The organism is Pseudomonadota bacterium (genome assembly GCA_039028935.1).
Lineage (GTDB): Bacteria > Pseudomonadota > Gammaproteobacteria > Steroidobacterales > SZUA-146 > SZUA-146.
The window spans coordinates 1-103,903 of the sequence record JBCCHD010000013.1; the positions used below are offsets into that span (position 1 = coordinate 1).

Sequence of the window (103,903 nt, forward strand, 5' to 3'; positions counted from 1 at the left end):
CACACTATCAAATGAATATTCCTGGCCACGTATGAATTCTTCGAATAGGGTTGGGCGGTCTGGATGCAACGGATGCTGCTGCAGCCAACGTTGCGCATCCGTCGCCGTCTCCAATCGATAGGTGGCCTTCCCACCCGCGCCATCGGGCGGCTTGACCACCACGGGCAAACCCACCGCGTCGAGAAAGGCGCGCGCCTGTTCCACAGAGCCTATAAGCGCATGTCGTGCGCAAGGAAGACCGGCCGCGCGCAAAACGTCTTTCATCGTCGACTTATCGCGAAAATTTCGTGACGCCTCGCTAGAGAGCCCAGGAATGCCCAACGCTTCGCGTGCCAGCGCCAAGGGCACCTGGAGCTGCTCGAGCGTAGCGAGATACGCGGTCGGTTGGCCGAACTGCCGCGTCAAATGTTGAGCGGCTTCGGCCAGCTGCACAGGATCAAGACCATCCTGGATACGCCAATGGCCGGCAATGCGTGCACGAATCTCGGCTGGGATTTTTTCGGCCGGATCCTGACTGACCACGGTGAGATGGGTATCGGGAAGATGCGTTGCACCGCTTAAAAAGCGCAATGTAGCGTCCATGAAAAACGGCGCCGCGTAGATAACGTGATAGGCCATACTAGTGCGCGGTAATCAGCACGCTCCGGTCGATATAAGAAACTCGATTATCCTGCTTGACCCAACCAAACACCAGTCATTTTCGGCGCTTGCTCGACTGATAATCAGGAAGACGTCACGATTGCTAAGCTGCCAGCCGGCACGCTAATGTCGCGACCACTGACACGACACGCCGCTTCCGACGTCTGGAAAACCAGATGCCAGGCACCCGCGCAAGGTGGATCCAGCACAAAACGGCGCCCCCGGTCGGTGGGATTAAAGACCACCGCGAGCTGTTGCGCCGCCAACTCGTTCGCCTCATGCACAACTAATGTGAACGCCTGATCTTCATGCCAGTCATCACCGAAGCGAATACGGCCGTTAGCGTTTAGCCAAATAATTTGTATCTGCGAATCGGCGTGCTCAATGCCCCCATGCACATATTGATCAAGCCGCATCAGTGGGAGTTCACGGCGCAGGGCGATTAGACGCTGAACTGTCTGCGTGAAGCCCGGGTCGCGTTCGAGTCCGGCCCACTCAATCCAACCGATCTCGTTGTCTTGCGCGTACGCATTATTGTTCCCCTGTTGTGAGTGGCCCAGCTCATCGCCACCCAGCAACATCGGCGTGCCCTGTGAGACGAATAACGTGGCCAATAAGTTCAGACGATGACATCGGCGAGCCTGCCGGATGCCAAAATTGTCGCTCGGCCCCTCAATGCCAAAGTTGACGCTGTAGTTGTGATTATGGCCGTCACGATTCGATTCACCGTTTGCCTCATTGTGTTTTTTCACGTAGCACGCCACGTCGTTGAGCGTAAAGCCGTCGTGGGAGGTGACAAAGTTCAGGCTCGCGGACGGGCTGCGTCCATTGTGCTCAAATCGCTCCGAGGAACCGCGCAATCGCTGCGCGAGCACGCCACTGCCACCATCCCCTCGCCAAAAGCGTCGCACATCATCACGGTACTGATCATTCCATTCGCCCCAACCCAATGGGAACTGTCCTAACTGGTAACCGCCTGGTCCGGTATCCCACGGCTCTGCGATCAGTTTGCTCCGGGCAAGCACCGGATGCCGGCTGATCTTTTCGAGCAGCGGGTGCGCAGACGAAAAACCCGAGGCGTGTCGACCCAAGACTGGAGCCAAATCGAAGCGAAAACCGTCGACGCCCATTTGCTGCGTCCAGTAGCACAGACTATCGATCACCAATTTCTGCACCATCGGTGCATCCGCATTGAGCGTGTTTCCACAGCCGGTGTCGTTGATGTAGTGTGTGGCATCGCCATGGACCAGTCGGTAGTAGGCCGCGTTATCAATACCGCGAAAGCTCAACGTGGGCCCGCGATGATCGCCCTCTGCGGTGTGGTTATAGACCACGTCGAGAATCACCTCAAAGCCTTGACCGTGAAGGGTATCCACCATCTGGCGAAATTCGAATACCGGGTCGACGGCAGCATAGCGTGGTGCCGGCGCGAAAAACCCGATGCTGTTATACCCCCAAAAATTCCGCAGCTTTTTCTGGTACAGATGATGCTCATCAACGAAGGCATGCACGGGCATCAATTCGATGGCGGTAATACCCATTGCTTTGAGGTGCGCCAAGATCTGAGTGTGGTGCATACCGCGAAAACGACCGCGTTCGTCCTCGGGAATATCGGGATGGCGCATAGTAAACCCGCGCACATTCGCTTCGTACAGCACGGAGTCGGCCATGGGAATCGGCACTCGACGTGCCAGGTCAGGCCCATTGGCTGTCACCACACACTTGGGCATATACGGGCCGCTATCGACGTGGTCGTTCGCGCTCAACGCCGGATGCCAGATGAGCTCACCACTCAGCCGGCGCGCGTACGGATCGATTAACAGCTTGGCGGGATTGCAACGATGGCCGAGATCCGGAGCGTACGGTCCGTGGATACGCAGGCCGTAACGTTGGCCCGGCTCACAACCGGGCAAGAAGCCATGCCATATGTCATCGTCACAGGCGGGTAAATCGATATTCCCCTGATGATGACCCTCAATGGAATACAAACAGAGCTCGACCCTTTCGGCGATACTGGAATACACCGCGAAGTTGACGCCGTCCGCATGAGCGGTCGCGCCAAGTTCGCGTGGATCACCTGGCATCATGACGAGCGTTTAACGGACTCGAGTCGCCAAATGTCGTTGTTGTAATCCGTCATCGTACGGTCGGTTGAAAACCCTCCTGACGACGCGGTGTTCAGGATACTTGTCCGCGTCCAGCCATGCGGATCCCGATACGCGTCGTTTGCGCGCTGTTGCGAATCGACAAAAGAACGAAAGTCTGCGACGGTCATCCATTGATCATACGGGTCGAGAATGGCGGCCACCACATCGCGCAGAATGCCTGGCTCAAAGCGATCAAAGTGCCCGCTTTGCAAAAGCGCGACCACCCGCTTGAGATCGTCATCCTGCTCGACAATCTGGCGCGGCTGATAGTTTTGCCGCATCGTCGTCACTTCTTCAACGGTGTGCCCAAACAAAAAGAAGTTGTCCGCCCCAACGGCGTCGCGAATTTCGACATTAGCGCCATCGAGCGTGCCAATCGTAATCGCCCCGTTCATCATAAACTTCATATTACCGGTACCCGACGCTTCCTTGCCTGCGGTCGAGATCTGTTCGGATAATTCCGCTGCCGGGCAAATGATCTCCATGGCCGTAACGTTATAGTCCGGCACAAAGACAAGCTTGAGCCGATCCTGCATATCGGGATCGCTATTGATGACATGGGCCACGTTGTTGATGCACTTGATTATCGCCTTAGCCATGACGTAACCCGGCGCAGCCTTACCGCCGATCAGAATGGCGCGGGGCACTAGAGCCTCTCCATCACCTCGACGGATACGGTCGTACAGGTGAATGGCATGCAAGACGTTCAAGAGCTGGCGCTTGTACTCATGGATGCGTTTGACCTGCACATCGAACAGCATGTCCACGCCCACCTGCACCCCGGTTTTTTGATACACAAACTCGGCGAGTCGCTCTTTATTGCTCGCTTTGACGCGTCGCCAGGCGGTTTGAAACACCTCGTCGTCAGCGTGCACCTTGAGTTTTTCGAGCTGCGGTAAGTCCGTAATCCAATCTCGTCCAATACGACTCGAAATAAGATCAGTGAGACCCGGGTTGCAGGCCGCGAGCCAGCGACGCTGCGTTACGCCGTTGGTTTTGTTATTAAACTTTTGCGGCCAAAGCTCGGCGAAATCTCGAAACAAGCCTTCCGTCAGCAAGCGTGAGTGCAGTTTAGCGACCCCGTTGACTGAATAGCTACCCACAATGGCAAGATAGGCCATGCGGATCATCGGCTCGTGCCCTTCCTGAATCAGCGACATACGGCGCAGGCGATCGTTATCACCCGGCCACTTTTGGCTGATTTCGACAACGAACCGCGCGTTGATTTCGTAAATGATATCGAGCAAGCGCGGTAACAAACGACTGAACATGGATACTGGCCACATCTCAAGCGCCTCCGGCAGGAGCGTGTGGTTGGTATAGGCCATCGTGCGCGTGGTGATCGACCAAGCGCGGTCCCAGTCCATGTGCTGCTCATCGAGCAGTAAGCGCATGAGCTCTGCAACCGCAATCGCCGGGTGTGTGTCGTTTAACTGAAACGAGTTCTTGTCCGCAAACTGGCTGAAGTCGTTTCCGTGACGACTGCGCCAATGAGAGAATATGTCCTGAAGACTGGCCGACGCTAAAAAGTACTGCTGCCGCAGCCGTAGCGCCTGACCGTTTTCCGTCTCCGCATTGGGATAAAGCACCATCGTGATGTTTTCTGCCGCGTTCTTCGCCGCGACGGCATCGGCATAACTGCCTGCGTTAAACTCCTCTAAATCGAATTCATCCGTGGCTTCTGCCGACCACAGACGTAACGTATTGACCACCTCGTTGCGATAACCCGGCACGGGCACATCATACGGTATCGCTTTGACGTTATGCGTATCGACCCAGCGGTAACGCAACACACCCGCATGATCTTTGTACGCTTCGCTGCGACCGCCAAATCGGATGACTTGCGAATACTCAACGCGTTTCACTTCCCATGGAAAACCCTCTGCAAGCCACGTATCCGGCTCCTCCATTTGGTAGCCATTCACGATTTTCTGGTGGAACATTCCGTAATGGTAGCGAATACCGTAACCGGTAACCGGCAATCCGAGCGTCGCACAGCTGTCTAAAAAACAGGCGGCTAGTCGTCCCAGACCGCCGTTACCTAAACCCGCATCGGCTTCACACTCATACAGTTGCTCAAGCGCTACCCCATAGGACTCAAGCGCCGCCGCGGTCGGTGCTTCGAGATCCAGGTTCAGCAACGTGTTGCGAAAAAGCCGGCCCATCAAAAATTCAAGCGACAAATACGCGGTGCGCCGATGATCGTTATCCGACACCGCCTGGCGTGTTTGTGAGAGTCGCTCGAGCAGACGGTCGCGCACCGCCATGACCATCGCCTGATACGGATACGGCGACTCAAGGTCGACATTATGCCGTCCAAAGGTGTAGGTCAGATAGTTGGCAAAGCCCGTCGCAAGCGCTTCTGTGGTCATGGTCAACTCCGCGGTTTCGACAAGCGGCGCCGCGTGTTTTTCCGTATTCTGTTCTTCTGATGCGTGCATCAGATCCTCCCTTTAGCGCCTATGCGCGCTCGATATAAAGTGTTGCCAATCCTGGTAACTCAAATTCGATAAAGTGCGGTCGTTTGTCGTGGCGCTGGTCGACGGCGGACATCACGGAAAACTGGCGACCGGAGCCTCCATACACGGCATCATCCGTATTCAAGATCACTCGGTAATCGCCCAGTTCCGGCACACCCAAGCGAAAATTCTGCCTCACAACGGGCGTAAAATTAGTGACGCAGATCAGATATTGTTGTCGTAAGTCATAGCGAATCCAGGACAACACGCTCTCATCGTGATTGTCGCAGTCGATCCAATCAAAACCCTTAGACGAATAATCGACTTCATAAAGCGGCGCGCTTGTCCGATACAGGGCGTTTAGATCGCGCACGAGATTATGTACACCTTCATGCACCCGATAATTAAGTAAACCCCAACTCAAGGCGGACGAGTAATTCCATTCTTCATAGGGCGCTATCTCAGCCCCCATGAACAACAGTTTCTTGCCTGGGTGCGCAAACATATTCGCCAAATAAGCACGAAGGTTGGCAAATCGCTGCCATTCGTCGCCCGGCATGCGGCCGAGCAATGAGCGCTTACCATGCACGACCTCATCGTGCGAGAGCGGTAAAATAAAATGCTCGCTAAACGCGTACATGGGTGAAAACGTCATTCTATTATGGTGATGCTTGCGATGCAGCGGATCCTCACTCATATAGGCCAGCGTGTCATTCATCCAGCCCATATTCCATTTGAACGTGAAACCCAATCCACCGGTCGACGTATCATGCGACACTCCAGGCCAAGCGGTCGATTCTTCAGCAAACGTCGCGGCACCCGCCTCGTGCACATCCGTATTAAGGCGACGCAAAAACGTGACGGCCTCAAGGTGTTCGTTGCCACCGTGTTCATTTGGCACCCACTCGCCTTCTTCACGCGAATAATCCAAATACAACATAGAAGCCACGGCATCAACGCGCAGTGCGTCAATATGAAACTCATTGATCCAGTACAGCGCGGACCCGATCAGATAATTGCTGACCTCGCGGCGCCCGTAATTGAAGATCAGCGTACCCCAGTCGGCATGGGCACCCTTGCGCGGATCTTCATGCTCGTACAGCGCCGTGCCATCGAAGCGCGCCAGACCATGTTCGTCACGCGGAAAATGGGCGGGCACCCAATCCACAATCACACCGAGCTCGGCTTGGTGACAGCGGTCGACAAAATAGCGAAAGTCGTCGGGTTCTCCGTAACGAAATGTCGGTGCAAACATGCCGATCGGCTGATAGCCCCATGAGCCATCAAACGGGTGCTCGGTAATGGGTAACAATTCTAAATGCGTGAAACCCATATCGACGGCATAAGGAATGAGTGTATCGGCGAGTTCTCGGTAACTGAGAAAGGCCCCATCCTCATGGCGACGCCACGAACCAAGGTGTACTTCATAAATGCTGACTGGACGGTCACGCCATGCGTCGCCCTGCTGACGCGTCCGCCATGCGGTGTCATCCCAGTGGTACTCACTGTGCGTGACGATCGACGCGTTCCCCTGCGGTGCTTCATGCTGATTTCCATACGGGTCGGCTTTGAGCGGCAGTCGCTCGCCGCGCGTATCCAGCAATTCAAACTTATAGCGCGACCCTGCGCCAAGCTGCGGCACGAACAACTCCCAGTAACCGGTGCCCACATAGCGACGCATCACATGGCATCGCCCGTCCCAACCGTTAAAGTCGCCAACCACGCTTACGCGCGATGCATTGGGTGCCCAGACGGCAAAACAGACCCCCGGCACTCTGTCTAACGTGCAGCAATGGGCGCCCAGTTTCTCGTAGATTCGTCGATCGTTGCCTTCGCCCAACAGATGTAAATCCAGAGCACCTAACCGTGGCGCAAATCGATAGGCATCTTCACGCGTTTCTTCTCGCCCATCGTGATGCACGATGTGCAGCACGTAGCGCCGTTTCCGGGGCGGCATGACACCGATAAACAGGCCCGTGTGGTGAACGCGTTCACATTCGGTCAACAGCTGTCCGCGTGCCCCCACAAGGCTAACGCGGCGCGCCGTTGGCACGAACACTCTGACCACACGCGCCTTGCCCGACGCATGAAGCCCCAAAAACCCAAACGGATTGTCATGCCAGCCGTTCGCCAACGCCTCAATCTGGTCTTTATGACGCTGCGTGTCCGCGGCAATGGTGGTCATGGTGTCCACGGCAACTCAGACCGTTCGCGACGTGGCCCGCGTGCAACGTGCCGTTGCCGTTCCAATTTGGTGTCGGCGCTCACGATCAGCGTGAGAAATAATGAAGCTGCTGGCCCAGCATGTCCGGTGTAACGAGCGTAATGCCATTGGCGGTGACGCGAAATCCGCGCGCCTCATCGTCGGCCTTGTTCACTCCGATTTCCGTCCCGTTGTCGATTTTGGCGCCGCGATCAACAATGACGCGATGGAGACGACAATTGCGTCCGACCGTCACGTCAGGAAGCAACACCGACTCTGTGATATTCGAAAACGAGTTAATCGAACAGCGCGAAAAGATCAGTGAGTTTCGCACGCGCGCGCCAGAGATTACGCAATCCCCTGACACCATCGACTGAATGGCCACACCCCGACGATCCTCATGATCAAAGACAAATTTAGCGGGGGCAGACTGCCATTGGTGAGTAATGATCGGCCAGTCGCGATCATACAGGTTGAGTTTGGGTGTCACCGACACTAGGTCCATGTTGGCCTCCCAATAGGCATCGAGCGTGCCCACGTCGCGCCAATAGGGCTCATCGACTGAGCTCGCATCTCGAAACGGGTGGGCATAAACGCGATGGTCTTCAATGACCGACGGAATAATATTGCGACCGAAATCATGTTGGGTCGTTTCGCGACTTGCATCGGCTTTGAGTTGCTCGAACAAAAAGGGCGTCTTAAATACGTAGTTCCCCATGGACGCCAGACACACATCGGGCTTTCCCGGCACCGGATTGGGCTTTTCGGGCTTTTCGTCAAACGCGATAACCCGACCTTGCTCATCCACTGTCATCACGCCCAATGCACCCGCCGCTTCTTTGATCGGCACCTCAATACAGCAGATCGTCATGTCCGCATCTTTTTGGGCATGAAAGGCCAGGAGCGGACCATAATCCATTTTGTAAATGTGATCGCCGGCCAATATCAGCACATAACCGGGTTTATGCGTACTCACAATGTCCAGGTTCTGATACACCGCATCGGCGGTACCACGATACCAATCGTCACCCAGTCGCTGCGATGCGGGGAGAATTTCGACGAATTCTTGGTGTGACGAGTGGAACCACGACCAGCCTTGCACCAAGTGGCGTATGAGTGAATGTGCTTTGTATTGAGTAAGGACACCGATACGTCGGATGCCGGAGTTGATGCAATTGGATAGCGGAAAATCGATAATACGAAATTTACCGCCGAAGTAGACAGCCGGTTTCGCCCGCCACGAGGTGAGTTCGTAAAGACGGGACCCCTGCCCGCCTGCCAGCACCAACGCGACACAGTCGCGCGTCAATCGGCTCACAAACCGTAAATCTTGGATCGGGTCCGGCTCACTCATGCTTAACTCACCTGTTCGCTTGATTCACCTGTGACTTTATAGTCGCACAAAATGCGGCATCGATTTGGTCTTTCTCAAGCCGCCAGCGCCAATTGGCTCCCGATTCACCGGGTGTATTGAAACGCGCGAACGAACCGAGTTCGAGAAAATCCTGCATCGGCACAATGCAAAGGCACGCATCCGAGGCCAGTGCCATATGCACAACATCACGTGCAATGGTGTCGGCACTACCGCCGGTCAGCGCCAGCGCCGCATGCTGCGTGCTGCGTATGTCCTCGGCGGAACGTGTATCGCCGGGTGCGCCATGGAACCAACCGTGCGTGGTGTCATTGTCGTGTGTGCCGGTGTAGCACACGCAATACGACGGCACGTGTGTCGGATCAAAACCGTCGTCATCGATCTTAAATTGCAGCACAACCATACCCGGCAGTGCGTGACGATCGCGTAATTGCTCAACCTCGGGTGTGATTAGGCCAAGATCTTCTGCGACCAACGCAAGATTGGGCAGCGCTTGTTTCACCGCGAAGAAAAACGCATCGCCCGGACCCGAGAGCCATTGCCCATCGCGCGCAGACGACGCACCTGACGGCACCGACCAGTACGACTCCAAACCCCGAAAATGGTCTAACCGCACGCACGCCGCGCGACTGGCCGCGGCACGCAAACGTGCAATCCACCACGAAAACCCGGTGTCGGCATGGTAAGCCCAGTTATAGAGCGGGTTGCCCCAAAGCTGGCCGTCCTCGCTAAAGTAATCCGGCGGAACGCCCGCAACATTCTGTGGCCGCCCATCGTCATCAACCTCCAATAGCTCGCGATTTGCCCACGCATCCGCACTGTCGAGTGCAAGATAGATTGGCACATCGCCCAGCAGCAAGACGCCCTGTTTATTGGCGTAAGCCACTAGGCGCTGCCATTGATCATGAAACAGAAACTGCAGCACCTCTTCGGCACGAATCGCGGCCTGGTGTTGACCGGCGAAGTCGGCTAAACACACCGCATCGCGCTGACGAAATGACGCCGGCCAGTCAAGCCAGCATTGCTCACCAAACTCGCGTTTCAACACCCGAAACAGGGCGTAGTCGCTCAACCAGTGCTGTTCTGGAGCCGAGACGAACGCCGCCAATCGTCGTTGTAGTTCGGGAGTTGCTCGCTGGTCAAACGCCTCGGCTACCGTCGCGAGCACCGCACGCTTGGCTGGAATCAGGGCGCTGTAGTCGGTCTCGGTCGACGGCAACGCCCGAAGCGCTGAGACTTCCGCGTCTTGCACCAGGCCATCGCCAAGCAAGTCGGCCACGTCAATGAGAAGCTCATTTCCCGCAAAGGTGGACAGCGGCTGGTACGGTGAGTCGCCGTAAGCGGTTGGGCCAAGCGGCAAGAACTGCCAGGCGGTCAAGCCCATCGCACACAGCGCATCGACAAAGCGGCGCGCATCCACACCAATGCTGCCCACACCATAGTCACCCGGTAGGGACGTGATGTGCAGTAGCGCACCGGCTCGCCGCTCAGACCAGAGCGACATAGGTTCGATCCGTTGATTCACGCAGGGCCGCCAAGGTCAGCGCCGCAGTCGGCGTCACGTGCTCGCGATCCGCCTAGCGTGTCTATTTGAGCACCTTCACACCACCCATGTAAGGGTGCAACGCCTCGGGCAGCCGAACGCTGCCATCCTCTTGCTGACCATTCTCTAAAATGGCCACAAGTGCGCGACCCACCGCCAGGCCAGAGCCGTTGAGGGTGTGTAGCGGCTCTGGCTTTCCGTTGTCCGGATTGCGCCAACGGGCCCCCATGCGCCGAGCCTGAAAGGCCTCACAGTTACTGCATGACGAAATTTCCCGATACGTGTTTTGAGCCGGCAGCCACACCTCCAAATCATAGGTTTTCGCGGCACCAAACCCGATGTCGCCACCGCACAGTGCCACCACGCGATAGGGCAATTCGAGTTTTTGCAGGATCGTCTCGGCATGCCCGGTAAGTTCCTCGAGCGCCGCGTTTGATTCGTCCGGCCTCACAATCTGAACAAGCTCAACCTTGTCAAACTGGTGCTGACGGATCATGCCCCGTATGTCGCGCCCATAGGACCCCGCCTCAGAGCGAAAACACGGCGTATGCGCCGTAAACTTCAGCGGTAACGCATCGGCCTCCACAATCTGATCCGCCACGAGGTTGGTCAGCGGGACTTCGGCCGTCGGAATCAAGTAGAAATCTTGATCATGGTGCAACTTGAACAAATCTTCCTCAAACTTAGGCAATTGGCCCGTGCCGAGAAGCGTTCGATCGTTCACCACGTATGGCACGTACGCTTCTGTGTAACCGTGTTCATGGGTTTGCACATCCAGCATAAACTGCGCCAGTGCTCGATGCAGCCGGGCCAAGGGCCCCTTGAGCACCATAAATCGGCTGCCCGTGAGTCTCGCCGCCGCCTCGAAATCGAGCGTGCCCAGCGCTTCGCCAATAGCAACGTGATCGCGTGGTGTAAACGAAAAGGTGGGCACGTCTCCAACCCGCCGCACCTCAACGTTGTCCTCTTCGCTTTCACCTTCCGGCACATCCTCTTGCAGCAGGTTGGGTAAGCTCAGGACAATCTCGCGGAGCGCGGCCTGATTGGCGTCATACGCTATTTCGGCGGCCTTGAGTTCGTCACCCAGGGATTCCACCTCAGCCAGCAATGGCGCGATGTCTTCGCCGCGCGCTTTGGCCTGACCAATGCCTTTGGAGCGCGTCTTGCGTTGATTGCGCAACTCTTCAACTTGAAGCTGCAGGGACTTTCGCTCGCCTTCGAGCTCATCAAGTTTCTCGCTATCAAGCTTAAACCCTCGTCTTGCAAGGTTTTTTGTAACTGCGTCAAGGTCAGTGCGCAACCGTTTTGCATCGAGCATGATCGAAGCCTTTCGTGTAATGGGTGTGGGTGGTTAGAAACTGCGGGCCAGAACAACGCCAGCCAGCGAGGCGATCACGCAAATTATCAGGCTCCCGGCAGCGTATAACAAGGCCGTTTTGAGCGCTCCGCGCTCGATGAGTTGCAGTGTCTCAAGCGAGAAGGCCGAAAACGTCGTAAAGCCGCCGAGTAATCCGGTGATCAACCCCGCACGCCATAGCTCGGAGGCCTCTTTATCACCGAGCCAAACAAACAACAGACCGATTGCAAAACTACCTACCACGTTTACCAGCAATGTGCCGAACGGCAGGCTGTCATTGAGTCGCAGTGCGATAAACCAGCGCGACACCGCCCCCACCGCGCCACCCGCGGCCACCGCCATCCACACGGTCACGCTAGGCATTTCGTGCCTTTTTATTACGCGCTCGAAGCTCGGTCAGGCGTGCCGCGATTTGCGTTTCCAGCCCTCGATCAACCGGCTCGTAATACACTCGCGGCAACATCCCGTCTGGAAAATACTGCTCTCCAGGCACAAAACCGTCGTCATAGTCATGGGCATAGCGATAGTCTTCACCGTGGCCCATTTCCTTGGCAAGCGCGGTGGGCGCGTTGCGAAGATGTGCGGGAACCGGTTGTGTCCCGCCCTCTTTCACATCGCGCATGGCGGCTTTAAACGCGGCGTACACCGCATTACTCTTTGGCGCACACGCAAGAAAAACCACCGCCTGGGCAAGCGCTAGATCCCCCTCTGGCGACCCCAAGCGCTCGAAGGCCGCGGCGCAGTCGCTCACAATCCACAGTGCACGCGGATCGGCATTGCCAATGTCCTCGCTGGCAAGTCGCACCAAGCGCCGGGCTACGTAACGCGGATCACAGCCTCCATCCAGCATGCGGCACAACCAGTAGAGCGCAGCATCCGGATCAGAACCGCGAATCGACTTATGCAGTGCCGAAATCTGGTCATAGAACTCGTCCCCACCTTGGTCGAAACGTCGAAATTGTCCAGCTTTGGCATCATCAATGAGGGCATCAATGGGCGCATGAGACGGTTCTCGACACGCCTTGAGCACGAGCTCCAACAAACCCAGACCGCGGCGTGCATCGCCATCTGCCGAAACCGCTAGTGACAGGAGCTGTTCTTCCGTTAACGCGGGTGCGTCCTCTTCGGTGCTGAGTGCGCGCGCCATGATGCGTGTGAGATCGTCGGTGGTGAGCGCCTCGAGCACATAGACGCGTGCACGTGACAGCAACGCGTTATTTAAGGCAAAGGAGGGATTCTCGGTGGTGGCGCCCACAAAAACGATCGTACCGTCTTCGATGTGCGGCAAAAAGGCATCCTGCTGACTTTTATTGAAGCGATGGACTTCGTCAAGAAAGAGCACGGTCTGTTGATCAAATGAGGTTTTTGATTGTTTCGCCGCCGCAACCACCTCACGTATGTCTTTCACCCCACATGTCACCGCCGACATCGACACAAAATCGGCTTGATGTCGCTCGGCCAACATCATTGCAAGCGTGGTTTTGCCCGTGCCGGGCGGCCCCCAGAAGATCATTGAGTGTAGTTCGCCACCCGCCAGGACACGTGTCAACGCACTCTGGGGTCCGAACAAATGTTGCTGCCCAAAAAACTCGTCAACCGACGTTGGGCGCAAACGATGAGCCAATGGCGTGGCGGCACTCACTAGAACACTCCTTGAAAGCAATAATGGTGCGGCTTGTGCAGGCGTTAGGCAAGCCCGCTCTTCGATGTGCACGCGCAGTCGCGACGCATCACCAGTCTGGCCAAGCAACGGCCGTCAAAGACGTGTCGTGTCGGACCGCAACTATTGCAGGATACGCGGTCAACCCCCTCCGGTCACCGCTTCAACTCGGCAGACGACGCTCCAGCCATCGGCACCAACCGTTAAGGCCTACACGACTTAGCCTTTTGCCCACCGCGAGGCCAAGGCCATTAAAGACCATATCCACCACGTCAAAGGTGCGCTCCCCACTCCACCCCTGAAGGCACTCAAGCAATACACTCAATCCAAACAAGCCCAACACGACCACCCAGTACGCGCGTCGTTTGACGAGCCCGCCAAAGTAAATCGCGAGTGTGGCATAGGCAAGAAGATGCTGAAGTTTGTCCGATAGCGTTACCGGGACAGGCGGTCCGCCCGGTGCGAGACTCAGATACACCACGACGGCAATGAGTAACGCACCACCTACCCACCACATAGGGGCCAGGCGCAGCGCATAGAAATCGGGCGAGGCCATCAGTAATGCGGCAGGAAAACGGGCAGATGACGTTTAGCGTGGAGAAGGCTGACCGATGAGGCTGGCTCCATCCGGCACCGTAAATTCGAACAGGGTGTCCGCGACATCCGCGTTCACATCAACCTCTGAAAACGCAATTCGCGAGGTTTGATCAACGCGATCGATCAGCTCCATCAGTGAGATGCGCTCGTCAGTGAATCGAATACGCACCGTTACAAAATCTGAATTTCGGTCACGGGTTTCGAGCACGATCCACTGATCGCCTTCCGTTTTATGCGAACCCACAACTTTGAATCCTTCCGCTAGTTTGCTCGAATCACCACCCAGCAAGAGACTCGGGTTCGCCCCACGGTAGTCGGCTAATGAACTGACATTTACCTGTTCTAGCACTTCATCGAAATGCCAAAGATCAACGCCATCAGCCAGTAATAGTGACGGATCCGGACTGTCGTATTGCCAACGAAAGCGACCGGGGACTTTAATCGCCACCGTACCGTTTGACGCAGCCGTTTGCCGGCCCGTGTCATCGAGCAAGACGGATGAAAAGCGCGCCGTTAGGCTTTTCGTGTCATCCATGTAGCGTTTTAAACGCTCCAGCGCAGCTTCCTCTTGAGGCGACAGCGTATCAATGGCCGTCGTCTCGACCGCCGGTTGCGCCGAAATCGGCCCCACGATTAACATCATTGAGAAGAGCGTTAACGCGGTAGCGATACGCCGTTGAAATGCCGGATAGCCCGTTAAGCGGGTCACTCGTTTTTCCACCAATTTCATACCTCTTTTTTAACAATACGGTCGACGTCGGACGATCACGGACCACCTTATCGCTTCACGCGTTGCCGCTTGATGGCCACCTGTCATCGACGGCGGCTTTCGACGATCGGCTAATCCTTGGGTGGCGGGGGCGCAATCACCTCACGCGAGCCATTTGATTGCACCGGCCCAACCACACCGGCTTCTTCCATGGCCTCAACCATGCGTGCAGCGCGGTTGTAGCCCACTTTGAGTCGTCGCTGAACGCCCGAAATAGAGGCTTTGCGCGTCTCAGTGACCACTTGAACCGCCTGATCGTACAGCGGATCCTGCTCGGAATCTTCGCCGCTCTCTTCGCCTGCCAGTCCTGGAATTGGACTGCTGGGCCCGGATAAAATTTCATCAATATAGTTGGGTTCACCCGCCTGTTTAAGATATTTAACAACATCGAGCACTTCGTGATCATCAACGAACGCCCCATGAATACGGGTGGGAATTGAGGTACCACCGGGCAGATACAGCATGTCGCCGTGCCCAAGCAAGTGCTCGGCACCCATTTGATCGAGAATGGTTCGACTGTCGATTCTCGACGAGACCTGGAAGGCAATTCGCGCCGGGATATTGGCCTTGATCAGACCGGTAATAACATCGACTGACGGACGCTGCGTGGCGACAATCAGGTGGATTCCGGACGCACGCGCTTTCTGCGCCAACCGCGCGATGAGCTCTTCGACTTTCTTGCCCACCATCATCATCATGTCCGCCAGCTCGTCGATGATCACGACGATCAGCGGCAGCGCGTTGAGCTCCGGCGCGTCCTCCATGGCATTGCCGTCCTCGTCCCGCTCCACTTTATAGAGCGGATCGGACAACGGCTCGCCAGCGGCACGCGCATCCTCCACCTTGCGGTTAAAACCCGCTAGATTGCGTACTTTGAGTGCCGACATCAGCTGATAGCGGCGCTCCATTTCGGCCACACACCAGCGCAATGCGTTAGCCGCCTCTTTCATGTCGGTTACCACCGGTGCGAGTAAATGCGGAATCCCCTCGTACACCGATAGCTCCAGCATCTTGGGATCGACCATGATGAGGCGCACTTGATCGGCCGTGGCTTTGTACAACAATGACAGCACCATCGCATTGATGGCCACAGACTTACCGGAACCGGTGGTACCGGCGATCATCAAGTGTGGCATCTTGGCCAAATCGACGGTGACGGCGTTGCCAGCAATGTCCTTACCCAGCCCGAGTGCGAGGGGCGCTTTCATTTCGTCGTATTCGGAGGACTGCAACACTTCGCCGAGCGAAACCAGATCGCGCGTTTCATTGGGTATTTCCAAACCAATCACCGATTTACCCGGTATCACTTCCACCACCCTGACGGCGGGTGCGGACAACGCCCGGGCCAAATCGCGCGACAAGGCAGTCACTTTACTGGCCTTGAGACCTGGCGCGGGCATGAGCTCGAACCGTGTCACCACCGGCCCAGGATGAACGGAAACCACCTGCGCTTCGATACCAAATTCGCGGAGCTTGAGCTCAACTTGCTTCGACCGTGCTTCGAGCGACTCGGCGGTATACGTCGCTTTGGAGGGCGGTGGATCGTCGAGCAGCGCCAGCGGCGGCAGCTCATTGGCTGTCGCGCCCTCGAACAGTGACGCCTGACGCTCACGCTCTTTGCGATCGCTCACAGGCTTTGGTGCGGCCGGCGGCTCGATTCGCGGAGCAACCCGGGTTTTGCTGGCGGCTGTTTGCTCTTTGATCGACTCGGCGCGCGCCTGTTTGACACGCCGACCCGCCATGCGATCTCGCACACCATCGCTCCATGCGCGCAGACGATCGACAAAGTTGAGTACGAACGCGCCCAGCGCGTCCATGATGGCGAGCCACGACACGCCCGCAAACAGCGACACCCCCGCCAGCCAGACGCCGAGCATGAGCAACGTCGCACCGAGAGGGCCCACACCGCCCGACATGCCCTCACCGACCAGCTTGCCGAGTACACCTCCGCTGGAGCTGGGCAAATCGGGATTGGAAAAATGCAGCGTCGCCAGTCCACAGCTTGTGGCCAGCGTGAGAAAAAACCCGATCGCGCGAAAGCTCAAGTCTTGTTTAGACACATAGTCACTGACCGTTCGCGATTTGAATAACATCCAACCGACAACGGCGAGCATTACCGGAAACAAAAAGGCGGGGCGCCCAAAACCGAAATAGAAGGCGCTGGACATCCACGCGCCCAGCGGGCCGATAAAATTGTGCACGCGATCGCCCGTGCCGGTATCACTAAAACCCGGGTCGGCCGGATGAAAGGTAATCAGCGCCAAGGCCAGGACCAACGCCAGCACGCCGAAAATCCACAGCGCGCTCTCGCGTAAGGCCCGGCTAACCGACAGCCCCATGACCGGTTCTCGCGTGTTCGATGCGGTACTCATACCCTCTCTCTCGTCGTTGCGTGAGTCGCCCGATTTCCAGCCCGCAACGATTGGCCGACAATCGACACACACAGACTGTGGACGGGCGGGGGGAGCGGTTTATAGTTCATGCAAATTCCGTGGTGATTTGTTACCGTTGCCAGCCCGTTCAGACGCCTGACTCGCGCTCGAGAACGGACGTTAATTTCAGTGACAAATTCAATGAGTAAGTATACATGAGCGACACACAACATTTCCGACTATTGATTCTCGGATCGGGTCCCGCTGGCTACACCGCTGGCATTTACGCCGCACGCGCGAATCTGGCGCCCGGACTGATCACCGGTATCGAACAAGGTGGCCAACTCATGACCACGACCGAAGTCGAAAACTGGCCTGGCGATGCACACGATCTGCAAGGGCCACAGCTCATGCAACGCATGGCCGAACACGTCGAACGATTCGATGTGTCACTGACTTTCGATCACATTCACACCGCGGACCTGAGTCAACGGCCCTTTCGATTGACCGGTGACCAAGGCGTCTACACGTGCGATGCGCTCATAATCTGTACGGGCGCAACCGCCAAGTATCTGGGACTGGAGTCTGAGGAAGCGTTTAAAGGTAAGGGTGTCTCGGCCTGCGCAACGTGCGATGGGTTTTTCTATCGCGACCAGGACGTCGCCGTCATAGGGGGCGGCAACACCGCGGTAGAGGAAGCGCTCTATCTGTCGAATATATGCAAGAAAGTGTATCTCGTGCACCGTCGTGACGAGCTGCGCGCTGAGAAAATTCTGCAAGACCGCGTGTTTGCTAAAGCCAACGGCCAAGGCAATATAGAACTGATCTGGGATCATGAACTCGACGAGGTACTTGGCGACGACACGGGCGTCAACGGCATGCGCGTTCGCTCAACTAAAGACGCCAGCACGCGGGACATCGATCTGTCGGGTGTGTTTATCGCCATCGGTCACAAGCCGAACACCGATCTGTTTGTTGATCAGCTAGACATGGAGGGCGGCTATATCATCGTCGAGGCCGGGCGTGATGGCAACGCCACCGCCACGAGCATTCCGGGGGTGTTCGCCGCGGGTGACGTGGGTGATCACATTTATCGCCAAGCGGTCACATCGGCAGGTTCGGGCTGCATGGCGGCACTGGACGCGGAGCGCTACTTGGACGCGCTCGACGATCAATAAATATCAGGCCCACGGATGACGGCCGTCGTATCGTATGTTGACCGCCTGTCAGAGGTTGCACGTGACGATTGGCAAGCGCTGGTCAACGATGACAATCCCTTTGTCAGCTATGATTATCTGAATGCGTTGGAGCAAACCGGCGCCACCGGAGAGGCCACCGGCTGGTCGCCTCACCACGCGCTCGTGCATCGCGGCGATGCACTCATCGGCGCCCTGCCGCTGTATATTAAAGACGATTCATGGGGCGAGTTTGTGTTCGATTTTGCGTGGGCAGAAGCGCATCATCGTCACGGTATTCCCTACTATCCCAAATTGGTCACTGCGGTACCGTTTACACCCGTCTCCGGGCCAAGATTGCTCGGTAATATGGATGACCGCCCTCTGATTGATTCGTTGCTGTCCGCCCTGCGCGCAAACGCCGGGGCACTCAATGCGTCCTCGTGGCATTTATTGTTTGCCACACCGGCCGATCTGGATCGGCTTCGCACGTTCGACGACATCATCATTCGGGAAGACTGTCAGTATCATTGGCACAATCAAGACTATCAGTCGTTCGACGATTTCCTCGCGTATTTTCGTTCATCTCGGCGAAAAAAAACGCGCCGCGAACGGCGCAAAGTACGTGATGCTGGAATTATCGTAGAGACACAGCGCGGCGCCGATATGACCGACGAGCAGTGGACTCTTTTTTATGATCTCTATGCGTCCACATTTTATCTGCGCGGTCGAGCACCCTATTTCCAACCCGATTTTTTTCGACAAATCGCTGCGTCTGATCAACTGGACATGCACATTTGTTTTGCCCGTCGTGATCAGACGGTAGTCGCCGCTTCCTTGTTTTTTGTCACCGCTGATACGCTGTATGGGCGCTACTGGGGCGCCAGCGAATTTATCGACGGACTGCATTTCGAACTGTGCTATTACCAGGGCATCGAGTATTGCATCGAGCATCAGATCAAACGCTTCGATCCCGGTGTCCAAGGGGAGCACAAGATCGCCCGGGGTTTTCAAGCCACGCCCTCTTGGTCCGCACACTGGTTGCGCCATGCCCCGTTCGCCCAGGCGATTGCCGATCATGTCTCGCGCGAAACACGACACGTGCAGGCTTACGCCAGTGAGGTCGATCGTCACTTGCCGTTTCGACGTGATCGGAACACATCGTGAGCGTCCTGCATTGGATTCCACCCGATGCCGCGCCCGATGCGTTTCCACCGGTCAACCAGGCCCTCGCCTATCCCGATGGCCTCCTCGCAGCGGGTGGCGACCTGTCTGCAGAGCGACTGCTGGCCGCCTATCGCCGCGGTATTTTCCCTTGGTTTGAAGAAGGCCAGGCAATCCTTTGGTGGTCGCCCAATCCCCGCACCGTGTTTGTGCCCGCCGACCTACATCGATCGCGCTCGCTGCGACGGGCCTTGCAGCGAGAGCCGATTCGAATTTCCCTCAACACCGCGTTCTCCGACGTAATGAGCGCCTGTGCGGCGCCACGACCAGGCCAAGACGGCACATGGATTACCACCAGTATGATGACCGCTTATCATCAGCTACACACCTTAGGCCACGCGCACAGTTTGGAAGTCTGGCGTAACGAGAACCTCATCGGTGGCGTGTATGGGCTGGCGATCGGTGCGGTCTTTTTCGGCGAATCGATGTTTAGTGCCGCGACCAATGGATCCAAATTTGCGCTGAGCGCGCTGGCCGCCCTGCTTGAAAAACACGAATTCGCCCTCATTGATGGGCAAGTGAAGTCACCCCATTTACGCTCGATGGGCAGTATCGAGTTGCCTCGAGAAGAATTCATCGACCGGCTCGATCGACACTGCCCGCGGCGGATTGATCGAAATTTGTGGCAAAAAAACGACGATGTTGACGTTGATATCGTAAAGAAAGTCTAAATTTAAGCGCTTTTCATTGCATTAACGTGTCGTTTTATGCACACTTCACGCTGTTTCTGTACCACACGAGGACACCACATTTATGGCGAAAGAAGAAGCCATTCAAATGGAAGGCAAAGTGATTGAAACCTTGCCGAACACCATGTTTCGCGTTGAGCTAGAGCAAGGCCATGTCGTCACCGCTCATATTTCTGGCAAAATGCGCAAACACTATATTCGCATCCTGACCGGTGACGCGGTCACCGTCGAACTCACGCCATACGACCTGACCAAAGGTCGCATCGTGTACCGGGGTCGTTAGTGGTCCAAGGGGGCTTGCCCTCTGAATACGCGGCTTAGGCCGTTTGAGAATTGCAAAAAAAAAACAGCGGCCAATGGCCGCTGTTTTTTTGTTAGTGCACTTCTGCCGGTGGTGGCGATTCGGGTAGCTCGCCCGGCATGCAAACCAGCGAAATATCGTCGTCAACGACCGTCACCTGGACGTGTCCGCCATCGGCCAAATCGCCGAACAACAAGGACTCGGCCAGCGGTCGTTTGATCTTCTCCTGGATGAGACGAGCCATCGGTCGAGCACCCATTGCTCGGTCGTAGCCACGTGCGGCCAACCAGCTGCGGGCGTCGTCATCGAGTTCAAGCGTGACGTCTTTATTCCCAAGTTGTGATTCGAGTTCAACCAGCATCTTATCGACCACCCGCTCAACAATGGGCAGCGACAGCGCCTGGAACTGGATGATCGAATCGAGTCGATTTCGAAACTCCGGGGAAAACAGTCGCTTAATTGCTTCACCGCCGTCCGTGCTGTGGTCTTGCTGAGTAAAGCCGATTGAACTCCGGCTCATTTCATGCGCGCCGGCATTCGTCGTCATCACAATGATCACATTACGAAAATCCGCCTTGCGACCGTTGTTATCGGTGAGCGTACCGTTGTCCATAACTTGCAACAGCAGGTTGAATACTTCGGGGTGGGCTTTTTCGATTTCATCGAGTAGCAACACCGAATGCGGATTTTTGTTGACCGCTTCTGTCAGCAAACCGCCCTGATCGTAGCCTACGTATCCCGGCGGCGCGCCAATCAGGCGCGACACGGTGTGGCGCTCCATGTATTCAGACATATCAAACCGAATGAGCTCGATGCCCATTTGCAGCGCCAGCTGCCGCGTGACTTCGGTCTTACCCACACCAGTGGGTCCAGCAAATAGGAATGAACCCACCGGTTTATTCTCTTCGCGCAATCCCGAGCGGGCCATTTTGATGGCGGACGCCAACGAATCAATCGCCGGATCTTGACCAAAGATCACCAGTTTGAGGTCGCGATCGAGCATCTTGAGTGTATCGCGATCCGTGGCCGACACTGATTTGGGCGGAATACGTGCCATGCGTGCAACGACGTTTTCGATCTCAACAATGGTCACTTTGTCGCGCACTTCGTCTTCCGGACGCAAGCGCACGTTAGCGCCCGCTTCATCGATCACATCAATCGCTTTGTCCGGCAGTTTACGGTCATTTAGGTGACGGTCGGCAAGCTCAGCCGCAGCTTGAAGCGCCTCGTCGGTGTAACTCACACCATGATGTTCTTCAAATCGTGACTTCAGGCCAACCAGAATCTGGTGGGTTTCGTGGATACTGGGTTCGTTAACTTCAATTTTCTGAAAGCGTCGCGCCAGCGCATGGTCTTTTTCAAAGATACCGCGAAATTCGGTGTACGTCGTCGACCCGATACAGCGAAGCTCGCCATTGGCCAGCACGGGCTTGATCAAATTCGACGCGTCCATCACGCCACCCGATGCGGCACCCGCGCCAATGATGGTGTGAATTTCGTCAATAAACAGCACCGCGTTTTCTTTGGCCTTCAGCTCGCTCAGTACGCCCTTCAGTCGCTTCTCAAAATCGCCGCGATATTTGGTGCCGGCGATCAACGCACCCATGTCGAGCGCATAAATTGTGCAGTCGGCGAGGACATCGGGCACTTCACCGTGATGGATACGTCGCGCCAGACCTTCGGCCAGCGCCGTCTTACCAACACCCGCATCGCCCACGTAAAGCGGATTGTTTTTCCGACGTCGGCACAAGATTTCCACGGTGCGCGATACTTCCAAGTCACGTCCGATCAGTGGATCGATCTTGCCTTCCGCCGCTCGGGCGTTGAGATTTGTTGTGAACTGATCGAGGGGGCTTTCAACCTCAACCGCCTCGGTCGCCTGCTCGGCGCGCTGTTCACTTGTGCTGGTATTCGAGGGATCCGGAATTTTCGACAAGCCGTGCGAAATGAAATTAACCACATCTAAACGCACGATATCTTGCATATTCAGTAGGTAGGCGGCGTGACTCTGTTTCTCGCCAAAGATCGCGACCAAAACGTTGGTGGCCGACACCTTTTCCTTGCCGCTGGACTGAACGTGGAAAACAGCCCGCTGCAAGACACGCTGAAAGCCGAGCGTGGGCTGCACTTCCTGTGGCTCGTCAGATTCAACTCGCGGGGTAGTTTCGTTAATGAAGTCGGTCAAATCGCGGCGCAGCTTTTCAATGTCGCCCCCACAGGCGCGCAGCACTTCCGCCACCTGCGGGACATCGATGAGTGCCAACAACAGGTGTTCAACGGTCATGAACTCGTGCTGCTTATCACGGGCCGCGTTAAACGCTTCGTTCAGACAAAATTCGAGTTCGCTACTTAACATCTCAATCCACTTCCATCGTGCACAATAAGGGGTGTTCGTGCTGCCTAGAAAAACTATTTACCTGCGCGACCTTGGTCTCAGCGATTTCGTACGTAAACACGCCACATACGCCCTCGCCTTTAGTATGCACCTCCAGCATGACACGTGTGGCCTGCTGCCGGTCCATTGAAAAAATCTTCTGCAGCACGTCCACCACAAATTCCATCGGCGTGTAATCGTCGTTGATCAACATCACGCGATACAGCGATGGCTCTTCCAGTTTCGGCTTATCTGCCTCAACAACCAGGCCATAATCCGGCTGTTCGTTTTCGCCCGTCATACCTAATCCGTACTCAAACTTTAACGATGGTGGCCCGGCCATTAATTTGGACACGTGCCGACTCTGTTTGCTCCCGAAATTGCTTAATTGCGGCGCAACAATACGTTACCCGTTTGTGGGGACGATGTCAGCACTTTACAAGGGCACCCGATGGCGCGCCATTAACCGCATCACACTGCGAGACTATTTCTCTTTGTGCGTGAATACCCCGTCCCAGCCTTCGGGGGGTGCCTCGCGTCGAAAATGCGTGATGCGATCCAGATAAATGCGGTAGACACGCTCTTGCGGAAATGACTGTTGTAGTTGAAAAAATGCGCTCTCGGCGCTGTCCCAATTCTGTGCGCGGTACGCGCGAATCGCGTTTTTATGTTGACCCAAACGCATTTTCTGAGTGCTTGTCATAGCCGCCTTAGGCGCGAGTGGCGTGAATATGGCCACGCTTTCGTCTTTGCCCTTGACTCTCACGCGATCGAGCTCGAGAAACTGTATATCGGGGACAGCCTGAACGGTCTGGTCGGCTACCGCCACGCCCACGCCATAGTGCTTGGTCAATCCCTCTAAACGCGCCGCCAGATTCACGGCATCGCCCATCACGGTATAGGCTTTGCGAAACTGGGAACCCATGTCGCCGACCCGCATTTCGCCTGAATTGATGCCGACACCGATCGAAATCGCCGGCCAGCCTTTTTCCGTAAACTGCTCGCCGAGTACCGACAGTGCCTCCTGCATTTCCAACGCGGTCTTAATCGCGTTGGCGGCGTGTTGTTCATCGTCGAGCGGCGCGCCCCAGAACGCCATGATCGCGTCACCCATGTATTTATCGATGGTGCCCCGATTTCGATGAATCACGCGCGTCATGGGGGTGAGGTACTCGTTCATCAATTGGCTGAGTTCGCGCGGTTCAAGCCCTTCGGAAATGCCGGTAAAGCCGCGTATGTCCGTGAACATCACGGTCATGACCTTACTCGCGCTTTCCATGTTGAAGTCACCCGGGTTACGTCCCATCTCTTCGACCAGCTCAGGTGGAATGTACTCACCAAAACGGGCCGAGAGCTGACGCCGCCCGCGAGTCTCCCCGAAGTAACTCAAAATCATGTGGACCATGAACACCAGAAAGAGCAGTCCGAAACTCGATGCTAACGGCACCACGAGATTCGCTTTTGACCAAAGCTGAAGGTTCACCGCAAAGGTAATGGTCGCCAGCAGTAGCATCGACAGGGTAGCCGGCACCAGTGGCAGTCTGACCATCACGAGGGTACCCAGTACTGCGAGCAGCACGAGTGTGACGACTTCGACACCCTGCACGTAGCGCGGGCTATGCATGATGCGGCCGTCCAAAATACCCGAGATCACACTCGCTTGAACCTGAACGCCGCTATAGTTTTCAGAGACTGGCGTCACCCGCATGTCGCGCAGCCCGATCGCACTCGTGCCCACCAATACAATCGCACCATCAAAGACGTAAGGCGGCGCCTCTTGAGTAAACACGTCGGTCGCCGACACCACAGGGAAGCTGTTCTCATCATCGCGATACGGCACCAACACGGTGGCGCTCTCATCAACGGGGATCACTCGCGACCCCAGTGTCAGCCACTCGAGATCCAAACCATCACGCGCACCGTCTTCGCCGGAGAAAAAAACCAGATCCAGGTCCAGCGAGTCGAGCGCCAGTCCGGTCACCGCCAGCGCCAGCGACGGGTACCAATCGCCATTCCAGGACTGCAACAAAGGCGCCCGACGAAAGGAACCATCGAAGTCGAGACTCTGATTGTTGATAAATCCGGTCGCCGCGGCCGCCTCGACGAACATCGGCAAACTGGCCGTGTAGCTCAATCCTTCGTGTAGCCGAATTTCGCTATTGTGCTGACTTTGGGTCAGGATCGGCGGACCCAGGTTGTTCGTGGGGCTGACCGATTCGTCGCTGTTGAAGGAAAATCCCACCACGGTTTTGCGGTTTTTGAGACTGTTGGCAAACATGCGATCGAAATCGAACTGCCCGCGCAGTGCCGCGAGTCGCTCCACAAACATCGGGTCGTCCGACAGCTCATCGCGTGCCAAGCCATCGAGAATCGGCAAAGCGCTGCGTCCGTCGGGCTCCGGGAAGATGGCATCGAAACCCAGCACACCGATGTTGTAGTCGTCGAATAGTAAGTCGACGAATCGAGCCAGCTTGTCGCGCCCCCACGGCCACTGACCTTGCTCCTGCATCGTGCGCTCATCAATGTCGACGATGACGATCCGGTCGTCCCGAGAGTTGGGCAGCGTCATAATAAGACGCGCGTCATACGAGGCCGCTTCCAACCGCTCGAGCACGGCCGAATGTCGCGTACCGGTGGCGTGCAGGTAGAAGGGAACAAAAATCACCAAAGTGGTGACAAACCGTAGTAAGAGGCGCAGGCTCACCGAATTTCTCTAAAAACGTACCTTAACTGATTGATTTCGGTTAAAGTTTAACGTAGAAATTGGGGCGGATTGTGTGCGTTGGCGCACAAAACCACGGCGCTGACCTTGTGGTCGGCAGGAGCCTCCCTTTAGACTACAACCCCTTCCGCTGGACCTGTCGTCGAGCGGGCCTAGAGAGTTCGCACGAGCAAATGGATTTAGTCAAACAATTCAACACTTTGCCAGCATCGGTCGCCGCACCGAAATCGCTCCTTGTGCAGTATGGGCCGACGGTGCTCACGGCCGTGCTGGTTGTGGCCTGCGCCGCCAAGCTCGCGTCAATGACCTGGTTACTGTTGGACAAACCACAATACGACGCGACCGCCGCCGCCGCCAGCAACACGGCGAGCCCCGCGGCGCCGTCAGCCGGCGCCACAGATGGACAGGTGTCCGCCATACAAAACGCGAATCTCTTTGGCGCGTATGTGCCACCATCGGAAACACCGGTTGTGGCCGAACAATCCTTTGTACCCGAGACGTCGCTCACCGACCTTACGTTGAAGGGCACGGTTGCCTCGACCACCAACGACAACGGCCTGGCCATTATCGAACGCAGCGGCGAAGAAAACGTCTATTTGGTCGGCGATGATATTGCGCCAGGTATATCGCTGAGCCGCGTATTTGCCACGGAGATTCATCTGAGCCGAAGCGGCGTGATCGAAAAGCTGCTTCTGCCGAAACTCACTGAAGGCGCCTCCGTCAGCCGCCCGGCCAACAACCGGCAAGCTGCACGGCCGGCTGCGCGGCAGGTGGTGAGCTCACGTAACGCACGCAGCAACATTCCGACGAAACTCGGTGATCTCATGCGTCCCCAGCCCGTGTTTCAGGGCGGCAAAATGCAGGGCTACCGCGTGTATCCCGGTCGAAAGCGTGAACAATTCAAAGCGCTGGGACTCAAACCGGGAGATCTGGTGACGGAAGTCAACGGCACTCCCCTGGAAGACCCGTCTCGCGGACTCGAGATATTTCGCAGTTTGAGCGAGAACACCCAGGTATCGGTGACGGTCCAGCGCAATGGCGCGCAGACGTCGTTGGTACTGGATACGAGTCAGCTTAACTTGGGTGACCAGTAATCCACTCGACATCGATCGACGAGCAGTCAACCGCGCCCGATGGCGTGATATGCAACAACCAATGATAACGCGACAACTACAACAAAGAGACCGTTTATGAGCGCCATTCGCCTTGCTACCTTTCTCTCGTGTGCCACCACCGCTTTTATAATCGGCGCGGTGACCACCCCCGTTGCAATCGCGCAAAATGAAACGGTGGTCGAACAGCAAATGATCACGCCCAACTATAAGGACGTTGATATTCGCCAAATTGTCGAGACCGTGAGCGAACTCACCGGCCGCAATTTTCTGCTCGATGCGCGCGTGAAGGGCAGCGTCACAATGATTTCTGAAACGCCCATGACGATGGACGCGTTTTACGAAACTTTTTTGTCGATTCTCCAGGTGTATGGCTTTGTCGCCATTCCATCGGGTAACACAATCAAAATCATCCCCGACACAAACGTTCGAAATGTCTCGAGCTCCGATCCGCTTCGCACCAGCGGTCGCGCATCCGGTGATGAAATCGTCACGGAGGTTATCCAGGTGAATAATGTCGGCGCGGCGCAGCTCGTGCCAAGCCTGCGGCCACTGGTACCACAATACGGACACCTGGCGGCCCACCCGGCGTCGAACATGCTGATCATTTCGGATCGCGCGGCGAACGTAAAACGCCTGAAGAATATTATTCGACGTATCGACCAAAGCGGCGATGAAGACATTGAAGTGATCCCGCTAGAGCATGCGCTCGCTGGCGAAATCGTGCGCATTTTAACGACCATGAGCCAGGCCAGCGCACGTGGTGCCGATGCAGCCACCTCAACACCGGTGGTGCTGTCAGCGGACGAGCGCACCAACAGCGTGCTCATCAGCGGCGACAAGACCGCACGCCTGCGCTATCGCACGTTGATTGCGCACCTCGATACGCCCCTGCCTGACGGCGGAAACACACAGGTTGTGTATCTTCGCTATGCGAACGCCGAAGAACTGGCGACCAAACTCACGGAACAGGCTCGGGGTGGTGCCCAGGGTGGACAAGGCACGGCGCCGACTTCGGCCCCACAAAACAACGTCACCATCTGGGCGGACGCCGGCACCAATGCGCTGGTGATCACCGCCCCGCCGAAAATCATGCGATCGTTGCGGCAGGTCATCGACAAAATCGATATTCGCCGGGCGCAGGTGCACGTTGAAGCGGTGCTGGTTGAAGTGACGGCCGACAAATCCGCTGAACTGGGTATCACATGGGCACTGGATGGTACCAACGATGTTGCGGGAGCCGGCCTCACCAACTTCCCGAACTCAACGTCGAGTGTCTTGAGCATCGGCGGCGCGCTCGCGGCGGGCGACGGCAACATTACGGGCATCCCGGCATTGAGCAATGGCCTCACCTTTGGAATCGGACGCATCTCAGAAAACGGCACGAGCATCGCCGCGATCGCCAACTTTTTTGCCGGCGACGGTAATACGAATATTTTGTCGACTCCGTCCGTAACCACTATGGATAACGAAGAGGCCGAGATTCGCGTGGGCCAAGAGGTGCCGTTTTTGACCGGTAGCTTCTCCAACACGGGTGGCGGCAACACCGGCGCGGTCAACCCCTTTCAGACCATTCAGCGTCGCGATGTGGGCATCCTGCTGAAAATCACCCCGCAAATTAATGAGGGCGACGCAGTCATCCTCGACCTTGAACTGGAAGCATCGAGTTTGAGCCAGGGCGCTGAGAGCAACCTCGACCTGGTGACCAACCAGCGAAACATTAAACAGAAAGTGGTGGTCGAAGACGGTGGCATCATCGTGCTCGGTGGTCTTATCGACGACAACCTGCTGGAAAATGATCAACGCGTGCCGGTGCTGTCGGCCATTCCAGTCGTGGGCAACCTGTTTCGTTCGCGACGCACGACCAAAGTCAAACGCAATTTGATGGTCTTTATTCGTCCCAAGATTCTGCGCGACGGGGTGCAGGCATCGCTTCAGACCAACGCGAAATACAACTATATTCGCGATCTCCAGATTGGACAGACGGACGATGTGGCGCTCATCCCGAGCTCGTCACGACCGGCGTTGCCACCGCTTGAAGACGCGCTCGAGCGCGGCATCCAGCAAAGCCCACCGCCTGTAGATGGACCACAGTAAATGGACGCTACGCCCTCTCTTCCGGATAGCACGGATCCCGTTGGCGAACCGATTGAAGAGCCACCTGAGGCCGAATCGCCCTCGATACCCTTCTCGTTTGCACGTCGTCACGGCATTTTGCTGGAAGAACTGGACGAGCATCGCGCACAACTTGCCATTCTCGACACCACGCCGCTCTTCGCGCTGTCGGAAGCACGGCGCACGTTACGCGTACCGGTATCGATTCGCCGCATCTCGAGCGATGAGTTTGACGCTCTGCTTCAGCAAAGCTACGAAGGCGGTGACTCCAATCGCGCCATGGAGATGGTCGAAGGCCTAAACGAAGATACCGATCTATTCTCGGTGGCCAATGCGCTGCCTGAGCCCTCGGATCTGCTCGAAGCCGATGATGATGCGCCGATCATTCGGCTCATCAACGCGGTGCTGACCGAAGCGGTGAAGGAAAACGCTTCGGATATTCACATCGAAACGTTCGAGAACCGTCTCGTCGTGCGTTTCCGTGTTGACGGCGTGCTGCGCGAAGTATTGACCAGCCGTCGCGCACTGGCGCCGCTGGTTGTGTCGCGGATTAAAGTCATGTCTAAACTCGATATTGCTGAGCGCCGAATTCCGCAAGACGGTCGCATCTCATTGCGAATCGCAGGACGCGCCGTGGATGTGCGCGTGTCGACTCTGCCCTCCGGACACGGCGAGCGCGTGGTGATGCGTTTGCTCGATAAACAGGCCGGCAAGCTGGATCTTGAACAGCTCGGCATGAGCAACGACTCGCAGGCACAATTTAATAATCTGATCGCAAAACCGCACGGCATCATCCTCGTCACGGGTCCCACCGGTTCCGGTAAAACGACGACACTCTACTCCGGTCTCGAGGAGATCAACGACAACACACGCAACATCATGACGGTGGAAGACCCCATCGAGTATTACATCGACGGGATTGGCCAAACTCAGGTCAACACGAAAGTCGACATGACTTTTGCCCGAGGACTGCGCGCCATTCTGCGGCAGGATCCTGACGTCGTAATGGTCGGCGAGATTCGCGACTTAGAGACAGCGGAAATTGCTGTTCAGGCTAGTCTGACCGGCCACCTTGTGATGTCCACACTGCACACCAATACCGCCGTGGGCGCGGTAACGCGATTGCGCGATATGGGCGTGGAACCTTTCTTGTTGTCATCGAGTCTCGTCGGTGTGCTCGCTCAACGCCTCGTACGCATGCTATGCAAAGACTGTCGGCAGACGGTCGAACCCACCGATCGCGAGCGCAGCCTACTAGGAATGAAAGCCACGGACCGGGCGCCGGTGTTTAAACCGGTGGGCTGCAAGGAATGTGGAGGCAGTGGATTTCGCGGTCGAACGGGCATTTATGAACTCATTACACTCGATGACACGATGCGCACGATGATTCATGACGGCGCGAGCGAAAACGAACTGGAGGCCTACGCACGCACCATGGGACCCGGTATTCGTGACGATGGCCGCTTCAAAGTATTGGCCGGCGAAACAACACTTGAAGAAGTGTTGCGGGTTACACAAGAAGACTAGTGGCCGCTTTTGAGTACAAAGCGTACGACGCCAGCGGCAAGGAGAAAAAGGGCCTGCTGGAGGGCGATACGGCGAAACAGGTGCGCCGTCAACTGCGTGAAAAAGCACTGATCCCTATTGAAGTCAGCGAAGTTGCGCAGAAGAAAAGTAAAGACCAGCCGCAAGAAGCCAGTTCACGCAACCGATTGAGTATCACCGATCTCACTCTCGTTACCCGACAGCTTGCGACGATGCTGCGCGCCGGCACGCCACTGGATGAAACGCTTCAGGCCGTGGCCGAGCAAACCGAGACGCCCAAAGTACAGCGCGTGGTGCTCGGGGTACGGGCCAAAGTCATGGAAGGCTATACGCTCGCCGATGGTTTTGGCACATTCCCCAATGCCTTCCCGGACATTTATCGTTCGACCGTCAGCGCCGGTGAGACGTCGGGCCACCTCGACCAGGTACTGGAACATCTCGCCGACTACACGGAAAAACAACACGCGATTAAGCAAAAAGTCATGCAGGCGTTTATTTACCCGGTCTTTCTGACCATTGTCTGCATCGGTATTGTTGCGTTTCTTATGGTGTCCGTCGTGCCAAATCTGGTGACGATATTCGAAGACACCGAGACGGAGCTGCCATTCATAACCCAATCACTGATTAACGTGAGCGATTTTTTACAAAGCTACGGCCTATTCTTGCTGGTCGGAATCGTCGCGTTAATCTTTGTCCTCCGCCTGATTTTTAGCCAGCCGGACCCCAAACGCCAACTTCATCAGTGGTTTCTCAAGCTACCTGTTTTTGGCCGCTTTATTCGCAGCAACAACACGGCTCAGTTTGCCAACACATTGAGCATCATGGCCGCAAGCGGCGTGCCGATTCTCACTGCACTTCAGACAGCCGCCAGCGTGATCACCAACGTGCCAATGCGCGAAGCGGTCGAACAAGCCACGGTGCGTGTGCGTGAGGGTGCCTCGATTGCTAAATCCTTGGCCGTCAGCAAGCTCTTCCCGCCGATGACCATGCACTTGATCAAGATCGGCGAATCGAGTGGCGAGCTGGAAGAAATGTTGGGTCGTGCGGCAGAGAATCAAGAGCGAGAGCTTGAGACGATTCGCTCAGTACTCACGAGCCTCATGGGGCCCGTTATGATTCTGTTCATGGGCGGAATTATTCTACTTATCGTCTTGGCCATTTTGCTCCCCATCATGGAACTCAACGATATTTAGCCTCGGCGGCCAATCGCGTCGCAACATAACCATCCTCCGCAGTTACCTCAATACGAAAGTGTAGGTAGTCATTCCATTGTAACGCGCGAGTCGCAAAATTTGTGACTCAGTTCCACGTTCCGTCGGGTCTCCACTTGCTACAAAGACAGTACGCGACATAACCGCTCGCGACCGTTTACCACTTTGGACAGGACCTAGGATGATGCAAGGTACAAGTAAAACGAACTTCTTTGACGACGTGATCAGTGATGAGCCACAAGCCACCGATACCTCGATATTCAATGCCGCCGACATTGTCGACAACATCGAGAAACGCGTGGCGTTGAGCACGAAAAATAAAGTGATCGAAACGCGCGCCGAAGCTAAGCGCCGCTTTGAGGCCATTCGCGAAGAACGCCGCCTACGCGCCGAACTAGAAGATCTCGACGACTACAGTTTCGACGACTAGTTGATTCTGATAGAGCGGACGAATCAGGCGTCGGCCTGATGGAATCGGCCTGGCCAGGCAATCGGGCTGCGTGACGCGATGCGTTTTCGCGCCTGAGTTCGCTAATGAAAGTCGCGAGACGCGGTTACCAGCCCACCCAGGCGCGACGATTCATCGTACAACTGGTGCGCAATGACATGCATGACACCTGACTCGCGCTGCACTTCCCCCATGACACGCATGAGCTGAGACGCCAGTAGCGCTTTGCGAAACGTCTCAGCGGTTTTTTTCCACACGACGAGATTCATATAGCCTGTTTCATCTTCGAGCGTCACAAATGTAACGCCACTGGCCGTGCCCGGCCGCTGTCGCGTAATCACAAGACCCGCTAAATGCGCACGTGCCCCCGGTGCCAACGCCCATAATTGCTCGGCTGTACACAACCGCATGGCGGTAAACTCATCGCGCAACAAGGCCATGGGATGGGCACCGAGCGTGAGATTCAACGTGTCATAGTCGTTGATCACATCGTCTCCGACTGTTGGTCGAACCAGCAGCGGCGCAGCCTCATGAATATGCACTTCGGGCATAAGTGGCGTGGCGGGCTCAATACCCGCTACCTCCCAACGTGCTTTATGTCGATGGCCCGCAAGCGTCTCAAGCGCACCAGCACCGGCAAGCAACTCCATGTCACGCCGGTTCAGTTCAGCACGATACGCGAGAGTGGCCGCATCGCTAAACGGCCCCTGCGCTCGCGCGTGCACCAACTGATCGGCCGAAGATTCACTAAAGCCCTTAATGCGTGACAATCCCAGGCGCAACACAGCGCGCCCTTCAGTATCAGCCTCCAGACTCGAATCCCAGTTGCTCGCGTTTACATCGACCGGCCGCAGTTCGACCTGATGTTGCCGCGCCGCTCGAATAAGCTGCGCAGGTGCGTAGAACCCCATCGGTAAACTATTGAGTAATGCACAATAAAATGCGGCCGGTTCGTAGCGCTTAAGCCAGGCCGACACATACACAAGCAGCGCAAAACTTGCCGAATGCGACTCAGGAAATCCGTACTCGCCAAAACCCTGAATCTGATTGAACACCTGCTCAGCAAACTGCTGTGCGTACCCACGTTTGCGCATGCCGCTAATAAGACGCTCCTCAAACGGCCCTAAACCGCCCTTGCGTTTCCATGCGGCCATCGCACGCCGAAGTTGATCCGCTTCCCCGGCCGAAAAACCCGCCGCCACCATGGCCAGATGCATGACCTGCTCCTGAAAAATCGGCACACCGAGCGTGCGTTCGAGTACACCTTGTACTTCCTCAGACGGATAGCTAACGGGCTCTTCGCCGTTACGCCGCCGCAGATAAGGATGCACCATATCGCCCTGAATCGGACCGGGTCGCACGATTGCCACCTCAATCACAAGATCGTAAAAACACTGTGGTCGAAGGCGCGGCAGCATGTTCATTTGTGCCCGTGATTCAATCTGGAACACGCCGAGCGTATCGCCACGTGAAATCATTTCATACACCGCCGCATCCTCGGACGGCACGGTCGCCAACGACCAGCGCTTCCCGCGAAAACCAGCGATCAAATCAAAACTGCGGCGTATGGCCGTGAGCATACCCAGTCCCAGCACATCCACCTTGAGCAAGCCCAACTCCTCAAGATCGTCTTTCTCCCACTGAATAACGGTGCGATCCTCCATTGCGGCATTCTCGATCGGCACCAGTTCATGCAGAGGCTGGTTGGAAATCACAAAACCACCAACGTGTTGAGACAAATGCCGCGGAAACCCAATGAGCTCACGCACCAGTGTAAGCACTCGATGAATGAGTGGGTTATGTGGATCAAAACCCGCCTCACGAACACGATCGTCGCGCACACCTTTGCCGTCCCACCATTGCATCGAGCGCGCTAGTCGATCGGTTTGAATCGCATCGAGCCCCATCGCTTTGCCCACATCCCGCATCGCGCTACGTGGGCGATAGCAAATAATGGTGGCGGTAAGCGCAGCACGATCGCGACCATATTTTTGATAGATATACTGAATAACCTCTTCGCGCCGCTCATGTTCAAAATCGATGTCGATATCGGGAGGCTCATTGCGCTCTTTGGAAATGAAGCGTTCAAACAGCATCGACATGCGTGCTGGATCAACAGCTGTGACGCCCAGGCAATAACAAACTGAGGAGTTGGCTGCCGAACCACGCCCCTGACACAGGATGCCCTGCGCGCGCGCAAACTTCACAATGTCGTAAACCGTTAAAAAGTACTTGGCGTAGTCGAGTTCTTCGATGAGCGCAAGCTCATGCTCAAGCAAAGCACGCACTTTGTCGCTCACACCCTGAGGCCAGCGGTGCTTAGCGCCCTCGAACGTGAGCTTGCGAAGATACGCTAACGGCGAATACGGTGCGGGCACAATCTCATCGGGGTATTCGTAACGCAGTTGATCGAGGGTAAACGTACAGCGCGCTGCGATCTTGAGTGTGTTGGCCAACATGTGCGCTGGATACAGTCCGGTGAGTGCGTCAAGCGTGCGCAAGTGCCGCTCGCCATTGGCAAAGAGTCGAAAACCAGCGCTGTCGACCGACACGCCTTCACGAATTGCGTTTAGCGTATCTTGCAACGCGCGCCGCCCCCGCTTATGCATGTGTACATCACCACAAGCGACCGCGTCAATACCCGTAGCGTTCGCCACAGCATGAAGCTGCTGCACGCGTTGGGCATCACGACCGTTGACATTGAGCTCCACACCGAGCCACAAGTGCTGACCAAACTGCATTTTTAGATACTGTGCTTGCTGCTGTGTGGGCACGTCGGGCGGAATCCACAGTACTTCGCAGTCACCACGATGCACGGCAAGCTGCTCGGTACTCACACGGTATTCACCTTTCGGCGCACGCCGTCTGGCCAATGTAACGGCATGGCACAAGTTGGCGTAACCACGCTGGCTCTTGGCCAGCATAACCAAATGCGCATTGTCGCTACAGCGAAATTCGCTGCCGATGATGAGCTTGATGGTATGTCCGTGTTCGGCGACCTCATTAGCCGCTGCGTGTGCACGCACAACACCCGATACAGAGCACTCGTCGGTAAGCGCCAACGCCCGATAGCCAAGTCGTGCGGCCTGCTTGATCAGTTCCTCAGGATGGGAGGCACCGCGCAAAAAGCTAAAATTGCTGATGCAGTGTAATTCGGCGTACGACATGACCACTCAGGCAAACACACCGTGGATGTACCAGTGTGGTGCTTCTAGCGCATTGCCCGCCACTGCCTGCTCGGCCGCCGCCGCGTCGCGTGTGGGTGTGCGCATGCGGTACACCCAGAGCGTGAGACCGTTCGTATTAACCACCACATAATAATCGCGTGCCGCATCACGACCGTCCCACCAGCCACTCTCGATACGTTCAGGGCCTTCAATAAACGTGAGCGGTCCATGCCACTGCGGCTCACGCTCTCGACACCTCAGGCGATGCGGCTGCGCTAACAGCCACAGCGGTCGCCGCCCCAATACCGGCACATCACTGGTCGTACCCGGTTCGGTGTATTGCCAGGCTTGCTCGGGACGATGCTCGGGCATCAGACACACACCCGTGACGGCTTGGCGACCCAGTCGTGCACGCAACTTTTCAACCAGTTCAGGCCACGGCACATCGCTGTGTGCCGCGTCACGAAACAGTTGCCCGTCAAAGCCGACCAGCGGATACAACCGCCCCGACACCATACTCAGCGCCACCACGCCTTCGGGCAGCGTGAGCGCCTCGATTTTTTCGGTCAATAGCGACAATAACCGCTCTGAGTCACGGCAAGCACTGGCGGTGCCAAGATGCACCACACTGGCCGGTGCATGGGCGTGGTAAAGCGTGATGCGCACAGTTTGAATGCCGCTTTGCCGGCCACGCAAAAAGTGGCAAAGCTCGACCAACAGCGCATCGAGCGCACGCACGATACGATTGACGCTCTCGAGCGCATAGAGCAATTCACGTTTGGCCACAAACTTGTCGGGCGGCTCGTAGTTGGTCCGTGGATCGGGCGCCCGACCCTGTGCCCGATCGAGCTCGAGCAAAGCCTTTTTGCCGATGCGTCGGGCAAAGCCATCGCGCGGCAGCCGCAAACAATCGCGCAGCGTGCGCACACCCATACCTTGAAGCCTCGAAAGAATCGCGTCGGGCCAGCCGGTGACGGCGATGGGTAACGGACCAAGCTGCGCTTTGAGCGCCACCTCATCAAGCGCGACACCCTGCTCATGCTTGGCCAGCCAAAGCGCTGCGGTGGGCGTAGGCGCAACGGCCTGTCGATGGGCAAAGCCCAACGCGCGCAGATCATGCTGCACGCCATTGACAATACCCTCGATGCCTCCAAACAACGCCAGGCTACCGCGCACTTCGAGCAACAGTGATTGCGAACACAACGACACCATCGGCGTGTATTTTTTCGCCCATGTTGCTAAGCGCTCAAGCACAGCCTGTTCCTGTGCCTCATCTTGCGGTAACACATCAAGCTCGTGCACCAGCGCATACGCCGCTGCGAGCGCCATGCCGATGCGCACCCCTTGGTCATAGGCACGCTGATCACACGCGACAACACACGGCCGACCGTTACGATCAGCGACCACTACCGTCGCCTGCTCAGGCTGGCGGCACAGCACTTCAAGCGGAAACGCAAAAAACAGCAGCGATAGCCAAAGCGGATCGCGGGTAGCGGTCGGCACATGCAGCGGCGGTGGTGCGGGTGGCGCCGATGTGATCGCCGAGGCATTGGCCAAGACATCATCTGAAGAATGGGTCGGGCGTGACGCATCCTTTGGCAGCGCCGGTGGATGCGCAGGTGCACCGATAGAAGAATGCACCGGGGGCAGCTCGTCCTCTGGAAACAACGCCAGCGATTTACCTGTCTTGCGCATGAGGGGTTAACCCATCAGAAAGTCAGCTGCCACACGCAGCGGCCGCCCGCCCCGGCTCTTGAGTAAATGCAGGGTACGCCCTTGTTCGTTGGTACTCAGCCGCAGCCGCACCGCCGCAGGCGACGCTTCGCGTTGTGTGCGCGTCTCGCGAAACACTACGCCCCAACTATCACCCTCCTCAGCCGCCAGCTGTAACCGACGCAATGCCTTGGTGTTGGTGTTGGGCGCCCACATCAGCACCGCCGAACAGGTGCCGCAGCGAAGCGACTGTTCGGCCGCCCACATCACGTCGAGCCCTTTTCGAGCATGCACCACGAGCATGCGTGCAAGGTTGATGCCTGCCTGCGCAAGCGCTGGGGCATACGGCACATAGGGCGGTGCAATCCAGCTGATCCAGCGGTCGCTGTCATGACTGTCGGCTGCGCATAACCGTTTGAGCGCGGGCAATACCAGCTGCAGTTCACCGCTGCCGGGCCCATCCAGCAGAATTTCCGTCAGTGCCGCACGCGGCCACCCGCCACCTGGCAAAAACGGATCGAGCACAGCGTGGCCGGTAGGAATGACATGCGCATTGGTCGTCATCTGCCCACCCCGCCATAGCTTGCCGTGGTCGAGCAACGCATCGAGCATCGGGTTTGGGTTGGTTGGCGGCGTGTCGGTGACCGGACGCGGGGCACTCGCCGACTGAGCAGCGGTATGAGGGGTGACTTCCTCCGGTCGGTCGGACGGGGTATCGGCAAATAAATCGTTCATGGCCTGTCGCCTTTAGACATAGCTATCCACTGGAACCACTCGGGGTTCCGCATTGAGGGTTGTTGGTTGAACCTCAGTGCGGTAGCCAGGAGACAGTACCGAACGGACTGCTCTCGCGCTGAGAGGGTTTATAACGGTGGCCCGTCATCCATAACAGGCCGCGTGATCACTGGATGATGCTCACCGATTGCCGGGCAATCGATGTCTAGTGTTCAGACTGATGAGTCGGCGGGCAGCAAGACTGACCGGCAAGAACATCAACTACGAATCATTCAGTGCCACTGCCGCTAATGGTCACGACGTATAACGCCCACCACAATGCCTTCGATCACCAGCGATTCAAATTCCAAATCGACTTTGATGGGATCGAAGTCCGGGTTCTCGGGCATAAGCCAAACTTCCTTGCCCTTTTGCCGGTAACGCTTAACGGTGACTTCTTCTTCAAGACGTGCCACCACAATCTGGTTGTGGCGCACATCCGGTGTGCGATGCACCGCCACGAGGTCGCCGCTAAAAATGCCGACGTCTTTCATACTTTGTCCATGCACCTGCAGCAGATAGTGCGGCTGCGGATGAAACAGATTCGGATCGACCTGATAACGCCCTTCGACGTGTTCTTGCGCCAAAATCGGCGAACCGGCGGCCACGCGCCCGACAAGCGGCAGACCCTGCTCTTCACGCAGGCTATCGTTCACGGCGTCGGGCAAGCGAATGCCACGCGATGCGCCAGGAACAAGCTCAAGCGCACCCTTTTTTTGCAGCGCCTTCAAATGCTCCTCGGCCGCGTTGGCCGACTTAAAGCCGCAGTGGCTCGCAATCTCAGCGCGCGTGGGCGGCATGCCCGTGTCGTCGATGATGTCGTAGATCAACTGCAGGATTTCTTTTTGTCGGGGAGTCAGGTCGCGCATAATAAGCCCTTATCTGTATATATGCTCAGTAACTGTGATTATATACAGTTATTCGCGTTCGGCAAGAGGCTTTTAAGAAATGACCTAAGCGATTGTTAAATCTGATTTTCTCAAGGGTTTCGAATACACTCTACGCGCCGATAGCCATCGAATCTCTGCCAAACCGGCCCCTAACTCGCCGTCGAAAACGCCCGCCCGACGATCAGAACGCAAACGGGATTCGCGCGCAGTGTCTTCGCATACCGAACTGTGTAGGCCGGCAAACTCTCGTGCTTTACTCAACGACTTAAACGAACACAATGCACCCTGCCCCGTTTTAATTAGCGTAGGTGCTCGTCAAAATAATCGCTCATCGTTGAATGCATGTGCAGAAGCGTGCCTTCCCGCTCGCGTAATCCGTGCGCGCGATTCGGGTACGCCAGAAAATCGAATTTCTTGTTATGGCGCACCAACTCGTCAATCAGGCGTTCACTCCCTTGGTAGTGCACATTGTCATCGCCCGTGCCGTGAATCAGCAGTAGTTTGCCCTCAAGGTGCTTGGCATGGGTAATCGGTGAACCTTGCTCGTAGCCCTCAGCGTGATCGGCGAGCAACCCCGAATAGCGTTCCTGGTAGATGGCATCGTAGAGGCGTTGGTCAGGAACCGGTGCTCGAGATACACCGACCTTATACATCGCTGGATACCGAAACAGCATGTTCAACGTCATCGATCCGCCACCGGAATGACCCCAAATACCGATGCGATCACCATCGATAAAGGCGTGACGATCAAGCAGCGCTTTTTGTGCATCGGCCTGATCGTGCGAGGACAAAATACCAAGCCCACCATAGAGCGTTTTACGCCAGTCCCGACCGCGTAACGACGGCGTGCCACGATTGTCCACCGACGCGATGAGGTACCCCTTCTGAGACATGAGCAGATGCCACAGATGCCGATGCCCGGTCCACGCATCTCGGACAGTTTGCGCCGCCACTTCGCCATAGACGTAGTTAATAATCGGATAGCGTTTTGACGGATCAAAATTCGGTGGGTAAATCATAAACCCGTCCATCATCAGACCGTCCCGTGCCGCCACTTTGAAAAACGCGTGCGTGCCAAGCGTCAACGCCGCCAACCGGTCGATGAGCTCTTGATTGTCCTCAAACGTCTGCAGCACTCGGTGCTCATCGAGCGCCACAAGACGATACTGCGGTGGCTGCATGAACGAGGAATGCGTGTGGACTGCGTAACGCGCATCATCGGAAATAGTGTATGAATTGGTGCCGGCATAGCCGCTGGGCGTGACCCGTTCTTTTTCACCACTGCCATCCAGTGGCGCTCGATACAGGTAGCGTTGCGCCATATTGTCCGGCGAGGCCGTAAAGTAAAACCAGCCACCATCGGCGTCCACCGCCAACAGTTGCGCCACATCAAACGCACCGGGCGTGAGATCGTCGATCGACTGTCCGTCGCGAGACACTTTGTGTACGTGGCGCCACCCGCTGCGCTCGGAGACAAACGTGAAAGACTCGCCGTCATTCAGCCATTCAACATCATGAAAATCGTCTAAGTGATGCGCATCTTGATCCGTAAATATCTTGCGACTTTGCCCGGTCGCAGCATCGACAAGATACACGCGGTTCGTGTCTTGCTTGCGATTCACAGACTGCAGCAACAATTCATCACTGCGATCAGCCCACTGCATGCGTGGAATATAATTGTCACGCGGATCGCCCGGTAACGCGGCCCATACCGTCGCCCCGGTGTCTAACGACGCGACCCCAATACGTGCTGCCGACACCGTTTCACCCACTTTCGGATAGGGAATGCGGCTGATTGTGGGATACAGCGTATCCGTATTATTGATGATCAAAAAGTCTCGAACACCCGACGTATCGAACTGCCAAAACGCGATGCGTGCGCCATCAGGGCTCCAGCGAAATCCGTCTCGAATACTGAATTCTTCTTCATAGGCCCAACTCATAATGCCATTGATGATCGAATCGTTCTGACGTTGAGTGAGCTGATCGATGCGTCCGGTTACCAAATCTTCAACGTATAGATTGGCTTCTCGAACATAGGCTACCTGGCCGCTGTCCGGCGAGAACTTGGCAAACTGAAGTGTGCTCGGCTGCGCATCCGGGCCGCCTAACCGCGTCAGCGCCCCACTGTCCAAATCGAGCACCGAGTAGTCGCCACGTGACTTCTCGCGCCATACACGGACACTGTTGGTATACAGCAATAACTTGCGCTGATCCTTAGACCAAGCGTAGTCATCGATAACCAGTGGCGTGCCACCCTCTTCGGGAATGAGATCGCGAGCCGATAAAATAACGGTGCGTGTCCGAGTCTCGAAATCATAGCTGACCAAATCCTTTGGCGGCTCAACCAGATCACCGATTTCATCAACGGCCAACGTCCCTTGGTCAAATTCAGGACTGTCTTCCAGCACCGTAAACGAGCGACCATCCGGATGCCAACGCGACGCCACCGGTCGTTTGGCGTCATAGAGGCGGGCGTCAAAGATCGCCTCATTGCTTAACTGGTGTTCAGGCGCCATGGTGATTACTCCTGCGTCGTCAACATGCTGACAAGCAACGGTCGCGATCAGTAGTGACAACACGATAAAAAATGGAACCAAGTGACTATTCGAATTCACGATTGAGCCCTTTCAAGATTAGCTGAGAAATTGTGAGTGGACGTGCAGCAAAGACTACCACGCTCCAGACGCCAACCCACGCCCGATTGGCATCATTCGAATACGCAGAGCACATACAGCACGTGCGTCGTCAAACGATGAATAATGCATCGGCGATGGCTCGCCAACTACTCAGTTTGTGCGTAATCGGCGGCGTGAAGTACACGAGATTCCCCAGCGCCGCCAGAAGGAACGCTGGATGTGCGCGGCGCTCCTTGACCATGATAATAATTAAAATCAGCGCGTTGATCACAGCGGCAAGAAGCAAGCCAACAAAGACCGGGATAGGCAGCACACCATCGTTGAAAAACGCAAGGGTGTGCCAAATGATCCGCGCAAACGCAGGAACGAGAGCCCAAAATACGCTGGCGATCATCCAACGAGCGTGATCGTGCATATTCGGTAGTTTTCGCACCGCCATCAGCACACTAAACGTAAACCCAATCACCACCACGACATCGATAAACGTTAGGCCGTATTTCGCAACGTCCGGCAGATCCCCAACGAAGTTATAAGGCAGTGTGCCCAGCGCGGAAAAAACTACGCCTCCTGCCACAAACAAGCCGATGATGCCGTACCAACGGTGTTGTTCGCGTCGAGCGCGGGTTATCAAATAAGGCTGAACGACCAAGAATACGAACCAAACTGTCGCACTGATGCCATGAAGATGCTGCCGAAATGGGACGACATCCAGCTTTAACCAATAACTGGGTGTAAAACCAATGATCGCCACAGCGAGCGGAATGAGCAGCCAAAGATGTAAATGCCGATACGATTCCATAAATCACCCCAATTGAACGCGCCGGTGCGATCGCTTAACGTGCCAGCACTCACCCAGCGGATACCGCCTCAACGCACACGTAAACGCGCAAACGGATCATCCGTTCTGGCGCGATGACAAAACTGATCGATGGCATCTTGCGGTTGTCACTGCCGGCGCCTTAGCTCTCGTGCTGACTCTCGATTGTTTACGACGCGCACACCGGTTTGCATCAGCGTACGATCGGCGGGCGCCGCACAAACGACACCAACGGTTCGACCCAACTTGGCGACGGTGTGTAGATAAGCCCGTGCCCTGTGCCATCCTGCACCCTGAGCTCCTGAAACTCGCTCACCCGTGTTGAGGACTGCACCAGCGGCGCACACGAACCCGCCCATCTGTCCGCCACATCATACACGGCCAGCACACGGCCACTCAGCGTGATGGCGTGCTGCTCGGCGATCGCCATCGCGTCTGCGCTGCAGCCCGCCAAGAGCACAATATTAACGGTCGAATCGTCGAGCAGGCTCGAAACACGCGCGGCAATAAAAGCCCCCTTGGAGGCGCCCGCAATCGTGATACGCGACGCAGGCACGCCCTGCCGCATGAGCGTTCTTACCTGTTCGGCGATGCGATTCGCCTCGATTTCAACATCGGCACCTTGTGGGCGCGCGCGGCTAATCACGTCAAATCCGTGTGCGGCCAAGGTTTGCAAGATCGACACGTATTGGTATTCACCCAGCATCGGACTCACCGCCGCTAAACCCTGATCTTCGATAATCTTGCCATGAAGATAAAAAAGATAATCGGTGTTACTCGACGGCACAACATGAGCGAATGCAAACGCCTCCATTTGATCACTAAAATTCTGTTCGTTTGCTAAGCGCGTCGTAAAGTGCCGCTCGGCACTGAGCAGCGCCTTGCCAAGCAGTGTTGTATCCACGAACGCGTCAGCACCTTCGAATTTGCTTCGACGCATGCGTGCGAGCTGATCAAAGTAGTAGTCCGGGTGACCGGACACCACAATATCGGGTTGCATCGCACGGGCGCGTGCAAACGTCAGTCGATAGTCTTCGACAATGCCAGGATATTGCTCGGGCTCAAGCGAGTTAGCCGCCACCGAGGCACTGCAAAAGAACATCAGCGAAAGTGTCTTGTTGTGGTACCGCACGGGCATCGTCCACGATGTGCAGCCACGCGAATGGCCCGGCATATGCACCGCAGTGAGCGCAACACCGCCGAGGCTCAAAACGTCTCCATGAGCAATGACTTCATCAACTTCAACGGGCGGCGCGGAAAAGCTCAGATTGTCTTCCGAACCCAGATAGACCCCCTGTTCAAGCGCAGAACGATCGCCCTCCATGGCCACCAATCTTGCGCCGCTGAGTCGTTTTAACTCGGCCAGCCCACCCGAGTGATCAAAGTGCGCGTGCGAGTTAAGAAGGACTTTCACATCCTGGATGGCAAACCCAAGCTCGGTGATACTCTGCACGATCATCGGTGCATTCTGTGGCAATCCACCATCGAGCAAATAGTGCCCATCCGGAGTGGTAATAAGATAACTACCGAGCCCCTTCGTGCCAACGAAATAGACGTTTTGAGCCACGCGATAGGGCGTGATCGGTTCTATCCAAGTGGGATTGGATTCGCCCCATTGAATCCAAGGCGCGGCGGCCGAGGGCGTATCGGTGTCGGTGGGTATCGGCGACTGGCACGCACCGAGTGACAGCGTCAGACACAGCAATCCGGTTAATCGTCTCATGGGCTATGTCCAGGCCGGATCAATGTCGCTCGGCGCCGTCATGAGTGCATTCGAAACAACGTCACACATCGGTCGACTAGAGGCGCTCAGACGCCGATAGCGGTTCAGACTTTGCGTCCGGTTCAGCGGCTGACGACACGGCCGCACGAGCCTCGTCGATTTGTACCATCAGTGTCTCCGCCATCGTGACAAGCTTGCCGGCCGGATGAGCCCACGCTTTTACCGATCGAGTCAACACGTCCGCCTCGTCCAAGCGATTGGTGTGTACATAGGCACCGGCCAGCTCAATCCGAATGCCTAGATTCGACGGCAACAAACGATTGGCTGCCTCCAGCGTATCGATCGCCTTAGCGTGATCACGCTGAAGTAGAAAACTCCTGCCGTATAGTGCGTAGGTCTCGGGTTTTGAGTCATCGATTTGCCAAGATTTGCCGATGTATTTGCGGGCGGTCACTAAATGACCGTCGCGTAAACTCTCGTCTTTTTCCAGGCGGGCACGCGTCAACCAATAACGACCGATATCCAGCAACACAATGGGATCATCGGGACTGAGCCGGTAGGCGGCATTGAAATGCGCTTCGGCGTCGGCATGACGCTCCAGGGAAGTGGCGACATTCCCCAATCCCGCTCGCGCTCTGCCGGCCAACGCGGCATCCTCAACGGCCACCTCATACCAGGCGCGGGCTTGTTGTAATTGATTGAGGCGCAGTGCGGCGTTGCCAAGCAAATGCGAAATTTCCTCTCGACTGACCGATCGAGATTTCGTTTCAAAATCGCGCAACAGTTCGTCCGCCGACAGGCCAATGTAATCAAAGTCGCCCTTCCGGACATAGCGTTTGAGTCGGCTGTTAAAGGTAGTGATATTGATACCAAACGCTTCTCGAAACGCGTCCACACTGTCTTCTTGCTGCTCGATTCGTCGAAGATAATCGGCAAAGTGGTCGGCATGATCGGGATAGGTTTGAAGATAGTGCACCGCGGCCCAGGCACTGGCGTAAAACATGCAGTGGCCGCGACCTTTACCCGATATAAGATCGGCCGCCGACAACCAGTGACAGTTGTGAAACGATCTGCGGCGCATCGACGGAAAGCGGCCCACTTCGAAGCTATCGCCATTCAGAACAGCGGAACTGAAGTACTCGGCAAAACCCTCGGCAAACCAAACTGGATACGCCTGCACGCGACCACTTCGCGACAGATAATGCACGTATTCGTGCAAAATCGTCGCCGCATCTTCGGAGAATTTCGAGTCGCGAACCAAAATCAGATTCTCGCGTTTACCGGACGCAAACAATCCCAAGGTGCGATTGCTCACTCCGAGCTTGCGTAGGTCCGGCGCCGACTCGACTGAGATAATCACCGTTTTTATGGGTGATTCGGTGATCTCAATATTGGTGAGTGCCGGAATGGCAGCACGAAGCAGTTCGAGATTGTGAAGCAACTCGGTGGCGTCAGTGACCGGCAGCAAACTGTAAAGGGTGAAATGCTTGGAGGACACTTCGTGCCAGAGTCGGTCCTCCAGGCCGCTTGCGTGAACAATGCTACCTACGAAAAGCACCCCGCTCACCAAGAGCAGCTTCCAACTTAGCTTGCGCATTCGCACATCCTTTTACTGCCGTTAAGCGCTGTTTCGACGCGTTGCCCAAGGGTATAATGTACCACGCAAAAGAATACGAAAAGAAACACCGTATTCAATGGCTTAGACGCCCAAATTCGCCTTCAAACAAAGCAGAAAAGAATGATCAGCGACGTCACAATCATCCTTTTTATCGCGTGCTCGGCGTTCCTCGTCGTCATTGCCGCATCGTTCTTACTCGCCAAGGACGTCCATCTTCCGGAAATTTCAGGTGGCGCGATTCCTCATCAAAAAAACGCCAAGACCGTCTTTTGGTTAGCGCTGATTTTCCTGTGCATTATCGGCCCGACTTTTTTTCTTTCGATTTGGCTCGGTGTCCAATACGAGGCGGGATTCTGGACCTTATTGATGGCGGCCTACGTGATGATTGTCATGCTGAACGCGGTCGATCTACTGATTTTCGACATCGCCATTTACATGTGGTGGTACCCGAGTTGGTTGCGCTACGAGGGATACGCACCGATTCACCGCTATTCCTACCATTTTCGAGCCGCCATACGAGGCGTAACCGTTGTCGGCGTGCCGCTCGCGCTGATGGCCGCCGGCACGGGGTGGGGTATCGGTAGGTGGGCAACCTAAACGCTTCGCACTGAAGCACTGAGCCGCCGACAACGACTCACCCGGTCTTGCACTCGCCGCCTAGCGGTGACGGGCGGTCTGACTGGCGTTCTCGCGAAGCGAGCGAAGATAAATCGCGTAGGGATTGGCTTTGTAATCGAGCAAATCAATCGCGCGCTGTACGCGTGACTGAGTGCTGGCGCGCACGCCTCGCTCGCCGTTCGCCACGCGCGATGCCGTTTTGGTCGACACGCCCGCGAGCTTTGCAACGTCCCTCAGAGTCGGAACAACTTCCTGTGTTTTCAAACCGTTCATGATTTTTTCCTCAAAAAACTGGCTGCGAAGCGCATGTTCGTCGCTCGGGGTGCAGATGAGGCAATGCGCCTCGCAGCCAATCGGACCCTTTCCAGTAACAGCACGATCGATAGAGGGCGGCGGTGTAGCGCAGAGTCTCAATCAACACCCGACAGTCCGCCAGATCGTAGGTGGATCCGGGGTCAACGCATCCACACCGTCACGCTACTGGGTTGAGCGTTCGCGGACAAACGACAAAAAGTCACTGACGGCATGAGAAAAAATCACCTGAGCCCGGCAAACGTATCGAGCGTCCAGCGACGAAACGCTCGCACCGCTTCGGTGCGTGCAGCCTGTCGAGTACTGACAAAGTAATACCGATATGGGGTTTGCACCTCGTGCACGTAGAGACGCTTCAAGTGACCCTGATCAAATCGCTCATTGGCCGCTGGAATCGGGGCAAGCGTTACGCCCACACCACGTTCGGCGGCACTCACCAGGGCCACCGTAGAATCTAAGGTCAAGGTGGTAGTCGGCGCTGGGAGGGCAACACCGGAATCCTCGCACCACCGATCCCAATCGTCCGTGCGGCTACTGTGTTTCAAAATCGGAAACGACTGCACAACGCGGCCTTCTGTATCCACCAGTTTTTTATACAAGTCAGGCGAACAGGCCGGTACCTGTCGCAAGGGTAAAAACGCATCCGCTGCCATGCCCGCCGGCGCGCGCTTAAAAATGCGAATGGACACATCCGCCTCTACCGGATGGCGCTCGGCATCTTCATCGGTGGAATCCAGGTGTATGTCGATATGTGGGTAATTCAGCGTAAAGTCGGCCAGTCTCGGCACCAGCAATTCGCTGGAAAAAAATGGCTGCACCGAAATTCGAAGCAGATCACGCTGCTGTCGATTGCGAAAGTGGGCCGTCACCGTATCGAGCTCCGTGATGAGATGGTTCACGCTATCGAATAGTCGTTCACCATCTTCGGTGAACGTGAGTGACGGATTGCTGCGATCAAATAACGGTCGCCCTACTTCCTGCTCTAGCGCTTTGATTTGTCGACTCACCGCCGACGCCGTGATGTGCAGCTCTTCGCTGGCTATTCGGAAACTCAAATGTTTACCGGCCACGCAAAACGTGCGCAACCCTCTTAGCGAAAGCTGTTTTCGATGTTTGGCCCGATTCGGCATGAGACTCTGTAAACGGAAAGCGACTGACCCTTGCAGATTGCAAGTATCATGCCACGTCATTCTACGGGGATTCGCGTGCGCGGCCGCCCGCCGCGCACTGATGCGGTGCGCTTGGTGCCTCTTAGCGGTGCAAAAAAGTGAGCGCGCCACGCTCGCGGTAAGGCAATCGCCCTTCGTTTCAGATGCGGCAAACCGCGTGCGTTTGCACGGTTCACGTGCGGGAGACGCCATGCGGGAATGGCCTTAGACCGAGTGTCGCCCCCGACTGCGCCCGTCCGGTTGAAGCTGAAAATTGAACGACTGCTCCACGGTCTGTTCGATGGGCTCTCCGTTTCGCAAAAGAGGCTCAAATCGCCACTTCGACACCGCGCGCATCACCGCCCGCTGAAACATCGGCCGCGAATCGCGATTGAGTACCGACACGTCATTGACCTTGCCCGTAGCATCCACTTGAATCGACACAACCACTTTATCCATGTAACCGCGAGCGCGAGCGCGAGTGGGATACCGGGGTGTCACGCTGTGAATCAACGCACCACCTGTTATGACTTCGGCAGGCCGTTCGGCGGCCATCCGCCCTACCGGAGAGATTGCTGTGTGATAGGCAGGTAGCGCCGACAGCCCAAACTCACCGGCGCCGGGATCAAACGAATGCAACGCCATCATGTCGACCGACGATGCCACCAAACCACCCGTCACGTCCTCGTTGACTGAGCCACCCGTCGCAGTCGTCGTCGCCGATTGATGCTTCGGTAGTGCATCGCGCCCACGCGCAAGCGTTGCCGCTCGCACCGTTTCGTGTCCGCTCTCGGCGGACGCGCGCAACCTATCGGACCGATTTGCGATGCGCTCAGACGCTGCCATTTCAGCATTAGAAATGGGTGCACTAAAGGTTGGCGGCAGCGCAAGGCGCCCTGTCGCGCTCAATTCGTTGGCACGCTCTTTCTCGGTCGAAACGCCGCGGGGTTGAGACCGCGAAGGCGATGGTTGCGCTTGCGCGGTGAGCGCAAAGGTGAGGTTTGAGATCGCGTCCGCACTGACGGGGCGGCGAGGATAGTGCGCGAGTCGGATCGGTTCGAGTCGAGTGACCGCACGCGAGGGGGCATCCGTCATCGTTACCGCCGCAGCGCGCGTCTCATCCGGCGACACATGCGCCAAATGCAGCGCGACGAGCGCCACAGCCGCCGCGGTGAGGCGCAGCGCAACGGCGGGCATAAAACCCCAACGCTGGTGACGTCGGCGTGTCACCATGCGCGCAATGCGCGTGACCAAGGGCCCGTCCGTGGCCGCCAACCGCCAGGTCGGTGCCTCATGCTGACGAAGCGTTTCGAGTTTGCTCAAGGCATGGGCATAGCACACCCGCTCGTTGAACGTTGAAATGACGATATCGTCGCAGCACAGCTCGCGTTCATGGCGAATCGTACGCGTGAGTACAAACACCACCGGGTGGAAAAACAGAACGGTTTCCGCCGAGACAAGCACATAGTTAATCATGTGGTCTTTGCGCCGAAAATGCGCCAGCTCATGCGCGATGATGAGTTCGAGTTCGCGCACGGACAACCCCAACAACGCGCTACTCGGTATGACCACAAGCGGCTTGACGACACCCACCAACATCGGCACCGATGCCGCCGCCGACTCAACCAGCGCCACCGGCACACGAATACCCATCGCGCGACGCACATGCTCAAACGACTCAGCCAAGGCCGGAATCGACCAACTATTCGCGATGGTTTGCCGTTGAAGCCGCCGCCAATCGCCAGCCACGCGCCACCCCGATGCCGCCACTCCGGCCAGCCAAAACGCACAGACCCAGGACATCAGCGACCCATCGAACGATGACGGGCTTGTCGACCACGTCGCCAAATAACCGGTTGCGGCAGCGGTGCTCTCCGCCACCGGCAGCGTGAACAGCAGTGAACCGAAGGTGAGCAGCGGCAATCCCATCAACAGCAACAGCCAGCCCAGCGCGTTACTGTGTCGTACGATCGGCGTGGCGTTGCCGACAGCGACTTTGGACAGCGCGAACAGCACGCCAATAATGAGGCCTTGCCACACTGAATGCAGCAGAGTCCATCCGAGCGCGTTGATCACCTGTTCAAAGGACAGTGGCATATTAAGACTCGGCGTTTTGCGCCTCGAGTTGATCGAGCAAGGACCGAATCTTATCGAGCTCTTCTCGACTGGCGGACTGCGCCGAACCCAGTGCCTGAACCACCAATTTTGACGCCGAGCCGTCGAAGGCGCGCTGCACCAGATCGGATGTGAGTTGATTCTGCACGCTCACCCGACTCGAGACGGGTCGATAGACGTGGGCACGCCGCGAGTCATCCCGCACGACCAACCCTTTGCGATGCATGATCTGGAGCAACTTCAAAATGGTGGTGTAACCGCTCGCGTTGTTGCCCGGCATCGCTTCATGCACCGCTCTGACCGTCGCGGGTCCGTGATCCCACAGCACGCCCAGAATGACCAGTTCAGCGGGAGTCGGCTTCGGTGCCAGCGGCTCATTGAGGTTTGTCATCATGCTTCTCGATCTTACCGATTCAAACTCCCAACCTACTCCGATTATTAACGAAAGTCTACGTAGATAGAAACCGGACTTAAAGAGCCATCTAAGTGATTGATTTTTATTTGTCGCCCAGAACCCGATTCCCGTCGGACGAACACGGGTTTTTTACGTCAAATCAGGGGTTTTTCATCTGCAATTCACCCATCGCTGTGGCATCATGGACGCAACCGGAGCCGTGCCTTTTCCGGCACAGTAGTTAAGGAGACGCATTCGGAAAGTAAAACCAGTTCAGACGAGACTGCATGAAAGACAATAACAACCGCATCTTGAGTGTCATTGACGGCCGCGATTCGCCGAGTGTGCAAGAAACTTGCACCCAAAATTCAGTGACCGAAGACCTGATGGACGAGATGCGAGTGGCCACCTGGCACTGGAACAGCGAACTGGAAATCGGGCATTGGGTGCCCACGCAACCCGACTGGTTGCCACCCCAAGCACTCACCGACGCCGATTCGTTTGTCCGTCACCTTCACGTTCACGACCAAGAGTTTTTCGCAACCGCGTTGAACGACCGTGAACAGACCTCATTTGAAACGCAGGCTCGCCTCATCGCTGATCAGGATGAACGTTGGCTGCACATTCATGGACGCCGAGATCCCGAGCAACCTGAGCTCATCGTGCTCGCCATTCGCGACGCCACGGCGGTCAAAAGTCTACAGCGTACACTTCAAGCGCAAATCCGGCGCCATCAAGAAATGGTGCGCGACACCGAAGCCATCGCCTTTGAGTTTGAGCTGCCCGGCTGGAACGTCAAACACATCGACCGTCAAATCGAGAGCCTGTTGGGATACCCAACGGCGGATTGGTTACGCCGCGGCGAATTTCTCAAAGAGAACGTGTTCACTGACGACTGGCCTCAATTTGATGAATTAGCGGGTGCCGACAACGACAACTCCGACCGGTACACCTTTGAGTTTCGCATCCGCACCGCCAGTGGCGAATTACGCTGGCTGCGCATCGCCGGGCGTCGCATTCCGGCTGGCAAACGTTCACCACCCCGCGTGCGCGGCGTCCTACAAGATGTGTCGGAGTCGCGTTTGGCAATCGAAGCGCAACAGGTGAGCGAAAAACAGCTCAGCATGCTCTACGACCAGAACCCATCGATGTTTTTCAGCATGGATGGCGACGGCATCATTCTGTCGGTCAATCGCTATGGCGCTGAACACCTCGGCTATCGCCCAGAAGAGTTAATCGGACAAAAGGCCCACCGGCTTCACCTGCCATCCCAACGTAGCGCCATGCGTGAGCGTTTCAACGATTGTGTCAACGCCAATGGTGAAGTCCGTCATTGGGAAACTTGCTTGTTGCGTGCGGATGAAACCCCCCTCTGGGTACGTGTGGCGGCGCGTGCAACCGGCAAGGGTCAACGATCGGGCGTGCTGGCCGTTTGTGAGGACATCACCGAAGCCCGCGCGCTCTCCGATCAGCTAGAGTATCAAAGCCGCTATGACCTGCTGACCGGACTGGCGAATCGCAGCAACTTTGAGCAGTGCCTGAGCGATGCGCTCAAATCGGCCAAAGAACATCAATGGGAGCACGTGTTGTGCTACATCGACGTCGACCAGTTCAAAATTATTAACGATACGTGTGGCCACAGCGCCGGCGATCAGATGCTCCGCCGGGTCGGACACATGCTGTCGAAGTATCTTCGAGAAGAGGACATGCTGGCGCGTCTGGGTGGTGATGAGTTTGGCATTCTTTTCCATCGCTGCGACATTGACAACGCGCGGCGACGAGCCGAAGAAATCAACCAATATCTGGCCAGTCAACGTTTCAAATGGGGCGAAAACAACTTTAGGATCACCGCGAGTGTCGGCATGGTCGCCATCAACTCGCGCAGCGAGAGCGCTGAACACGTACTGAGTGTTGCTGACACGGCCTGTTTCGCGGCGAAAGACCTGGGCCGAAACCGCGTGTACTGCTCCACCGAAGAGGACGACGACGAAATCACCCGCCGACACGGCGAAATGAGCTGGATTGCGCGACTCCAATCCGCGCTCGACGACGACGGCTTCGAAGTATATAGCCAACTTATCCATCCGCTTGATGGTGATCTATCGCGAGGGCACTCAATCGAAGTGCTTTTGCGACTCAAGGATTATCAAGGCGATGTCATTTTGCCCGAGCGCTTTATTCGAGCCGCGGAGAACTACCATATCGCGACCCGCCTGGATCACTGGGTATGCGAACGTGTCGTTCGGTATTTCGACGAACATCTTGAGCAACTTGACGATCTCAACTTTATCTGTGTCAATCTGTCGGCGCAGTCGGTCACCGATAAAGAATTTCAAGCCAGTCTCATACAGATGCTGGAAGGCCGCCACGCCACCGCGCAAAAACTCTGCTTTGAAATCACCGAAAACGGCGTCATTGAAAATATCGACGCGGCCACCGAGTTTATCGCCAGCCTTAAAGCACTCGGCTGCCGTTTTGCGCTCGATGATTTTGGCAGTGGTGTGTCGTCATTCGCGTACCTGAAAAATCTCGAAGTCGACATCGTCAAAATCGATGGCATGTTCGTCAAGCACATTAATGACGACTCCATTGACCGCGCGTTGGTGGGGTCGATTAACGACATCGGTCACGCCATGGGCAAACAGACCATCGCTGAGTACGTTGAAGATGAGGATACGCAGCGCTGTCTGAAACAACTCGGCGTTGATTTTGCACAGGGGTTCCATATTCACAAGCCGGAACCCATGGCCGAGCAGATGAGCGCCTTGGCCGATCGGCGCTCAGCCAAATCGTAGGGCACGCTCCTACGTCCCACTCCCACATTCGAACACCGTAACCGTAGCGAGCGCGTGCCGCCGCTGCGTTAATGCCCGTGCTGGCTCGCAAACGCTTAACAGGACGAGGCGAACGGTTCGATCTGTGCTGAACCGACGGCGTATTCCCCGGGATCGAGTCGACGCAGTCGGTCAGTCACTCACGCGATTGCGACCCGCGCGCTTGGCACGATACATCGCCGAATCAGCGCCACCGATCGCCTGTTCGACCGAGGAGATGCGATTGCCAGGCTGTGTCCAGGTGCCGACGGACACCTGAGCATGAAGCGGCTTGCCGTTGTGCATGATCGTGGTTTTTGCCACCGCTTCGCAGAGGCGATCGCAGAACACCAGTGCATCGGTAGCGCCCGTATTCGTGAGCAACATTACGAACTCCTCGCCGCCAAAACGTGCGAGTAGATCCTTCTCACGACGCTGCGCCGACAGGGTGTTCGCCACTTCTCGTAATACATGATCACCGGCAGCATGACCGAGGTTGTCGTTAATGAGTTTGAAGTGATCGATATCGATCATCACCATCGTCAGCGGCTGATCTGATTCGCGCATTGATGCCAGCACCGACGCGCTCTTGCCGAAAAACCAACGACGGTTATGGAGCCCGGTCAGTTCGTCGGTAAGCGCAGCCGCTTCCAGCTGTTTTTCAGCGTGAATCTCGACGCGCGCACGGTATTCCACGCGGAGCAAGAAATTACCTATTTTCATTCGCGCCGAAGGATCCAATACGCAACTTGAAATCGCGTCGCCATTGACGTGAGTGCCGTTGGTAGAGCCCAGATCTTCCGCGATGATGCCGCTGTCGGTGAGTCTCACCCGGCAGTGCTGCCGTGACACCTGCGACCCTTCCAGCTGCACATCCACATGACGACCGCGACCAATCACCAGACCATTGGGCGTAATGGCATAACGCCCGGCTTTCTCACGCGGATGGACCACACTGAGGTACGGGCGATTATCACCCAGATGGGTGAAATGCGTCGGTCGCACTGCGACAACAGTGCGATCATCCGGATCCGAGCGTGTAAAATCTGGCCGTGACATAGCGTCTCCAACCCACCATTCAATGGCAGCGAGTGTACCGCGACGGTGAGGGTCCGTGTACAGTCTGTTATGTAACATAATACGCAAGCACCGATTCTCGTCGAAAATGCGTCGAAGCGCTAGCGGCGACGTAAATATTTGCGACGAAAAGCAAGTAAATTCAGCCGTCCACGTTCTTTTGAGCGCCACGAGCCACGATGAGAAGCGAAAGTGCGATACACTGACAACGGTGTCAGCAAAAGGCTCAGAGCGGTCAACACCGCCTCTATTAAAAAAACAACCTAGCCGGCTGATCACCAGGGCGACAATCAGTTCGATGCAGACTACCGCAGGGGGTATGCCATGCAGCTTTGGCTATTGAAGGGCGCGTTGATCGTGTGGGTGATGGTGACGATCGTTTTTTCAGGTTCGACGTACGCGCAAGACGCGTATCTTCATTTCGAAAGCGGTCATGTGCGACCCATGTCGATGTCGCCCGATGGGACGACACTTGCGGTGGTCAACACCTCCGACAATCATGTTGAGCTGTTTTCATTGCGCACCGACGGTCTGGTACACACACGCTCGGTGCCGGTCGGCATGGAGCCCGTGACCGCTGTGTTTCGGACCAACACGGAACTGTGGGTGGTCAACCATCTCTCCGACAGTGTCAGCATCGTCGACCTTAGCGGCTCACCCCGCGTGCGCCAAACGCTGCTGGTGGGAGACGAACCACGGGATTTGGTCTTCAGCGGAAACAATCGCGCGTTTATTACCACCGCGCACCGCGGACAGCACCGCACCCATCCGTCGATTGCCGCAGTAGACGGTGCTGGCGACCCACAGCTCACGACAGCGAGCATACCGCGCGCGGATGTGTGGGTGTTTGATGCACTGAATCCAGGCACAGCGCTGGGCGGCCTGCCGCTCGAAATCGTCGAGTTGTTTGGTGATTCGCCGCGAGCGCTCGCGGTCAGTCCCGATGGCAACACCGTATACGCCGCTGTGTTCATGTCCGGAAACCAAACCGCGGTCGTGAATGAAGGCGTCGTGTGCAATGGCTTTGGCGCGTCACCCTGTAATGGTGACGGCATTACGTCACCAAACGGCCTAGCCGGCGGACAAATGCCCGGCGGCATGCCCGGCCCGAGCACAGATGTCCACGGCGACAACGCTCCGGAAACGAGCCTCATTGTAAAGTACGACCCGGCCAGCGGCGAATGGCGTGACGAACTCGATCGCAACTGGAGCAATGGTATTCGCTTCACCTTGCCCGACTACGATGTGTTTGAAATCGATGCGTCGACGCTCGAAGAAACCAATAGCCACTCGGGTGTCGGCACGAACTTGTTTAACATGGCGGTCAATCCAGTCAACGGTGACGTCTATGTCAGCAACACCGAAGCGATCAATGAAGTGCGCTTCGAGGGCTCGGGCGTGTTTGGCGGATCAACCGTGCAGGGAAATTTGGCGCAATCGCGCATCACCCTACTGACCTCCACGGGCATGATCACTCGTCATTTAAACAGCCATATCGATTACTCGGTGCTCCCGGCTCCAGCGGGTACGGCAATGCATTCGCTGGCAACCCCCACCGAGATGGTGTTCAGCGCCGACGGTACCAAGCTCTATCTGGCGGCATTTGGCTCGTCCAAAATCGGTGTGTTTGACACCAGCTCGCTGGTTGATGGCACCTTCGATCCCACTACTGCCAGCAGCAACTATCTTGATGTGCCCGGCGGTCCGTCAGGCGTTGTGCTCGACGAGGGACGCAACCGACTCTACGTCACATCTCGCTATGAGAACGCAGTGGTCGCGATCGATTTGGCCAGTGGCAACACCATTGCGCAGCGTGCTCTGCACAATCCCGAACCAGCAGCCGTTATCGAAGGCCGACCCTTTTTGTACGAAGGTGGCTTGAGCTCTTCAAATGGCGAAGCCGCCTGCGCAAGCTGCCACTTGTTTGGCGATATGGACGGCCTCGCGTGGGATCTGGGTAATCCCGACGACGAAGTGATCGATAACCCCGCACAAGTCAATCTGCAGGCTCTGGTTGAGTTGCTGAATCAAGCGTCACCCTCGATCAATGGCACCGGCAGTATGAATCAGCTTCACCCCATGAAAGGGCCAATGACCACGCAAACTCTGCGCGGCATGTCCAACTCAGGTGCGATGCATTGGCGCGGCGATCGCGCGGTGGGGGTGTTTGGCACCGATGCCACGAATGAAGTGATCTCGTTCCTCAATTTCAACGTTGCGTTTCCGGGGCTGCTGGGTCGAGAGACGCCACTCGAGGTGGCGGATATGACCAAGTTCACCAACTTTGCGCTGGCGATGATACTCCCGCCCAACCCGGTTCGCGCCCTGGACAATACACTCAACGCGAACGAACAGGCCGGACAGAATTTTTATCTTGGCACGCGTCGCTCCGACGGCGCGCCGTTTGATTTTACGGGCGAACAAGATGGGTTTACGTGCGACGGCTGCCACGAGCTCAATCCGGCACTCGGACGATTCGGCACGTCAACCGCGGCAAGTTTTGAGGGTGAAGAACAAATTTTCAAGATTCCTCATTTGCGCAACATGTATCACAAGGTCGGTATGTTCGGTATGCCACAGGCCGATTTTTTCCGGCCGGCCGATACCAGCCACCAGGGCGATCAGGTGCGAGGCACCGGCTTTTTGCATGACGGCAGCACCGACACGTTGTTTCGTTTCTTCAGTGCCACCGTGTTTCAAAGCGCGGTCAACAACACGGTCGGATTTGAAAACGACCAGTCGCGAAGTGATATGGTCGACTATATGATGGCCTTTGATACCGACCTCGCACCCATTGTCGGCCAACAAATGACGCTCACCAGTACGAGCAATGCTGACGCGTTAGCGCGCGTCGATATACTGCTCGCTCGGGCTGGGGCCACGTTTGTGTCGGAGATTCTCGGCGGCACGACCACCGAAGCGGATATAGTCGTACATGGCGCGATTAACGGCATCACCGTGCGCTATGCTCGTCAAGCCGACGGCACCTTTCTACCCGATAGTGGTGGCGTCGCCATCAGCGCAACCGCACTGCGTGATCAGCTGCAAAGCGCCGACGACCGACTCACCTACACCGCGCTTCCACCCGGCTACGCGACGCGTGCTGGCATTGACCGCGATCTAGACGGTGTGCTCGATGCGACCGACAATTGCCCCGCTAACGCCAACGCAGCGCAAACGGACGGCGATGGCGATGGCATTGGCGACGCGTGCGACAACTGCACGACGAGCGGCAATGCCAGCCAGCTCGACACGAACGGCGATGGCTTCGGTAATCAGTGCGACGCCGACTTGGACAATAATAATGTGGTGAATTTCCTCGATCTGGCATTGTTGCAAAACGAGATTTTCCAAACGGGTGAGCTGGACGCGGATCTCAATGGCGATGGCGCCGTCAATTTCCTTGATGTCGCGTTATTTGGCGCCCAGTTCCTCGGCACACCCGGACCCAGTGCCATCAACTAACCCTCGAGTCGACCCCGCTCCGTCGGAGTCCGATTAGACGATGCATGCGATGGGGCCCATTTTCGGGCCCCATTGTTACACTCGGTAGCGTAAACCGATCGCGCGCCGCTCAACGTCGCCGCGCCATGTCGACAACGCATCCATCCGCGCCGCTCGACCACCGGCCAACACCGCAGGTCGTGCTCGAATGAGGACACGACGCTCAGACGCCTGTGCCCACTGGCTTGAACGCGACGACACAGATACTATGTCGGCCCGACGTTGAGCACCGATAGGCCCAGCGTTCACGGGCTGGGCCGGACACGCCCTATCCATTTTTCAGCGCAGGAACGCGGTGTGCGATGACGCCATACGCGCCTTATACCGTTTAATCGTAGGGACAGCTTTTGACCGATTCAGCGACACACTGGACAGCAAACGACGCCGCCGAACTGTATGGCATCGAACGTTGGGCCAACGATTACTTCTCGATCGACGCGCAGGGGCACGTATGTGCCCGCACGCTGCATGCCTCAACGCGCTTGAGCGAGATGGTTGAGGGCATGATCGAACGCGATTTGCAGATGCCCGTGCTGTTGCGTATCGAGAATCATCTGGATGCCCAGATCTTTCGCCTCAATGAGGCCTTCAAGGCCGCAATAGAAGAATTGGGCTACAACCGTCCCTACCGCGGTGTATACCCGATTAAGGTCAATCAACAGGCCCAGGTGATCGAGGAAATTGCCGACTTTGGTGCGCGCTATCAGCATGGATTCGAGGTCGGTAGTAAACCGGAAATGATCGTCGCACTGGCCACGCTACAGGCGCCCGATAGCCTAATCATTTGCAACGGCTATAAAGATGAAGAGTTCATTGAGCTCGGACTGCAGGCAATGAAGCTGGGCTACCGGTGTTTTTTCGTACTGGAAACGCCGACAGAACTGCCGATCATTCTGCGACGCAGCGACGAACTGAATGTGGAGCCCATGATCGGCGTGCGAGTCAAAATGACAACGCATGTCAGCGGCCATTGGAACAAGTCGAGTGGTGACCGAAGCAAATTCGGGCTTTCGACGGCACAGCTTATCCACGTCGTCGATGCGCTCAAGCAAGCCAACAAACTCCATTGTCTGAAGTTACTACACTGCCACTTGGGCTCGCAGATTCCGAATATCCAGGAAATTCGAGCAGGCATTACCGAAGCGTGTCGCTTTTACGCCGACTTAGTCAGAGAAGGTGCCGCACTCGATCATATCGATTTGGGTGGCGGACTGGCGGTAGACTATACGGGCTGGGCGAGCAATGACGATCAGAGCCGTAATTACACGCTGGAGCAGTACTGCACCGATATTGTCGACACGCTGAAGACGTCGTTCGATCAACACGGCATCGCCCATCCTACGATCGTAACGGAGTCGGGTCGCGCAACGATCGCCTATTCATCGGTACTGTTATTTAACGTGCTCGACACCACCCGGTTTGAAGCGCTCAGCCATACCGCGTCGCATGATGAAGAGCATCCAACAGTGCTGAAGTTACGCAATGTGCTCCGTGACCTGTCGGTTGACACAGTGCAAGAGAGTTTCAATGATGCGCATTACTATCGTGACGAAATACGAGAGCTATTTCGTCACGGTCAAGTCGATCTGCGCGAACGCGCGTGCGCCGAAAATTTGTTCTTTGATGTCCTGCAGAATGTCGCGGCGATTACCGCCACTATGGAACGTGTGCCAACCGATCTGGAAGACCTCGGCAACAGCCTAGCCGACATTTACTATGGAAACTTTAGCCTATTCCAATCGCTACCCGACGTATGGGCAATTGAGCAACTGTTCCCCATTATGCCTATTCACCGTCTACATGAACGCCCAGATCGCAAAGCGGTGCTCGCCGATATTACGTGTGACAGCGACGGCAAGATCGATGCATTTATCGGCGATAGCGACACGGCCAGCGTGCTGCCGGTGCATAGCTTAAAGGAAGGTGAAGAGTACTATTTGGGCGTATTTCTCATCGGCGCCTATCAGGAAACACTGGGCGACCTGCATAATCTGTTTGGCGACACCAACGTAGTGAGCGTACGCATTACTGGCGAAGGCACCTTCGAGTTTGTGAAGGAAATTCACGGCGATACGATTAAAGACGTACTGAGTTACGTCGAATACAACCCAAAAGAGCTACTGCTAAAATATCGCAATATAGCCGAACGCGCAGTGCGCAGTGGGCGAATCACAGCCAAGGAGCGCCAAGTGATCCTAAATACGTTCAACGACAGTTTGCAGGGTTACACCTATTACGAACGAGACGCTCAATGACCCGCGCAGCGCCAGTCTTTTTGCCCACTCGAACACGCCCCGTGCGGCTGCGTACGGTTCGACACAGACGGACAGCCTTGATGGCATTCGTCATTGATAAAAAGTGAGAAGTTCATGACCGATGTACTCATTATAGGCGCCGGCGGTGTCGGCCAGGTGGTCGCCTTCAAATGCGCGATGGTGCCACACGTGTTTTCATCTATCGTGCTCGCCAGTCGCACCGAGTCGAAATGCAAGGCCATCGCAAAACAGGTCAATGACAAACTTGGCGTGCATATCGATACGGCGCAAGTTGACGCCGACAATGTGCCGGAATTGGTGACATTAATTAACGCGGTGAAACCCAAGCTGGTCATCAATGTCGCCCTACCCTACCAAGACTTAACCATTATGGACGCGTGCCTTGAAACGGGCGTTCACTATCTCGATACCGCTAACTACGAACCACTCGATACGGCAAAGTTTGAGTATAAATGGCAGTGGGCGTACCAGGAGCGCTTCCAACAGGCTGGGTTAACGGCGTTGCTCGGCAGCGGATTCGATCCGGGCGCCACCAACATGTTTACCGCCTATCTGGCCAAACACACGTTCGATGAGATTCACACCCTCGACATAATCGACGTGAATGGCGGCGATCACGGCTACCCATTCGCGACTAACTTTAATCCCGAGATTAATATTCGAGAAGTCACCGCCGAATGTCGCCATTTTGAAAATGGTGCATTTCATACGTCGCCTGCCATGTCCAAGCACGTGTCGTTTACGTGCCCCGAAGACGTTGGCACCTACACGATTTATCGCATGTATCATGAAGAACTCGAATCGCTCACCAAGCACTTCCCGTCCTTGCAGCGGGCGCAGTTCTGGATGAGTTTCGGTGACAGCTATCTCAAACATTTGGAGGTGCTGGGCAATGTGGGCATGACCGGCATTGAACCGGTGCTCTACGAAGGTAGACCCATCGTCCCAATCCAGTTTCTTAAAACGCTGCTACCCGATCCGTCCACGCTTGGTTCCCGGACAAAAGGGAAAACCTGTATCGGCTGCTACGTAACCGGCACAAAGGACGGGCGTGACACGGCCGCCTATCTATACAACGTAAAGGATCATCAAGACTGTTACCAAGAGGTGGGTTCACAGGCCATCTCCTACACAACTGGGGTACCGGCGATGATTGGCGCCAAAATGATTCTCGAAGGTCAGTGGCGCCGTCCCGGCGTGTGGAATATGGAACAGTGCGATCCTGATCCTTTTATGCACGACATGAATGCGTATGGCTTGCCGTGGTCGATTATGCAGCCGGCTCAGTTCGACCTCGACTAAACGGTCGTGAACAGTCACACCTTTTCGGCCTACGACCCACGCGACTGCCCGTCACCGTGCTATGTCGTGGACGAGGTCGCCGTCGAGCACAATCTTAACATTCTCAAAACCGTGTGCGACGCAACCGGAGCGCGCTGTTTGCTCGCGCTTAAGGCGTTTTCAATGTTTGCGCTTGCGCCGCTCGTGCGCCGCTATTTGCACGGCACCTGTGCGAGCGGCCTCCACGAAGCGCGACTGGGGGCCGAGGAGTTTGGCGGCGAAAACCACGTTTATTGCGCAGCCTTTAGTGATGCTGATTTTACCGAGGTAAAAGCGTTGGCTCACCATATTGTGTTTAACTCTCTGCATCAGCTACATCGATTTGAGCCCCAGCTCCGCGCAGCGGGCAGTCCAAGTGTTGGATTACGCGTAAACCCTCTGCATTCCGAAGGCACACATGCGCTTTACGACCCTTGTGCACCCGGCTCGCGACTTGGCATTCCGATTACCGAATTTGACGTGACGCCGCTGTCGTCACTCCCAGTGGCCGGCCTGCATTTTCACACGCTATGTGAACAGGGTTTTGCCCCGCTGGCGCGGACACTGGATGTCATCGAAACGCGGCTCGGTGAGGTCCTGCATGAACTCGAGTGGATTAATTTGGGGGGTGGTCACCACATTACGCAACCCGGCTATGATTTAGACGGGCTGATTCATCGACTTAACGCATTGCGTTCGCAGTACGACGTGCAGGTTTATATCGAGCCAGGAGAAGCGATTGCAGTCAATACCGGTGTCCTTGTGAGTTCCGTACTGGACATCGTACATAACGAAATGCCCATCGCGATTCTTGATACGTCTGCCACCTGCCATATGCCCGACACACTTGAGATGCCGTATCGAGCAGACATTTTCGGCGCCGCTCCCGCTGACGTTAAGGCACACACCTATCGTTTAGGCGGTCAGACCTGTTTGGCAGGCGATGTGATGGGTGACTACAGCTTCGACCAACCGTTGACACGTGGTCAACGTCTAATGTTCGATGACATGAGTCACTACACCATGGTGAAAACATCGACCTTCAATGGCATTAATCTTCCAGCCATCGCCATTTGGAATTCCGATTTGGGGCACACGCGCGTAGTTCGAGAATTTGGCTACACCGATTTCAAAACCCGTCTGAGCTGACTGCGCACAAGGATCAACCCATGAGCACGCTGACCTATCCCCCCTTTCTTGGCTCTGAGATTCAACAGCCTGCGTTTGGCGATGCGCTGTTTCACATTGTGCCCGTACCGTTTGAAGCGTCTGTCTCCTATGGCAGCGGCACCGCATTGGGCCCCTCTGCGATACTCGACGCATCGTGGCAACTCGAGACGTGGGACGGAAAAAGCGATCCAAGCGAACTCGGTATCTTCACTCATGACCCCGTCGACACCACCGGCGACAATGAAACGGTCATGCAGGCGATCGAAGATGCCATCAAACCCATAGCGGCCGCGGGCCATCTCCCCATTGCCATTGGTGGTGAACACAGCGTCACATTTGGCGTCATTCGAGGACTCATCGCAGCCGGCATGACCGATATCGGCGTGGTGCAAATCGACGCCCATGCGGATCTACGCGATGCGTACGAGGACAATCCGCTCAGTCACGCATCGGTCATGAAACGCCTGGTTGATTTGAACATCCCACTTTACCAATTGGGCGTCCGCGCCTACTGCCAAGAAGAAATTGAGACGCGAAAAGCACACGGCGTGCGCTATCAAGATGCGGATGAACTAGTGCCCAACCACATTACCCACATTGCTCTGCCGGATGACTTTCCTCAAAACGTGTTTTTCACCCTGGATATCGATGGCATGGACCCATCGGTTTTTCCTTCAACCGGGACGCCCGTGCCCGGCGGACTGGGTTGGTACCAAACGCTCTCGTTGTTTGAGTCAGTAGTCAATCAGCGCCGAGTGATCGGTTTCGATTTGATGGAGTTTGCCCCTATCCAGGGCTTTCATGCCTATGAATTTTCAGCCGCGCAACTCGTGTATAAATTGATGGGCATCATTCAGCGACAAGCGAGCCAAAACTAACCCAGTGCACGCAAAAAAAAGCCCCGCAACGCGGGGCTTTTTTTGACAAGAGAAGTGCGTGTTACGCGGTGCGACGTCGGCCAAACCCAAACAGTCCAAGCGCCGTCAGGAACAACGGAAGCGCCGCTGGAATCGGCACGCTTAATGCGTCAAACGCCAGCTGACCGATCACCGCATGTGTAGCGGCCGTTGGGTGGATGCCGTCAAAGAAGAGATACGAATCCGGGTCGAGGCAAGCCGTGTTGATGCACGCGTCTGTGACGTTACTGATACCAAACGCCGATGGATCTGAAATCACATCGTTAAACAGACCGAACAGATCAAATGAAATGATGTTGACACCCAGCGTGGCTTCAAGATTGGCAATCTCCATGGCAAGGTCAGCATTGTGCTGGGCAGCCGCTGCCGAAATGACTGCGGATGAACCGCCTGGCGCACCGCCACTCAGCGCCTCAGGAGTGAGGCCGATGTCAGGCAAATTGGGCACAAAGAAATTAGTGGCGCCGGCCGCGGCCAGATCGGTGATGATTTGTGCGATGCTAGCGGCTGAGGAACCCGCGTCGTTATCGCGCACATCGTTACCACCACCAAATACGACATACAGTGCGTTCGAATCGGCAGAACCACCCGTGTCGGTGAAGTAGAATCCGAGCTGGTCAGACAGTGACGGGATCAGATCACCGGGATCTTCGGTCGCGCGCGCACCACCAAATGCATAGTTGCTGCCACCTGCCACGGAATTATCGAGCGGCAGACCCATTAAGTTCGCCATTTGCTCGACCCACACGAGACCGGCCGATCCGTCCGTAAAGTTACTGGTGAAGCGACTGTCGGCGTAGGGCGGATTGGGCCCAAATGCGCCACCGAACAAATCAAAGATGTTGCCCGAATCCGATAGGCTGTCGCCAAACACGACTAAACTGCTGTAGCTGCTGGCCTGCGCGGCACCTGAAAATGCCAAGCCAACGACAAGCAGCGCCGCCGCACTGGCGCGGCGTAGTGAAGAAACAAATTGCATAACCCCTCCGACGAAAAAGTGAAACCGTTTGGTTTCGGATTGCCGGCGAAACGGAAACATCTAACTGGACTCGCCCCGCCAACACAATTATACAGTGGCTTGTTTTTCACACTCTGCACCGAAACCGTGAGCGACGCGCCACCGCGTTTATTCTTAGCCCAAGAGTGTAAACCAAAAAGTAAGTGAATGGCTGAATTTTCCATAACCTGCGCCACCGATCTCGCCAATTGGTTTCAGACGGAAGCGACTCGCAGTGGATCCCGCACACCATGGCCCGTTCCCCCGACACCGACGGCGCCGAAGCGGTGCGGGACCGTTGCAGGATCAGCACGACGCTCGACGGCCGCCAATGCGCGGCATACGTAGAGTCAGTCGCCGCGCTCTCGACCAAGAAACTCGATTGGTATTTATACTTTTCATAGAGTTAGCCGACTTTTCGCGCATCACATCAAACGCTACACTGAACCGATGAGCCGCCTATTCCAGCACCCTTTGCGCACCGCTCCGCTCCTCACCGCCGTGCTGGCATTGTGTGCTGGCGCGAGCGTGTACGTCATCAGCCGCGTTAATGGGCCGTTTTGGACCACCTGGATCGATGGGTCGACGCTCGCCGCCCTGCGCGCGCACGCGGTCTCCGTGCCCCTTTCTCAACAACTGCCCAGTTTTTTTCACGCCCTTGCGCTATTCAGCGCGACCCTGGCCGTGACCGCGGATTGGCGACGGGGACGTTCCGTCGCGCTGTCGATCAGTCTCATCGTCGTCGTCGCCATGGAATTCGTTCAGCATCCGGTGGTCGAAAACCTCTGTCGCGCTGCCCACCGCTGCCTTGGATCACCTTTTCAGGAGTACATGACAGACGGCACGTTTGATTGGTTCGATCTTGTCGCGATTGCGGTCGCCGCGGCTTTTGCCTTTAGCGCGTGCCATCCAATGGTAAGATCCAGCCACGATCACCCCAGATAATTGGAGAGCAACCCTACATGACTGCACGCTTGTCGGCTTTTTTGCTAATCGTACTCTGGCTCGCGGCCGTCTTGCTCGCCGTGGGCAGTAAGAGCTATGACCCAGATGAAGATGAGCCGGTTGCACCGGTGTTGGTTGACGTCAGCGTTATCAACAGTGGCGCGATAACGATTGAAAACGGCGACACGCGGGACTCGGTGTCCGACCTGACGCTAAGCGTGCAGTTTGAAAAAGGTGGAAACGCCGGGATTACGCTGCGTGAGGTGCCGGTCGACCTCGACACATCGACCGGGTTTGATTTAGAGATCATTGCCAACGACGGGGAGAATCTGCTCGACGGCTCCGTCTCGGTCAACGTAACCAGCGCACTCGATTTTGGACTCGCGCGCCAACCAGACGCCGGTCAGCTCTCTCTACTGCGTGACGGTACAAGCACCCTCATCACATTTGATAGCACGGGTGTCGGCGTCGCCACGGGCACGGCCACATCGGTACTCATTGGATTTGACGATTTCCGAACGTTATATCTCGACCAGGATCGTGACTTGGATCAACGCTTTGCCTCCAAGGCCTATCAAGTGCTTGAAACGGTATGGCTCATGAGCCGCTTTGGTGAGACGGCACAGCAAAACATCACCGACAACATCGATATGCTCGAGTCAATGGGTCGAGGTAATAGCCTGGACTTAACCTGCGGAAACAGCACAGACGCTACGGCCACTTACGCATTGGTTTGGACCACGGACCCGGCGGGCGACGGTTTAGGCCAGGCTGGCAATGGTGACGCCTTCGAATTTTCGTGGGGAAACTGTTTGTTCAGTAACGACGATCGGTATTTGGACAACGAGATGCAGATCGCCAATTACCAGCTAAACAATGACACGCAACCCCGCAGTCTTTCCATGTCGGCGATTTATTCGAGTACGATTTTTGGTGAAGGCACAATCAGTTCTTCATTGCCCTCAACCACACAACTGCGCATCGATGGCACGCTTGTGATTACCGCAATTGAAGGCGCGACCGTCACACCGGACCCATAACGCCCGCGCTATATCGATCAACTACTACCGCCCATATTTCTCTTTGCGTAGTGCCGCCGCCTGCCCCACCCAGTCGTCACGATTAATACGATCTGGGAAGGTGTTAATGTGCGAAGCCACCCACTCGATATCTTTCTTGCGCAGCGCTGCGACTTGCCGAAACAGATAAATACCGAGTTTGTTCATAGTCTTTTCCATCACCGGTCCCACACCCCAAATCTTCTTAAGGTCATCTTTCTCAGCAGGCGCCTTCGACAAGAGCCATTTGGGCTGGTCAGTTTTACTCGATTTTGCTGGTCGCGGCGCATCCGTCGTCGACAACTCATTTTTTAGTGCTTCGTAGCGACGCCGCCAGTCTTTTGCCAGCTTGCGTTGCTCGCTGTGTTGGCGATGCTCCTTGGCATACTCCACATCACGTTGCTCGAGCGTTCGTCGCAACATCGCCACCTCGTCAACATGTCGCTCACTCTTGCCCGCCTGTTCTTCAAGCTGCGCCAAACGCTGTTGGTCCTCGCGTGCGCGAGTGGCGGCCTCATGTTCAGCCTGATCGAGGCGCCTTTGCATTTCAACAATCCGGTGTTTCGCTTCATCCGCGGCTGCAGTGGCCTCCTCGCTCTGCTTTCGAGCCGCATCCGCCTCATTGCGCGACGTCACCAACAGTCCGGCCTCATTCGCCAATTGCGCCTTTAACTTGTCGTGCTCACTCTGCCAATGGTCAGCGTGTTGTTCGGCGCGGCGTTCGACTTCCTTTCGATTGTCGAGCTGTTGCAACAACTCTTCACGCTCACGGCGCATCGCATTAAGTTCGTCCAGCTCTTTTTGCGCACGCTCACTCAACGCGTTGCGTTCATCAACGGCCGCCGCACGCTGATCGCGTTCACGCACAAACTCGGACTCGAGTTCAATCACTTTTTGCCGAAGTTCTCCACAGGCACGCTCCGCTACGTCAAGACGATCGGTACGTGTGCGCAACGATTGTTCCAGTTCGTTTTTGCGTAATTCTGCTTGCGCCGCGCGCTGCACGTGGCCTGCGACTTCGTCTCGTAGCGAACGAATCGTTGCGTTGAGCGCATCACTTTCCGCCGCATCTTTGCTCGCGACATGCCGCTCTGCCGCCTGGATCTGCTCACTTAAGCCATCGCGCTCCTGCACTAAATGGTCGACATTGCGCTGCAGTTCCTCGATCTGTTTGTTCGCGCGATCAGACAGAGATTGCTGCTCACGATGGTCATTCTCCATCTCTTGCACTCGGCGATTCGCTGCCGAGAGCTCGGTTTCGAGCTCCGCCACTTTGGGTTCAACGGCCTGGAGGCGCTGTGCCTTCGCGGACGCGGTCTCGGCTTGCGCACCCAACGCGTCCAAGCGCGACTCGTACTCACTGGTCTTTTGCGCCAGTGTCCGCTCCGCATTTGCAGCCCGCTCATTGGTGGCATTGTGTTTTTCCCGAAGCTGCTCGAGCTCACGTCCCGCATTGGCCAGCGACGCGTCGCGCGCTTCCAGCGTTTGCCTCAGCTGCGCGATTGCACCATTTTGATCTTCGCTTTCGATCTGCGCGGTGAGTGATTCGTGTAACTTCGATTCGAGCGCATCGATTGACTGCTTTTGCTCGTCGATTTTGGTTTCGTGCGCATTGATAATATCGCTGCGCTCGGCGAGCGACCGCTCCATCGTCGGAATTTGCTGACGCTGCTCATCGACCTCGCTCGTCAATTTGGCAATCCGTGCATCACGATCTTGTTCGGTTTGTCGCAGACGCGAAAGCCAGCTTTGCTCATTGTCAGCCGTGAGTTTTCGATAGCGCGCTCGGCGCCACAAGTACGACAGGATAAATCCGATCAAGAATGCGGTGGCCAAGCAAACCCACATAACCACCATCAAATACGCTAAAGTACCCATCGATTATTTCTCCACGATGACAAACTCGATACGACGATTCCGCGCACGACCGTCAAGAGTTTGGTTATCCGCTCGCGGTTGGCTCTCACCAAATCCTCGCGCGGCTAGCGACTCGGCGCTGACGCCCTCGTCGATAAGATGTTGACGCACTGCTTCGGCTCGCTGCTGACTCAGACGAAGGTTGATCTGATCGTCACCGTTGGCATCGGTGTGTCCTTGAATTTCAACGACGAGTCCGTCGCAGCCGGCCACAATCTCCGCCAGTTCTTCCAACAGCGGATGACTATCCACCGACAGCGTCGCACTGCCCGAGGTAAAACCGATCGCGGCACGATTGAGTTTGGCGTTCAACGAAGCCTGACAGTTATCGATAAATTCACGGGTTGGCGCGAGCACGGCCACGTCGAGGCGATGACTAAAGGCGTCACCCGCCACCCGCTCAAGACGCGACCGCGCAGAAGCGTGTCGCGCTGGCGAGGCAACCGATCCTACCAATGAAAGATGCGTACCGCGGATATCGAGTTTGCCACTTGAGAATTGCGCGAGTTCATCGAGCAGTTCGCGCATCACCGGCAACCACGCTTCGGGGATGGAAGGGACAACGGTGAGTTGATCAATGACTTGCCGCTCGGTGAACACGCGTCGCGCCGCGCCGACGATCGTGGCGCGCGTCGCGTTGTCGCGGATCATGCCTGTTAGAGTCACTTGCTGACGATCGGCCAATGCCGAAAACTGAAGTGGTCCGGAGACAGTGGCGGGGGTCACATCGAGTGCGTCGATAGCGGCATAGACACCGCGAACGTCGTTGACGACCGCTAGCGCACGGTCTCGGGTGGCCGTATCGGGCACGGTGCCGGTGAGCACCACGTTCAGTCCATCAACACGCGCGATAGTGATCGCGCTTAGGTCGGCATCATTCAGCGCCAGGCGGGCGCGGGTGGAAAGATCGTCGGCGATGAGCGGAACGTGGTGGCGTACACACAATACAGCGAGCGCTGCCAGCAACGCGACAGCGACTAAACAATACAGCGTCGTTCGCATGGGTCTTTGACTCGATTTATGTTGGCCAGAACCACCCCTTGTCGGCCCTCCAAACGGTTGAATTAAATCATTTTTGCGCGGAATCGAATGGATTCATCTGAGACCGTTTTGCCGTCCTTTCCGTCCGATTTAACTATGTTGTTGATATACAGACACATTACTGCCTGCCCGCACTGACTGTGCTACATATTATGCAAAATGTGAACTGGGTAACAGTTTTGCAATGAAATCTCCCCTATACTTCGCTACATAATTAAATAACAAGGATGCTGGGGGATATGAACGAACATAGAAAAAGTGCGTCCGAACACTTTTCTCTCGAGACGGAAATCGATAGCAGCCCAACGGGAAATCACCCCGAGTGGCACCCATTTGCCGTATGGCAAGAACAGATTCGCAAGCCTCAGCGCGACGACACCGTGCGCGCGAGCAACCGCCGCATCTTGCGTCCCGTGCCGTCGGTCGACGCCTAACTGCAAGCTGTCGCACCCGCGACGCTCACACATTTGACACCAAAAATCCGACGTTCTTCTTTGACACGCCGGCTTGAGACTGGCGCCCTAAAAATCCAGTAGCGCGGCGCCCCAGGTAAAGCCCCCACCAAACGCCTCCAGCAGCAGCGTGTCACCGCGCTTAATGCGGCCGTCTCGCACACCGGTGTCGAGTGCCAACGGCACAGACGCAGCAGACGTGTTGCCATGATCCTGTACGGTTTGGATCACACGTTCCATCGGCATATTTAGCATTTTTGCCGCAGCCTGAATAATACGGATGTTGGCTTGGTGCGGAACCAGCCATGTCAAATCTTCCTTGGCCAAGTTATTGTGTTCTAGCGCCGTCTTAGCAATACCGCCCAACCGGCGTACCGCCACTTTGAACACTTCATTGCCTTTCATCTGCACGAAGTCGCGCCCGCTCTTGAGATTATCGAATCCGTTTGAAATCCCAGACTCAAGAAACAACAAATCTTTGTACTGCCCATTTGCCGAGATGTGCGTTGAACGAATGCCAGGACGGTCCGATGGTTTGAGCACAACCGCGCCAGCACCATCGCCAAATAGCACACAAGTGCTTCGGTCAGTCCAATCGACGATCGAAGAAAGCGTTTCACTCCCAACGACCAGCGCGCATTGGGCACCGCCCGTTTTGATGAACTTATCAGCGACCGATAGCGCGTAAATAAAGCTCGTGCAGGCGGCTTCAAGACTGAACGCCGGTGCATCGGAAACACCGAGACGTTGTTGCAACAAACAACCCATGTTGGGAAACACTTGGTTGGGGGTAGTCGTGCCAACGACAATCAGATCGACTTCCGCTGCGGTAACGCCTGCCATGTCCATCGCATTACGGGCTGCGCCTTCAGCAAGATCAAGATTGGTTTCGCCATCGCTCACCAGATAGCGCTGCTTGATACCGGTGCGAGAGACGATCCATTCATCGCTCGTGTCTACGGATTTGGCCAATTCGTCATTGGTGACAACGCGCTTAGGAAGCTGGCTGCCGGTGCCCGCAATTTTGCTGAACATAGAACACACCCGTCAGGAGATTTCACCGCATCGTGCCTGAGTTAGCCGCGTTTGGCCAGCATTTCGGGTACGCCAAACTCACGACTCTGACGCGTTTTCGATTAACGCAATCGGGCCAACCCTTCTGCAATTTTTTGCGGCACATGGGCACGTGCCTCGGTCATTGCAGTGTCCAAAGCATGACCGAGTGCCACGGCGTCCGCGCCACCGTGCGACTTGATCACCACATGGCGCAATCCAACCAGGCTAGCGCCGTTGTGGGCGCGCGGATCCAAGCCGGCCATACCGGCACTGGTCGAGCCCGCGCGAGACGCAACAAAACGCGAAAACCCTTCCATCGTTTTCAGAGCAATGTTGCCCGCGAAACCATCGCTTACCGCGACATCAATGCTGGAAGAAAACAGATTATTGGCCTCGCAAAAACCCACATAATTGAGCGAAGACGCACGCAACATGGCATCGGCCTCGTTGAGCACTTCGTGCCCTTTACCCGCCTCAACACCAATATTGAGTAGTCCAACGCGTGGAGAGTCAATGTCGTAATCGGTTGTGGCAACAATGCTGCCCATGACCGCAAACTCAGCCAGCGTCTGCGCTTTGCATTTTGTGTTCGCACCGACGTCGAGCATGATGGTGACGCCATCGATCGACGGAATCGGCGTCAGCAGTGCCGGTCTGCGTAGCCCTTCTATGGTTTTGAGCACAAGCTTCGACATGGCCACCAAGGCGCCCGTGTTGCCGGAACTGACGCAGGCTTCCGCTTGGCCATTGGCCACGCAATCGATCGCCACACGCATCGATGAATCGCCGCCGTTACGTAACGCATCGGTCGGTGCGTCACGCATGCTGACCACGGTCGTAGACGGTACACAGGTTACACGCGATGCGAGCCCTTCGTGTGTTCGCACGAATTGGTTGAGCTCATGCTCGTCGCCAACGAGCATCAAGTGGAGATTCGGATGCTGGGTCAGCGCCAGTCGGGCACCATCAAGCGCGGCGCGCGGACCTAAGTCCGCGCCCATGATATCCAGCGCAATCCTGACGGGGGTGGGCATAAATGCCAAGAAAATCGATCGTTCTGGGCGGGCGCTTACTCGTTTGAACTCAGAGGGACTTCACCCTAGCGCGAGTCCACTCTTTATTCTCAGCGCGCGATCGACCGTTACAGATTACTCGTCGTCTTGCTCAGGTGCAGACGTGTCAATGACTTTGCGTCCGCGGTAGTAACCATCGGGACTAACACGGTGACGTAGATGGGTTTCGCCACTGGTCGGGTCGATGGACAGCGTCGGCTTCTTGAGGCTGTCATGAGAGCGTCGCATACCTCTGCGCGACGGAGTGGTTCGGCTTTTTTGCACAGCCATGATCGTTCTCCTGAGTCTGCACAATCGCAGACGTGTTTAATGCTTCGAAAATAAATCTTTGAGGCCGTCAAACGGCGTAATCGTATCGGGCGGTGTGTCGTCGGCTTGATACTGCTTCGCCAAATCGCCACCACACTGTTCATCGGCATGCCGAGCAAACAACGGAATGCCAAGCTGCAAATCATCCTCAATCCAATCGAGGAGTCGAATCTCAACGCGACCTAACTGCGCTGGGTCAATCTCTAAATCATCGGGCAATCGCCAGTCAACCGGCATGTCTATCGACAGCGCCAGACCGCCCAAACAGCGCTGACATTCTGTCTGTACGTCAGCGGCCAGCTGTCCACGAACACGCACTTTCTGCTCGCCCCCGGTATCAAACTCGAGTCGGCAGCGGACCTGTGCGTTGTCCAATTGAGGCACGTTGAGCGCCTCGACAAAGCGCGGTAGCTCCGTCACACTCAGCGTCACATCGATGGGAGCCAGCGCAGTCAGCTCGTCGAGCGAGTACGATCGTTTCAGGCGCCCGGACATAAGGCGCGTATGATATTTACAGGCACTCGGCATGTCAAAGGTAAATCCCTCTTTTTTAAATGAAATCGACATAAGTCTAGGGCCCGTTCTGGCCTCGACTTCTCGGTTTCGAGCAGCACAGCTCAAAACGCTGGGTCTGACGTTCGACGCCGTCCCACCAAATGTCGATGAAACCCCATTAAAATCAGAGACTCCAGAGCAATTAGTAAAGCGACTTGGAAGAGAAAAAGCGCTCGCGGTCGCCACCACTCACCCGACCCGAGTGGTGATTGGCGGCGATCAGATCGCGGTATTCAACGGCTCCATTTTGGGCAAACCCGGCTCCGCCGCGGCCGCCGCCCAGCAGCTGGCACGTTTTTCAGGGCATCGCGTCGAGTTTCTGACACACTGCAGCGTAATGGCTGGCGCCGGTCGGAGTCAGTGGCACCACACCGACCACACCTGGGTGGAATTTCGCGATCTGACTGAGGCGGAAATCCAGCGGTATATTGCCCTCGATAATCCGGTCGACTGTGCCGGCGGATTCAAAATCGAGGGGTTGGGTGTGACGCTGTTCGATCGGGTCCGCTCAGACGATCCGTCGGCGCTGATCGGCTTGCCGTTGTTGTTTGTCAGTCGCGCCTTGCGTCACTATGGCTACGCACTGCCCTAACTCCGGCAAGCACTGTCCCTCGCGTTCGCTTAGCGCGACGTACTCAGCCGTTCGATTAATGCGCTGAGCTCCGGACTCAGCGGCGCATCAATCTGAACCGGATTGCCCGCCGGGTATTCAAACGCAAGACTCGATGCGTGCAGCCCCAAGCGCCGCACTTTGAGACGCTGACTCACTGTTTGAGACTCCTCGCTGTGATAGCGACGATCACCCAACACGGCATGACCCAGATGGGCGCAATGCACACGAATCTGATGAGTGCGCCCCGTATGCAGTGTGGCTCTTAAAAACGACACCCCCGAAAAATGCTCCAGCAACTCAAAATCGGTACGGCTATATTTGCCCGCAGGATGAGCCACAACGTGGCGCTCACCGCCCCGACGCTCCTCGGTATTGAGCGGTACCTCACAACGATAACGACCGTAATCCCAATGTCCCTGCACCAGCACCAGGTAGGTCTTGCCAACTTCGTTATCGCGAATCTGTCGATGCATTTCTCGCAAAAACGAACGCTTGCGAGCAATCAATAAACAACCGCTCGTCGACCGATCAAGTCGATGCACCAGCTCAAGGTAATGGTCAGCAGGCATCGCCTGTCGCAAGGTTTCAATCACGCCGAGTGATACGCCGCTGCCACCATGCACCGCCCAACCCGATGGTTTATTGAGCACCAAGAAGGCCTTGTGTTTGTCGATTACGGTACCCAGGATGGCCTGCTGTGCTTTGGCGCCGGCCGGCGACCGCGTGCGAGACGGCGTTCGCAGGGGGGGAATGCGGACCACATCTTCGGCTACAAGCCGGTAACCCGCACTGGTACGACCCTTGTTAATACGAACCTCGCCCGATCGGATCGCCCGGTATATTCGTGAGCGCGGCACGCCCGGCGCACGGGAGAGCAAAAAATTATCCAGCCGCCGGCCGGCCTCATCGGATTGAACCGTCACAAACCGCACGGAATCCGAGGGCTTACGTTCCGGGGTAGTCTCAGGGAATTCCGGGTTTTTCATGCCTAACTCATTGAAGCTCAAGGTCGTTATTGCTATAGTTCGCGCGTGACTTATTTGTCAGACATCGGCCTTAGCATCCTAAGGCTATTATTTTCCGGGACAGGGGTACAGCGCCAGCACGGGATAACCTTGCTGACCGCGACCGTGCGCCGCTGGTGCGAGCGCGCACCCCTCCCCCACGATTTATTACATCGAGTCGGTTGGAACCGAATCGAGCGCATCCAATCCGGATGCTGTAGCGGGCGATCATGCACGATGCACGATTCCCCTGCGAGTACCGCACAGATTTTTGTTGACGATTGCCGCGCGTTTGCGCGCAACCGACAAACCGTCATTGAGCAAGTCATCGCCTGGCGCCGCGCGCGGCACTGGCGATACTGTCTGCCCGGATCGCCGCCTACTCCGCTCTGATTCCTCTGATCGCCTTGACTACACGAGCAAGGTGCTATGAAAAGAATGTTAGTCAATGCAACTCAACCTGAAGAGTTGCGCGTGGCAATGGTCGATGGCCAAAAACTCTACGACCTGGACATCGAAGTCCCGTCACGTGAACAAAAAAAATCCAATATTTACAAAGGTAAAATTACGCGCATCGAGCCCAGTCTCGAAGCGGCCTTCGTCGATTATGGCGCGGCCCGCCACGGGTTCCTACCACTAAAAGAAATTTCGCGGACCTACTTCAAGAAGAAAGCCGATGCGGGCAAACGCATCAACATTCGAGATGTGCTTGAAGAGGGACAAGAATTAGTGGTTCAGGTTGAGAAGGAAGAGCGAGGCAACAAAGGTGCAGCGCTGACTACCTTTATCAGCCTCGCCGGTCGCTTTATGGTGCTGATGCCCAACAACCCTCGCGCTGGGGGCGTTTCGCGTCGCATTGAGGGCGCCGATCGCAACGAGCTCCGCGACGCACTTTCCAGCCTAACCATTCCTAAAGGCATGGGTGTGATCGTACGCACAGCAGGCGTTGGTCGCAGCGAAGAAGAGCTCGCCTGGGATCTGGATTACCTCATCAGTGTGTGGAATGCCATCGAGTCCGCCGTTGACTCCCGCAAAGCGCCCTTCCTTGTTTATCAAGAGAGCAATGCGATCATTCGTGCACTGCGCGACCATCTGAGCAATGACACGGGCGAAATCGTCATCGATGATGAATCGATCTGCAATGAGGCGCGTGAATTTATCGAGCGAGTCATGCCGCACAATGCGCGCAAACTCAAGCACTACACCGAGTCGACGCCGCTGTTCACACGGTTTCAGATTGAAAGCCAAATCGAATCGGCGTTTTCGCATAAAGTGGATCTTCCCTCCGGTGGCAGCATTGTCATTGATGCGACCGAGGCCCTGGTTTCTATTGATATCAACTCCGCGCGCGCAACGCGCGGCGACGACATCGAGACTACGGCATTCAATACCAATCTGGAGGCGGCCGACGCCATTGCGCGGCAACTTCGAATTCGCGATATGGGTGGCTTGATCGTCATCGACTTCATCGATATGAACCAATCGCGCAATCAACGCGAAGTTGAAAATCGACTTCGCGAAGCCGTCAAAGTGGATCGCGCCCGAGTGCAAATCGGTCGTATTTCCCGGTTCGGTCTTCTCGAAATGTCACGCCAACGGCTGCGCCCATCGCTCGAAGAATCCAGCAACATCGTTTGCCCTCGCTGCAATGGTCAAGGCGTCATTCGTGATGTTGAATCACTCGCGCTCGCTATTTTGCGCTTGCTCGGTGAAGAGGTACGAAAAGACCACACCGCCAAGGTCATTGCCAACGTACCGGTGGAGGTCGCCAGCTTTCTGCTCAATGAAAAGCGCGACTGGGTGAACAACCTCGAACAGAAAAACGGGACTGACATCGTGATCACTCCCGACCCACGTTTGCAGACGCCTAACTACTCGATACGCCGTGTGCGTGGAGACGAAGCCAATCTGCCCGAGAACAGCAGCGCGAGTTATCAGCTCATCGGCGACGGCACCGAAGAAGAGACCGAGAGTGGCAGCAGTCGGGATCGCACACCCAAGCCACAGCAGCCGGCGGTCAGCGGAATCGTGCCGACCGGCCCAGCCCCGACGCCGGTCCGTAAGGAAGCGACTGTCGAGAAAGCCGGGCTGATTGCTACGATTAAATCCTGGTTTAGCAGCAGCGACGAAGAAAAAGACTCGTCGGCCAACGACAAGAGCAAGCCCCAGCGCAGCCGCCAGGGCGGTCGACAGCAGCAAAATCGCAAGCGAAACGAACGTAGTGGACGTCGCAGTTCGCGCGGCGGTCGTAATCGCCGACGTCGTGGCAAGTCAGACAAACCGAAAGCGACGGCCAATCAGGCTTCGCAAAAGAACACGAAACGCAAGCCCGATAACGCCAATCAATCAGGTGGTGACGCCAGTAAAAAAGAGTCGGCAAACAACGAGGACGGAAAGCAAGGCGCGCGCACGCCTCGTCGTCGTCGAGGCCGTCGGGGTTCGCGAAATCGTAACCGTCAAACGCAAAATCGCAATGGCGACACGCCGAACAAGCCCAAGGAGGCCAATGACGGCGGTCGTCAAAACACGACCAGCAAAAACGGCAACCAGCCAAATAACGATTCGAATAAGCCCTCACGATCGCCCGCTGCGAATCAGCGTGGCGAGCGTTCCGGTAAGCCGGATGCGTCGGCAGCCCAAAAAAAGCCGGACGTGAATGGCGGCGGCGAAACGGCGCGCAAGCCAAAATCCGAAACGCCGGCTCAAGCGTCCTCGGGCGGCGAGCGTTCGCGCAGTGAGCGCCACAGCAAACCAGAGGCGAAACCGACCAGCAAAACGCCGGAAACCGTCAAGACGGACAGCGGCACGGCAAGTTCGAAAAAAACCTATACCGTTTGGTCATCCGAAGGTTCCGCGGCACCGCGCAGTGGACCCGGTCGCGACGACTAGACAACGGCTCACTCGTTAAAGCAAAAAAAAAGCCGGACGATGGTCCGGCTTTTTTTATTCGACAACCGCGCCTACGTGACGGTACTGATACTGTTTTCGGTCAGTGTGTGTAACAACCCTGCAGTCGCATTGAGCGTTAAGTCAACCACGCGCGTAAACCCCTGCGCACCGCCATAAAATGGATCGGGCACGTATTTCGGCACATCACCGGTTCCGTAGTCCATGAGCAAACGGATCCGATGCTGTTCTCGGCGTGGGCACGCGCGACTCAAGTTGAATAAATTATCCTTGTCCATCGCGATGATGTGGTCGAACAGCGTGAAGTCTTCGGATCGAATGGCCCGCGCGCGCTGGGTGCTGAGATCGATTCCCACCCGCTCTGCGGCCGCCACGGCTCGTCGATCGGGCGGTTCGCCGGCGTGGTAGGCATGCGTGCCCGCCGAGTCGACCAATAATTGAAATGGCAAATCGGCCTCATCTCGATGCTTCTCGAGTGCCCCCTGCGCGGTTGGAGATCGACAAATATTGCCCATACACACAAACAGCACGCTGACGGTTTGAATGGTCGATGGTCGATTCACCGTCGTGTTTCCCTCAACATAGCCATATTCCCGGGTTTTGTTTGCACGCTTGCCTTCACGTGAACAACGTACAACGGCCGCTGGTCACCCACTTTACTCGTCCGGTTGACATCGGACGTGAGAGCTGGCCATACGCCTGCGCCGTCGGGCCGAATCGACAGAACAACTAGTTCGCCGAGTTAAATCGGGCTCTCGCCGTTTCGAGATCGGCCGGTGTATCGACGCCAGGTGGCGGTGCGGATTTAGCCAGGCCAACGATGATCGGCCAACCCTGCCACAGCGCTCGCAGTTGCTCGAGTCGTTCATGCTGTTCAAGCGCGCAGGGTCCCGCCTCTGCAAACGCCCTTAACGCCTCCCTACGGTAGCCGTAAACACCGATGTGACGCAATGCCTGCACTGGCGGAACGTCCTCGATATCTCGTAACCAAGGCACTACGGCGCGGCTAAAATACAGGGCAAATCCGTTCTTTGCGCAGACTACTTTGACTGTATTAGGGTCATTCAATTGCGAAGGATCGAGAGCGGCGGCAAGGGTTGCAATGGACGCGGTGCGCATTTCGAGCAGCTTGGCCACTTGTATTATGTTGTCTGGCGGAATAAACGGCTCATCACCTTGAACGTTGATCACAATGCGGTCGGCGTCCCACCCAAGCACGTCGGCGACCTCGTTCATGCGGTCCGTTCCGCTTTGATGCGCCGCCCCAGTCATCATCACCGAAACACCCGCTTCGCGGCAGACCGCTTCGATCCGGGCGTCATCTGTCGCCACCACAAGTGTCTCTGGACCGGCGCGCTGTACTTGTTCTACCGTACGCAGAATGAGTGGCTTACCCGCGAGTTCAAGCAACGGTTTGCCAGGCAGTCGCGTGGAATCGTGCCGCGCCGGAATCACAACGTTAAAGGGCTCTGCGGAATGCGTCATTCGCCCGCCATGTAGTTGGCCAATTCGTCAGTGCTCAAATGCTGTGCCTCATCAACCATCATAATGGGTTTGCCATCACGCAACGGAAAGGCCATACGCTCGGCGCGGCACAGTAGCACCTGCGCGCCAGCACGATAGACCAACTCGCTCTTGCAAGCTGGACACGCCAACATATCGAGCAAGGCATGATCCATAACCTCTTACCTCTTTAACGACTCGCGACACAAAGACATCACCGATTGCATTATAGACGTCGACAACGATTCCGACACCAGCGTGTCGACCATTACCGAATACATACGCGAGTCGGCAAACGCGGCGCATTTGACGGCGTCTTTCTCGGTCATGAGAATCGGCAGATCGTCGCCGAAAGTCAAACTGTCGGGGGTGAACGCATAGTGATCAGCGAAAGGGTGAGACACAACGTCGAGCCCGTGACTTTCAAGACTCGAGAAAAACCGTTCTGGGTGGCCGATACCCGCTACCGCATGAACGCGCTGGCTGGGTAACGCATCCAATGAAACGTGATCACCGGTGAGCAGATGGCGCAGTCGCGGGTTACCCAAGGCCATACCTTCCCCGTCTTGCAATGACTGGCGATGCCACACCACTTCATCCACCTCATCTAGCCGCGACAGCGGTTCCCGCAACGGACCGGCGGGCAGTAGGCGTTTGTTTCCAAATCGGCGCTCCACATCGACAATGCAAATCTCCAAGTCCCGATCCAATCCATAGTGCTGAAGGCCGTCATCACACACAACAAGTTCTACGCCCTGCGCCTCGAGAATGGCGACCGCATCCGCACGACGAGGCGCCAACGCAATCGGTGCGGCTACCGCACGAGACAGTAGCATCGCTTCGTCACCCGCACTCGTCGCGTTATCGCCAGCGGCAAGCAGTCGCGGTGTCTCGTCGCGTGCGCCATAGCCGCGCGTGGCAACCCCTGGCTGAATGCCCTGCCTCTGACATTGCTTGACGAGCCACACGACAAAGGGCGTTTTGCCGGCGCCCCCCACCGTTAGATTGCCGACCACGACCACCGGCACGCCCGCTCGGTAACGTGACTTCATAGACCATCGATACACACGGCGGCGCAAGCGGATGATGAAACCGTACAACCACGAGAGCGGGCGCAGCAGGTGACCACTCGGCGCGTTGTTGTACCACACAGCATGAAGCCAACGCTCAAGGGTCGTACGCATGATCGCCTCAGTCAGACCCGTCATTTGCCGCAAACTGTAGATCATGAAGACTCGCGTAAAGTCCTTCACGAGCAAGCAGCTCGGCATGCGTGCCGGTCTCAACGATGTTGCCTTCATCCATCACGACGATGCGATCCGCGTTCTCAATGGTGGAGAGTCGATGCGCAATCACCAGCGTCGTGCGATCAAGCATCAGTTCTTTCAACGCACGCTGGATAATTTGTTCGGATTCTGAATCGAGTGACGCAGTGGCCTCGTCCAAGATCAGTACAGGCGCGTTTTTCAGCAAGGCCCGTGCAATGGCGATTCGTTGGCGCTGACCGCCCGACAACAACACCCCTTTGTCGCCGACCAGCGTTTGCAACCCGTCCGGCATGCGCGACACAAAGTCCATAACGTGGGCTTTGCGGGCAGCCGATTCAATTCGTTCTGGCGTGGCGTTACGTAGCGCTCCGTACGCAATGTTATTGGCAATCGTATCGTTGAACAGCGTGATGTCCTGGCTAACCAACGCAATATGCTGACGCAAATTTGACAGCACGTAGTCGTTAATATCGAGACCATCCAGCGTGATGCGACCACTGCTTGGCTCGTAAAATCGCGGTAATAGACTGACCAGCGTGGTTTTACCACTCCCTGACTTACCGACAAACGCCAGCGTTTGACCCGGCTCAACACGAACATCAATAAACGACAACACGTTCTTGTCCGTGCCTTTATAACGAAACGAGACATCGTGATAGGTAATCGCACCATCAACCGTTTCTTTTGTCGTGTTACCTTCATCGGTTTCCGGCGCCTCATCGAGCACGGCAAAAATGCTGCGCGCCGCCGCGATACCTCGCTGCACAACGGAATTGATGTCAGTGATTCGCTTGAGCGGATCCATTAAGAGCAACATCGCGCCAATGAAAGAGCTAAACTTTCCGGGCGTCAAGCCCGTATCCGGACGGATCGCAAAACTGATTATGCCCACCAGACCCAGCGCCGCAATCAGCTGAATAACCGGCACACTGATGGCCTTCACCAGCACCTGCTTCATGAACGCACGGCGATTAGACTCGTTAATCCGATCAAACTCTTGATTCTCAAGCTTGCCGCCGGCGTAAATCTTGATGACCTTATGACCACCAATCGCCTCTTCGGTGCGCTGAGTGACCCCACCCATCGATTGTTGAATACGCTCGCTATAAGCACGAAACCGTTTCCCCGCATAGCGGATCAAGAGTGCAATAGGCGGTCCGACAATGAGTATGAACAGCGAGAGCTGAGGACTCATGTAAATCATCCAAGCGAGCAACGCGATCAGCGTCAGTGTATCGCGTATGACGATCGTCACGGCTCGTGTGATGGACTCGGAAACCTGCTCAGCGTTGTATGTCAGCTTCGATAACAACACGCCGGCTGAACTGTGGTCGTAAAACGACGTTGGCAGTGACACCAGACGCGAGAACAACTGCTGTCGCAACGTTGTTACCACCTTGCGACCAATGTATTCCATGTAGTAAGTCGACAGAAACCCAGCCACACCGCGCGCGACAAACACAACAAAGATAGCCCATGGTATCCAACGATTGACATTCGTCTGACGATCTACAAACGTACCATCGATCAGCGGCTCGACGAGCATAACCAGGCCCGCAACAGAGGCGGCATACAGGCCCATCCCGAGCGACGCGAGCACAAAATACCCCCAGTAGGGAAGGCCATAGCCAATCAGGCGCCGGTAGATTTGACCACCTGTGTGCGTATCGGACACGGTGCTCAGTTCGCAGACGGTTCGCGCGTGGTAGCGATGTTGATATTGACAAAGCCCAATCGACCCGCCACATCCATGGCCGTCACCACGTGCTGATGCTTGGCCTCCGCGTCGGCGCGAATGGTGATCGCCAGCGTGCTGTCCCCATCACTGATCTTGCGTAACGCTCGACGCAGTGTGTCCGGTCGCGAATTGACCAGGCTTTGTTGATTGACCGTATAGGTACCGGACGACGACACCGCAATTTCGATGCTGTCGACTTTGTCAGCCGACACGGATGCCTCCGCTTGAGGAAGTCGTATTTTTATTTCCGATTCTTTTACAAAAGTGGTGGACACCATAAAAAACACAAGCAGCAGCAATACCACGTCGATGAGCGACGTGAGATTGACCTCCGGTTCTTCTCGCGTGCCGCTCTGCAGTTTCATGTCAGGATGTGCGCGCCGTATTCTGTGGGCCCTTCACCGCGCGAACCGGGCGTCGCGCCGCCTCGATCGCATCGACCAACTTAGTCGCCTCCTGCTCCATATCGACCACTAACGAGTCGACATGGTTACGCAAATAGCGATAGCCGATCACGGCAGGAATGGCCACCGACAGACCGGCGGCCGTCGTAACAAGTGCCTGAGAAATGCCGTCGGCCAGCACCGTGGGGTTTCCCACCCCGTTGGCGGTGATCGCCGCAAAGACACGTACCATGCCTACCACCGTGCCCAACAAACCGATAAGCGGCGAAATGGAGGCGATGGTGCCGAGCGTGGTGAGAAAGCGATTGAGATCGTGGGCCACATGCCGACCCGTGTCTTCAATCTGCTCTTTCATGATGCCGCGATCGCGCGTGCGCGCCGCCAGGCCCGCGGACAGAATACGACCAAGGGGGGAACTGTCACGCAACACCTGCACGTGACGCTCGTCGAGTTCGCCCTTCTCCACCCAGTTCCAGACTTTCGCGCTCATACCCTCTGGCAACACGCGTTTGCGCTGAAGTGTCCATAACCGCTCGATGATGATGGCCGCAGCCAACACGGAACACAGGATCAGCGGGGCCATCAACCAGCCGCCCGCTCGAACAATTTCAAACATTAAGTTACGCCGTTAAATCAGACGGTTGCAGATTACCACGCCGATACACGAAAGCCTACCGCGCGGGCGCGCGCCAGCGCCATACGCCGAGGCGGTTCTGGCGGGCAAATCGGGCCAATTCGAGCGTGCCGCTTCGCCCTGCCAAGAACTGCATCTGACCGTACTCCGCGGTGGTTAACACCTGTGCGCCGACGGCCGACCATCGCCTGATCACACGATCGCGCGGCATACCCCACTGATTTTCATATCCGTTGCTAAACACAACAAATCGAGGTGTGGTCGCGGCGGCAAAGTACGGATCGGAGGACGACACACTACCGTGATGAGCGCCGATGATCAGGTCGAGTTGAGTATCCTCAAGTTCCGGAAGTAACCGACGCTCCTGACGTGCATTGAGATCTCCGGTGAACAACACCGCGCCGGTTGCCGATTGCACGAGCAAAGCGCACGACGCGTCGTTACCTTCAAAGTGTGAATGTGTCGGTGGATGGAGAAACCGAAAATGCACCTTATCGAAATCAAATGCCAGACCGGCACGACAAGGACGCGCGCGATTGAGCGACGGCATAGGCTCGCCAACCCAGATTCGGTCGGTTGACAGGGCCTCAATCAAACTGTGCACGCCGCCTGCGTGATCCCGATCAGCGTGACTGACAATCAGCGCATCCAGGTGACCAACCCCGCGACGCGCAAGGGCGGGAATCACTGTCTGTTGAGCGCTGTCGCCACCCGGCCAAGCGTTACCGGTGTCATAGACTACCGTGTGATGACGCGTTTGAATCACCACCGATAACGCCTGACCAACATCGAGTACATCGATGCGAAACTCGCCGAGTGCAGGTGAGTCCGCTCGCAGAACGAACAGCGGCAGCACGAGCAGAACGCTCAATCTACGAGCGGGAAACGCAGCCGGCAGCAGCCAGCTCAATGCACACAGCGTGATCGGCACCGCCAACCATGTCGGCTGCGTGACATCAGTAAACGCCCATGGTTTGCTGGCGACGAGCGTCACGCCCTGCCAAATGAGATTGAGTATCCCGCTGGTCAGTGTGGCGATCCAATCGGATGCCCACGGCGCCACTAGAATGCTCACGACCAGCACGAGAACGAGCGGCACTACGGCAACACTGAAAAGCGGAATCAACACCACATTGACCGGCAGTGAGATCCAGCTCACGCCGTGCGTAACGAGCAGGGTGATCGGCATCATGAGCAACATCAACCCCAATTGCAGACGTGTCGCCAGCACACACCGCTGTGCAAACCCTTTGGCGGGCAAACGACCGGCCATCACGATTAGGATGGCTAGCACCGCACCAACCGACAACCAAAACCCGGTTGATAAGATCATCCAAGGATGAACAATCAGCACCACTGCGGCGGTGAGCAACAGCGTGGTCGTGGTATCGACCGCGGCCAGATTAAGTCGACACAACGTCCACAGGCACAACATAAGAAACGCGCGCAGGGTCGATATGGCAAAACCCGCGAGCGCGGCATAACACAACGCCACCACTAAACCGGTGAGCATACCGCGTCGAACAAGATTGGCCTGAGGCCGAATCCATATTGGCGCAAAACGCCCTAGGCCATAACCCAATCCCGCGGCGAGCCCGATATGCAATCCAGAGATGGCCATCAAGTGTGCCGTACCACTTCGCCTGAGCACCTGCCAGTCCGTTTCGCTTACATCACCACGTCGACCCGTTGCCAACGCCTGTATCAATCCAGAGCTCGGCGCCGCATCCGTGAGCTGCTGAACCTGTGCGTGAATATGATCGCGTATCGCCGTGAAGCGAGCGCTTCGCGCGCGCCAAGGCAGCCGCACGGCATCACTTGATACCACGGTCGCAAGACCGCTGATTCGCGCTGCAAACAGCCAGCGCTCATAGTCAAACCCCGACTCGTTGCGTGTTCCGCGCGGCGGCTTGAGGGTCAACGACAAACGCCAACAGCTACCCCGTTCGGGAACGCTGGGTGCCCGATACCAGACGGTGCGGTACTGCACAGCTCGAGACAGTCGATGCGCGCCTCGAACGGCAAAGACAAACCGACTCATGTCGCGCTCAACTTGGACGTCACTCACCACACATCCACTGAGCCGCATGCGTTCGCGACGCTCAACGTGCGTATCGATAAACGACGCAAACTGTGCGGCAGCGGCGAACATTCCAATGGACACACCTAGCCACCAGGAAAACGCCGCGTTCGCGGGCGTGTCGGTCAACTCTACGCTCGACGCTCGGTCAGACCACCGATAGCCGCGTATTAACCAACAGACACTCGCTAGACTCAGGGCGATGCACATCGATCCAATCGGTTCTGGTATGACAGCCGCCAACCCCACACCGGCAATCATGCCAAGCAAACGCGCCTTGAACACCGCGCAACATCCCACTCGCCAAATCGGCTTTCATCGTATGTCGCCCGGGCCGCCACGCCCACCCCACAAATCTGTCCAAATCACACCGAAATGGCGCGACCACCCCCCCTGTGCAGCACGTTGTAAACCAGGCAAATTACTCGGCGCCACAGGGGACAATCAGTAGGACAAGGGACTAGGACAAGGACGGACAAGGGACAGTCACTCGGCAGTCACTCAGGACAATCACTCAGGACAGTCACTCAGGACACTAGGACAAGGGACGGGACGAGGGACAGTCACTCAGGACAGTCACTCAGGACAGTCATCGGCGGTGCAACGAAGCGGTAAGACGTGGCGGGCTTAGCTGGTGGTTTCAACCAGTTTGCCATCGATGAGCTCGACGATACGATCCATGCGCCGAGCGATGTTGAGATCATGGGTGACCACCACGAGGGCCGTGCCTGCCGTTTGATTGAGTTCGAGCATCAAGTCGAATACGCGATCACCCGTACGGTGATCGAGATTGCCGGTCGGTTCGTCAGCAAGCACTAGATCAGGCTTCGTGACCAACGCTCGGGCGACCGCCGCTCGCTGCCGTTCCCCACCGGAAAGTTGGGAAGGTTTGTGCGTCAGTCGTTCGGCCAGCCCCACGCGAGCCAGCAGATCCTCGGCCAATCCCAGCGCCTCCTCATGCGGCATTCGCCTCACCAACAATGGCATTGCAACGTTTTCCTGCGTGGTGAATTCGGGTAGCAAATGGTGGAACTGATAGATAAAACCCATATGCTGGTTGCGCAGCAGGCCGCGCTCAACCTCATCGAGGGTCGTCATATCCCGGCCGCCAATGGAGACGCGGCCCGAGGTGGGCAGATCAAGGCCACCCAACAATTGTAGTAACGTTGTTTTTCCCGCGCCAGACGCCCCCACAACGGCCAGTCGTTCGCCGCGTTTGAGCGCCAAATCCAGTTCGTTGAGCACCAGCAGGCGACGTGCGCCTTCTTGAAAGGCTTTTACGAGCTTGTCGCACTTAAGTACCCATTCGATTGACGCCGTGTCATTCATGTCGCAAAGCCTCGGCTGGTTGGGTTCGGGCGCCCCGAAGCGCCGGGTAAATAGTAGAAAGCACAGCCAGCAAAAAGGCCATGCCGGCGACCAACAACACGTCTCCAGGCAGCACGCGTGCAGGTAGATCGTTAATGAAGTAAACCGAAGGCGGCAGCAACTCGAAGCCGAGCAAACCTTCCAGCCAGTGTACAACCCGCTCGACGTTCATCGCGAGAAGTATACCGACAAGCACGCCGATCACTGTGCCGATCAGACCAATCAATGTGCCCTGGGTAACGAAGATCGCCAGAATACTCGAGGGTTTGGCACCGAGCGTTCGCAGGATTGCGATGTCCCCTTGTTTTTCCTTTACCACCATAACCAACGTCGAAATAATATTGAACGCCGCTACCGCCACAACGAGTAATAGAATAAAAAAAAGCACACTCTTGGTGAGCTGAATGGCCTTGAAAAAATTGGCGTGCGTGGCCGTCCAGTTATTGATGTAGAGCAATCCGCCTGCGTCTTCGGCGACCTCTCTAACCACGTCCGGCGCGTTGAATAGTTCGGTCACTTTGAGACGTAAGCCGCTCACCTCATCCCGATAGCGATACAGTTTGCCGGCGTCTTGCATATGCACAAACGCCAGATTTCGATCGAACTCATGCATACCGATTTCAAAGGTGCCTATCAACGTAAAGGTCCGCATACGGGGCATCAGACCCACCGGAGTAACATTGGCATCGGAAATCATCAGAAGCACCTCGTCACCCACGTCCACATTGAGCTCAGCCGCCAGACTGGCACCGAGCACGGCGCCGTATTCTCCGGGTTTGAGCAACGCCGTCACTTCCTCCAGCGGCGGCAAATCACTCACTTTGGCCTCTTCTTCAGGGACGATGCCGCGCACCAGCGCGCCACTGAGCTGCCGACCGTTCAGAAAGATCCCCTGCCCTTCAATAAAGGGCGCTGTATCGACAACTCGTGGGTTGTCCTCGGCAACGTCGCGAACCGCTTGCCACGCGGGCAATCGACCCTCCGTACCACTGATCGTCGCGTGTGAGGCAATACTCAATATGCGCTGCCGAAGCTCAGCCTCAAACCCATTCATGACCGACATGACGATAATCAGCACCGCAACGCCGAGTGCAATGCCGGCAATCGACACGTTCGAGATAAAGTTTATAAACGATTCGTTGGCGCCAGAGCGTGTGTAGCGCCAAGCCACCTGACCCTCAAACAACTTAGTCATAGCGCAGCGCCTCGGCAGGTTGGGTGCGCGAGGCGCGCCAGGCGGGATAGAGTGTGGATAGGCCCGCCAATAGCAGCCCGACCACGGCGATCACCACCACCTCTCCCCAGCGTACATCCGAAGGAATCTGGGTTAGATAAAACACGTTGCTGTCGATAAAATTCAGTCCCAGCCAATCCTCGAGCTTGGCGGTGATCGTCGCCGTATTGGCACCGATCAATACACCGAAAAAGACCCCTACCAATACACCGATCAATCCAATCAAGTTTCCTTGGACAAGAAACATGGCCAGGATACTCTTTGGCGTCGCCCCCATGGTGCGCAAGATCGCTACATCCACGCGTTTATCGTTCACCAACATCACCTGGGTCATAATGATGTTAAATGCCGCTACGGCAACCACCAGTAGCAGAATGCAAAACACCATAATTTTTTCAATCTTGATCGCGCGAAAAAACACGCGCTGCTGAACCGTCCAATCAGTGACTGAGTAGCCATCGCCCAAACGCTCCGCCAATGTCGACGTGACGTCGGGCGCATCGAACATATCCGTGAGTTTTAGTCGCACACCAGTGACCGTGTTTTCGAGCTCGAAGATCGCCGCCGCGTCGTCGATGTGAACGTAGGCGAGCGTGAGCGATTGATCGGGCACGTTGCCCCGGAAAAGTCCGACCACTGAAAATCGATGCAAAAACGGCTGAACACCTGTGCCCGCGTCATTCGGTTGTGGCACGAGAATATTGATACGACTGCCCACATCCACGCCGAGTCGTGAGGCCAAGTAGCCACCCAGCACAATGCCATTCGTGCCGGCCGTCAGATCGTCAAGACGCCCGACCACCATGTTGCGCGCCAAGTCCGACACCTGGGGCTCTAGCTGAGGATCGATACCAAACAGCGCCACACCGCTCAAATTGGCGCCGTTAACGAGCATGCCTTGGCCCTCAACAAACGGTGCGGCACCGACAACGCGCGGATCGGCCTGAGCAGAACTAACAACCTGCTCCGGCGATTCAATTCCGTCGAGCTTCATGCCGTCGCGCTCCGCACCTACCGTCACATGCGCCGACAGGCTCACCAGTCGTTGACGCAGATCGTTACCAAATCCATTCATCACTGAAATGACAATGATGAGCGCGGCGACGCCCACCGCGATACCCACCATCGCGGCACGTGAAATAAAACCGGCAAAGTGACTCGAGCGCCGAGCCCGAAGATAGCGGCCGGCGACAAACAGCTCTAGGGATGATTTCATGGGGGTATTCTAATGAATATCCCCACCATTCCCTACCCGCATTGCGCAGTATTTTCATCGCGCGCCATGGCGTGTAGCGCCCTGATGGCGGGGTTCGGGTCGGTCACCACGGCTCGGCCGACAATCGCGCGCTTTATCGACCTCAATCAAGGCATTGAATATCGGTGTTAAACGGTCGGTGCGCAACGCGCCCTGTTCCCACATTCTAACGCCAGCGGTCATTCACTCGCCGCTTGGCATCCCAAATCCAACAACGCCAGCAGACTCACCCGCAGGCGCGTGACCCACACAACCGCTACCGCGAACGTGTTTGCGCGTCAAGAGGTGAGGAAATGGCCCACCGCGTTCGACGGCTTGGCGTGCATATCGTTGGTATGGCAGCAATTATTGCGACGCACCAGATTTAGCCGTTTTCGTGGCTCGGATTCCTTGCTATAGAAATGAGACGCACCGCTTTGGGGAGTACCATTTTGAACGTCAAACTGCCGATCGTCACTCTGTTGCTGGCCTTGCTGGTCGTGCCCACATTGGCCCACTCATTGAGCCAACGACTAACCGTCGATGAACACGCAAGCGGCGCGCAAGCGACGGTTGTAGAATCGACGGCACCCAGTGCCATCATCACACAATCGAATCCTGCTCAAGCCGGCGCACAACCGGCAAGAGGTATGACCATGGCGCAGGTTGAGAGTCGCTTCGGCATCCCGGATGTGCGCCGTGCGCCCGTTGGAAATCCACCCATCACCCGTTGGGAATACCCAAGTTTTGTGGTGTATTTCGAATATCGTCACGTTATCCATTCGGTGAACAAGGTCTCGCGCTAACTCGCCTACGCCCTGATCCCGATTCACAGGCAGAGCACGAGGCGCCCTCTGTGCTGTCCGGCCGACTGCCCCCCTTTGCGACGATCTGCCGACTCTCGCCTGGGCTACGTAACCCACGTTAGGCACCAACCGGCCGGTCGTCGTCGGGCTTCCCCGCACTGCCCGCGAGTGCAATAATGCGCAGCCTTTGCCGTCTCGGCCGCTCGCGCATATCGGCGCGTCAGGTCTTTGTCCATGACTTCACACGCCCGCCCAACGCACCCACCAGAACTGAGCCACCGCACTACCTGGTCGGGATTGCGAGGTTGCGCACTGGCATTGGCGCTGTCTCACGCCGCGCGGCGTCTGGATGGCCCGCTCGTCGTGTTCACCGACACCGCCCGGGATAGCGATCGACTGGTGCAGGAGCTGCGCTTTTTCCTTCAAGATGCGCTACCCGTGCACGAGTTTCCGGATTGGGAGACACTGCCCTACGACGGCTTTTCACCGCCCCAAGGTATCGTCTCCGATCGGCTCGCGACGTTGGCCTCACTAGAAACCCTTCGTCGGGGCATCATTGTCACCCGCTTGAGCACGACGTCAGTGCGATTACCGCCCACCGACTACGTGTATGGATCCACCTTTCTTTTCTCACCGGGCGACCAACTCGATATGCAGGCGCTGCGCCGTCGTTTGACAGACGCGGGGTACTACGCGACTAGCCAAGTGAATGAGCACGGTGAGTTTGCGATCCGTGGTTCGCTGTTCGATATTTTCCCGGCAGGCAGCCCGCAACCGGTACGCGTTGACTTATTTGACGACGAGATCGAATCGCTCCGCTATTTCAATCCGGAGACTCAACGAAGTGGCGACTCACTGTCCTCGCTACGTCTGCTTCCGGCTCGAGAATACCCACTAGACGAAGCTGGTGTTACGCGTTTTCGTCAATCGTTTCGGCGACGTTTCGAAGGCAACCCCACCGATGCGGTGATCTATCAGCACATTTCCGATGGTATTAGTGCGGCCGGTGCTGAACAGTATTTGCCCTTGTTCTTCGAGCGTACCGCCACGTTTTTCGACTTCATCCCCGCCGGCGCCGTGCTCGCGATGCCGGCGGATGCGACCGACAGCCTTAGCCAAGGGTGGCACGACCTCGACAATCGCTATGAACAGCTTCGCTATGATCGCACTCGACCGCTCATGGCTCCGGACGAACTGTCCCTTTCGCCTGACGATTGGCAAGCCCAAAGCGATCGGTTCGCACAGCTGGCGATCAAACCGTTCAAAGATTCTGGCGAGAGCGTGGTCTTCAATACCGGCACTCTGCCCGAATTGAGCATCAGTGCTGAAGATCACCACAGCGGACGTTTGGTCGAGTTTATCGATCGTTTTGACGGTCGAGTACTGATCGTTGCCGAAAGCCCGGGACGACGCGAAACGATACGCGCGTTGTTGCGCGACCATTCGTTGACCCCTCGCCAAGTGCCAACTTGGGATGCGTTTTTCGAGAGCGGCCACGCGTTGGCGCTCACCGAGGCGCCGATTCAGGAGGGCATGCTACTGCCTGACTCGCGCGTCGCGGTCATCGCGGAGAACCAGCTGTTCGGCCATAGCGCGACACGTCGCGCGCGGCGCTCGGCCAAGAATAAAGACCCAAACGCGATCATTCGCAATCTCAACGAGCTCGACATTGGCGCGCCCGTTGTGCACGAACTACACGGGGTCGGGCGTTATCAGGGCTTATCCCTTCTCGAGATTGGCGGTGAGAAGAACGAATTCCTTACGATTGAATACGCAGGCAGCGACAAACTCTATGTACCGGTACATGCGCTTCACTTTGTTACGCGTTACTTGGGTGGACCGCCCGAAACCGCACCCTTGCATAAGCTTGGTAGCGACCAATGGGATAAAGCGCGCCGCAAAGCCATGCGCCGCATTCGTGATGTCGCCGCTGATCTTCTTGATTTGTATGCCAAGCGCGCAGCGAGAACCGGTCAAAGTTTTGCGCTCGACGAAGCGGACTATCGGCAGTTTTCTGCCGGCTTTCCGTTCGAACTTACGCCCGATCAGGATGCAGCGATTGACGCGGTGATCGGTGATATGACGTCACTTCAGTCGATGGATCGCTTGGTCTGTGGTGATGTTGGTTTCGGTAAAACCGAGGTCGCTTTGCGCGCGGCGTTTGTGTGTGTCAATCAGGGGAAGCAAGTCGCATTGCTGGTACCGACCACTCTGCTCGCCGAACAGCATGGCAAGAACTTCGAGGACCGCTTTGCCGACTGGCCGGTACGCGTAGAAGTGCTGTCTCGCTTCAAGAGTCGCAAGGACAGTCGGAATATCCTCGACGATCTTCAGCGCGGCAAAATCGACATTATCATCGGCACGCACAAACTGCTCCAGACCGACGTCCAGTTCAGTGACCTTGGGCTTGTCATCGTCGACGAAGAGCAGCGCTTTGGCGTGCGCCATAAAGAGCAACTCAAGGCACTGCGTGCCGAAGTCGATTTGCTCACACTGACCGCCACGCCCATCCCGCGAACACTGAACATGGCGCTGGGTGGCATTCGCGAACTGTCGCTGATCACCACCCCGCCTACCGATCGTTTATCGATCAAGACTTTTGTCAACCAGTGGAACGACCAGCTGATTCGCGAGGCGTGCTTGCGTGAAATTAATCGAGGCGGACAGATTTACTTTGTGCACAATTCGGTACGGGACATCGAAAAAATCGCCGCACAACTCGAAGCGTTGATTCCCGAAGCCAGCATCGAAATCGGGCACGGGCAAATGAAAGAGCGCGACCTGGAGCGTGTGATGCTGGACTTCTATCATCGACGGTTCAATTTACTTCTTTGCACAACCATCATCGAAAGCGGCATTGATGTGCCCACCGCGAATACCATCATCATCAATCGGGCTGACCGGTTTGGCTTGGCACAGCTGCACCAAATGCGCGGCCGTGTGGGGCGCTCCAGCCATCGCGCATACGCCTATTTGATCGCGCCACCGGTACGAGCACTGACGCCAGATGCCGTCAAACGACTCGAGGCGATCGAATCACTTGAAGACTTGGGTGCCGGCTTTACGCTCGCGACGCATGATCTTGAAATCCGCGGCGCCGGCGAACTTCTCGGCGACGACCAAAGCGGCCAAATTCATCAAATTGGTTTTACGCTGTACATGGAGCTTCTCGAACGTGCGGTGCAGTCTCTTAAACAAGGGCACGAGCCGGATCTGGGCGACCTGCCGGCGCGAGGGTCGGAAATCGAACTACACGAACCGGCGTTAATCCCTGACGACTTTATTCCCGATGTGCACACTCGCCTGATTCTGTATAAGCGCATCACGAGCGCCGAAAACGCCGAGGAGCTGCGCGAACTGCATGTGGAAATGATCGATCGCTTTGGCTTGTTGCCGACGCCAACGCAATTGCTGTTTGAGATCGCCGCGCTGCGTCAGATCGCGCAGCGCGCGCATATCGCCAAAATCGACTGCAGTGATGCAGGCGGTCGTCTCGTGTTTTCCGCCCAGGCGAAGCTTGACCCGGCTGTGTTGATCAGCCTAGTTCAATCCCATCCGCAAACGTATCGCCTCGTCGACGAGCACACGTTACGCTTCAGCCAACCGCTCGAGTCGGTGGATGACCGATTGTCATTTCTTAAGGAATTGGCACAACGATTTGTCGACGCGATGGACTAGCTTTGCGCGTCCAACTGGCACCGCACACGCACAAGGCCTGTCAACGCCAACCGGGCCACTCGCCGCATGCCGGCCACTCAATGCGCTAGGTAGGGAAACATCCACACACGGACTGATTCTCCCGGCCGCAAAGCCGCCACTGGGGTATACTGGTCGTTCATGCGAAACCGTCCGGAAAATGTGGAATGTTGAAACGCTTATCGCTATCGATCATCTGTGTTCTCACCCTTGCCGTAGGCGGCCAGGAACCCGACTCACCGCCGGATTACCAGGTGGAACTGTTGCTGGTCCGGAACCTCAATCCGAATGTCGGCACAGAGGTGTTTCCACTCGATATTGAGATCACAGATGAGGCATCGACGGACGACGAGCGACCGGTCGAACCTTTTGCGGCCCTCACAGCGGACGCGCTGACACTTACCGACATGGTGCCGAAAATCGCGCGTTCGAGAAACTTTCGCGTGGTCGGCCACACCGGCTGGACACAGCCTGGCTATACACGGGAAGAGGCCAAACGTAAATTGGTGCTGACGTCGGCGCAGACCGGCGAAGCGGTTTCCGGCAGCGCCACCCTGTCACGAGAACGGTATTTGCGTCTGGCCTTTGATCTGACATTGTTGGTCGATGGGCAGTCGCACCGATTACAAACCCAGCGCCGAATGATCAGTCGACAAGTGCACTATTTCGACCATCCTTATTTCGGGGTTATCGCGAAAATTACCCCGCTATAGCATGCAGGTCCGGCAAATGGCGCAGCCCACCGTGGTAGTCCAACCCACAGCCAAACACAAAACGATCGGGCACCTCCACGCCGACAAAATCGGGGCGACAGGCGGTGACCACGCGGTCATGGCGTTTACGGGCCAGCACCACCGTCATGACGTCAGCGGCCAACCCGGTTAACGCCTCAATAATCGCTTCTAACGTCTTACCCTGGTCAAATATGTCGTCGATGACGACGACGGTCTGTCCCGCAAGCCGATCCGATGGCGGAATTTTCCAAGCCAATGCGCCACCTGTGGTCTCATGACCATAGCGACTGGTTTGTACCGCATCCAGCGCGTGCACCGTGCGCAGGTGGCGAAGAATACCCGCCGTAGGAATCATGCCGCCCATCAGCACGGGCACCACCACAGGCTGCCGACCGCCGAGTCGTTGATCAATATCGGCGGCCAGCCGCTGATAGGTCTGCTCGATGTGCGCCGCGTCGTACAACACGTCGGATTGGGCGACTACGGTGGAAAAATCCACCCCGGATAGACCACTAAGCGTCACGATTCTCTCGCTCTAATGTTGATAGATATTGTTCAAACTCTCTATAACGTCTTGTCTTTAAATAACTATTAGATCGAGAATTTACATCAAATTGCGCGCGTAACAGCTCGAGTCGCGGTGACACCCGTATTGCTGGATTGGCCGCATACAGTGCCAGTACCGCGGCGCGATCATTACAGATAGGCATAAATTCGCAGCCCGCCGCCCGCGCGCGTTCGACTTTCTCCACCACACCGCCCGCACAGTCCGCACCCTTCATCGAGAGGTCATCACTAAACACCACGCCATCGAATCGCAGTTGCTCGCGCAATACACCGTCGACCCATCGAGGCGAAAAACTGACGGGTTCATCCGCTTCGCACTCGGCAATAAGATGCGCGGTCATGACGGAACGCGCCGTTGAGGCCAGGTCCCGAAACGGCTGCAGATCGTCACGCAAGGCGTCCCAGGCGCGTGTATCGCGCGGCAGTTCGTGATGCGAATCACCCGCCACAAAGCCGTGTCCAGGAAAGTGCTTAATGCAGCTTGCGATGCCCGCGCTATGCAAACCTCCGATGAGCGCGCGCGCCAACCGCGTCACGACAACCGGATCGGCGTCAAAAGCGCGGTCACCGATCACCGCACTATTGGCGTAATCCAGATCAACAACCGGCGCAAAATTCACATCGCACCCAATCTCGCGCAGCTCGACCCCCATCACCCAGCCACAGTCTTCCGCTCGCTGTAGGGCCAGATCCGGATTGCGTGCGAAAAGACGACCCCATTCGCGCATCGGCGGAATCGCGCTGAAACCCTCCCGAAACCGCTGCACTCGTCCCCCCTCATGATCCACAGCGACAATAAGCGACGGCGAGCGTATCGATCGTATTTCGTCAATTAAAGCGGTTACTTGCGCTTTGTTTTGGTAGTTGCGCGTGAATAAAATCACGCCCCCCGTGAGCGGGTGGCCAAGCACCTCGCGATCTTCATCGGTCAACGCAAAGCCCGCCACATCCACCATGATCGGGCCAATCATGCGCCACCCCCGTCTCGGTACGTCGATGGTGGCGCAGCGGGCAACTCATCCATGATCGTGACCACCGTGCCCACATCGGTACGATCAAACAACCAAATTAACGCCGCGTTGCGCATCCGCACGCAGCCATGAGAGGCGGGGACGCCCATCGGCTCAACCGCAGGCGTGCCATGGATGTAAATATAGCGTCGCATACTATCAACCTCGCCCATGCGATTGCGGCCTCGCTCTGTGCCACTCAGCCAAAGAATTCGTGTCAATATCCAGTCGCGACCGGGATGCGCGGCATGCAGCGCGGGCGTCCAAATTTCACCCGTGGCACGGCGCCCCACAAACACAGTGTCCGGTGCAACCCCCGCACCAATTCGGGCCCGGACAATGTGTTGCCCGAGCGGTGTTTGTAAGCTGCCATGGCGCTGTCCTGCACCTCTGGCCGCCGTGGACACCGGGAACTCGAACGGTTTGCCATCATGCACACCGCTGAGTGTTTGCGAAACGAGATTGATCACTATCGATTCAGGCATATCCTGGCGCGTCAAAGATGGCCACCGATTCGACGTGACCGGTTTGAGGAAACATATCCATAATACCCGCTTTGCCCAGCGTGTAGCCAAACTTTGCCAGCTCACCGGCGTCACGCGCGAGGGTCGCGGGATGACACGACACGTAAGCGATAACACGCGGCTTGAGCGTTGCAATGAGTGGCAGCATTTCAATCGTGCCGGCACGCGGCGGATCGATCACGATCACATCGTAATTCTGCTGCAGCCAGGGCCACTGAGGTTCAGGTTCAAACAGATTAGCCACATAAAACGTCGCGTTATCGATGCTGTTTCGGGCCGCATTTTCTTGGGCGCGCCGCACGAGGTGAGAATCTCCTTCCACACCCACGACCTGCTCAACACAACGGGCAAGCGGCAGAGAAAAGTTGCCCAAACCGCAATACAGATCGAGTACGCGATCGCCCGGACGTAGCGCGGTATGTTCGAGTACATGACGAATCATCGCAGCATTGAGCGGCCCATTGATCTGGATAAAATCCATCGGCTCAAACGCCACGGATACATCGTAATGCGTTAACGTGTAGTCCAATACCCGTGCCTCAGTCAGCGGCGTGACCGAGTCCGCTCCGCCAGGCTGCACATAGACATCGACATTATGCGCGTCAGCAAAATGTCGCAGCCGGGCGCGGTCGTCGGTGCTGAGCGGGGCCAAAATTCGAAAGACAAGCGCCGTTGCGCCGTCTCCCACCGCCAGCTCGATTTGAGGTACGCGACGCCGTATCGAAAGCTCGCCGATCATCGTTGACAATTTATCGATAAGGTCGCCCACCGGTTTGGCTAGAATTTCGCAACGCTGCATGTCCGCGATGTGCGGTGTCCTGCGCTCGCGAAAACCCACCTTCACCCGGCCCTGTTTGGGTTCGACGTTGACACCGAGTCGACCGCGACGGCGATAGTGCCATGGGGCGGCCGTCAGGTCGTCCAGCCAGCGCGTGGGCTTTACGCCGCCGATGCGCGCTAAATCGTGTGCCAAGTGCGCGCGCTTAAACACCCGTTGCCGGGCTTCATCCAGATGCTGCAGCACGCAACCGCCGCAGACACCAAACGCATCGCACTTGGGCTCGATGCGCTCTGGACTCGCCTGGTGCACTTCGTCGACAACGGCTTCGTTGAATCGGCGTTTGTGGCGATACGTGGTAAACGTCACGTCCTCACCGGGTAACGCGCCCTGCACAAACACCGTTTTGCCATCCATCCGCGCCACACCGCGGCCATCATGGGCCAAATCATCAATGACCGCTCGGTAGGTCTGAAATTGGGGTTTGTGTCTGCGTTTTCGCGCCACTTAGATGCAACTTTCGCGGGAGGAGACGCAGTGTAGCAGAAACCTTTCGCTCCAGGTCGCCCTCAATCTTGCGTCTAAAGTGCCGCGCTCAGGTACACTAACGCTATGGTCGCAATCCCAACTCAAAAGCTGCAGCAGTCGTATTACGCCATCGCACGCAGTGCGATTCTCACCTTGTTTGGTTTGCTCGTCGTCCTGATTTTGGCTTTCACCTGGCTGGCCCTCCAAAACCTTCAGCAGGCCACCTATCAGCGCACGGTGGTAGCCGGCGACCGAATTCAGTCACTCTATGCGGTGGCCGCAGCACCCACCGACCCTTTGTTTCAAAAACGGGTTGAAGACTATTACTTTTCGCTGATTGCCGACGCCACCCGCGCGTCCATTGTGATCACCGACACCAATGGCGATCGCGTGCTGGCATTGCCCGATGAACAGACTTATGGCGACGCGCTCACCGAATCCAATGGCGTCAGCTTGCAAAATGCACTGGGACAAACGCAAGGGCGCGCAACAGTACGCCTGACGCCAACGCGCAGTTATCGGCAGCTCATCCTGGCGGCCACCGCTGCATTGATGCTGAGCGCCCTGGTGCTGTGGGTAGCGTTGCGCCGTCTCGCTAAGCACGACCACAACATGGAAACAGGTCGGGATGAAATTCTCGATGCGTTTGATCGTTTCGAACAGGCTGATTTTCGTGATGACGCCAGCCTACACGGACCGCTTGAACTCCTGCAGTTGCAATCGGCTACAAATCACCTCGCGCGCGCCCTTGCCGGTTACCGCGACTCGCTTGCGCACCAAGTGGAGGAAGCCTCACAGGAAGTGGCGCAGACGCTCGAAGAAATGGAAATTAAGAACGTGGAGCTCGATCTGGCTCGACGCCGCGCGGTCGACGCTAATCACGCCAAATCGTCTTTTCTCGCCAACATCAGCCATGAAATACGAACGCCGATGAACGGCATTATTGGCCACCTTCAGTTACTGGATCGCTCGACGCTCAATGAACAGCAATCGCGATACGTTAACCGCACGTTGCAAGCCGCGAACGCGCTACTGGACATCATCGACGACACACTCAATTTATCGCGAATCGAGGCCAACAAGCTGGATCTACAAAGTCGGCCATTTGATCTGGTCGAAGAGGTCAATCGGTGTCTAGTCATGCAAGCGCCAGGCGCCATCGCAAAAGATCTTGATCTGTACTTTTTTTGCGATCAATCGTTCCCTAAGACCCTAATAGGAGACAGTCTGCGCGTACGACAAGTAGTCACCAACCTTGTCAGCAACGCGATCAAATACACGCACTCCGGTTCCGTCCGGGTTAGCCTTGAAAGCGCCAGTCGTTTGGGCAATAAGCATGACGTGGTGTTGCGTGTGCGCGATACAGGATTAGGGATGGACAGCGCTCAAATCGACTCGTTGTTTGAAGCCTTTTCCCAGGCAGGACGCAGTCCCGAATCGGGAACCGGACTGGGTCTACTCATCACGCGCTCCCTGACCGAAGCCATGGGCGGTTCGCTCGATCTTGTGAGTGACATTGATCAGGGCTCGACATTCACTATTACATTGCCCATGCAGCAGCATGGCCAAGAATCTACGCGAGCGACACTCTCGATCGACGGCGTTGGCGGTGTCTTGTGCGACGACGATGAGGCGCAGCGTTATTATTCCCGTTTACTCGCAGCTAACGGCGTCACGCCGACCGACGATGGCGCCCGCACCATCGATTTGATGGTGCTCAACTGCGCGCAACTCAGCGCCCCGACAAGTGATACGGACTTAGTCAATCGGTGTGCTGCACATGAAACGCCTCACATCGTATTGTTAAGTTCAAGCAATCTGGCATTAATGGGTCGACTCAATGCGTTGTCACATTGTGAAGCCCTGCCTTTGCATTCACCCGCGCCCGCGGTGGTGGATGCCCTCGCCAGATTGATGTCAACCGATAGCGACACGACGCAAAGTGATGCGACACCCGCGATGATCGCAGGTGACGGTGCGAAATTGGCTGATGTGAGGATACTGCTCGCCGACGACGACAATTTTGGCCGCGCCTATATGCAGGATCTACTGAACTCGCACGGCGCGAAGGTGACGCCGGTCGTCAACGGAGCCGAAGCGGCAACAGCGGCCAGTCAGCAAGACTACGATCTGATTGTGCTCGATATACGCATGCCAATTTGCGACGGCATTGAAGCCACGCGTCGCATTCGCGCCGCCGGTCGGACACACGTGCCGATCATTGGCATGACGGCGTCGGTGGTACCCGAGCAACATCGTCAGTGTATGCAGGCGGGCATGACCGACTATTGGGTAAAACCACTTAAGATCGCGCAATTGGTGGGTGGCCTCGAACATTGGCTGGGCAAATCGCCGGATAGGGTCGACCAGGAGTCCCCCGAGAAAGTGTCCATTGACGCATCACTGGCGGCGCTAGACGACGAAATGCGCGACATGCTCGTCACCGAGTTAGGCCTCTATCATGCGCGATTAAAAGACGTAAGCGGACCGGATGTCGATTTTGCCTCCACCCATGAGCTGGCGCATAAGTTATCGGGCACCGCATCGATATGTCGCTTGCACACACTTCGCGACGCGGCGCTGCAACTGCAAACCACCGCCAGTAATCGCGATCTCGCTCACCTTCCCACCGCACTTGACGACGTTACCCAGGCACTCGACGCTGTGCGTGATCGGATGGCCGAGGCAACGTCAGGCGAGCCGTCCCACTTCGCCTAACGGCACAACACAATCAGCGCGCCGACGATTCCCCCGATCCGTTACTGGCGCAACAGCACGGCGTTCGCAATAATGAAGCCACCTTCATCACTGAGTGTCAAATACCCCTCGCCAATTCCTAGCGCTTGGCATTTGGCCCGCCCACGCGACGAGTACACAATCTCTGGACGGCCTAGCGCGTTGTGCGCAACGCCCACATCCCGCACCCACATGCCGTTCGCAAAACCGGTACCCATCGCCTTTACAATGGCCTCTTTGGCGGCAAATCGCATACCCAGAAAGCGCACGGGATGTTTATTCTTGCGAAAGTCCTCAAATTCGGATGGCATCAATACCCGTTTCGCAAAACGCTCACCAAAGCGCTCGTAGGTCTGTGCCACGCGTTCGGTACGCAGAATGTCGGTACCAATTCCATAAATCACGAATCTGTCTCCTGCTTGGTTGGACTTAAATCAGAGTCTTCCGACCAGCGGCGGCGACGAGACTGCATAGACACAAGCACTTGGCGCACACGCGAGTCGGCCTCGCCAAGATGCGCGTCCAACGCTCTTCGCAACAGGCGTTTTGCATCGTTAAGCTGTGGCACAGTCTGCAAAGCTCCCTCAGCGAGCGCAAGCAGGCTCGCTCCGCGAATCGCGTCGCTACCGCCCCCTTCCCAGGCGCCTTCCGTCACGTCATAGATGTAGTTGGTATCTGGCTCAATTGGCGCGCCGCTTCGCGTCTCAGTCAGCTGCAGGCCGTATCCGAGATGGTCCAATAAATCTCGCTCGAACAGGCGTAACGCCACGGCGTCATTCGCGTGATTGAGCTCCACAAGCAGGCGCTCGTAGCGGGCAAAGACATCTCCTTGACTATCGCCCGGGCGCAGCGCGCGCATAATTAATTCGTTCACGTAATACGCCGACAAAATCGATCGAGGAAGCGGAGTGGTCATGGTGGTGTCTGCCTCAATCGCCGTGAGCGTACCGAGACTGCCGCGTGACACCCAGGAAATGACGCTGCGCTGGAAGGGTCTGAGTTGCCCTTTCAATCGGGACTTAGGGCGACGGGCTCCACGCCCCACGAGCGACACGCGCCCATAATCGCGGGTGAAAAACTCCGCAATGACACTCGAATCTCGAAACGGCCGAGCGTGAAGCAAATAGGCGGCTGCCAACGACACCGACTGCCGCTCATTCATCGACTTGCCCCACCACAATGGTCAATCGCGCCTGAAACACACCGAGCCGGACGCCGCGCCGACTGCGTTGACCTGTCAGGGCGCTTCATAACCCAGAGACTGTAACAAGCGCGCATCGTCTGACCAATTCTTGCGTGTCTTCGCCCACAACTGCAGGTGAACACGACCGCCGGTGAGCTTCACCACTTCTTTTCGCGCCGACGTGCCAATCTTTTTAAGTCTCGCCCCATTCTTGCCAATGAGAATCGGCTTTTGACTCTCCCGATCCAGCCAGATTGTGGCGGCAATGGCGGTTTGCGTTTCGTCCGCCTCCCACCGCTCAATCTCGACGGCGAGTCCGTATGGCAACTCTTGCTGCAGCTCCATCATGAGCTTCTCGCGAATGATCTCGGCAACACGAAAACGATCATCTTTGTCCGTGCTGGCATTTTCCGGGTAAAGCCAAGGGCTCTCGGGCAGATGCTCAGCAAGGTAGTCGACCAGCGCAGCGGTATTGTCACCGGTCAGGGCTGACATAGGAAACAGTGCATCAAAGTCAAGGCGTTCCGACAGCGACTGCAGTGCGGGTAGAAGCGCGAGCCGTCCCGTCGCCTTATCGATCTTATTGACGACACCCACCACGGGGCGCCCCGACTCACGGATCGCACGCAGCACGTTGTCGTCCAGATCATTCCATCGCCCATACTCACTGAGAAATAAAATAATGTCCGCGTCATGAATCGACTGCTCGGCATTGCGATTCATAACCCGATCGATGGCTCGCCGTCCACGCAGCTGTAGACCCGGCGTATCGACAAAGAGTATTTGTGTTGCACCCTGAATTTTCACGCCCAAAATGCGATGGCGTGTGGTTTGAGGCTTTGGCGTAACGATGCTGATTTTGGTGCCCAGAATGCGGTTGAGCAAGGTGGATTTACCCACATTCGGTTTTCCGACAATCGCGACAAACCCACAGCGCTGAACCGCCTCGGTCATGTCACGTTTTCAGACAGCATCGCGAGCACCGCTTCCGCGGCAGCCTGTTCAGCCAAGCGTCGACTTCGACCATTACCCAATGCGGATAACTGCCGCTCGGTTAACGCGCACTCCACCTCGAAGCGCCGCTGATGTGCCGGCCCCGTTTCACTCACTATGCGATACGTGGGTAGTGCATCACCGTTTGCCTGAAGATGCTCTTGTAGGCGGCTTTTGGCGTCTTTTTTTACCGACGTGACCGCAATTTGCGTCAGTCGCGAACCATACAGCACATCGATCAGCTGCTCCGCTGACGCCATCCCTTGATCAAGATAGACCGCGCCAATTACGGCCTCGACCGCATCCGCGAGAATCGAAGCGCGACGATATCCGCCGCTTTTGAGCTCGCCGCTGCCCAGGCGTAAATACTGTCCGAATTCCCATTCCTGAGCGATGTCCGCCAGGGTCTCTTTACGAACCAGCGCCGCGCGAATGCGACTCATATCACCCTCAGCCGCTTCCTGCCGAACACTAAAGATCCGCGACGCAATGACGAAACCGAGAATCGCGTCACCCAGAAATTCCAGTCGCTCATTGTTGCGCGACCCAGCACTGCGGTGAGTTAGCGCCGCTTCGAGCTCATTGTGCTCGGACAGCTCAAGCCCCAGTGCGTTTGCCAGTTTGTTGACCGGCTGAATCAACGCCTGACTTCGGAACTGGTCACAAAATCAACGAGGAAGTTGACGTTAACCATATACGGCACTTCATGGGAATAGTCTGCTGTAACGATAAATGATTCGCTCTTTCGCTCAATTTTGACGTCTTTTGAGGTGATAACAGTAATCGCCTCAACATCGAAGCGCTTATCAATGTACAGACGAATTTTCTGCGGCGTCACGCCATTATTCTCGTTCTGCATTTGCAGCGGCACATCGCGAATAACATCGGCGACACGGAAATACTGTAAATAAACCGGCACTAACCGTATGGCAGCGAGCGCCAAAACCAAAATGATTACGATTACTCCAATCCAGCCGATCAGGGTCATACCTTGCTGTTTGTTCTTCATGCGAATCGTCTCCTCATTGTATTTTCGTGCCGCTGCGCGAAAAATCATGCCAATTCATCCACACACTGCTGACCTTGCCCACGAGGTGTGAGTAAGGCACCAGCCCTACTTCGGGATCGCGACTGTCCTGACTGTCGTCGCGATTGTCGCCCATAACAAAATAGTGCGCTTTAGGAATGGTTTTTTCAAACTCCTGCTGCCCGTTATCCGAATAGCGTTGATGAATAATCCGGTGGCGCGTGCCGTCAATCGTCTCGATCGCTTCGATAAACCCCGAATTCGCTTGCTCGGACGTCGCGGACTGTAAAAACTCAAGGCCGACCGGTTCGCCGTTGATTCGTAATACTTTGTTACGATAAAACACACGGTCTCCGGGTAAAGCCACGACGCGCTTAACAAAATGTCGCGATTCATCGCCCGGTTTTCGAAATGCCACCACATCCCCGCGCTGAGGCAAATCCGTCGGCATGATCGATGTATTGATTATGGGCAATCTCAGTCCGTAACAAAATTTCTGCACGACGATATAGTCTCCGCTCTGCAGCGTCGGCATCATTGATGCCGAGGGTACGCGATACGGCTCGACAACGAACGAGCGTACAAGCAGTAGAAACAAGAACACCACAAATACTGTGCGGCTCAAATCCACCCAAACGGGCATCGGTCTATAGCGAGGATATCGGTGCCCACTCCACCAGGCCAAACCGCACACGACGCAGGCAGTGATGAGAAACCAGGAAAAGCCCATGCCACTACCACCCGAAACTGGGTAAAGAAAGTCTCATTTGTCGGATTTGAGTACCGCGAGAAACGCCTCTTGAGGAATCTCAACGGAGCCCACCTGCTTCATGCGCTTCTTGCCGGCCTTTTGCTTTTCAAGCAACTTGCGTTTGCGAGTGATATCGCCGCC

84 protein-coding genes are annotated in these 103,903 nt (G+C 56.4%); 26 read left to right on the forward strand and 58 right to left on the reverse strand.

All coding sequences use genetic code 11. The annotated features are described in order from the left end of the window. The 12 genes from AAF465_08085 to AAF465_08140 form a co-directional block, all read right to left on the reverse strand. On the reverse strand, positions 1-618 hold a 618-nt coding region (locus AAF465_08085), incomplete at its 3' end, for a hypothetical protein (protein ID MEM7082677.1). A gap of 104 nt (positions 619-722) precedes the next feature. Further along, entirely contained in the window at positions 723-2,723 is a 2,001-nt protein-coding gene (gene glgX, locus AAF465_08090; GenBank protein MEM7082678.1) for a glycogen debranching protein GlgX, read from the reverse strand. Further along, the gene (locus AAF465_08095) at positions 2,723-5,227 is read right to left on the reverse strand and encodes a glycogen/starch/alpha-glucan phosphorylase (protein ID MEM7082679.1); all 2,505 of its coding nucleotides are present in this window, start codon (positions 5,225-5,227) and stop codon (positions 2,723-2,725) included. Before AAF465_08095 ends, glgX begins: the two co-directional genes overlap by 1 nt. Positions 5,228-5,246: 19 nt before the next feature. Further along, positions 5,247-7,430 carry a 1,4-alpha-glucan branching protein GlgB gene (gene glgB / locus AAF465_08100; protein MEM7082680.1) on the reverse strand — a complete coding sequence of 728 codons (2,184 nt, stop codon included), beginning with the start codon at positions 7,428-7,430 and terminating at the stop codon, positions 5,247-5,249. An 85-nt stretch (positions 7,431-7,515) separates the two neighbouring features. Continuing rightward, a complete protein-coding gene (gene glgC, locus AAF465_08105) occupies positions 7,516-8,802 on the reverse strand; it encodes a glucose-1-phosphate adenylyltransferase (GenBank protein ID MEM7082681.1) in 1,287 nt (428 codons plus the stop codon). 7 nt (positions 8,803-8,809) lie between these two features. After that, positions 8,810-10,324, reverse strand: a complete 1,515-nt coding sequence (gene malQ, locus AAF465_08110; GenBank protein MEM7082682.1) for a 4-alpha-glucanotransferase — start codon at positions 10,322-10,324, stop codon at positions 8,810-8,812. Between the two features lie 82 nt (positions 10,325-10,406). Further along, a complete protein-coding gene (gene serS / locus AAF465_08115) occupies positions 10,407-11,681 on the reverse strand; it encodes a serine--tRNA ligase (protein ID MEM7082683.1) in 1,275 nt (424 codons plus the stop codon). Positions 11,682-11,714: 33 nt separating this feature from the next. After that, on the reverse strand, positions 11,715-12,083 hold the full coding sequence (gene crcB, locus AAF465_08120) for a fluoride efflux transporter CrcB (GenBank protein MEM7082684.1): 369 nt from the start codon (positions 12,081-12,083) through the stop codon (positions 11,715-11,717). Further along, on the reverse strand, positions 12,076-13,362 hold the full coding sequence (locus AAF465_08125; protein ID MEM7082685.1) for a replication-associated recombination protein A: 1,287 nt from the start codon (positions 13,360-13,362) through the stop codon (positions 12,076-12,078). Before AAF465_08125 ends, crcB begins: the two co-directional genes overlap by 8 nt. A gap of 181 nt (positions 13,363-13,543) precedes the next feature. Further along, positions 13,544-13,936, reverse strand: coding sequence for a VanZ family protein (locus AAF465_08130; protein ID MEM7082686.1), 393 nt, complete (start codon positions 13,934-13,936; stop codon positions 13,544-13,546). 33 nt (positions 13,937-13,969) lie between these two features. After that, a complete protein-coding gene (gene lolA, locus AAF465_08135) occupies positions 13,970-14,686 on the reverse strand; it encodes an outer membrane lipoprotein chaperone LolA (GenBank protein ID MEM7082687.1) in 717 nt (238 codons plus the stop codon). A 131-nt stretch (positions 14,687-14,817) separates the two neighbouring features. Then, positions 14,818-17,118, reverse strand: coding sequence for a DNA translocase FtsK 4TM domain-containing protein (locus AAF465_08140; GenBank protein ID MEM7082688.1), 2,301 nt, complete (start codon positions 17,116-17,118; stop codon positions 14,818-14,820). A gap of 215 nt (positions 17,119-17,333) precedes the next feature. On the opposite strand from AAF465_08140, the gene trxB reads away from it, so the two are divergent. From trxB to infA, 4 genes are all read left to right on the forward strand, one after another. Then, positions 17,334-18,296, forward strand: coding sequence for a thioredoxin-disulfide reductase (gene trxB, locus AAF465_08145; protein ID MEM7082689.1), 963 nt, complete (start codon positions 17,334-17,336; stop codon positions 18,294-18,296). Positions 18,297-18,311: 15 nt separating this feature from the next. After that, positions 18,312-19,460 (forward strand): GNAT family N-acetyltransferase, encoded by a 1,149-nt coding sequence (locus tag AAF465_08150; protein ID MEM7082690.1) that lies wholly within the window; start codon positions 18,312-18,314, stop codon positions 19,458-19,460. Further along, entirely contained in the window at positions 19,457-20,188 is a 732-nt protein-coding gene (gene aat / locus AAF465_08155; protein MEM7082691.1) for a leucyl/phenylalanyl-tRNA--protein transferase, read from the forward strand. Before AAF465_08150 ends, aat begins: the two co-directional genes overlap by 4 nt. An 82-nt stretch (positions 20,189-20,270) precedes the next feature. After that, positions 20,271-20,489, forward strand: a complete 219-nt coding sequence (gene infA, locus AAF465_08160; protein ID MEM7082692.1) for a translation initiation factor IF-1 — start codon at positions 20,271-20,273, stop codon at positions 20,487-20,489. A 91-nt stretch (positions 20,490-20,580) separates the two neighbouring features. Here infA and clpA read toward each other — a convergent pair whose 3' ends face one another. From clpA to AAF465_08175, 3 genes are all read right to left on the reverse strand, one after another. Beyond that, positions 20,581-22,863, reverse strand: coding sequence for an ATP-dependent Clp protease ATP-binding subunit ClpA (clpA, locus tag AAF465_08165; protein MEM7082693.1), 2,283 nt, complete (start codon positions 22,861-22,863; stop codon positions 20,581-20,583). Between the two features lies 1 nt (position 22,864). Continuing rightward, positions 22,865-23,182, reverse strand: a complete 318-nt coding sequence (gene clpS, locus AAF465_08170) for an ATP-dependent Clp protease adapter ClpS (GenBank protein MEM7082694.1) — start codon at positions 23,180-23,182, stop codon at positions 22,865-22,867. 183 nt (positions 23,183-23,365) lie between these two features. Then, on the reverse strand, positions 23,366-25,585 hold the full coding sequence (locus tag AAF465_08175; protein ID MEM7082695.1) for an adenylate/guanylate cyclase domain-containing protein: 2,220 nt from the start codon (positions 25,583-25,585) through the stop codon (positions 23,366-23,368). Positions 25,586-25,776: 191 nt separating this feature from the next. On the opposite strand from AAF465_08175, the gene gspC reads away from it, so the two are divergent. From gspC to AAF465_08200, 5 genes are all read left to right on the forward strand, one after another. Beyond that, positions 25,777-26,697, forward strand: a complete 921-nt coding sequence (gene gspC, locus AAF465_08180) for a type II secretion system protein GspC (GenBank protein ID MEM7082696.1) — start codon at positions 25,777-25,779, stop codon at positions 26,695-26,697. Between the two features lie 96 nt (positions 26,698-26,793). Beyond that, positions 26,794-28,812: a type II secretion system secretin GspD gene (gene gspD / locus AAF465_08185; GenBank protein MEM7082697.1), complete on the forward strand. Its 2,019-nt coding sequence runs from the start codon at positions 26,794-26,796 to the stop codon at positions 28,810-28,812. Beyond that, positions 28,813-30,357: a type II secretion system ATPase GspE gene (gspE, locus tag AAF465_08190; GenBank protein MEM7082698.1), complete on the forward strand. Its 1,545-nt coding sequence runs from the start codon at positions 28,813-28,815 to the stop codon at positions 30,355-30,357. It abuts the gene before it with no gap. Further along, positions 30,357-31,568 carry a type II secretion system inner membrane protein GspF gene (gene gspF, locus AAF465_08195; GenBank protein MEM7082699.1) on the forward strand — a complete coding sequence of 404 codons (1,212 nt, stop codon included), beginning with the start codon at positions 30,357-30,359 and terminating at the stop codon, positions 31,566-31,568. Before gspE ends, gspF begins: the two co-directional genes overlap by 1 nt. Positions 31,569-31,767: 199 nt before the next feature. Further along, on the forward strand, positions 31,768-32,016 hold the full coding sequence (locus AAF465_08200; protein MEM7082700.1) for a hypothetical protein: 249 nt from the start codon (positions 31,768-31,770) through the stop codon (positions 32,014-32,016). Positions 32,017-32,117: 101 nt separating this feature from the next. Here the strand turns inward: AAF465_08200 and AAF465_08205 are convergent, their stop codons facing one another. From AAF465_08205 to AAF465_08240, 8 genes are all read right to left on the reverse strand, one after another. Next, positions 32,118-35,201, reverse strand: coding sequence for an error-prone DNA polymerase (locus tag AAF465_08205; protein ID MEM7082701.1), 3,084 nt, complete (start codon positions 35,199-35,201; stop codon positions 32,118-32,120). Between the two features lie 6 nt (positions 35,202-35,207). Beyond that, entirely contained in the window at positions 35,208-36,896 is a 1,689-nt protein-coding gene (locus tag AAF465_08210; protein MEM7082702.1) for a DNA polymerase Y family protein, read from the reverse strand. A 6-nt stretch (positions 36,897-36,902) separates the two neighbouring features. Then, entirely contained in the window at positions 36,903-37,649 is a 747-nt protein-coding gene (gene imuA / locus AAF465_08215; protein ID MEM7082703.1) for a translesion DNA synthesis-associated protein ImuA, read from the reverse strand. A gap of 287 nt (positions 37,650-37,936) precedes the next feature. Beyond that, positions 37,937-38,557, reverse strand: a complete 621-nt coding sequence (gene lexA, locus AAF465_08220) for a transcriptional repressor LexA (GenBank protein MEM7082704.1) — start codon at positions 38,555-38,557, stop codon at positions 37,937-37,939. 320 nt (positions 38,558-38,877) lie between these two features. Beyond that, positions 38,878-41,097 carry a S9 family peptidase gene (locus AAF465_08225; protein ID MEM7082705.1) on the reverse strand — a complete coding sequence of 740 codons (2,220 nt, stop codon included), beginning with the start codon at positions 41,095-41,097 and terminating at the stop codon, positions 38,878-38,880. A 229-nt stretch (positions 41,098-41,326) separates the two neighbouring features. Beyond that, the gene (locus AAF465_08230) at positions 41,327-42,016 is read right to left on the reverse strand and encodes a hypothetical protein (GenBank protein MEM7082706.1); all 690 of its coding nucleotides are present in this window, start codon (positions 42,014-42,016) and stop codon (positions 41,327-41,329) included. A gap of 211 nt (positions 42,017-42,227) precedes the next feature. After that, a complete protein-coding gene (gene bla, locus AAF465_08235) occupies positions 42,228-43,757 on the reverse strand; it encodes a subclass B3 metallo-beta-lactamase (protein ID MEM7082707.1) in 1,530 nt (509 codons plus the stop codon). Between the two features lie 76 nt (positions 43,758-43,833). Continuing rightward, the gene (locus tag AAF465_08240; protein MEM7082708.1) at positions 43,834-45,354 is read right to left on the reverse strand and encodes a tetratricopeptide repeat protein; all 1,521 of its coding nucleotides are present in this window, start codon (positions 45,352-45,354) and stop codon (positions 43,834-43,836) included. Positions 45,355-45,495: 141 nt separating this feature from the next. Between AAF465_08240 and AAF465_08245 the strand changes: the two genes are divergently transcribed. After that, positions 45,496-45,972 carry a hypothetical protein gene (locus tag AAF465_08245; GenBank protein MEM7082709.1) on the forward strand — a complete coding sequence of 159 codons (477 nt, stop codon included), beginning with the start codon at positions 45,496-45,498 and terminating at the stop codon, positions 45,970-45,972. Positions 45,973-46,032: 60 nt separating this feature from the next. Here the strand turns inward: AAF465_08245 and AAF465_08250 are convergent, their stop codons facing one another. The 4 genes from AAF465_08250 to AAF465_08265 form a co-directional block, all read right to left on the reverse strand. After that, positions 46,033-46,266, reverse strand: a complete 234-nt coding sequence (locus AAF465_08250; protein ID MEM7082710.1) for a LacI family DNA-binding transcriptional regulator — start codon at positions 46,264-46,266, stop codon at positions 46,033-46,035. A gap of 263 nt (positions 46,267-46,529) precedes the next feature. Next, the gene (locus tag AAF465_08255) at positions 46,530-47,435 is read right to left on the reverse strand and encodes a LysR substrate-binding domain-containing protein (GenBank protein ID MEM7082711.1); all 906 of its coding nucleotides are present in this window, start codon (positions 47,433-47,435) and stop codon (positions 46,530-46,532) included. 243 nt (positions 47,436-47,678) lie between these two features. After that, positions 47,679-49,550, reverse strand: a complete 1,872-nt coding sequence (locus AAF465_08260) for a M56 family metallopeptidase (GenBank protein MEM7082712.1) — start codon at positions 49,548-49,550, stop codon at positions 47,679-47,681. Between the two features lies 1 nt (position 49,551). Next, positions 49,552-49,959 carry a BlaI/MecI/CopY family transcriptional regulator gene (locus tag AAF465_08265; GenBank protein MEM7082713.1) on the reverse strand — a complete coding sequence of 136 codons (408 nt, stop codon included), beginning with the start codon at positions 49,957-49,959 and terminating at the stop codon, positions 49,552-49,554. Between the two features lie 290 nt (positions 49,960-50,249). Here AAF465_08265 and AAF465_08270 point away from each other — a divergent pair, with 290 nt between their 5' ends. After that, the gene (locus AAF465_08270; protein ID MEM7082714.1) at positions 50,250-52,757 is read left to right on the forward strand and encodes an EAL domain-containing protein; all 2,508 of its coding nucleotides are present in this window, start codon (positions 50,250-50,252) and stop codon (positions 52,755-52,757) included. A 171-nt stretch (positions 52,758-52,928) separates the two neighbouring features. Here the strand turns inward: AAF465_08270 and AAF465_08275 are convergent, their stop codons facing one another. After that, the gene (locus tag AAF465_08275; protein MEM7082715.1) at positions 52,929-53,834 is read right to left on the reverse strand and encodes a GGDEF domain-containing protein; all 906 of its coding nucleotides are present in this window, start codon (positions 53,832-53,834) and stop codon (positions 52,929-52,931) included. 342 nt (positions 53,835-54,176) lie between these two features. Between AAF465_08275 and AAF465_08280 the strand changes: the two genes are divergently transcribed. The 5 genes from AAF465_08280 to speB all read left to right on the forward strand — a co-directional run bounded on the left by AAF465_08280 (position 54,177) and on the right by speB (position 63,000). Then, positions 54,177-57,317 carry a thrombospondin type 3 repeat-containing protein gene (locus tag AAF465_08280; protein MEM7082716.1) on the forward strand — a complete coding sequence of 1,047 codons (3,141 nt, stop codon included), beginning with the start codon at positions 54,177-54,179 and terminating at the stop codon, positions 57,315-57,317. 386 nt (positions 57,318-57,703) lie between these two features. Next, positions 57,704-59,611, forward strand: a complete 1,908-nt coding sequence (gene speA / locus AAF465_08285) for a biosynthetic arginine decarboxylase (GenBank protein ID MEM7082717.1) — start codon at positions 57,704-57,706, stop codon at positions 59,609-59,611. A gap of 114 nt (positions 59,612-59,725) precedes the next feature. Beyond that, complete coding sequence (locus tag AAF465_08290; GenBank protein ID MEM7082718.1) at positions 59,726-60,934, forward strand: saccharopine dehydrogenase family protein; 1,209 nt, start codon at positions 59,726-59,728, stop codon at positions 60,932-60,934. A 6-nt stretch (positions 60,935-60,940) separates the two neighbouring features. Further along, complete coding sequence (gene nspC / locus AAF465_08295) at positions 60,941-62,101, forward strand: carboxynorspermidine decarboxylase (GenBank protein MEM7082719.1); 1,161 nt, start codon at positions 60,941-60,943, stop codon at positions 62,099-62,101. Positions 62,102-62,121: 20 nt separating this feature from the next. After that, positions 62,122-63,000, forward strand: a complete 879-nt coding sequence (gene speB, locus AAF465_08300; protein MEM7082720.1) for an agmatinase — start codon at positions 62,122-62,124, stop codon at positions 62,998-63,000. A gap of 61 nt (positions 63,001-63,061) precedes the next feature. Here speB and AAF465_08305 read toward each other — a convergent pair whose 3' ends face one another. Then, positions 63,062-64,018 (reverse strand): SGNH/GDSL hydrolase family protein, encoded by a 957-nt coding sequence (locus tag AAF465_08305; protein MEM7082721.1) that lies wholly within the window; start codon positions 64,016-64,018, stop codon positions 63,062-63,064. 468 nt (positions 64,019-64,486) lie between these two features. Here AAF465_08305 and AAF465_08310 point away from each other — a divergent pair, with 468 nt between their 5' ends. Beyond that, positions 64,487-64,981, forward strand: a complete 495-nt coding sequence (locus AAF465_08310) for a hypothetical protein (protein ID MEM7082722.1) — start codon at positions 64,487-64,489, stop codon at positions 64,979-64,981. 17 nt (positions 64,982-64,998) lie between these two features. Then, a complete protein-coding gene (locus tag AAF465_08315) occupies positions 64,999-66,021 on the forward strand; it encodes a hypothetical protein (protein ID MEM7082723.1) in 1,023 nt (340 codons plus the stop codon). A gap of 24 nt (positions 66,022-66,045) precedes the next feature. Here the strand turns inward: AAF465_08315 and AAF465_08320 are convergent, their stop codons facing one another. Both AAF465_08320 and AAF465_08325 read right to left on the reverse strand, forming a co-directional pair. Continuing rightward, on the reverse strand, positions 66,046-67,917 hold the full coding sequence (locus AAF465_08320) for a hypothetical protein (GenBank protein ID MEM7082724.1): 1,872 nt from the start codon (positions 67,915-67,917) through the stop codon (positions 66,046-66,048). Positions 67,918-67,920: 3 nt separating this feature from the next. Continuing rightward, complete coding sequence (locus AAF465_08325; protein ID MEM7082725.1) at positions 67,921-68,958, reverse strand: OmpA family protein; 1,038 nt, start codon at positions 68,956-68,958, stop codon at positions 67,921-67,923. A gap of 278 nt (positions 68,959-69,236) precedes the next feature. Here AAF465_08325 and AAF465_08330 point away from each other — a divergent pair, with 278 nt between their 5' ends. After that, entirely contained in the window at positions 69,237-69,431 is a 195-nt protein-coding gene (locus tag AAF465_08330; protein ID MEM7082726.1) for a hypothetical protein, read from the forward strand. Positions 69,432-69,518: 87 nt separating this feature from the next. On the opposite strand, the gene AAF465_08335 is transcribed toward AAF465_08330, so the two are convergent. The 4 genes from AAF465_08335 to AAF465_08350 all read right to left on the reverse strand — a co-directional run bounded on the left by AAF465_08335 (position 69,519) and on the right by AAF465_08350 (position 72,382). Further along, positions 69,519-70,484 carry a beta-ketoacyl-ACP synthase III gene (locus tag AAF465_08335; protein MEM7082727.1) on the reverse strand — a complete coding sequence of 322 codons (966 nt, stop codon included), beginning with the start codon at positions 70,482-70,484 and terminating at the stop codon, positions 69,519-69,521. Positions 70,485-70,585: 101 nt separating this feature from the next. After that, positions 70,586-71,539: a phosphate acyltransferase PlsX gene (gene plsX / locus AAF465_08340; GenBank protein ID MEM7082728.1), complete on the reverse strand. Its 954-nt coding sequence runs from the start codon at positions 71,537-71,539 to the stop codon at positions 70,586-70,588. A 114-nt stretch (positions 71,540-71,653) separates the two neighbouring features. Then, positions 71,654-71,848 carry a 50S ribosomal protein L32 gene (rpmF, locus tag AAF465_08345; GenBank protein MEM7082729.1) on the reverse strand — a complete coding sequence of 65 codons (195 nt, stop codon included), beginning with the start codon at positions 71,846-71,848 and terminating at the stop codon, positions 71,654-71,656. A gap of 36 nt (positions 71,849-71,884) precedes the next feature. Beyond that, positions 71,885-72,382, reverse strand: a complete 498-nt coding sequence (locus AAF465_08350) for a hypothetical protein (protein MEM7082730.1) — start codon at positions 72,380-72,382, stop codon at positions 71,885-71,887. A 31-nt stretch (positions 72,383-72,413) separates the two neighbouring features. On the opposite strand from AAF465_08350, the gene AAF465_08355 reads away from it, so the two are divergent. After that, positions 72,414-73,034, forward strand: a complete 621-nt coding sequence (locus AAF465_08355; protein MEM7082731.1) for a nucleoside triphosphate pyrophosphatase — start codon at positions 72,414-72,416, stop codon at positions 73,032-73,034. A 29-nt stretch (positions 73,035-73,063) separates the two neighbouring features. On the opposite strand, the gene AAF465_08360 is transcribed toward AAF465_08355, so the two are convergent. Beyond that, positions 73,064-74,041 (reverse strand): RluA family pseudouridine synthase, encoded by a 978-nt coding sequence (locus tag AAF465_08360; GenBank protein MEM7082732.1) that lies wholly within the window; start codon positions 74,039-74,041, stop codon positions 73,064-73,066. Positions 74,042-74,488: 447 nt separating this feature from the next. Here AAF465_08360 and AAF465_08365 point away from each other — a divergent pair, with 447 nt between their 5' ends. Further along, positions 74,489-76,948, forward strand: a complete 2,460-nt coding sequence (locus AAF465_08365; protein MEM7082733.1) for an Rne/Rng family ribonuclease — start codon at positions 74,489-74,491, stop codon at positions 76,946-76,948. A 71-nt stretch (positions 76,949-77,019) separates the two neighbouring features. On the opposite strand, the gene AAF465_08370 is transcribed toward AAF465_08365, so the two are convergent. The 11 genes from AAF465_08370 to AAF465_08420 form a co-directional block, all read right to left on the reverse strand. After that, on the reverse strand, positions 77,020-77,529 hold the full coding sequence (locus AAF465_08370) for a low molecular weight protein-tyrosine-phosphatase (protein ID MEM7082734.1): 510 nt from the start codon (positions 77,527-77,529) through the stop codon (positions 77,020-77,022). Between the two features lie 166 nt (positions 77,530-77,695). Further along, positions 77,696-78,451, reverse strand: coding sequence for a 3-deoxy-manno-octulosonate cytidylyltransferase (kdsB, locus tag AAF465_08375; GenBank protein ID MEM7082735.1), 756 nt, complete (start codon positions 78,449-78,451; stop codon positions 77,696-77,698). Beyond that, positions 78,448-78,645 (reverse strand): Trm112 family protein, encoded by a 198-nt coding sequence (locus AAF465_08380; protein MEM7082736.1) that lies wholly within the window; start codon positions 78,643-78,645, stop codon positions 78,448-78,450. The genes kdsB and AAF465_08380 overlap by 4 nt, the downstream gene beginning before the upstream one ends. A gap of 6 nt (positions 78,646-78,651) precedes the next feature. Next, complete coding sequence (gene lpxK, locus AAF465_08385) at positions 78,652-79,698, reverse strand: tetraacyldisaccharide 4'-kinase (GenBank protein MEM7082737.1); 1,047 nt, start codon at positions 79,696-79,698, stop codon at positions 78,652-78,654. Next, the gene (gene msbA, locus AAF465_08390) at positions 79,661-81,421 is read right to left on the reverse strand and encodes a lipid A export permease/ATP-binding protein MsbA (protein MEM7082738.1); all 1,761 of its coding nucleotides are present in this window, start codon (positions 81,419-81,421) and stop codon (positions 79,661-79,663) included. The genes lpxK and msbA overlap by 38 nt, the downstream gene beginning before the upstream one ends. Continuing rightward, positions 81,418-81,840, reverse strand: a complete 423-nt coding sequence (locus AAF465_08395) for a biopolymer transporter ExbD (protein ID MEM7082739.1) — start codon at positions 81,838-81,840, stop codon at positions 81,418-81,420. The genes msbA and AAF465_08395 overlap by 4 nt, the downstream gene beginning before the upstream one ends. A 1-nt stretch (position 81,841) precedes the next feature. Further along, positions 81,842-82,495 carry a MotA/TolQ/ExbB proton channel family protein gene (locus tag AAF465_08400; protein MEM7082740.1) on the reverse strand — a complete coding sequence of 218 codons (654 nt, stop codon included), beginning with the start codon at positions 82,493-82,495 and terminating at the stop codon, positions 81,842-81,844. Positions 82,496-82,550: 55 nt separating this feature from the next. Further along, positions 82,551-84,878, reverse strand: a complete 2,328-nt coding sequence (locus AAF465_08405; GenBank protein MEM7082741.1) for a DNA internalization-related competence protein ComEC/Rec2 — start codon at positions 84,876-84,878, stop codon at positions 82,551-82,553. Between the two features lie 342 nt (positions 84,879-85,220). After that, on the reverse strand, positions 85,221-85,922 hold the full coding sequence (gene lolD, locus AAF465_08410; protein MEM7082742.1) for a lipoprotein-releasing ABC transporter ATP-binding protein LolD: 702 nt from the start codon (positions 85,920-85,922) through the stop codon (positions 85,221-85,223). After that, entirely contained in the window at positions 85,915-87,156 is a 1,242-nt protein-coding gene (locus AAF465_08415) for a lipoprotein-releasing ABC transporter permease subunit (protein MEM7082743.1), read from the reverse strand. The genes lolD and AAF465_08415 overlap by 8 nt, the downstream gene beginning before the upstream one ends. Then, the gene (locus AAF465_08420; GenBank protein ID MEM7082744.1) at positions 87,149-88,411 is read right to left on the reverse strand and encodes a lipoprotein-releasing ABC transporter permease subunit; all 1,263 of its coding nucleotides are present in this window, start codon (positions 88,409-88,411) and stop codon (positions 87,149-87,151) included. Before AAF465_08420 ends, AAF465_08415 begins: the two co-directional genes overlap by 8 nt. Positions 88,412-88,423: 12 nt before the next feature. Between AAF465_08420 and AAF465_08425 the strand changes: the two genes are divergently transcribed. From AAF465_08425 to AAF465_08440, 4 genes are all read left to right on the forward strand, one after another. Continuing rightward, positions 88,424-88,582, forward strand: coding sequence for a hypothetical protein (locus AAF465_08425; protein MEM7082745.1), 159 nt, complete (start codon positions 88,424-88,426; stop codon positions 88,580-88,582). A gap of 299 nt (positions 88,583-88,881) precedes the next feature. Next, on the forward strand, positions 88,882-89,235 hold the full coding sequence (locus tag AAF465_08430) for a phosphodiesterase (protein MEM7082746.1): 354 nt from the start codon (positions 88,882-88,884) through the stop codon (positions 89,233-89,235). Between the two features lie 234 nt (positions 89,236-89,469). Beyond that, the gene (gene mfd / locus AAF465_08435) at positions 89,470-92,913 is read left to right on the forward strand and encodes a transcription-repair coupling factor (GenBank protein ID MEM7082747.1); all 3,444 of its coding nucleotides are present in this window, start codon (positions 89,470-89,472) and stop codon (positions 92,911-92,913) included. Positions 92,914-93,098: 185 nt separating this feature from the next. Then, positions 93,099-93,644, forward strand: a complete 546-nt coding sequence (locus tag AAF465_08440; protein ID MEM7082748.1) for a CsiV family protein — start codon at positions 93,099-93,101, stop codon at positions 93,642-93,644. Here the strand turns inward: AAF465_08440 and AAF465_08445 are convergent. Genes AAF465_08445 through rlmD form a run of 4 tightly spaced genes read right to left on the reverse strand, consistent with a single transcriptional unit; the run spans position 93,631 to position 97,051 of the window. Next, positions 93,631-94,188, reverse strand: a complete 558-nt coding sequence (locus tag AAF465_08445) for a hypoxanthine-guanine phosphoribosyltransferase (GenBank protein MEM7082749.1) — start codon at positions 94,186-94,188, stop codon at positions 93,631-93,633. The genes AAF465_08440 and AAF465_08445 overlap by 14 nt on opposite strands. Further along, the gene (nagZ, locus tag AAF465_08450) at positions 94,178-95,203 is read right to left on the reverse strand and encodes a beta-N-acetylhexosaminidase (protein ID MEM7082750.1); all 1,026 of its coding nucleotides are present in this window, start codon (positions 95,201-95,203) and stop codon (positions 94,178-94,180) included. The genes AAF465_08445 and nagZ overlap by 11 nt, the downstream gene beginning before the upstream one ends. Then, complete coding sequence (locus AAF465_08455; protein ID MEM7082751.1) at positions 95,200-95,727, reverse strand: L,D-transpeptidase; 528 nt, start codon at positions 95,725-95,727, stop codon at positions 95,200-95,202. Before AAF465_08455 ends, nagZ begins: the two co-directional genes overlap by 4 nt. Next, positions 95,720-97,051, reverse strand: coding sequence for a 23S rRNA (uracil(1939)-C(5))-methyltransferase RlmD (gene rlmD / locus AAF465_08460; GenBank protein MEM7082752.1), 1,332 nt, complete (start codon positions 97,049-97,051; stop codon positions 95,720-95,722). Before rlmD ends, AAF465_08455 begins: the two co-directional genes overlap by 8 nt. Before the next feature lie 105 nt (positions 97,052-97,156). Between rlmD and AAF465_08465 the strand changes: the two genes are divergently transcribed. Continuing rightward, positions 97,157-99,790 carry an ATP-binding protein gene (locus tag AAF465_08465; protein ID MEM7082753.1) on the forward strand — a complete coding sequence of 878 codons (2,634 nt, stop codon included), beginning with the start codon at positions 97,157-97,159 and terminating at the stop codon, positions 99,788-99,790. 41 nt (positions 99,791-99,831) lie between these two features. On the opposite strand, the gene acpS is transcribed toward AAF465_08465, so the two are convergent. From acpS to AAF465_08500, 7 genes are all read right to left on the reverse strand, one after another. After that, positions 99,832-100,212 carry a holo-ACP synthase gene (acpS, locus tag AAF465_08470; protein MEM7082754.1) on the reverse strand — a complete coding sequence of 127 codons (381 nt, stop codon included), beginning with the start codon at positions 100,210-100,212 and terminating at the stop codon, positions 99,832-99,834. Further along, positions 100,209-100,970: a DNA repair protein RecO gene (recO, locus tag AAF465_08475; protein MEM7082755.1), complete on the reverse strand. Its 762-nt coding sequence runs from the start codon at positions 100,968-100,970 to the stop codon at positions 100,209-100,211. Before recO ends, acpS begins: the two co-directional genes overlap by 4 nt. A gap of 75 nt (positions 100,971-101,045) precedes the next feature. Next, a complete protein-coding gene (gene era / locus AAF465_08480) occupies positions 101,046-101,945 on the reverse strand; it encodes a GTPase Era (protein ID MEM7082756.1) in 900 nt (299 codons plus the stop codon). Further along, positions 101,942-102,625 carry a ribonuclease III gene (rnc, locus tag AAF465_08485; GenBank protein ID MEM7082757.1) on the reverse strand — a complete coding sequence of 228 codons (684 nt, stop codon included), beginning with the start codon at positions 102,623-102,625 and terminating at the stop codon, positions 101,942-101,944. The genes era and rnc overlap by 4 nt, the downstream gene beginning before the upstream one ends. Further along, a complete protein-coding gene (locus tag AAF465_08490) occupies positions 102,622-102,993 on the reverse strand; it encodes a DUF4845 domain-containing protein (protein ID MEM7082758.1) in 372 nt (123 codons plus the stop codon). The genes rnc and AAF465_08490 overlap by 4 nt, the downstream gene beginning before the upstream one ends. A 13-nt stretch (positions 102,994-103,006) precedes the next feature. After that, on the reverse strand, positions 103,007-103,642 hold the full coding sequence (gene lepB, locus AAF465_08495) for a signal peptidase I (GenBank protein MEM7082759.1): 636 nt from the start codon (positions 103,640-103,642) through the stop codon (positions 103,007-103,009). A 132-nt stretch (positions 103,643-103,774) separates the two neighbouring features. Beyond that, positions 103,775-103,903, reverse strand: a 129-nt coding sequence (locus AAF465_08500) for a hypothetical protein (GenBank protein ID MEM7082760.1), incomplete at its 5' end; no start/stop codon positions are given.

Coding starts and splice junctions, on each gene's coding strand:
- glgX (MEM7082678.1), bottom strand. CDS start 2,723: ATGCCAGGTGATCCACGCGAACTTGGCGCGACCGCTCATGCGGACGGC.
- AAF465_08095 (MEM7082679.1), bottom strand. CDS start 5,227: ATGCACGCATCAGAAGAACAGAATACGGAAAAACACGCGGCGCCGCTT.
- glgB (MEM7082680.1), bottom strand. CDS start 7,430: ATGACCACCATTGCCGCGGACACGCAGCGTCATAAAGACCAGATTGAG.
- glgC (MEM7082681.1), bottom strand. CDS start 8,802: ATGAGTGAGCCGGACCCGATCCAAGATTTACGGTTTGTGAGCCGATTG.
- malQ (MEM7082682.1), bottom strand. CDS start 10,324: ATGTCGCTCTGGTCTGAGCGGCGAGCCGGTGCGCTACTGCACATCACG.
- serS (MEM7082683.1), bottom strand. CDS start 11,681: ATGCTCGATGCAAAACGGTTGCGCACTGACCTTGACGCAGTTACAAAA.
- crcB (MEM7082684.1), bottom strand. CDS start 12,083: ATGCCTAGCGTGACCGTGTGGATGGCGGTGGCCGCGGGTGGCGCGGTG.
- AAF465_08130 (MEM7082686.1), bottom strand. CDS start 13,936: ATGGCCTCGCCCGATTTCTATGCGCTGCGCCTGGCCCCTATGTGGTGG.
- AAF465_08140 (MEM7082688.1), bottom strand. CDS start 17,118: ATGAGTACCGCATCGAACACGCGAGAACCGGTCATGGGGCTGTCGGTT.
- trxB (MEM7082689.1), top strand. CDS start 17,334: ATGAGCGACACACAACATTTCCGACTATTGATTCTCGGATCGGGTCCC.
- AAF465_08150 (MEM7082690.1), top strand. CDS start 18,312: ATGACGGCCGTCGTATCGTATGTTGACCGCCTGTCAGAGGTTGCACGT.
- infA (MEM7082692.1), top strand. CDS start 20,271: ATGGCGAAAGAAGAAGCCATTCAAATGGAAGGCAAAGTGATTGAAACC.
- clpA (MEM7082693.1), bottom strand. CDS start 22,863: ATGTTAAGTAGCGAACTCGAATTTTGTCTGAACGAAGCGTTTAACGCG.
- clpS (MEM7082694.1), bottom strand. CDS start 23,182: ATGACGGGCGAAAACGAACAGCCGGATTATGGCCTGGTTGTTGAGGCA.
- gspC (MEM7082696.1), top strand. CDS start 25,777: ATGGATTTAGTCAAACAATTCAACACTTTGCCAGCATCGGTCGCCGCA.
- gspD (MEM7082697.1), top strand. CDS start 26,794: ATGAGCGCCATTCGCCTTGCTACCTTTCTCTCGTGTGCCACCACCGCT.
- gspE (MEM7082698.1), top strand. CDS start 28,813: ATGGACGCTACGCCCTCTCTTCCGGATAGCACGGATCCCGTTGGCGAA.
- AAF465_08200 (MEM7082700.1), top strand. CDS start 31,768: ATGATGCAAGGTACAAGTAAAACGAACTTCTTTGACGACGTGATCAGT.
- AAF465_08205 (MEM7082701.1), bottom strand. CDS start 35,201: ATGTCGTACGCCGAATTACACTGCATCAGCAATTTTAGCTTTTTGCGC.
- AAF465_08210 (MEM7082702.1), bottom strand. CDS start 36,896: ATGCGCAAGACAGGTAAATCGCTGGCGTTGTTTCCAGAGGACGAGCTG.
- imuA (MEM7082703.1), bottom strand. CDS start 37,649: ATGAACGATTTATTTGCCGATACCCCGTCCGACCGACCGGAGGAAGTC.
- lexA (MEM7082704.1), bottom strand. CDS start 38,557: ATGCGCGACCTGACTCCCCGACAAAAAGAAATCCTGCAGTTGATCTAC.
- AAF465_08225 (MEM7082705.1), bottom strand. CDS start 41,097: ATGGCGCCTGAACACCAGTTAAGCAATGAGGCGATCTTTGACGCCCGC.
- AAF465_08230 (MEM7082706.1), bottom strand. CDS start 42,016: ATGGAATCGTATCGGCATTTACATCTTTGGCTGCTCATTCCGCTCGCT.
- bla (MEM7082707.1), bottom strand. CDS start 43,757: ATGAGACGATTAACCGGATTGCTGTGTCTGACGCTGTCACTCGGTGCG.
- AAF465_08240 (MEM7082708.1), bottom strand. CDS start 45,354: ATGCGCAAGCTAAGTTGGAAGCTGCTCTTGGTGAGCGGGGTGCTTTTC.
- AAF465_08245 (MEM7082709.1), top strand. CDS start 45,496: ATGATCAGCGACGTCACAATCATCCTTTTTATCGCGTGCTCGGCGTTC.
- AAF465_08250 (MEM7082710.1), bottom strand. CDS start 46,266: ATGAACGGTTTGAAAACACAGGAAGTTGTTCCGACTCTGAGGGACGTT.
- AAF465_08255 (MEM7082711.1), bottom strand. CDS start 47,435: ATGCCGAATCGGGCCAAACATCGAAAACAGCTTTCGCTAAGAGGGTTG.
- AAF465_08260 (MEM7082712.1), bottom strand. CDS start 49,550: ATGCCACTGTCCTTTGAACAGGTGATCAACGCGCTCGGATGGACTCTG.
- AAF465_08265 (MEM7082713.1), bottom strand. CDS start 49,959: ATGACAAACCTCAATGAGCCGCTGGCACCGAAGCCGACTCCCGCTGAA.
- AAF465_08270 (MEM7082714.1), top strand. CDS start 50,250: ATGAAAGACAATAACAACCGCATCTTGAGTGTCATTGACGGCCGCGAT.
- AAF465_08275 (MEM7082715.1), bottom strand. CDS start 53,834: ATGTCACGGCCAGATTTTACACGCTCGGATCCGGATGATCGCACTGTT.
- AAF465_08280 (MEM7082716.1), top strand. CDS start 54,177: ATGCAGCTTTGGCTATTGAAGGGCGCGTTGATCGTGTGGGTGATGGTG.
- AAF465_08290 (MEM7082718.1), top strand. CDS start 59,726: ATGACCGATGTACTCATTATAGGCGCCGGCGGTGTCGGCCAGGTGGTC.
- speB (MEM7082720.1), top strand. CDS start 62,122: ATGAGCACGCTGACCTATCCCCCCTTTCTTGGCTCTGAGATTCAACAG.
- AAF465_08305 (MEM7082721.1), bottom strand. CDS start 64,018: ATGCAATTTGTTTCTTCACTACGCCGCGCCAGTGCGGCGGCGCTGCTT.
- AAF465_08310 (MEM7082722.1), top strand. CDS start 64,487: ATGAGCCGCCTATTCCAGCACCCTTTGCGCACCGCTCCGCTCCTCACC.
- AAF465_08315 (MEM7082723.1), top strand. CDS start 64,999: ATGACTGCACGCTTGTCGGCTTTTTTGCTAATCGTACTCTGGCTCGCG.
- AAF465_08320 (MEM7082724.1), bottom strand. CDS start 67,917: ATGGGTACTTTAGCGTATTTGATGGTGGTTATGTGGGTTTGCTTGGCC.
- AAF465_08325 (MEM7082725.1), bottom strand. CDS start 68,958: ATGCGAACGACGCTGTATTGTTTAGTCGCTGTCGCGTTGCTGGCAGCG.
- AAF465_08330 (MEM7082726.1), top strand. CDS start 69,237: ATGAACGAACATAGAAAAAGTGCGTCCGAACACTTTTCTCTCGAGACG.
- AAF465_08335 (MEM7082727.1), bottom strand. CDS start 70,484: ATGTTCAGCAAAATTGCGGGCACCGGCAGCCAGCTTCCTAAGCGCGTT.
- plsX (MEM7082728.1), bottom strand. CDS start 71,539: ATGCCCACCCCCGTCAGGATTGCGCTGGATATCATGGGCGCGGACTTA.
- rpmF (MEM7082729.1), bottom strand. CDS start 71,848: ATGGCTGTGCAAAAAAGCCGAACCACTCCGTCGCGCAGAGGTATGCGA.
- AAF465_08350 (MEM7082730.1), bottom strand. CDS start 72,382: ATGTCCGGGCGCCTGAAACGATCGTACTCGCTCGACGAGCTGACTGCG.
- AAF465_08355 (MEM7082731.1), top strand. CDS start 72,414: ATGTCAAAGGTAAATCCCTCTTTTTTAAATGAAATCGACATAAGTCTA.
- AAF465_08360 (MEM7082732.1), bottom strand. CDS start 74,041: ATGAAAAACCCGGAATTCCCTGAGACTACCCCGGAACGTAAGCCCTCG.
- AAF465_08365 (MEM7082733.1), top strand. CDS start 74,489: ATGAAAAGAATGTTAGTCAATGCAACTCAACCTGAAGAGTTGCGCGTG.
- kdsB (MEM7082735.1), bottom strand. CDS start 78,451: ATGACGCATTCCGCAGAGCCCTTTAACGTTGTGATTCCGGCGCGGCAC.
- AAF465_08380 (MEM7082736.1), bottom strand. CDS start 78,645: ATGGATCATGCCTTGCTCGATATGTTGGCGTGTCCAGCTTGCAAGAGC.
- lpxK (MEM7082737.1), bottom strand. CDS start 79,698: ATGATCTACAGTTTGCGGCAAATGACGGGTCTGACTGAGGCGATCATG.
- AAF465_08395 (MEM7082739.1), bottom strand. CDS start 81,840: ATGAAACTGCAGAGCGGCACGCGAGAAGAACCGGAGGTCAATCTCACG.
- AAF465_08400 (MEM7082740.1), bottom strand. CDS start 82,495: ATGTTTGAAATTGTTCGAGCGGGCGGCTGGTTGATGGCCCCGCTGATC.
- lolD (MEM7082742.1), bottom strand. CDS start 85,922: ATGAATGACACGGCGTCAATCGAATGGGTACTTAAGTGCGACAAGCTC.
- AAF465_08415 (MEM7082743.1), bottom strand. CDS start 87,156: ATGACTAAGTTGTTTGAGGGTCAGGTGGCTTGGCGCTACACACGCTCT.
- AAF465_08420 (MEM7082744.1), bottom strand. CDS start 88,411: ATGAAATCATCCCTAGAGCTGTTTGTCGCCGGCCGCTATCTTCGGGCT.
- AAF465_08425 (MEM7082745.1), top strand. CDS start 88,424: ATGAATATCCCCACCATTCCCTACCCGCATTGCGCAGTATTTTCATCG.
- mfd (MEM7082747.1), top strand. CDS start 89,470: ATGACTTCACACGCCCGCCCAACGCACCCACCAGAACTGAGCCACCGC.
- AAF465_08440 (MEM7082748.1), top strand. CDS start 93,099: ATGTTGAAACGCTTATCGCTATCGATCATCTGTGTTCTCACCCTTGCC.
- nagZ (MEM7082750.1), bottom strand. CDS start 95,203: ATGATTGGCCCGATCATGGTGGATGTGGCGGGCTTTGCGTTGACCGAT.
- AAF465_08455 (MEM7082751.1), bottom strand. CDS start 95,727: ATGCCTGAATCGATAGTGATCAATCTCGTTTCGCAAACACTCAGCGGT.
- AAF465_08465 (MEM7082753.1), top strand. CDS start 97,157: ATGGTCGCAATCCCAACTCAAAAGCTGCAGCAGTCGTATTACGCCATC.
- recO (MEM7082755.1), bottom strand. CDS start 100,970: ATGAATGAGCGGCAGTCGGTGTCGTTGGCAGCCGCCTATTTGCTTCAC.
- era (MEM7082756.1), bottom strand. CDS start 101,945: ATGACCGAGGCGGTTCAGCGCTGTGGGTTTGTCGCGATTGTCGGAAAA.
- AAF465_08490 (MEM7082758.1), bottom strand. CDS start 102,993: ATGAAGAACAAACAGCAAGGTATGACCCTGATCGGCTGGATTGGAGTA.